We start from the raw sequence: 97,026 nt of genomic DNA, 5'->3' as shown, positions 1-97,026 counted from the left end.
CTCACAACACCGCGCCGGGAAGGCGAAATCGCACGCCACACAGGCGTCCCAAGCTTCGCCTAAGGGCGAAATAGTGCGCCCGCAGGGCTGCAACCACTCACAACACCGCGCCGGGAAGGCGAAATCGCACGCCACACAGGCGTCCCAAGCTCCGCTGGCGGGCGTAACCAAGCGCCCGAAGGGCAGCAAATATTCACAACACCATGCCGGGGAGGCGAAATCGCTCGCCGCGCAGGCACCCCAAAAAAGAGGCCAGCACTCACGCGCTGACCTCTTTCAATTGCAACGCACAGTGCGTTGGCAATGGCGATCCTTTTTAAGCCATGGGCTTGAGAGAATTGTTGTAAATGCGCGCCACGCGTTCCCGCGTGCCTTCCACAGGCGCAACGGAAATGAGCAGGCCCAGCGAAGGGGTCTGTTCCACCAGATCACAGAACTTGTCCACGTCAGCGGCGGTCACGCCGAGGTCTTCAAGCTTTTGCGGCACGCCCACACTGGCAAGCCACTGCTCTACAGCCTTGGCGGCCTGCGGAGCTTCTTCCGGCAGGCCCTTGAGGCCGGGGGCCAGGGGCGCAAGAATGTGCGCCAGCACATCGGGCCGCGCGGGGTAGCATTCCAGAATTACTGCGGGCAGCAGAACGGCAAGCCCAAGACCGTGCGACAGGTCGGGGCTGACGGCGCTCAGGGGGTGCTCAAGCGCATGCGTGAAGTGCAGCAGACCGTTATCAAAAGCCACGCCTGCCTGCATGGCGGCGTAGCACAGCTGATAGCGGGCCTTGAGGTCGCAGGGATCGGCAAGGGCGGCAGGCAGCCACTGGTGCACAAGCCGGATGGTCTCTGCCGCCAGCGAAATGGCAAAGGGGTTGGTGACAGTGGTGGTGGCGGCTTCCACCACATGATTGACGGCGTCAATGGACACATAACGCGTCTGGTCGGGTGAAAGCCCGGTCATGAGCGCGGGGTCGTCAATGGCAAAGCGGGGGTAGATGCAATCGTAAGCAATGGCGGGCTTGTAGTTCAGCTTGGTCACAGTTGCCACGGCAAAGCGATTGACTTCACTGCCGGTGCCGTGGGTGAGGTTGATGGCGATGATGGGCAGGGCCGCTTGCGGCGTAAAGCGGAAGCAGTACAGATCATCGCCAGTCTTGCCGGGGTTTGCCAGCAGGATGGCGGCGCTCTTGCCGCAGTCGATGGGGCTGCCGCCGCCTATGGCCAGCACTGCGCCCGCATTGACTGAACGGCCCAAGGCTGCGGCCTCGTCCACACTGTCGGTGGTGGGGTTGGGGGTGACGCGATTGTAGAGCGCCAACGTGACTCCGTGCTTTTGTGCTGCGGCTTCAACCTTGTCCCAAGCGCCCGTGATTTTGTATGAACGCCCACCGCAAACGCAGAGTATGGACGTGATGCCCTCGCTCTTAAGCTGGGCAAGGATATCGTCTATTTTATCAATGGCGCCAACGCCCAGATAGGTAGTTGTCTTAACGCGGATTTCCCGCACATTCTTGTAATCGGCAGCCTGATCCCACATATGATCCTCCAGTGTGCTATGGCACATATCCGCCGCGAGGGCGGGTTGATTGAAATTTTGTTATTTTTTTCACATGAAATGTTTATAAGAACTTTCGGGCAGATAGTAAAGCTCTTTGAGCGCACAAACATTTTTTTACGCAACATTGACACACGGGAGAAGCTGCGCGGCGGCATGCAGAACGGGCAATGCCAGCGCGCAGAACTTTGAGGGGAGGGTGCGTTCCGCTGTGTGCGGGAGCAATCATTATGGGGTATGCAGGCCGCGATGCTCCTACTGAGGCAAAAAAAGGAGGCCTCCTTGCGGGGGCCTCCTTCAGTAAATCAGGGAACCTGCTCGACAATGATTTTCTGAAAAATCCTTGTCGCAAAATGCGGGCAGACAGGCTTTTGCCCGCCATAAGCGAGCATTTCAGGTGTTAAATGTTCTAATGGCCGCGCAGCATCTTGACGGAGCAGAATTTGCCGCACATGGCGCAGACTTCTTCTGTCTTGTGGTCTTCGCGGCGTTTTTCGAGCATCTGCGGGTCAAGGGCGGCCTTGGACATGGCTTCCCAGTCCAGAGCCTTGCGGGCGGCGTTCATGGCAGCCTCGCGGGCAACTGCGGCGGGGCGGCCAAGGGCCACTTCGCCCACATGGGCGGCCACGCGCGAGGCCATGACGCCAGCGCGCACGTCCGCCTCGTCAGGCAGGGTAAGGTGTTCGGCCGGGGTGAGGTAGCACAGAAAGTCCACGCCAGCCTCAACGCCCATGGCGCCGCCGATGGCACCGGCAATGTGGTCATAGCCGGGGGCGCTGTCGCAGCACAGGGGGCCGAGCACGTACAGGGGGGCATTGTTGGTCAGGCGCTTGATGCCTTGAATCTGGGTGCGCACCTGATTGAGCGGCACGTGACCGGGGCCTTCGATCATGCACTGCACGCCGCGTTCAAGGGCGTATTTGGCAAGCTGGCCCAGGTTGATGACTTCTTCCCACTGGGCGGCATCGCCCGCGTCCACGCCCGCGCCGGGGCGCAGGCCGTCGCCCAGCGAAAGGGTGACATTGTAGGGGCGGCAGATGTCCAGCAGGCGGTCGTAGTATTCCAGCAGCGGATTTTCCCGGTTGTTTTCGAGCATCCAGCGGGCGAGCATGGAGCCGCCGCGCGAAACAATGCCCAGCACGCGGTTGTTTTTGACGGCCATTTCAGCGCCGCGTTTGGAAAGGCCGCAGTGCACGGTGATGAAGTCCACGCCCTGTTCAGCCTGCTTGGCGATTTCGGCAAACAGGGCATCGGGCTGCATGGTGGCGATATCCAGCTCCGCGTCCAGAATCTGCTGGCCCACGGCATAGAGCGGCACGGTGCCAAGCGGCAGGGGGCAGGCCTTGAGCATGCCGAGGCGCAGGGCGTCAAGGTCGCCCGCGATGGAAAGATCCATCACGGTGTCGGCTCCGGCATCAAGGGCGGCCTTGATTTTGCGTTCTTCCGTAGCAGGGCAGTTGCACAGGGGCGAAGTGCCGATGTTGGCGTTCACCTTGATGCGTGAGGGCTGGCCCACAAGAATGGGCTTGAGGTTGGGATGCGCGGGGTTGCCCAGCAGCACCATTGTGCCCGCCTCTATGGCTTCAACAATGGATTCGGGGGCGAGTTGTTCTTCCTCGGCCAGATTGGTGAGGTGTTTGTCCAGCAGGCCGCTCAGAGCGGAATTCTGCGAACGAAAAGATGCAGACATGGTTGTGCCTCGCGGGTTGCGACGCAGGGCGCAAAAAAAGCCACAAGCAGCGGAACAGCGTCGTGGCCGCGGCTTCCCTACGGCAGTGCGAACTGCGTCAGGTTCATAGGGTCTGGGTTTATCCCACTCTCAGCCGCCAAACCTTACGATCCGCGGCTCCCCTAGCACTGGTTACATGAATACTCCGTATGCCATCTGCTGTAAAGCCCGCCTTGCCATGCCTTGCATTTACCTGCCCCGGCTGGCATAGACGGGATATGGCAAGAAAACGTTTTTTGAGTCCCTTCACCTGGCCGGTGTTGTCATTCCTTGCGGTTATCATTGCGGGGTCAGTACTGCTCGGTCTGCCTGCAAGCTGGGCCAAGGGGCAGAGCATCAGCCCCATTAACGCCTGCTTTCTCGCAACCTCGGCTGTCTGCGTTACCGGTCTTTCGCCGCTGGACATAAGCGAGGTGCTCAGCCCTTTCGGCAAGGGGGTACTGTTGTGCCTCATCCAGACCGGCGGGCTGGGGGTCATGACCTACACAAGCATCATTTTTCTGCTGTGGCGCAATAACGTGCCCTTCAACAGCCGCGAGGCCGTAAGTCAGGCCTTGCTGTGGGGTGACTTCAGTCTTGCCGCCTTTTTGCGGCAGGTGCTTGGGCTGGTTTTTGGCATTGAGGCAGTGGCCGCATTCCTGCTCTGGCTGCACGACCCTGTATTTTTCTACCCGTTCAGCGCCGTGTTTCATGCTGTTTCAGCCTTCTGCAATGCAGGCTTTGCCCTGAGCACAACCAACCTGGCTCTCTTTCGCGATGACGTGGTCGTTAATGCCGTTATTGCGTCCAGTGTTGTTCTGGGGGGCATAGGCTTTGGCGTGCTGCGGGAATTTCTGGGCATCTGCACGGGGGGGCGCATGGGCGCGCCTGTGCGCCGCCTCAGCCGCTTCAGCCGTCTGGTGGTGAAAACAAGCCTTTCAATTATTGTTCTTGGCTGGGTGGTCATGTTCGCCATTGAGTTCTGGCGAGGGAGCGTGCCGAGAACAATGGATGGATGCGCCGATCTTGCCATCACCATGTTTTTTCATTCGGTGGTGGCGCGTACAGCAGGCTTCAGTTCCATTGACCTCGTCGTGCTGAGCGATGCCACCCTGCTGGTGTTGATAGCCCTGATGTTTATCGGCGGTGGCCCCGGTTCATGCGCTGGCGGCATCAAGGTTGTGACTTTTCGCGTGCTTGCGGGCTACATTGCCGCCCAGTTCCGGGGCGACAGCCAGATTGTGCTTGAAGGGCGCGGCGTGGCGGCTGAGAATGTCAGCCGGGCGCTGACCCTGTTTTTTGCCTATTCAATGCTTGTGGGGATTTCGGTCTTTCTGCTTGCCATCACGGAAGGTGAAGTTATTGCCGGAGCGGGCACTCAGGCCGCATCCTTTTTGCGCCTGCTGTTTGAAGAAGTTTCGGCACTTGGCACTGTAGGGCTTTCCGTAAATTTAACGCAGGATTTGAGTTCTGCGGGCAAGGGAATCATAATTTTCAGCATGTTTGCGGGCCGGGTGGGCATTTTGAGCCTGCTTATGGCGGTGCAGAGCCTGCGGTCAAAAAAGGCCTACAGCGTGGCAGAGGCCCAGCTTCCCATCGGGTAGGCGGGCCTGCCCGGTCGTGGCCTGACGGTCAGAGAGGTAATTATGGCGGAAAAAAAACTGGAAATCGGCGTTATCGGCCTTGGCAAATTTGGCCTGCGCATGGCCTCCACCCTGGTGTCGCTGGGGCATACAGTGCTTGGCATTGATATGTCCGAGGTCAGGGTGCAAAGGGCGGAAGAAGCGCTGGATACCGTATACAAGGCCGATGCCACCAATATTGCCGTACTGCGGTCGCTGCATGTGCAGGATCTGGACTGGGTGGTGATCAGCGTTGGGGAAAGCGTGGAACAGTCGTTGAGCATCACCCTCAACGTGCAGGAGCTGAACGGCCCCAAGATATGGGTAAAAGCTTCCAACGAAGAACACAAAAAAATTCTGCAACGCCTGCATGTTACCCGCGCAATGGTGCCGGAAACCGAGGCTGCCGTCATGGCGGCCCACCAGTTGACCCACCCCGGCATGCTCGACCTTATCCCCAAGTACGGCGGCATTGCCATTCAGGAACTGCGCGTGGAAGAGTGGGACGGGAAAACCCTCATTGAATTGAACCTGATACAGCAGTTCAATGTTATGGTCATGGGTATTCGCCCGGCGGGGAAAAATGCCTTTGTTTTTGTGCCGCCCGCCACAACAGTTCTGCACAAGGGAGACTCTCTTGTGGTGGCCGGAAAGGCAGATTCCATGCGCATGCTCAAACCCTGAGCCTGACCAGATGCCGAATAGAAACAAAAAAGGCCTTCCCATGAACCGGAGAAGGCCTTTTTTTACGCTATCCCTGACGGGCGGGGCGTGGTTTGCCCACATAGAAAATGAACGCGCCCAGCATGACAATGACAGCCCCGGACAGGGCGTTTTTTTCCGCGCCGGAAAAGGCGATGAGGCAGAACATGCAAGCGCCGAGCGATGCCGCAACCTTGAGCCATGCGGCCCGGTTGCGCAGACCATACCGCTTGAGCAGCGCCAGAGCAGAGTAGTAATAGGCCGGGAGCGTCAGCAGCACGGCCACGCTGGTAATGCTGTTGAACAGATCCTGCGTGTCCCCCGCGCGGCTGACAAGCATCATCAAAAGCAGCATGGCGCTCATCATGCAGGCTGAAAGAACCAGCCCTGCTACGGGCTGACCTTTGGCGTTTTTTCTGCCAAAGATGGGCGGCAGGGTTCCGTCCTGCGCGGCGCGGCAGCCAGCGTTGGAAACAAGCATTATCCATGAGCCCAGCGAGGCCAGGCAGGCAAAGGCGGTCACTGCCGAAACCATGTCCGGCACCAGATGGGCCAGGGGCAGCCCTGCGCAGATATGCCCCATTGCCAGCGAAAAGGGCGCGCCGGATTCCGCCATCTGCTTTGCGGGAAACATTCCCGATATGGCCGTGCAGGAAAGTATGTACACAAGCCCGGCCAGAGCCGTGCCGATGAGGGTGGAAAGCGGAATGTTGCGCTTGGGGTTGTCCACCACCGCTGTGTTCACCGAGGCGCTTTCAACCCCTATGAAGCTCCAGATGCAAAGCACAACGGCGCTCATGACGGAGCTGCCCGCAGGTTTGCCCCCGGCGAGCCAGTTGGCGGAAAACACCGCAGGATCAAAATACAGCCAGCCCACAGTGCCCGTAATGAATACGGGGATCAGCAGCAGGACGATCCCGATGGAAACAAGCCTGCCTATCCAGGCCGCGCCCAGAATGTTCACGCCTGTGAATATCCAGATGAGGGCCAGCGATGCGAAGCCTGCCCACAGGGGATGCTCCAGCGCGGGAAAGAATACCGAAAGATAGTCCACGCCGGTTATGGCTACGGCCAGATTGCCTATCCAGTTGGCGTGATAATAGAGCAGCCCCGTCTGATAGCCCAGCTCCGGCCCGATTTCGCTGGCATAGGCTATGGGGCCGCCCTCCTGTGGGTCTTCCATGCCCAGACGGGCAAACACATAGGCCAGGCCCATGGCTCCCAGAATGGCCACCAGCCAGCCAATGACCGATATGCTGCCGATGCCCGCAAGGTTTGCGGGCAAAAGAGCAATGCCAGACCCCATCATGTTGCCCGCCACCACAGTGATGCAGGCGAAAAGACCAAGTTTTTTAGTGCCCGGCGTGGTCATGGCTGCCGTCCTTTTGCTGCGGTTAAAAATTGCTCTCCGGCGCTCCGGGGCAGGAATCAGCGGACATGGCTACTTTTTTATGCACAATACGCTGAAGTATTTTTTGCCATCGCGTTCTATGCGTTCTACGCCGTGGATGTCGCTTTCATAACCGGGAAAGGCATTTTCAAAGTTTTGGCGCGCCTCAAGATAGGCAAATATGGGTTCCGCCGCCTCGTTCATCACCTCGCCGCCCATCATGACGGGAATGCCTGGCGGGTAGGGCACAATCATGACAGCAGGGACGCGCCCGCGCAGGTCGGCCAGTTCCACATATTCCACATTGTGGCGCACCACTTCATGGTAGGCCTCCGCAGGCCGCATGACCTGATCTGGTATGCCCTGAAAGGCTGCCTGCATCTTGTCCAGCAGCTTGTGCTCGCGGAAGTGCCGATGGATGGCGTTGCTGTGATCTCTGAGGCCAATACCTTTGTATGTTTCAGGAAAGGCGGCGTAGAGATCGGGCAGGGCCACGCTCAGCGGGGCATTGGCGTCATAGAGCTGCTTGAATTTGAGCAGGCCCGAGATGAGCGCCCCTTCCTTGGCCTTGGTGGTACCGATGGAGTTGAGCAGCAAAAAGGAATAATAGTCGGTTTTTTCGCACACCACGCGGTGCCGTATCAGGTAGTTGGTGACAATAGCAGCCGGAATGCCCGTATCCGCCATTGTGCCGTCTTCCGCAAGGCCGGGCGTGATGAAGGTCAGCTTGATGGGGTCAAGCATGACGTAATCCGGCTCAATATCGTCAAATCCGTGCCAGTTGTTGTCGCTGTTCAGCACCCAGGGAAGCTGGTTTTCTGCCAGATATTCGGCGGGCACTTCCAGAAAGTCATGCATACCCTTCTGATAAGGAACCCTTCTGGGCTGCCACATGCTGAAAAACCAGTCGCCCCTGGCGGTCATTTCCCGCTCCATGAGGGTGATCTTGCGGCGGATGCGAACGGCCTCGGCAATGGTGTCGCGCAGCAGCACCTCGCCGTCGTCGTCCATCATCTTGGTGGCCACATCGAGCGAGGCGATCATGTTGTATTGTGGCGATGTGGAGCCGTGCATCATGTAGGATTCGTTGAGTTCATCGCGGTTGATCCGCACATGCGTACCGTGCTTTACGTGCAGCATGGAGGCCTGCGAAAAGGCCGTGAGCAGCTTGTGGGTGGACTGCGAGCAGAAAATGGGCGGATGATCGGCCACATTGTCGGCATCCGTCATGCCATAGTGGTTCTCATACATGGGGCTGAAACGGGCGTATGCGTACCACGCCTCGTCAAAGTGCAGGTTGTCCACGCTCTTGCGGAGCTGCTTCTTGATGTTGGTCACATTGTAGCACAGCCCGTCATAGGTGGAGTTGGTGAGGGCGGACATCTTGACCCGGCAGCTTTTCAGCTCGTCAGGAATGAGCTTGTTGGCGGCGATTTTTTTATGGATGCTTTTTTCTGAAAATTCGGAAAGCCTGCACGGCCCGATGATGCCGCGCCGGTTGCGCCGTGGCGTCATATACACGGGGTATGCCTCGGTAATGACCATGGCATAGTTGAGCGATTTGTGACAGTTGCGGTCAACAAAGGCTATATCGTCACGCAGCACCTGGCTGCGCCAGATGATCTGGTTGACGTTGGAGGTGCCGTTGAGCACATAAAAAGTTATGTCCGCCCCAAAGACTCTGGCGGAATTTTCTTCCGCATCGCCAACAGGGCCGTTGTGGTCAAGCAGGGAGCCAAGCTCGGGAACGGAAATGGAAAGGTCGGCGCGGAAGACGTTTTCGCCAAAAAACTTGTGCATGGCCACTCCTGCGGGGCTTTTGAGAAAGCCCTCGCCGCCCATGTGACCGGGCGTGTGCCATGCGTATTTGTATTCATTGGCGTAGCGGGCCATGCCGCCGAAAAAGGCCGGATACACCGTTTGCAGGTAATCGCTGACCAGCACTTCGATGCGTCCGGCCAGAAAATCCACGGTATCTGTTATCTTCCAGATGCAGTCGTCCACCTTGGAAAGAACATCCGTGGGCAGATTCTCCAGCTCGGAATGATCAGTGAGCAGCACAACCGGGATGGTTTTGTTGCGCAGGCGGATGTTCTCAAGCAACTCCGCTGCCGTTGCCTGCTCTCCGGGGTCTTCGCACTGTATGTCCCAGTCTATGATAACAGTTCCAAGGTCTGCGCGGGATGCAAAAATATTTATAGCGTCTTCATATCGCAGGGATATGAGAACAGAGCATCCCTTGTTTTCCACAAGCTGCTTTTTCAGGTCGCGCAGTCTGCAACCTTCATCTGTTGCCGCGTCAAATTCACCAGAAACAATCAGTACAGGCCATTCATGCTTGTCTATGGGCATTGGCGCGCTCCTTACCATTACAGCGGCAAGTAGAGGGTGTGCGCAGCAGGGGATGCCTGCGCATGATGACGGTGTGTTGTGCAGACTGAATGCCTATCTGTCTGTTTGTCTTTTATCGCTCAAAGTATAAACTTTGTCCATTTCTGTCTGGCTAAGGTTCAATAAAAATTATGCATTTTCCGTGAGGGCTTATGCAATATATTGAAGCGTCATTGCGGAATACTCTGGATATTTTTTAATATAACCCGCCATCGCGCGCGGGTTTGCACCTGTAGCGCATTTATGGAGCATCTTGGTAGTTGGTGTACGGCGTGGTTCATGTTGTCAACCGTATGCAGGATTGCGCATGTTTGCGCGCGGAGCGAGGGCGAGGCTTGGGGGAAATCAGCGGCTGGGGGAGGCGTCCTCGCCAGGCAGCGCCCACCATGGCAAGCTCCGCCACGCGGCGTTGAGCGCCTTTTCACGCGCGGGCCATTGGGGCGAAAAGCGGGCTAGCTCCTCCCTGTAGGCCGGGGAATGATCCATATGACGCAAGTGGCACAACTCATGCCAGCACAAGTGCTCCAGCAGCGGGGCTGGCAGAAGCAGGGCGCGCCAGTTGAGGCTGATGCGTCCCTCCGGATGTGCAGGGACGAGGGCTGAGCCGCTTTGGGCAAAGGATGGGGCCGCGTCATATGCGGCGGGCAGGGGCGGGGTGGAAAAAAAGTTGCGGATGCGCGTGGTGAGCTGTTCCAGCGATCTGGGGCGACCAAAAGCCCCTTGCGGCAGCTTTGACCGTTGCGCTACGGGCTGAGGGGGGCGGCCCCGGCGCAGGCGGGAGCAACTGCCCCAGCGTCCGCTCTGGTCCCGCACGCTGACACCCGCAAGGGCAAAGCCTTCCGTTGTCGCAAGCTGCTCCAGATACGGCGGCAGCAGGCGTGCTGCTTTTTTGCGGCACCACTGGCGCAAGGCCTGCGCGCATAAAGAGATGTCATCCACGGCGCCATACAGGCGCACCTGATCCGAACTTTCCACCAGCAGCAAACGCCGTGCACCGTTGGCAACCTGTACCGTGGCAGTTTTGCCGGTTTGCGCCGTGGCGGCTTTGCGCCCTGCTGCCATATCGCCACCGGGTACAACGGCAAAAAATTCACCTGTGAGCGGCAGGGTGATGCTGGGCGGCAACTGGGGGGCGGGCACCCTGCGCAGCAGGGTTGTGCGGGCGCGCTCCAGCCAGGGCAAAAAGAGCGGCAGGCTTGATTGGAGTTGTGCTGGTCCCATGGTCAGCGGGATAGTCAGCACAAGGCCGCCCCGAGGCGTGAGCGACAGCTTTGCCCTGCGCGAACGGGTTGAAAGGCGCACTGCCGCCGTCAGGCGCGTGCCATCGGCCAGGGTAAATTCTACCGTGGCGGGCAGGTCGTGAAGGGGGGCGGCAGGGACTTTGCGGGCAGGCATGCAGCAAAGCTGCCATAGGCGGCCAAGGCTGTAAAGACTGCCTGCGGCATGGTTGTTGCTGTACTACCTGCGGAAAGGTGCATCCGGCAGATTTTGCCGGGTGCAAACCCGTTGGGCAGCCGCACCCAGGGTTTCTGTGGGGGAGCCACTATTAAAAATGATGCGGCATTTCGCAGCTAAGATTACTGCGGGGGGCGTCATATGAGTGCAACAGGGATTGGCAATCTGTTGGGTTCCAGCAACGCTGAGGCGGTTTACAAGGTTGGTCTGGGGTCGAATACCATCCGTACGCGCAGCGATTCGTCCGATTCAGGCGACACCGTTGATATATCTGATGAAGCCAAGAAGCTTTTTTCTGAAAAGATCCACATGTACGACAAAGGCTCGTCAACGGCTGCAACATCGCAATCTGCGGAAGACAAGGGCGATACTTCTGCCGAAACTGCCGATGGTGAAACCGGCAAAGCTGGTGGCGGTGGTTCGACCAAGGCCGGGGGCGCTGGCGGTGGCGGTAGCGACAGTTCTTCCGATCCTACCGAGAAGATCAAGAAGCAGATTGAGGCCCTGAAGAGCCAGCTTTCCAGCCTGGCCAGCCACGCTGGCAGCGGCAGCAGCGCGGCGGTGGAAAGCAAAATCCAGTCGCTCGAGTCGCAGATTGCGGCTCTCGAAGCACAGCTTGCCGAAGCGGAGTCTACTTCTGCTTGACATAGGAATGATTCCTGATTAGAGTGGTTCAACAAGAGGGGCGCTATTGACCATGCTCTTCTTTGCCGTTGCGCCAATAGGCGCGCAGCCACCAATCATTCCAAGGAGAAGACGCTATGAAATCGCTGAAAGGCAGCCAGACGGAAAAAAATATTCTTACAGCCTTTGCTGGTGAATCTCAGGCGCGTAACCGCTATGACTACTTTGCCGGGCGGGCCAAGAATGACGGTTTTGTGCTGGTGCAGGAAATTTTTGTAGAAACTGCCTTGCAGGAAAAAGAACACGCCAAGCGCCTGTTCAAGTTCCTTGAAGGTGGAGATGTGGAAATCACGGCGGCGTATCCTGCCGGGGTCATCGCTGACAGCGAGGCCAACCTTATCGCAGCCGCCAGTGGCGAAAACCACGAGCACACCGTCATGTATCCTGAATTTGCGGCTACGGCTGACAAAGAAGGTTTTTCTGAGGTTGCTGCCGTCATGCGCCAGATCGCCGTTGCCGAGGCCTACCATGAAAAGCGTTTTCTTACGCTTGCCAAGGATATCAAGGAAGGGCGCATGTTCATGCGCACCAAGCCTACGGTATGGCGTTGCCTGAACTGCGGCTGTCTTGTGGAGGGTGACCACGCTCCCGAGATGTGCCCCGCGTGTGCGCATCCCAAGGCCTACTTTGCAGAGCTTAACTACACGTTCTAGGCGGCATCGGCTCCGGGATTTTTTGTCTTGCCCGTTTTCACACCGAGGCTGACAGCACGCGATGTGTGCCAAAGGCACTCGCCGGACGAGATGATGTTTTTCACGTAACCACCTTGAATTATTGTCTACAGGTATCAGTCGAGCTGCGTCGACCACAAGCGCCAAATCTTTTGGGTCTGGCGCTTTTTTTTTTTTGCGAAGCGGCATGCGTCTGACGCAGAGCCGTCACCGTTGAGGGGCAGCATGCTGATGCGTGCCTTGTTGGATTTGAAAAGTAATCAACTATTTATTATGCAAAGTTTTTGCGTGTAAATATAGTTCGGGCAGTTGTCTTTTGCTGTTTCCCGCCATTTGAAAGGTATCTAAATATCTTGCAGGACTGGGGCTAAGTGGTTACAGCTAGTAAAAGGCATGTCGTTATATGGGTGGGGAAGGGACTCTGCCATCTATGTAATGTGGTCCATACTGGTCGATATGCCCACAAGCGGGAGAATGCGGACGGTGCATTTTTCAAGCTGAGGAGTCAACCGTGAAACAGATTATCTGGGGAGCCCTTTTTTCCCTGCTTTTGGCAACGGCGGCCACAGCGGCTGAAACCGGTTATCCCCCACCCCCGCCAGCGGGAAAGCCGCTTTCGGTCGAGGATTCCATCTATGGAGTGCTGCGTAATCACCATAATCTGCGGGGCATGATCGAAAACCGTGAGGTGCTGGATCATGAAGTAAGGCGCGCTCAGGCTGGCTTTGGCCCCCGCGTTGACGTTACAGGGCAGGCTGGCGGCAGCGTCTTGAGCGATTCGAGCACCCGCAGCCAGAACCTTGATTCGCAGATGTGGGGCAAGGTGGGCTACAGCGCTCAGCTTGTGCAACCCATATGGGATGGTTTTGCCACCCGTTCGCGCGTCCGTACTGCCAAATCCACTCTCGAATCCCAAAAGTACCGTGTATTCGATACGGCGACATCGCTTTCTCTTGATGCGATTATCGCCCATATTGATTTGCTGCGCCGCAGAAAAATCTACGAACTTTCCGAAGAAAACGTGGCCCACCACAAGTCTCTTGTGGGGCAGGCCCAGGATCGCGCCAGCCTTGGCGCGGACACTGCCGCAGACGTAACCCAGGCGCAGTCGCGCTTGCAGCGGGCGCTTTCAAGCCTTTCTGAAGCCAAGGCATCCCTGCTTGTGGCCGAGGAAACCTATACCCGGCTTACCGGCTTGCCAGCGGCCAGCCGCTTGCAGACCGTGACCATGCCGCCCCAGCTTTACACCGCATCGCAGGCTGTTCTGGAAAAGGCCAAAAAAAGCAATCCCAAACTCGCTGCCTATTTGCAGGATATCCGTGCTTCGCGGGCCGAGCGCGAATTGGCGGATTCGGCCTTTTCTCCCGCGCTCAATCTTGAAGCTGGCCCCAACTATACCAACCTTGGCGGCACAAGTGATCGCTGGGTGTACAGTTTTGACGTCATGGGCGTAGTGCGCTGGAATATCTTCAACAGCGGGGCAGACGTGGCTGAACGCCGCGCCGCCTCAGCCCGCATGCGCCAGTCGCGCCAGGTGATGTACAATTTTATTGATGATCTCAAGCTGGATGTGGACAGCACCTGGGTCAACTATCTTGCTGCCCAGGAACAGTACAACCACTATTCCAAGGCCATAGAATACAACAGGTACACGCGCACCGCCTATATCGAACAGTTCCAGATTGGCAAGCGCAGTATTCTGGATGTGCTGGATACAGAAAGTGAGCTGTACAACTCTGCAACCCAGGCAGAAACCGCACGGGGCAATATTCTTGTGGGCGCGTACAGGCTTTCGGCGCTCACTGGCAATATGCTGCCAGAAATGTCCATCAATACCGGCCCGCTTGGGCAGAGCGCACCCAAGGAACCGGAAGATCCCCGCGAGGAGTTCGCTCCTGGCTGGTTCAACTGATAATCCATTCCGCATGCCCCGGTTAAGCCGGGGCATGCGGCGCTTATGTAAAGGGCGCAAATCCTTCTTTACCAGGCCGGGATCCTTGGCTGGCCCATGCGGCGCGCCTTGTGCCTCTGGTCTGTAAAGTGAACTCCCTCGGGGTAGGGGCTTTGCCGCTCTGCGTGATGATAACGAAATGATGATGCCGATTTATCCCCATCGGCATCAATGGAATATGCATGGATACAATTTCTACGGATTCAGAAGAAAAGGCACAGCTCACATCACCTGAACAGAAATCCGGCGGCAGGCGGGCTCCGCAAAAGCCAGCAGAGGCGGCACCGGAGCAAGCCTCCAGCCTTGCAGGACACAACTCAACCGAGGTTCCGCGCACAGCGCCGACCATGGGACCGTTGCGGCCTTCAGACGTGGACTTTATGCCCGGCTTGTTGCGCAGCCTTTCGGTCTTGATGCGCCTGCGCGGGCGGGTAGTGTCGCCGCATGTGCTCATGGCCGGGCTTTCGGGCAGCAAGGTAACGCCTCAGGCCTGCCTGCGGGCGGCCCGCAAGGCGGGCCTGGCCGGGCGTATCGCTTATCGCCCTGATATCGCAGATATTCCAGGCCTTGTGCTGCCGTGCATTCTGTTGCTCTCCCACGACCGTTCGTGCGTGCTCACCGCCCTTGACGGCGACATGGCCGAGGTGATTTTTCCGGAAACCAGCGAAAGCACGCAGTTGGTGCCAGTAGAGGCATTGACGGACGAATACTCCGGCTATGCGCTCTTTGCCGCAGTGGAGGCAGCGCCGGATGACCGTTCCGAACACCTCAGCATTGCCCGCGGCAAGCGCTGGTTCTGGGATGTGCTGCGGTACTATGCGCCCATCTACAGGCACGTGGCCCTGGCCAGCGTGGTCATAAACCTCATTGCAGTGGGCAGCCCGCTGTTTGTCATGAATGTCTATGACCGCGTGGTTCCCAACAATGCCATTGAAACATTGTGGGTTCTTGCCAGCGGCATCTGCATTATCTACATGTTCAATTTTCTGCTTTCGGCCCTGCGCACGCATTTTGTGGATGTGGCTGGCCGCAATGCGGATATCGTTCTTTCCAGTTCGCTGGTGGAGAAGGTGCTTTCCATGCGGCTGGATGCCAAGCCCGAATCCACCGGGGCGCTGGTGAACAACCTGCGCGAGTTTGAGCAGTTGCGCGAATTTTTTAGTTCCTCAAGTCTGCTTGCCTGCATCGACCTGCCTTTTCTGGTTATTTTTCTGCTGCTTACGGCCTTCATTGGCGGCCCTATGGTGCTGCTGTCCATTGGGGCAATGCCCATCATGATCGGCATTGGCCTGCTGCTTCAGCACCGTTCGCGCATGAGCGCCGAGGCCAGCTACAAGCAGAACATGCAAAAAAATGCTCTGCTGGTGGAAATTGTGGGCGGGCTGGAAACTCTCAAGTCCTGCATGGCTGAAAGCCGCATGCAGAAGCTGTGGGAATCTGTGGTAGGCCTTTCGGCCCGCTCCAACAGTGAATCCCGCAAGTATAACAACCTCGCTGTCACATCTTCCATGCTCATTACCCAGCTTGTTACTGTGGCCATGGTGGTGTGGGGCGTGTACCGCATATCTGATGGCCTCATGACCATGGGCGCGCTTATCGGCTGCAATATCCTGGTGGGGCGCACCATGGCCCCGCTGCTCCAGATGGCCTCGCTGCTCACCCGTTTGCAAAATTCGCATGTGGCCCTCAAGGCGCTGGACATGCTGATGATGCTGCCTTCTGAAAATCAGACGGAAAAAACCTGCATGGATTTTGGCATGTTGCGGCCTTCGTTCGCTCTTGAAGGTGTTTCTTTTGCCTATCCCCGGCAGGAACGCCTGGCTCTGGAGCATGTTTCACTGCGCATCGAGCCGGGAGAACGCGTGGGCATTATCGGACCCATGGGATCGGGCAAAAGCACGCTGTCAAAGCTCCTCATCGGCCTTTACCAGCCCAAGGAAGGGGCGGTGAAGTTCGGCGACGTGGACATCAGGCAGATTCCCAGCATGGAACTGCGTGGCCGCGTGGGCGTGCTGCCGCAGGATGTGGTGCTGTTTTACGGCAGCATTCGCGACAACATCGCCCTGGGGGATCCCACCATCAACGATCACCTCATTCTGCGCGCTGCCTCCCTGGCTGGCGTCACAGACTTTTTGCGCAACAATCCCGCTGGGTTTGCCGCGCAGGTGGGCGAGCAGGGCAAGGCGCTTTCTGGCGGGCAGCGTCAGGCGGTGCCCCTTGCGCGCGCTTTGGTGCGCGACCCTGAGGTGCTCATTCTGGACGAGCCCACCAGCAATATGGACACGGATTCAGAAATGCTGCTGCAAAAAAGGCTGCAATCGGTCATTGGCGGGCGCACCCTTGTGCTTGTGACCCACCGGCTCTCCATGCTGCGCATAGTGGATCGGCTCATTGTTATGGAAGGCGGACAGATCAAGCTGGACGGCCCCCGCGATGCTGTATTGCAGAGCCTGCGCGACCGTTCGAAAAAGAACGTGACCAATGTGCAACAGACTGCCCCGCAGGAAAAATCTGCGAACGCCTTTGCCCATGCCGCCAACGCCTGAAAAATTCGGCTTTGCTGAAGACCTTGGCTTTTTGTTTTGAAATGACCGCCCAGCGGTTTTTGGAGAAGGGCGCATGCAGTTGCCACAGAAGACTATGGATATGACCGGGGCTGAAAGTCAGCCAGAACATAAAGCAGGGGCGCAATGCGGCACGTCAAAGCCCGATGTGCTCCTGCCTCCTGGCATGGAGCCTTCGGTCTTTCCGCAGCCGGGCGGCATGCCGGGCATGCCCTTTGGCTCGCATTTTTCACGGCCCAATATTGACGCGCCCCTGCCATCAATGCCCGGCAGCGATAACATGCTGGAACCTGCCGCTGATTTTGGCGCGGCCGCGCCGCTCGGGTCAGGCCCGGATGCGGGCGCTGGCCGATTGCCTGATCTGGATGCGCTGATGGCAGATCTGGGCCAGAATGCCGGAGACATGCAGCCCATGGGGCTGGATGCTGCCGCTGCCAAAAAGAAAGAACCGGGCAATCTTGAGCTTTTTTTGCGTCAGTTGCTGCGGGGCGGGGAGCACGAACAGCGCCCGGATAAAAGCCTGAAGCAGTCGTTGCATGAAACTGTAGACAGAATTTTGGGCAAGGGCGGTCAGCAGGGAGCTGGCGGCATGGCGAACGCTCTGCAGCAAGGCACTCCCGGTCTGTTCGCAGCCATGGACGCGCCCCTGCGCGGCCTGACGCCCGATGATATCCTTTTTGCCAACGAAGTGGACGCCGCCCTCGCCCGGCGGCCCAAGTTCGGCGTGCGCGCGCTGTCCATCAGCGTGGCAGCGTTTTTTCTATGTCTGATCATCTGGGCGGCTGTTGCCAGCGTGGATGAAGTGACCCATGCGGAAGGTTCGGTTGTTGGTTCGCAACGCACCCAGACCATCCAGAACCTTGAGGGCGGTATTCTGCGTGCAGTGCTTGTGCACGAAGGGCAGATTGTGGACAAAGGGGCGGTGCTGGCGCAACTGGACAATGAGATGGCCGAAAGCGCCTACCGCGACGCCGTAAACAAGGCCATGGAAAACAGCCTCGCCATCATCCGCCTTGAAGCCGAGATCAAGGGCGACAAGCCTGTTTTTCCAGAAAATTTTGACATGTGGGCAGAAAAAGTCATTGGCCGCAGGGTTGAGGCCGGCATGCTGGGGCGCATTCACCAGATCATTCAGGATCAGGAAAATGCCTGGCACAGCCGCCGTGAACAGCTCAACGCGGAAATTGATGTTCTACAGTCCCAATATGTGCAGCGCCTGCATGATGTGGAAGAACTGACTGCCCGCAAGGTGCAGCTCGACCGCAGCCTCGAGCTTTCTATCGAGCAAAAGAATACGGCCTACGCCCTTGTGCAGCGCAACAACTTTTCCAAGCTGGAATATCTCGGCATGCAGCAAAAGGTTGTGGAATTGCAGGGCCAGATAGATTCCCTTGCCGCCACAATCCCCAAGGCCAAGGCCGCGGCGGACGAATCCAAGCAGCGCATAGCATCCCGCAGGGCCGAGCAGATTGCAGCGGTTACTGACGAGATCAACAAGCGCAGGCAGGAACTCAATTCACTGCGCGAAAATCTTTCGGCAGGGCGCGACCGCGTAACCCGCACGGAACTGCGCGCGCCTGTGCGCAGCACGGTCAAGCAGATATACATTTCCACCGTGGGCGGCGTGGTCAAACCCGGCGAACCCATCATGGACCTTGTGCCGCTTGACGACACACTGGTCGTGGAAGCCAAGGTCAAACCGCAGGATGTGGCCTTTCTGCGCCCGGGACAGAATGTCATGGTCAAGGTTTCAGCCTATGATTTCTCCATTTACGGCGGGATTGAAGGCAAGCTTGAATCCATCAGCGCCGATACCATTGAAGACAAAAGGGGCGAGCACTTTTATCTTGTAAAGATCCGCACCCAGAAAAACGCCATTGTCTACCATAACGAATCTCTGCCCATTATGCCGGGCATGGTGGTGACGGCAGACATTATGATCGGCAAGAAAACCGTGCTGGATTATCTGCTCAAGCCCATTCTCAAGGCCAAGCAGAATGCCCTGCGCGAGCGGTAGAACGAAAATGCGGGCAGACTGGCTTTAGCCTGCGCAAGCCAGCATTTTCAGTGTTCAATGATTCAGAAATCGGCGCGGTCTGGGGCAAGCCGTTCGGGCATGTACCCTCTGGGTTATTATACTGGTTTATCGAGACGCGCAGCCCGATGAAGGAAAATATATGGCACCCCAAGAACTGACTCTCCCAGGCGTAGCCCAGCGCAACCGCAAGGCGGCGTTGACCATGTCGGCACTATTTGTGCTGGTGCTCTGCCTGATTTTTATTTTTGCACGTTGGTATCTGCATGATTCGCGCGCTCAGCTGCTGCGTGAAATGGGGCAGGACATGAACTCCCAGGCCTCGGGCAAGGTGGCCCTGCTCACCGTGTGGTCTGGCACCCTTGCCGGTCAGGTAAATATTTTTGTCGCGCAGGATATGCTGCGGCTGTTTGCCGCAGAGGTTGCCAGCGCGGGCGTGCCCGCCACGGATATGCTGCAGATGGCCCGGCAAAGCCAGAATGGGGCCGAAGCGGATACGGAGCCCCCGGCAGACACTGCCAGCAACAGCGAGCCACTGAAAAAAATTGCCCCGCGCCTTCCGTTGATGGTCGACTATCTCAGCGACTTCATGGAGAAAAACAGCTTCAGCGGCGCGAGCCTGGTTAACACAGACATGCAGATGTACCTCGCCCCGGAAGGAGTGCAGCCGCCCGATGAGGAGCAGAAGCCCTATTTGCAGCAGGCGCTGAACAGCAAACAGCCTGTTCTCATGCCTGTGCGGCGTGAAAACGGCAGGCTTGTCATGGATATGGCCTTTCCCATTTTTGCGCCTTTGTATGTGGATTCAACCGGCGACCGGGTGGTTTCCCTGTTGCTGGCCACCTACAGCGTCTTGCCTGTAACCGCTGCGGCAACGGGCGAAGCGGGCAATGGCAGCCAGTACAATACCTTTATTCTTCAGTCCTTTGGTGAAAAGCTGCAACGCATTGCGCCTACCGAAGTGTCGGGCGTATCAGATTTGCCCGGCTGGTCGCTGCATGATGAAAAACTGCCGCTCGGCACACGTATTGATCCCGGCCTGCCGGAAGGCGAGCGCGAGATATACGGGCTTGCCCTGCCCGTGCCCAACCTGCCCTGGCTTGTGGAGCAGACCTTGCCCATGAGCCGCATTGATGAAAAATTTGCCGGCATACGGCAGAATGTAGTTGTGGCTTCGCTGATCATGGCGGCGCTGGCTGGCGGCCTGCTGGCCGCACTGTGGTGGAGCCTTGTGAGCCGTAACGAGCGCGCCGTGGCGGAGCAGATGCACAAGCTCTATCTGGTGGTCAACCAGCAAAAGCAGATCATGGACGGCGTAAATTCCGCCCTGTCGGCAGGCATAGTGCTCAACGACCTGAACGGCGTCATCCATTACGCCAACCAGAGCTTTGCCCGTTTGTGCGGCAGGGAAAAAGCCACGGAGCTGCGCGGGCTGAAATATTCCGAGCTGGATATGGAGCTTGCGCGCAGCCTTGTAACCCACACGCTGGCCGTGCACAGGGCGGGCGAACCCTTCAGCTTTGCCGAAGCCCTGCTGGTGGATGGCAAGCTGCGCTATTATCTTACCTCCTGCACTCCGTTTCGCGATGAAAACGGGCGGCTCTCGGGCATGGTCTCCGTGTACAGCGACATGACGGATATAGCTGTGGCGCAGCAGCGTTCTCAGCAAATGGTCGCCCAGACCGTCAACGCTTTCGTCAAGGCCATTGAAGCCGTGGATACCTATCTGCGCGGGCAGTCGGCCTTTACGGCGCAACTGGCGGTTTCTCTGGCCTGCGGGCTTGGCCGCAACGATGCGGAAACCCTTGCCACCCTGCGCACGGCAGCCAACCTCTCGCATGTGGGCATGATCCAGCTTCCCAAGGATCTGCTCACCAAGACAGGCGCGCTCTCGGCGCAGGAACGGGCTTTGCTGCAACAGCATGTGGAATTTGCCCGCGAGGCCCTGGCAGACATAGACTTTGGCCTGCCGGTGCTGGAGGCCATCACCCAGATGTACGAGCGCCTGGATGGCAGCGGCTATCCCCTGGCCCTGAATGATGGGGCCATCTGTCTGAACGCCCGTATTCTGGCGGTTGCCAATACCTTCTGCGCGCTTATGCGGCCACGCTCCTACCGTGAGGCGCACAGTACGGAAGATGCACTGAATATCCTGTCCGAAACTCCGCCCAAGTATGACGCCACCGTTGTTGGCTCTTTGCGGGCTTTTCTGGAAACAGAGCAGGGTATGGTTTTTCTGGAGCATTTGCTTGGCGATCCGCAGCCAAACAGCGCCTAATAGGTACAGGGGTTAACAATGCGCATTCTTTTTCTGAATTCTGTTTTTCCTGGTCGCTTTCGTTCTCTTGCCCAGGCCTTTGGCGCATCCCAGAACAATACCGTGCTGTTTCTTGCAGAAACCGGGCAAAAACTTGCCATTCCCGGTGTGCGGCGGCTGCGTTTGGCGCCGCCTGCGCCCTATGAAAGCGATGACCCGGCAGAAAAGGAAATCGTAACGCGTCTGCGGCGTGGCGCACGGGCGGGCAATGCCCTGCTGTCGCTGCGGAGAAACGGTTTTATCCCAGACATTGTCTGCGCTGCGGCAAGCATGGGCGGCAGTTTTTACGTGCGCGACATCTTCCCCAAAGCTTTTTATGTGGCTCAGGGCGACTGGTTTTACAACAACGGCGAGAGCCATTGCTTTTTTACGCGTGGCAACCCTCGCCCCCCGGCGGATTTTGCCCCCCTGCGGGTTTGCAATCTGTGGGAATACAACGCGCTGGGCGAATGCCAGCTTGGCGTTACCTCCTCCCTCTGGCAACGCGCCCAGTACCCCCCCGCGCTGCAACGCGACATAAAGGTTGTGCCCAGCGGCATCAACACGCGCTTTTTTATGCCCGGCGAGGAAAAAAAGGATGGCGATGCCACCGGCGATGGCGTTGCTGATTCCTGGGGATGCGCAAGCAATGAGCTGGTGACCTTTTGCGGCCCCATGCACGACCCCGCGCGCGGCTTTGACCAGTTCCGCAAGTGCCTGCCGCGTCTGCTTGAATTGCGCCCAAACTGTTTGGTGGTGCTGGCCTGGCTTGATATTGCCCAGACCGGACGCAAGCCGGGCAACGGCGCAGATACGCCATCCGAATGCTCCGAGACTGGCAAGGCCATGCGCCGCGCGGTGGATATTCTGGGCATTGACCAGAGCTTCCGGGCGCGTGTGCACCTGCTTGGCGCGCGTTCGCTCAAAGAATACCGGGCCATGTTGCAACATTCCACCGCGCATGTGTATCTGGCGGCGCCGCATGTGTTTTCCACCGGTTTGCTTGAGGCCATGGCCTGCGGCTCACTGGTCGTGGCGTCAGACACGCCGCCCGTGCGCGAAGTGGTGCAGGACGGCGTAAACGGCTTTTTGTGCGACTTCTGGGATCATGAAAACATGGCGCAAAAACTGGCCGATGTGCTGGCGCGGGCTTCGCAACTGGGGCATGTGCGGCGTAATGCGCGGCAGACGGTGCTGCGCTCGTATGATGCGGATGTGCAGACGCGCAGATTCATGGATCTGATCAGCGCAAGCATGAAGGACAGGGCAGAAGGCTGACATCAGGTTTTTTAGCATCAGGCCCTGACATCAGGCCAGTCTGGGCGGCCTTGCTGCACCGGGCGGTATGATGCGCGGTGACCCAATAGTCCGGCTTACAGGCCCTGCATGGCGAGCCTTGCTTCAAATTCGTGCGAAGGCTCTGGTTTGGCGTAAAAAAATCCCTGCGCCGTGTAGCAGCCCAGCTTCATGATGATGGCAGACTGTTCTGCTGTTTCCACACCTTCGCTGATGACATTCATGCCAAGATCAGAAGCCAGGCGAATGATATTGCCAAGCACTATCTGCGCCCGTTGCCCCGGCAGGTCGCGCTGGATGAAGCTGCGATCGATCTTGAGGCAGTCCGCGTCAAGCATCTGTACAATGCCCAGGGACGAATAGCCTGCGCCAAAATCGTCAATGGCCGTTTTAAAGCCCATTTCCTTCAGTTGAACGATCTGTAGCCAGACAGCTTCAGGGTTGTTCATGATGGCGCTTTCGGTGATCTCCACTTCCAGCAGGTGGCGCGGCACGGAATAGCGGTCGGCAATATCCGCAAGCCGCTGGGTAAAGTGGGGACGGTCAAAATGCAGCCGTGAAAAATTGCAGGAAACCGAATGCAGCGGAAGGTTGCGCGTCTTCCAGCTACGCAGGTTGCGGCAGACCTGCTCAAATACAAAAAAATCAATGGACGTCACAAGGCCGTTGCGCTCAAACATGGGGATAAAACTGCCCGGCAGCAGCATTCCCCGTGAGGGATGATTCCACCGCACCAGCGCCTCGCTGCCGGTAATGGCTCCTGTGCGCATGTCCACCTTTGCCTGATACCACACCTGCATTTCACCGTTGGTCAGGGCGTCTTCCAGCTTGCCGTTCAGTTCATGGCTCAGCAAAGCTTCCTGCCGCATATGTTCGTTGTAGAGCACCATGGGCATGCCAGACGAACGTTTGGCTTCCAGCCGCGCATAGTTGGCCAGATCCAGCATAAGCTGCACGTCCCTTTCCTGCTCCCTGGGTACGCGGTAGGCTCCGTAGACGGTGCGCACTGTGTAGGGCAGCGCCTGACTACGCCGCCACTCGTCCAGCTCCCTGTCCATTTCGCGGACCCTGCCCGAAAGCTGCTCCCATGTATCGAATCTCAAGAGCAGAACAAAGAGATCAGAGGATATTCTGGCGCAGCACTCTTCTGGCAGGATGTTACGCTGCAAAACCGCCGCATAGGCCTGTAACAGCCTGTCGCCCATTCCAAATCCGAACTGGTCGTTGATTGTCTTGAACTGGCAGATATCACCGGAAAGCAGCATGTAGTCAGAGGTGACCTGGGTGGTTATGAGGCTGTCGCACAGCACCTTGAATTTTTCCATGTTGGGCAGGCCAGTCAGTTCATCCTTGTTCATCTGGGCTTCCATGCGGCAGATGCGGCTGCACTTGCAGCCCAGGCAGTAGAACAGAAAGATGATGACGCCCAGGAAAAAGGCAATGAGGCCGCCAATGACCTGAAAGGGACGCTTCTGAATTGAACAGTTTATGCTCCGATCAATGCGGGCTGCAAAGGAGTGCTCTTCTTCCGGCGGGTACACCGGCAAGCCTGCCTGGTCGTTGAATGGAGAGGTCGGTACGGCGGCGGAGGACTCGTCCTGCGCGGTTGTGGAATCTACGGCTGCCTGCGCTGGCGTCAGGTTCGCAAAAAGGCAGCAGAGCAGGAGCATCAGCATGGAAAGGCGGAGGCGAAGTGTCTTCATGTGACGGTGTCCTCGGTCTTCCTGGCGTGGGTGCTGCCAATGGTTGCGAGTGTCCCCATATAAGGCGGTTTGGCTGCGGCCGCGAGCGTGCCGGAGTCACGGACGGCCTTTGCATCCTGCGCCAAAGGGAGATGATGCATTCAATATAGGGTGCTGCTCGCGAAAAAGTCAAACACTTCCCCGGAGTACGGAATCATCACCGAAACAAGGCCTGTCGCTTTGGGGTGACGGAGGACGCGGTACGCGTTTTGCCCCCCCCGGCTGTCAACCTGAACGCAATCAGGGCACAGGCTTGGGCCGGGGGGGCAGGGACGTTAAAGTATACTACAGGCAGGCGGCAACTGCCGCCACAAGGCGGTCAATGGGTTCTTCGCGCGCGCCTTCGCCCATGACGCCAACGCGCAGCACCTTGCCAGCCAGGGCGCCAAGGCCGCCAGCCACTTCAATTTTGTGATCCTTGCGCAGGCTGGCGCGCAGGGCATTGGCGTCAACGCCTTCGGGCGGCACAAACAGGTTGACCTGGGGCGCGGCCCCTTCGGTCACATAGGGCTTGAAGCCAAGCTTGCCCATACCCTGCTTGAGCCTTTCGTGCATGGCCTGATGCCGCGCAAACGAGGTCTCAAGGCCTTCGGCCAGCAGATTGTCCAGAGCCTGATGCAAGCCATAGTACATGTTGATGGGGGCCGTATGGTGATAGGTACGGGGTGTGCCTTCCCAGTATTTGCGGATAAGCGGCACATCCAGATACCAGTTGGGTATCTTGGTCTTGCGGCGCGCCATGGCCTCCATGGCTGCCTCGGAAAACGAGGCGGGCGCCAGACCGGGAGGGGTGGAAAGGCATTTTTGCGAACCGCTGTAAAAAGCGTCGATGCCCCATTCGTCCACGCGCACATCCACGCCGCCCAGGCCAGCCACGCTGTCCACCAGAAAGAGCGTGTCGCTGTTTTTGACCAGCGCGCCGAGTTCAGCCACAGGATTATTCACGCCGGTGGATGTTTCCGCATGCACCACGGCAAGAATCTTGTAATTTTTCTGCGCCAGCTGCTTTTTTACCGCATCCACAGAAATTGGCGCCCCCCATGGGCATTCCACTGTGTCTACCAGCGCGCCAAGGCGCGAGGCCACTTCAACCATGCGCGAGCAGAACAGGCCGTTGTTGACAATAAGCACGTTGTCGCCGTGTTCCACCAGATTGACAAAGCAGGCTTCCATACCTGCGGAGCCTGTGCCTGAAATGGGAAACGTCACGGCATTGCGCGTTTTGCACACAGCGCGAAGCTGCTCTTGCAGGGCATCCATAACCTTGATGCAGTCAGGGTCAAGGTGCCCGAGAGTGGGCAGGCTCATGGCCTCAAGCACGTTGGCCGCAACCGGGCTGGGGCCGGGGGCCATCAGAAGCACATGGTCCAGTGTTCCGAAAACCGTGGTCATGACAATCTCCTGGTTTATGTGGGGGCCTGCGCTCGCAGGCCCATGCCGGGCGCTTGCTGCGACGGCGGATAGAGAACGCTACCACGCATGGAAATGTTTCGGAACCGTCTTGCGGGGGGCGTGCCCGGCATTGTGGAACGGCGTACTTTTTTGGGTGAACAGCTCGACTATCAGGTGCGTGTGGGTGAGCAGAGCGTGCGGGTGCAGAAGGGGAGGTACGCCCGAGGCCCGCAGGAAGGCGAAACCTGCCACCTGCACTTTTTAAAACCCCTGTGGTTCCCCGTGGATGCTGCCAGCTAGAAGCGTGGTTCACCAGAAGGCCTGATCTGATTGCACAGTTTGCGGCCATGCGCTTTTTTGGAGATTGCGCATGGCCGTTTTGCATCTTTGCAATAACCCTTGCCGGGAGCGGCCATGATTTGCCTTTGCAGCGGCAGAGGGGGGTGAAAAAAATTTTAACCGACACCCCTCAGACAGATTGTAAGCCAGCAGCGCGGAAATTTGGATGTGTTCCGCAAAAAAATGACACTGTGACAGGTATGTGTCAGAAATTTTTTTTATATCTAGAGTTTATTTAACCTGCTTAAATATAGATATATATGCAATTTTGAGCCAAAGTTGCTCTTTTTTGGTAAAAATTTTTGCACGATAGGGCTTGCAAAGTGTTTAGGCCTTCCATATATTCACACCGAAGCGGGAAACCGCTCCATAGGCGTTTGTATGAAACCATAGTCCCAAGCGGGGCAAAAGAAAGGAAGGATAACCATGAAAAAGATCGCTACTCTTCTGTTGGCGGCCGGCCTTGTGTTCGGCGTTGCCACGGGCGCCAGCGCCATCGACTTCAAGGCCAAGGGCCAGTGGATCATGAGCTTCGACTACGGCCAGAACGGCGGTTTCACCGGCGGTAACGGCAAGACGGGCTTCAACGGTGCCTCCAAACAGTACAAGAACGAAGACGAATTTGAAGCTCGTCAGCGCGTTCGTCTGCAGTTGGACGCCGTGGCTTCTGAAGCCCTGTCCGGCACCGTGTTCTTTGAAATCGGCGACCAGACCTGGGGCCGTTCCGACCAGGGCAGTTCCCTTGGCGCTGACGGCAACAACGTTGTCGAAGTGAAGAACGCCTACATCGACTGGATGGTCCCCCAGACCGACCTGAAGTTCCGCATGGGCATTCAGGGCATGGCTCTGCCCAGCTTCACCACCGGCAGCAACGTCTTCAACGACGACGTGGCCGGCATCACCGCCTCCTACCAGTTCAACGAAACCGTTGGCGTGACCGCCCTGTGGGCCCGTCCTTACAACGACAACTACACCAACAGCTTTGACCACAGCAGCAACCGCAACAACTACATGGACAACATGGACGTGTTTGCCCTGCTGGTGCCCATGACCTTTGACGGCGTGAAAGTGACCCCCTGGGCCATGTACAGCGCCATCGGTCCCAACACCTTCCGCAAAGAAGGCTACAACAACTACTTCGGCAACTCCATTCCCACCAGCGGCAAGTACCCTGTTGCTGGCATGATGCCCGTGGGCGGCGCCCTGCATAAGGACGGCACCACCAGCACCAAGGCCATGGGCAGCTACGGCAACGCCGTGTGGGCTGGCCTGACCGGCGAAGTGACCGCGTTTGATCCCTTCCGCATCGCGTGGGATTTCAACTACGGTTCCGTTTCTTATGATGACAGCCGCGCCAACCGCGCTGGCTGGCTGGGTTCTTTGCTGTTCGAATACAAGCTTGACTGGGCCATCCCCGGCTTGTACGGCTGGTACGCTTCCGGCGACGACGGCAACCCGGCCAACGGTTCCGAGCGCATGCCTTCCATCAGCGTGAACAACAACAACAACGGCTTCTCTGACTTCGCCTTCAACGGCGGACCCATGATCGCCCGCGAAGCCATCCTTGGCTACGACATGTCCGGCACCTGGGGTATCGGCGCCCGCTTGAAGGATATGAGCTTCATCGAAAACCTGAAGCACACCTTCCGTTTGAACCTCATCGGCGGCACCAACAGCACCACCATGACCCGTTACCTTACCGGTCACAACAGTGCTTACAGCAAGATCACCAACCAGGGTCCCAACGCCCAGGCCGCTGGCATGAACCCCTTGTACATGACCACCAACGACACCGCGTTGGAATTCGGTCTGACCAACGATTACAAGATGTATGACAACTTCACCGTGTCCCTTGACGCGGCCTACATCGCCACCTGGCTTGACCAGTCCAAGGGCGTGTGGGGCACCAGCAAGATGAACGGCCGTAGCGACCAGGAACGTGATCCCTGGAACGTGAACGTCCGTTTCGTGTACTCCTTCTAAGAGTACCTAGCCTTACGATTAAAAGGGGAACCTTCGGGTTCCCCTTTTTTGTTGCCCTGCATCCAGCCTGTTTCTACAAGCCCTTAGTGTTAGCCATGAGGGCTGCCGTGCCGTTGCCTGTTTCATCCTTGCTCCTCATCTCGCGGTGTCCCCAAAGTGTATTGATGCGCTCTCCTGTTTCTCGGTATTGCATTCTATTGATTCTGGATGCTTGCAACTTGAGGGTTGATACAGTTCGGGAATCGGGTAGTGGTGCGTAGTATGAAACGTCAGTGGCCCCGCAATTCCCTACGACGTTTTTCTATTTTTTGTACACGAGCGTCATATGCATTAACTTGGGACATCCAGGTTGCCTGTCATCAGGCTGTGCCTTCCCCGGTTGGTGCATTTGCTGCGGCACGATTAATAGCTACGCATATGGCCCAGTCGTATAAATGCCAAAAGGCGGCGCACCCATTACAGGTGCGCCGCCTTTTGTATGCAGGGAGCGGCAGGGCAATCTGCCGCCCCTTTGAACCGGGGATTAACCGAAGAAAGCCTTAAGGTCGTCCTGCGGAGTGCTGATACCGCCGATGCCGAACTGCTCCACCAGCACCTTGGCCACGTTGGGCGAAAGGAAAGCAGGCAGCGTGGGTCCAAGGTGGATGTTCTTCACGCCAAGGGCGAGCAGGGCCAGCAGTACGATAACAGCCTTCTGTTCGTACCAGGCAATGTTGTACACGATGGGCAGGTCGTTGATGTCGGCGAGGCCAAACACTTCCTTGAGCTTCAGAGCCACAACGGCCAGGGAGTAGGAGTCGTTGCACTGACCGGCGTCCAGCACGCGGGGGATACCGCCGATATCGCCGAGGTCAAGCTTGTTGTAGCGGTATTTGGCGCAACCGGCGGTGAGGATAACGGTATCCTTGGGCAGGCCTTCTGCAAACTCGGTGTAGTAGGAGCGGCCCTTTGCGCGGCCATCGCAACCAGCCATGACCACAAACTTTTTGATGGCGCCAGACTTCACAGCGTCAACAACCTTGTCGGCCAGGGCCAGCACCTGATTGTGCGCAAAGCCGCCCACAATCTCGCCGGTCTCAATTTCCGTGGGGGCCGGGCAGGTCTTGGCGTGAGCGATAATGGCCGAAAAGTCCTTGTGTTCGCCGATTTCGCCGGGGATGTGCTTGCAGCCGGGGAAGCCCACAACGCCTGTGGTGTACACGCGGTCTTTATAGCTGTCCTTGGGCGGCACAAGGCAGTTGGTGGTCAGCAGGATGGGGCCGTTGAAGGTGTCAAATTCTTCCTTCTGCTTCCACCACGCGTTGCCGTAGTTGCCCTTGAAGTGGCTGAACTTCTTGAAAGCGGGGTAGTAGTGGGCGGGCAGCATTTCGGAGTGGGTGTACACGTCCACGCCCGTACCTTCGGTCTGCTCGAGCAACATCTGCAGGTCGCGCAGATCGTGGCCGGAAATCAGGATGCCGGGGTTGGTGCCCACGCCAATGTTGACCTTGGTGATCTCGGGATTGCCGTAGGTACCGGTGTTGGCGGCATCCAGCAGAGCCATAACGCTTACGCCCTTGTTGCCGGTTTCAAGGGTCAGGGCCACGAGATCGGCCACGGAAAGGCTGTCGTCCAAGGTCTTGGCCAGAGCTTCCTGCAGGAAGTTGTCCACGGCGGGATCATGCTTGCCCAGCACATCGGCATGCTTGGCATAGGCGGCCATGCCCTTGAGGCCAAAGGTCACGAGCCAGCGCAGGGAACGAACATCGTCGTCGCTTGTGGCAAGAACGCCCACAGTAGCAGCCTTGGCGAGCATGGCGGCTTTGTCGTCCGCTTCCCACAGGGCAGCGTCGGCCAGCCCGTCGCGCGAGCCAAGCTCGGCCATCAGGGCTTTCTTGGCGGCACAGGTCTTGCGCACGCGCTCGGCGATCATGTCATCGTCAAAGTTGGCATTGGTGATGGTGCAAAAAAGGTTGCCCACGACCATGCGGTCGATTTCGTGGTTCACGGTCTTGCCCAGGGCGCGCACTTTGGTGGCGACCTGCGCAAGGCCCTTGGTCACATATACCAGCACGTCCTGAAGGGCTGCTGTTTCGGGCTTTTTGCCGCACACGCCGATCTGGGTGCAGCCTTTGTTGCCCACGGTTTCCTGGCACTGATAGCAGAACATGGCGTTACTCATGGGGTGTCTCCTGATACTCCGCAAAGCGGAGGCTGGGGGGTGATCCGCCTACGCGGGGGTCTTGGGGGAAGGAAAAACGACGGTAAGCAGCATCTTGAAGCGTTCTTGCGCGCGTACAGAGTGCGGCTGGCCGGCGGGCATGATAATCACTTCACCCGCCTGCACGGTATGTGACTGGCCGCTGATGGTTACCTGCGCCGAGCCTTCAAGCACGAGAACCATGGCATCGCCCGTGGAGGTGTGGGCGCTGATTTCTTCGTTGGCGTCAAAGGCAAACAGGGTGATGCCCACAGAGGCGTTTTGGATAAGGGTCTTGCTGGCGATCTGGCCAGGCTGGCACTCGACCTGCGCGGCCAGGGGCAGCGCTGCGGCGAATTCAAGGTTCTTGAGAATGTGGTCCATGAGGCCCTCCTTGTGTTGACGATTCCGTTCTATCAAGGCTGGGACAATGGTTCTGTAACAAATGTTACGGATGCTCAAGAAAATGAAAATATTTTGGGCGCGGGAGAAAAAAGGAGGCGATGTGCAATAACCTGAAATTACTTATAAAAAGAATATATTTCAATCAGGCCGGGAAATATTCGCACAAAAAATTCAGTGAGGCTATGTCAGGTACGCGAATGCTTCTACCCTCCATTTGCAGAAGGCCTTCGTCGCGCATGGCGGCGAGTTCGCGTGAAAGTGAGGGGCGGGTTACTCCCAGGAAATCAGCCATCTGTTCACGGTTCATTGCCAGTGAAACCATGCCGTCAGGGCGGCGGTGCTCCAGCAGCAGGGCTGCAAGTTTGCGCCGCAAGCTGCCGCAAGACAGCAGTGAAATGCGGCGTGTGAGAAAAAAAGCCTTGTGCGCAAAAATACCGAGCATGTTGCGGATCATGCGTGAATGGACGGAGCAGGCTTTTTCGCAGGTGGCGTAGAAAAACCGGGCGGGTATGCCCAGTATGCGCACAGGCGTTTCCGCCAGGACGCTGCAACCATAGCTCGGGCGGCCCAAAAAAACATGCACCTCGCCAAACAGGTCGCCGGGGGCGTCAACGCGCGCCATGACGGCGCGTCTGCCTTCGGTTGATTCACGGCACACGTTCACCGCACCTTCCAGCAGCACATACAGCCTTTCCGGCGGGTCAGATTCTGCAAAAATCAGCGCGCCCTTGCCGTGCTGCTCTTCAAATGCGCCGCTGCATGCAAGGCACATACGCGCCTCCTGTCCGGTCATTCCAGAAAACAGGGGGGATGCTTCCAGGGCGCGTTCCATGTATTCCTCTTGTAGATTTTGCATTCCTTGCAAAACCATACCCCAAATTCCGTTTGTGATGCAACCGCACGTTTGCAGCGTGTGCGCATGAAATAAAAAAGGGGGCAAAAGCCCCCCTTTCTGCAGAATTGCGTAAAGCTTACAACGACGGCATGCCCAGCAGCAACCGGGCGGAAACAACCACCTGCATGATGACCTGGGTGATGTCCTTGACTGCCTGCATGTTTTTGGATTCCACCTTGGGCAGTACCATTACCTGATCGCCGGGCAGGATGTCATCGCCGTTCTGCGACACCGAGCCGTTCTGGTGCAGCACCAGAACCTTGTCGTGGTCTGCGCGGTTGGTGTAACCGCCAGCACCCTTGATGTAGTCGTCCACATCCTTCTTTTTGCCCCACAGCATGGCCTGCGGCATCATGACCTCGCCGCTTACCAGCACCACGTCGCTCTTGGGCGGGATCACAATGATATCGCCGTCTTCCAGTGAGAGGTCGGCCTTGTCAGGCCCGCCGTCAAGCACAACCACGCCTTCCGGTTCCACGCTCTTGGCCCGCTCCACAAATTTGGAGACCATCTCCGCCTCCTTGGCGCGGATGGCTGCTTCATCCGCGCTGGCGGAGGAAGCCGTGAGGGCTGTTTCCTCCAGTCTGCGCAGGGAATCTGCAATGGCCTTTTTTTGCCGGGCGGCAACGCTCTTGCGTTTGATGTACATGGCCTGGAGGTTGGCGCGGCCAGGTTCAACGGCAATAAAGTTCTTCACTTCCTGCAAGCGGGCCCCGCGCCGCACGGGAAAGCGGGAAGCTCCGCGCACTGCGCCCTGTACCTCGACCATCATGGTATTGCCGGGCGCATCAGCAATAAACTGCACCTGATCGCCGTCTTCAAGCATCAGGTTGCGCAGTTCCTTGAGCGGCAGATAGGTGCTGTAAGGCGCGCCGTTGCGGGTGCCGGAAAGGGCGATGTGCGAGGCGCTGTTCTGCGGTTCGGCCAGTTCAATCAGGGCCGTGCCTGTGGACTTGCCCTTGGGGAACTCAAATTTGGCGGAGGTGCGCACCGCGCCGATGGCCGTAATGGTGGGGCCTTTGTCGCCCACCACAAGCGTGTCGCCTTCCTGTACGCGCACGGCAGGCAACACGCCCTTGCGGGCAAAGGGGTAGAGGTCAAGGCTGGCAACGGCCTTGCCGTCACGCATCAGGCGGATGTCACGATAACTGCCGCGCATGGGGTCAAGGCCTCCGGCCTTGTCCAGAAAGCTCAGCAACGGGTCGCCGGGGGTGCCGGTGTAACGTCCAGGCCTGGCAACGCCGCCTGTGACAAAAACGGCCACAGGCCGGGCATCAAGAGGCGCAGCGTAAATCTGCGCATCGGCATGGCCGTTGGCGGCAAGTTTGCTGCGCAAGGCTTCGGCCAGCTTGTCGTAACCAAGGCCAGCCACGGGTATGGCCCCCACCTCCGGTACGTCCAGATGCCCGTCAGCAGCCACAGTCAGGGTGCTGTCCACCTTGAGGTCGCCGCCCCACAGGCGCAGCACCACCCGGTCGCCCGGCGCGATGATGGAGGCATCCTTGGCGTCCTTTGCGGCATCCTTGCTCTGCGAAAAATTGCCCTGAAACAGGTTGGCAGCGTAAGGCTGGGGTGCATTTTCGGCCTTGACCGCGCTGGACAGGGCGAAAAAGATCAGCAGAAAAGTGAAAATAGTTCTGTGCGACATGGCAGTGTTGATGCAATGGATTCGGGCTTGCATGGCCCCCAGAGGTGGTTCCGCAAACAGGCTGTTGGCCCTAGGGTTCCGTAGTCAATATCCTCATAACGCCTTGTATCTCCAGTGTCTGAAGGCGCTGAGACATGCTCAGGGCGTGTCGGTTCAACAGGGCTGCGAGGCTGCAACTGCAACAAGGAAAGCGCACGGGCGTGGTATTCGCCGTGCGCTTTCATAAATAATCACATTTGCCCGGTTTAGCCAGAGGCAATGCACCCTTGATCGTTTTTTGCCAAGGGCCTGCTGGCAATAAGCCGGAGTCTCAGCCTCGCTACTGCGAAAGACCCTGTCCCCACACTCGCGGGGCCATGGTCCAACGGCCTTTGTCATCCTTACAGATGACAATAACTTCCGCTTCACGCTGGCCTGAAAGCACGGTGCCGCGTTTGCAGTCTTCGCCCTTGGCCGAGGTGAAAAGCTCGTCCAGGCTCACGCGCACCCCCTTGCCAAAATCAGGGTCGTCAACAGTAGCGGTTTCTCCCACTGCGGAGACGATCATGAAGCCAGTGACAGGGCCGGGGGGCGTTTCCGGCTGGGCCGGGGACCCGCCGAAGCCGCACCCGCCGAGCAGCAGAGCCGTAAGAACCGCCAGACCGGAAAGGCCCAGTCGGCCTTTGCCGGGCAGAGTCATCGGCCAATGAGCTGAACGCGTTTGCATGGCATTTCCTTTTAATGGCTGCCGTATTCTGGGCAAATACAGCGGCTTTTTTCCTTCCCTCTCGCAAAGAAACGCGCGGCTGTCAATGCCGCATGAATTTGAGACCTTGGCCCGGTATTTGTCATGGGGACAATAGTCACGCTTTTTGCGAAAAAGAGGAATTTATCTGTTGATACCATTGAAAGCCAGATGGTTAGCAAAAGCACAATTAATAAATAACGAATTTTATTTTGCAATTTGTTGTAAGGGTGGTATTTTATGCACAATCTAGAAGTCAGCTTCGGGAGAGGTCATGTCCAAACTGGCAATGAAAACCATCCATGTGCATGACGCCGTGGGCAGTGTTTTGTGTCACGACATCACCAGGATTATTCCTGGTGAAAGCAAAGGGCCTGTTTTTCGTAAAGGCCATGTTGTGCGGGAAGAAGACGTTGAGGTGCTGCTGCAGGTTGGCAAAGAGCATCTTTATGTTTTTGAATCCCTGCCCGGCATGGTTCACGAAAATGATGCCGCCGCTCGTGTTATTTCTGCCGTTTCCGGCGGCAACCTGACATGCACGGAACCCAAGGAAGGGCGTATCGACCTCAAGGCCGCCTGTGACGGGCTGCTGCGGGTGGATGTGCCAGTTCTCAACCGCATAAACAGCCTTGGCGAAATTTCTGTCGCAACCATCCACACCATGCAGCACGTAACCAAGGGGCGCTCGGTAGCGGGAGCCCGCGTGGTGCCGTTGATGATTGAGGATGAAAAATTGCGGCAGCTTGAATCGTTCGTCGATGGGCCGGTCGTTGAAGTTCTGCCTTTGCGCCGCGCCAGGGTTGGCGTGGTCACAACAGGCAGCGAAGTTTTTTACGGGCGCATCCAGGATGCCTTTGGCCCTGTGCTGCGCAAAAAGTTCGTCGCTCTGGGCAGCACGGTGGTGGGGCAGACCCTTACCAGTGACGAAGTGCCCATGACTGCCGGAGCGATCAGGGATTTTCTCGAACAAGGTGCTGATTTTATTGTGGTAACTGGCGGAATGTCTGTTGACCCTGACGACCGCACGCCAACCGCCATCCGCACTTCCGGAGCGGAGGTGGTCAGCTATGGCGCGCCGGTGTATCCGGGCGCCATGTTCCTTCTGGCCTATGCCCAGGGGGCGGCAGGCCGGGTGCCCGTGTTGGGGCTGCCCGGATGCGTCATGTACCACAAGGCCAGCATTTTTGATCTCGTTGTGCCGCGCCTGCTGGCCGGCATTGAGGTAACGGCTGCCGATGTGGCGGCATTGGGGCACGGGGGCTTTTGCTCCCAGTGTGAAGAATGCCGCTATCCGGTCTGTCCGTTCGGGAAATAGGAGGCGGGAAGTTTGACCCCGGGCGCGGATTCACCGCGCAGGCATATACCTTTGTTCATCATTAAAAGGAGTCGCGCATGGAAACAAAAACCCTTGTGATTAACGGCATTCCCCGGCGCTTGCTGGCTAACCCCGACGATATGCTTGTGGACGTGCTGCGCGATCAGTTGCAGCTCACCAGTGTCAAAGTTGGTTGCGGCAAGGGTCAGTGCGGTGCCTGTTCGGTGATCCTTGACGGCAAAGTGGTACGCGCCTGCGTGGTAAAAATGAGCCGCGTGGCGGAAAACGCCGCCGTGACGACGCTTGAAGGCGTGGGTACCCCCGACCATCTGCACCCGTTGCAACATTCATGGATTTACCACGGCGCGGCCCAGTGCGGTTTCTGCACCCCTGGCTTCATCGTTTCGGCCAAGGCCCTGCTTGATTCCAATCCTAATCCCAGCCGTGAAGACGTGCGCGACTGGTTCCAGAAAAATCACAACGTCTGCCGCTGTACGGGCTACAAGCCCCTGGTGGACGCTGTCATGGACGCAGCCGCCCTTATGCGCGGCGATAAAACGCTGGACGACGTTACCTTCAAGATGCCTGCCGATGGCCGCATCTGGGGTTCCACCATGCCCCGTCCTTCTGCCGTCGCCAAGGTGACGGGCACCGCCGAATTCGGCGCGGACGCAGCGCACCGCCTGCCCGCCAACACTCTGCACCTCGCCATTGCCCAGGCCAAGGTATCCCATGCCAACATCAAGGGCATAGACACCTCTGAAGCCGAAAAAATGCCCGGCGTGTACAAGGTGCTGACCCACAAGGATGTGAAGGGCAGGAACCGCATCACCGGCCTGATCACCTTCCCCACCAATAAGGGCGATGGCTGGGAACGGCCCATCCTTAACGATACCAAAATCTTCCAGTACGGCGATGCGCTGGCCATTGTCTGCGCTGACTCCGAATGCAACGCCCGCGCTGCGGCTGAAAAGGTCAAGTTTGACCTTGAGCTGCTGCCCGAATACATGAGCGCCCCCGAGGCCATGGCCCCGGACGCCATCGAAATCCACCCCGGCACCCCCAACATCTACTACGACCAGCTTGAGGAAAAAGGCGCGGATACCGCTCCCTTCTTCAACGATCCGGCAAACGTCATCGCGGAAGGCGATTACTACACCCAGCGCCAGCCCCACCTGCCCATCGAACCCGACGTGGGCTACGGCTATGTGAACGACAAGGGCCAGGTGGTCATCCACTCCAAGTCCGTTGCCATTCATCTGCACGCGCTGATGATCGCCCCCGGCCTCGGCCTGGAATTCCCGAAGGATCTCGTACTGGTGCAGAACACCACCGGCGGCACCTTTGGCTACAAGTTCAGCCCCACCATGGAAGCCCTTGTGGGCGTGGCCGTTATGGCTACCGGCCGTCCCTGCCACCTGCGTTACAACTACGAACAGCAGCAGAACTACACCGGCAAGCGTTCGCCCTTCTGGACGACCGTGCGTTTTGCCGCCAACAAGCAGGGCAAGATTCTTGCCATGGAAACGGACTGGAGCGTTGACCACGGCCCCTACTCCGAATTCGGCGATCTGCTCACCCTGCGCGGCGCGCAGTATATCGGCGCTGGTTACGGCATCGCCAACATTCGCGGCAAGGGCCGCACCGTTGCCACCAACCACTGCTGGGGTGCGGCTTTCCGCGGCTACGGCGCGCCGGAAACCGAATTCCCCTCCGAAGTGCTCATGGACGAACTGGCTGAAAAGCTGGGCATGGATCCCTTCGACATCCGCGAGCTGAACTGCTACCGCGAAGGCGATACCAACCCCTCCGGTCAGGTGCCTGAAGTCATGAGCCTGCCCGAAATGTTCCAGAAAATGCGCCCCTACTACGAAGAAGCCAAAAAGACCGTTAAGGCCAAGTCCACCGCCGAAGTCAAACGCGGCGTGGGTATTGCCCTTGGCGTGTATGGCGCGGGCCTTGACGGGCCGGACACCTCCGAAGCCTGGGCCGAACTGAACCCCGACGGCAGCGTAACCGTGGGCAACTCGTGGGAAGACCACGGCCAGGGCGCTGATTCCGGCACCCTGGGCACCGCCCATGAAGCCTTGCGCCCCCTGAACATCAAGCCCGAAAATATCCATCTGGTCATGAACGATACCAGCAAGACCCCCAATTCCGGCCCTGCTGGCGGTTCGCGTTCTCAGGTGGTCACGGGCAACGCCACCCGCGTGGCCTGCGAAATGCTTATTGAAGGCATGCGCAAGCCCAGCGGCGGCTTCTTTACCTATGACGAAATGAAGGCCGAAGGCCGCCCCGTGCACTATGACGGCAAGTGGTCTGCTCCGGCCAAGGACTGCGACGGCAAGGGCCAGGGTGAACCCTTTGCCTGTTACATGTACGGTCTGTTCCTTGCCGAAGTGGCCGTTGAGGTCGCCACCGGCAAGACCACAGTTGAAAAGCTTGTGTGCGTGGCCGACATCGGCACCCTGTGCAACAAGCTGGTGGTTGACGGTCAGATCTACGGCGGCTTGGCGCAGGGCGTTGGCCTTGCCCTGACCGAAGACTACGAAGACCTGAAGAAGCACAGCACCCTTGCTGGCGCGGGCGTGCCCACCATCAAGATGATTCCTGACGACATGGAAATCGTCTATGTGCAGACCCCCCGCAAGGCTGGCCCCTTTGGCGCTTCCGGCGTGGGCGAAATGCCCCTTACCGCGCCGCACCCTGCCATCATCAACGCCATCTACAATGCTTGCGGCGCGCGTGTGCGCCACTTGCCCGCCCGCCCCGAAAAGGTGTTGGCGGCCATGCCCAAGTAGCGTAAGATTGCGGTAACCATCTGGAGACACTGGGGAGAATCCTGATTGAAAAGGGGTTCTCCCCATATCCCAGCCCCATGTTTATTTGTTTGGTTTACCGCACGCCAGGCCATGAGCGCCGCTACGGTGTGCAATGTTTTTGCAGCGGGGCTTTCGGGGGTATCTCTGAAAGCCCTGTTTGTATTTTCGGCGGCAATCCGCGCCGCCCGCCCCTTGCCGCAGCGCCAGTCTGCACCAAGCCAGCGAGAGCAATCGCCATGATGGATCAACAACGTCTGCACGAAATAGAGTCGCACTGCACACAGGAAAGTCCGCCCCGTTGCCGGGTGGCCTGTCCTTTTGATCTGGATGTGCGCGCCTTCATGGCCCGCATAGCTGAAGGCAAGCAGGGCGAGGCCCGCAAGGTGCTTGAGCGGCACTTGCCCCTGCCCGGCATTATTGCCCGCATTTGCGATCACCCCTGTGAAAACGCCTGTCTGCGGCAGGATCTGGGCGGCAGCCTCGCCATGCATGGGCTTGAACTCTCGTGCATGCTTGCTGTGGGCGCGCAGAGCCGTATGTTGCCTTTGCCTCCCAAAAAATTCCGCATGGCCGTCATGGGGGCCGGGCTTGCCGGGCTCACGGCCGCCTGGGATCTGTCGCGCAAGGCCTATCCCGTTACTGTCTTTCACTCGGGCGCGGCGGGCGAATTTTTGCTCAAAGCGCATCCCGCACTGGCGGCAGACAATGAGGCGGGCATTGCCAAGGATTTTCTGGCGGAAGACATGGAAGCCCTTGGCCGCCAGAAGGTCAGTTTTACCCAGGCGACGCTTGATGCCGCGCTGCTGGAAAAGATGGCTGCGGAGTATGACGCCGTGCTGGTGGACGCCGATGCCGTGCAGCAGCATGCACCCGGCATTGCCCCGGACGAAGCCCAGGTGGATGCGGAAACCCTGCTCTGGCGCGGCAATATCTGCTGCGCTGGCTGGCGCAGCAGCACCCCCACAGGCCACACGTTTGCCTCACCTTCGCGTCAGGCGGGGCAGGGGCGGCATGCGGCGCAGACAATGGAGCGCGTGACCAGCGGCGTTTCCCTCACAGCCGCGCGTGACAAATCTCAGGGGCCGCTGCACACCGATGTGACAGGTATAGCGCCCGTGCCGCGTGTGGAACCAGCCTCGCAGGCTGCTTGCGGCGAGCCGCTCTATTCTGCGGAGGAATCCGCGCGCGAGGCGGAGCGCTGCCTGCAATGCCAGTGTATGATCTGCGTGCGCGAATGCGTGTACTTGCAGAAATACAAGGGCTATCCGCGCCTCTACGCGCGTCAGGTCAATAACAACGCGTCCATCGTCAAGGGCCTGCACACGGCAAATGCCCTCATCAACGGCTGCGCCCTGTGCGGCCAGTGCGAGGAACTGTGCCCGGAGAATTTTTCCATGGCCGAGCTGTGCCTTTCCGCACGGGAAGACATGGTGGAACGCGGTTTTATGCCGCCCACGGCCCACGAGTTTGCGCTTGAGGATATGGAAAGCGCCTCAGGGCCGGAATGCGCCCTTGTGCTGCCGCCCTTGTCGCCAGCCGCAGAATCCCAGGGCGCTGACGCGAGTCAGGCGGTGGGCGAGCAGTGGCTGTTTTTTCCCGGTTGCCAGCTGGCTGCGGCGCGCGTGGAACAAACGGCGGCGCTTTATGATCTGCTGCGCGAAAAATTTGGCAACGGCCTGAAATCCGGCGTGGGCATCATGCTTTCCTGCTGCGGCATCCCTGCGCGTTGGGCCGGAAGAACCACCCTGTTCAAGGAGCATACGGACAAACTGCGCAAGGCCTGGGAGGGACTGGGCAAACCGCGCATCATGGCGGCCTGTTCTTCCTGCATTACGGCCTTGCACGAGGCCCTGCCGGAAGCGCAGACTGTTTCCGTGTGGGAGGTGCTGGACAGCTTGCCGTTTGAGGCTCCCACTGCTGGTAATTCCCTGCCCTCGGTTTTTTCCATTCAGGATCCCTGTACCGCCCGGCATGATGCGTCATGGCTTGCCGCAGTGCGCAGTCTGGCGGGCAAATGCGGGGCAAAAATTGAAGAACCGCGCCTTTCCGGCGCTTCCACCGCCTGTTGCGGTTACGGCGGCCTTGTGTGGTGCGCCCAGCCGGAAACCGCCCGAGCCATGAGCGATCACCGGGCCGCCCAGCTTGAGCACCCCGGCCTTGCCTCGTGCATCATGTGCCGTGACCGCATGGCGGCCAGCGGCAAGGAGTGCTGGCATCTGCTTGATCTGCTGCTGCCAGCGTCAGGCAAGGCGCAGTCCGGCGCGGCTCAAGGGCCGGGCCTTTCGGCGCGCCGCGCCAACAGGGCTGCCTTGCGCCGCAAACTGCTGGAAAAATATGGCAGCGCCGCCGGGCAACAGGCCCTGCTTGCAGACACGCCCGAGCAGGCCGGAAAGGGCAGGGTGCTGGTGGCGGCGGATGTGCTGGCCCGGCTGGAAGAGCGGCATATTCTGCTTTCAGACGTGGAAGGGGCCGTTGTGGGGGCCGAGGCCAGTGGGCACTGGTTCGAGAATCTGGATGACGGGCATCGTCTTGGCTCGTGGCGGCCCAGAAAGGTGACTTTCTGGGTGGAATACGAAGCGCAGGGCGAGGTCTTTGTCCTGCACGATGCGTGGTGCCACCGGATGGTGGTGCCGGGTTCCGGCGGTCAGGAAGCTGCGGATGTCATCAACAGCCACCAGTGCTGCACCGATGGGCAGCGCCCCAACATGTTGGGTGCGCAAAATGGCGGGCAGAGAGGTGAACAGTCATGAGCATGGGGCCAAACTACGGGCCGGACGGCGGCCAGTGGGTGTGCGGGCGTTGCCGCGTTGCCCTTGAGCAGGTGAAGGTTCCTGTTTTTTATCTCAACAGCGCCTTTGACGTGTTTTTGCCGCGCTGCCCCAAGTGCGGGCTGACGCAGGTGCCCAAATCTCTGGCCGAAGGCAAGATGCTTGAAGTGGAAGCTCTGCTGGAAGATAAATGAACGCACTGTGGGAAAGGCCGGACTTTCGCCGCGCAGCTGGTGACGCATGGCGTCCCGGTGGCGTGGAACTGACGCGTCGAGCGCTTGCGTGGTGCGCTTCTGCGGGCCTGCTTGCGCCGGGCGGGCTGGTTCTTGACCTTGGCAGCGGGGCAGGGGCGACATTGCGCCTGCTCTCGCAGATGGGCTATCGCGCCGTGGGGCTGGACAAACACGCTGAGGCCGGACTTCCTGTGGATGCAGCCCCTTCTGCTGACGTCCGCATTGTGCGGGCCGATCTTGAGCGCCCGCCGCTGGCCGCAGACTCCTGCGACTGCATAGTGTGCGAGTGTGTTCTTTCCCTGCTGCACAATCCTCTTGCGACCTTGCGCGCCGCCTGTCGCGCCCTGCGCCCCGGCGGTCTGCTGGTGACCAGCGACCTCATGCTGCGGCCAGGGTATGAACGCCCCGTCAGCACCGGCTGCTCTGGTGCAGGCTCTTCCCGCTCCAGTTGTTCCTGTTCCGGTCACGCAAGCGCAGTACAATCGAACTCGTCCCAATCTATCCCGCCGACAACAGCGACAGCTGAGCCACTCCCGGAAAAATACGCCGCACCGGGTTCATCATGCCTTGCGGGTGCGCGGCCTGAATCTGCGTGGCGCGGGCTTGTGGAAGCGGCTGGCTTGCACCTGCTGCATTTTGAGGACAACAGCCGCGCTCTGGTGGAACTGGCCGCCCGCATGATCTGGTACAGCGACGACGCAACCCGGCCCTCGGCGAATAGCAGCAGCCATGGCTGCGCATGCGGGGGCGCTGGCCCAGGAAAAGCTTGGCGCGCCTATGGATACGGCCTTTGGATTGCCCGAAAGGAGACCCCATGAATCCCATGATGATGGAATTATTGCCCTTGGTGCATCAGGGCTATTGTTGCAGCCAGTTGCTGCTCCTGCTCATGTTGCAGGCTCAGGACAGGCAGAACCCCGGCGTTGTGCGCGCCGCACAGGGGCTGTGTCACGGCATCGGTCAATCGGACGGCCCTTGCGGCCTTTTGACGGGAGGGGCCTGTGCCCTGGCTCTGGTCGCGGGTAAGGGGGCGGAAGATGAAATCCCGCATCCCATGCTCACCCCCCTGCTCAATGATTACGCCACGTGGTTTTATGACCGCACGGAAGCTTACGGCGGCCAGCGCTGCGGGCAGATTGCGGCTGGGCTTGGCGCGACTTCCGGCGCTGCGGGCGAGCAGCCAAACCCTGTGGCCTGCGGCGACTTGCTGGCGGAATGCTGGGGAAAAATCATGGAACTGGTTCAGAGTTACGAACTGGATCTGACGGAAAAAGCATGACCCTGCGCCGCACCCAGAGCCTCTGCCCCGTGTGCCTGCGCCGGGTAGAGGCCACCTATGAACGCTCGGCCAAGGATGCACTCACTGTCGTACTGCGCAAAACCTGCCCGGATCATGGCACGTTCAGCGTCCCCGTATGGCAGGAAGCCAAGCCCGGTGCAGTGGCCACGCCAGCCTTTGCCGCATGGTCACGGCCCAAAAGCCCTTCCTACCCGGCCAATCCGCACACGCCAATCCGCGATGGCTGCCCCTTTGACTGCGGCCTTTGTCCTGCCCACGCCCAGCATACCTGCACCGGTCTGTTTGAAGTGACCATGCGGTGCGACATGGCCTGCCCCGTGTGCTATGCCTCTGCTGGTTCTATGTCGAATCAAAATTCCGGAGAGGCGGGAGACGTGCCGCTGAGCGTGATTGCCGCGCAGATGGATACCCTTAAGGGAGCGTCCGGCCCCTGCAATGTGCAGATCTCCGGCGGAGAGCCGACCATGCGCCATGACCTGCCGCAGATCATCACGCTTGCGCGGCAACGTGGCTTTGGGCTGGTGCAGATCAATACCAACGGTCTGCGTTTGTCGCGCGAGCAGGGCTATGCCCGCGCACTGCGCGAGGCCGGGCTTGATTCCATCTACCTGCAATGGGACGGCGTGCGCGAAAGCAGCTTTACAAGCCTGAGGGGCAGGGAATGCCTTGATTTCAAGCGCCGCGCCGTGCGCAACTGTGCAGAGGCCGGGCTTGGCGTAGTGTTGGTGGCGACCCTTGTGCGCGGCGTCAACGATGGCGAACTGGGCGATCTGCTGCGCATGGCGTTGGAGCTTGGCCCAGCGGTGCGGGGGCTGCACATGCAGCCAGCCGCTTTTTTTGGGCGCTACCCCTGGCGGCTGGAGGAAGCCCCGCGCCTGACCCTGCCCGAAGTCATGGCAGCACTGGCCCAGCAGGCACCGGAAATGGTCAGCCCCAGTCACCTGCATCCGCCGGGATGCGAAAACGAGCTGTGTTCCTTCAGCGCAGTGTATCGCCGGGTGCAGAAAAACGGCGCACCTTCGCTGGAATGGCTTGCCGATGCGGGGCAGTCGTGTTGCTCGCCAGCACCGAAGGCCGCTGGCGCGGAAGTGCCTCCGCCCGCTGAGGACGGGGCGCGCAAGGCCAAGCAGTTTGTGGCCCTGCACTGGAAAGGGGGCAACAGTGGCGGGGAATCTGCCTGTAGCTGCGGGGGCGCATCTGGCTTTGACTCTGGCAGCGCAGGCAGCAAGGCCAGTGCGGACGGCTTTAGCCGATTTCTGGCTCAGGCCGGGGCAGAGCAGCGTTTCACGCTTTCGGCCATGGCCTTTCAGGATGCCCTGAGCCTTGACCTTGACCGTGTACGCGGCTGCTGCATCCATGTGGTGCGGCCTGACGGGCGCATGATTCCGTTCTGCCTGCACAATCTCACTGCCAGCGACGGCACGCGCCTGTACGGTGACGCATAGTGGCAGACGCAGCAACTCTACCTTCCATAACAGGTTTCGGCTCCTGCCCGCTGGATCTCTGGCTGGCCCGTCAGTGCGGGGCGCGCAGTTCCGGGGAGCTGCCCGGCAGGCTGGCGATTGCGCAAACGGCCCTGCTGCGCAGCACCTTGCGGCAGGCTGTGCGCGGGGCATTTTACGCCGCCCGTTTGCGGGAGTGCAAGCTGGATATAACCAGTGTGGGCGATCTGGAACGCCTGCCCTTCACCACTGCGGAAGACCTGCGCAACTGGGGGGATTTTTTGTGCGTTTCGCAGGGGGATGTGCAGCGTATGGTCACGCTGCACACGTCAGGCACCACGGGGCAACCCAAACGGCTTGCCTTTACTGATGCGGACCTGGCCCGCACGCGCGATTTTTTTGCGGTGGGTATGAGCCAGCTTGTGGGCGCGGGGCAGCGGCTGGCAGTGCTGTTGCCCGGTGCGGAGCGGCCTGACGGCGTGGCCGACCTGCTGCGACAGGCCTTGGGCGCAGCGGGTGTGGATGTGCTGGCTCCACCGCCGGAAGTCCACGCGACCCCATCGCCAGATGCTGACCCTTGCGCGGAGCCGGGCAAAGCTCTTGCCCAATGGCTGGAGCAGGCAAAGCCACATTGCCTTGTGGCCGCGCCCGCGCAACTCGCCCTTTTGCTGAAGCACTTTCCCCACCGGGGGCCGCAGGGGCTTGCGGGCATACTCACCAGCGCTGAGCCTCTGGATGATGCGCTTGGTCTGGCCTTGCGCCGGGCGTGGCAATGCGAGATTCTGGATCATTACGGCCTTACCGAAACCGCCTACGGCTGCGCGGTGGAATGCCCCGCCCACCAGGGCTTTCATGTGCGGGAACTGGACGTTCTGATAGAAATAGTAGATATTTCAGGGCGTAAAATATTGGCCCCAGGCGAGGAGGGCGAGGTTGTCATTACCACGCTCCAACGGCATGCAATGCCTTTGGTGCGATATCGAACCGGTGATGTGGCCTGTCTGCTGCCAGCCCCTTGCGCCTGCGGTAGCCCTTTGCGCAGGCTTGGCCCTGTGCGTGGCCGCATTGAACGCAAAAGCGGGCAGCCGCCGCGCATCGTGCGCCCCGCCAAGGGGCGGGGTGTTTAACGCTTGATGGCATGCCCCAGCGATGGGGCTATTGTATCGGCCCAATATTATTGATTGTTCCCAGCGCAGTAACGCGAAGAAGAAAGCACATGAAACCAGCCGTTCTGATTCTTGCCGCAGGCATGGCCTCGCGCATGGGCGCAGCCAAGGCCCTGCTTTCCCTGCCCTCGCTGCCCGAAGGCGGGCGCTGCTCCGCCCTGAGGGGACTGGTCAGTCTGTACCGTTCCCTTGGTGTGGAAGATGTGGTGATCGTCAGCGGGTTCCACGCCGAAGTCGTGGAAGCAGAGGCTCTGGCGCTGGGGCTAAGTGCGGTGCGGAATCCCGACCCGCAACGGGGCATGTTTTCATCTGTGCAGGCGGGCGTGGAGGCCCTGGTGAAGGGCGGTTTTGAAGGGCAGTTTCTTGTGCAGCCTGTGGATGTGCCGCTGGTGCGGCCCCTGACCATCCGCGCTTTGCTCGACGCCGCCGGGCAGGAAGAGGCTGACCATGCGGCAGCTCTGGCCGTGAGCGGCAAGGCCGCGCCTACGTCGGTGCTTGTGCCGACATTTGACGGACAGGAGGGGCATCCCCCCTTGATTTCCATGGCTTTGGCCCAGCATATTCTGACGCATCAAGGGCAAAACGGGCTGCGCGGGGCGCTGGAAGGCGCGCCTTTGCGGCATGTGCCTGTGGCTGATGCCCTGATTCTGGAAGATATGGACACTCCCGATGACTATGCGCGCCTGCGCGTGCTGGCCCGCGAGCGGCATACCCTCTCGCCAGTGGAGGCCGAATGCCTGCTGCGCATATGCAATGTGCCGGAAAAAGGCTTGCGTCACGCGCGGGCTGTGGGGGCCGTGGCCTGCTGTCTGGCTGAGGCTCTGGCCCATGCGCGCGAGGCCGCAGGCTATGATGCCGGGGTGGATCCCCGCCTGGCGCTTGCTGGCGGGCTGCTGCACGATATCTGCAAAGGCCAGCCCAGACATGAGGCGGCGGCAGGGGAATTTTTACGGCGGCTGGAACTGCCGGAGATGGCGCGTCTGGTGCAGGATCACCGCGATCTGTCCTTGCCGGAGGACGAGCCTGTCACTGAGCGAGAGCTGGTCTATCTGGCGGACAAGTATTGTTATGGCGGCAACTTTGTGCCCGTGCAGCGGCGCTTTGGCCTCAAACTGGAGGCTTACGCCCAGGATGCCCCGGCCTGCGAGGCCATCCAGGGGAGGCTTGGTCGCGTCAAGGCGCTGGAAGAGCGCATTGCCCGCGAAATAGGCAAAGAACCCGCCCTGGTGGCGGAACGCGCCCTTGTGCGTAATTGCAATGCTGCGCGCGGCAATGTTGCCCGGCGTGAGGTTGCATGAGCGGCATCTGGCTGGTGCGGCACGGCATGTTGCCGCCCAATCCGGAGCGGCGCATGGTCGGCGCACGGGATATTCCCTTAAGTTCTGCGGGCCGGGAGCAGATACGCCTCTTGGCGCGGCAGTTCATGCCAGCGGTGCAGGGCGCGCTTGGCGCGGTCATCTGCTCGGATCTTGACCGCTGCCGTGAGACCGCCGCCATCCTGATGGAGGCATTGCCGCAGGGGCGGCCCCCCCTGCATGTGGAACCCGGTCTGCGCGAGATTAACCTTGGCCTCTGGCAGGGCATGACCAAGGCGGAAATCGAGCGCGCGTGGCCCGGTGCGTATGCCGCTCGCGGGCAGGATATGGCACACTTTTGCCCCCCGCATGGCGAAAGCTTTATGCAGGCCCAGCGCCGCGCCCTGGCGGCCGTGGCGCGCTGGCGCAGTTTTTACCCAGGTGCAACCCTGCTCATGGTTTCGCATGCGGGTATTCTGGGCAGCCTGCTGGCCCACTACCTTGCCCTGCCGCTCAGGGATGTGCTGCGCATTCCCCAATACTACGGGTGCCGCGCCTTTGTGCCGGAATGGTAGCCTGCTAGCCGCAACCAGTACGCGCTGGCAGCACTCCCCCTTGCCTCAGATCCAGGCCGTGGGATTGTACACTCGGATGTGCAGCTTGATGTAACGGTCTGTGAGTACCTCTGCGGGCAGATTCAGAGCGATATGCTCCTGTTCGTGCTGGCTGAATTTTGCCAGCCAGTCCGCTGCTTCGCGTCCCAGTTCCGCCATGCGCGCCAGCGGCGTAAAGAGCGACGCCGGGCAAATCTGATAAAGGTACATCTCCCCCGCGTTCAGCACAAAAGGAAAAAGCCCGCAGGCCACAGGCCGTTCTGGCCGGGGCAGACGGCAACCCTGATTTGTGCACGAGCGGCAACCCCGCCCGTCCATAAAGGCCGTATCCCTGTTGAGCAGATAAAAGTCGTTGGCAAGACCGGGGCGCAACTGCTCGGGCAGCAGGCCCATGGGAAAAAGCTCGTTGGAATCCTGCGGGCCGCAGCAATAGCGGCAATCGCGGCAATAACCGTTTTGCAGCCAGCCTTCACGCCAGTTGACGGCGCGGCGGCGGGGAAAGACCTTCTGCCAGTGCGACAGGTAGTCCCAAAAACCTTTGCTCATACGTTCTCCTGAAAGCAGCTATCCGGCCCTAAATCAGCTTGTGTGCAGCAGCACCATGCCGCAGACAAGCAGGGCAATGCCTGCAAATGCGCTGGGGTCGAGCTTTTGGCGCAGCAACACCCATCCGCCCACGGATGTGCCAAGCACGCCAAAACCGCCCCACATGGCGTAAGCCACGGCCAAATCCATATGATGAACTGCCAGTGAAAGGCAATAGAAAGCCAGCCCCACCAGCGCAAGGGCCAGCAGGCCCACGGCGCGGCGGCGGAAGCTGTCGGAGCGCACAAGCAGCATATTGGCGGTCACGTCCAGCGCGGCGGCCAGCAAAACCAGCGGCAGGGCGGCGTTCTGGAACAGGCTTGAAATATCCATCATCTGTTCCCTCCTGCGGCAAGGCCGTTATTCAGGGTGGGCGCTTCTGCGCGCTGCTTGCGGGCTTCAGCCTTGTTGCTGGCCGTGGGGGAGTCCTCGCGGCTGGGCTTGGGTGCCCCGTGCCCGGTTCCATAATTGACCAGCAAAGCACCAGACAGCACGCAGGCCAGCCCCAGCGCGCGGCGCAAGGTCAGGGCTTCGTTCAGAAAAAGTACGCTGCCAAGGGTGATGCAGGTCAGGCCCAGCCCCTCCCAGAAGGCAAAGGTCACGCCAACGGGAATGCCCGTAACAGCCTTGGACAAAAAAAAGTAGGACATGGCGATGGCCAGCCACATGACAACCAGCCCCAAAACCTGTGCGTGGGGAAAAGCCCAGCCCTGCGCCAGCTTCATGACAAGTGTTCCGCCCACCTCCAGAAATACGGAGGCAACAAGGCAGCACCAATGATACGGTTTTGATCTAAGCATAAAAATCTCTCGCGGAAAATAGAAAGGCAATCCTTCAGCATTGAAGGACAACAATGGCTATGACCAGAGGAAATAGCGAGAGATGCTAGAGCAGGGAACGCCAGTAGCGTTCTTCAGGAAAGCCTGAAACGCATGGGCGTAAAAGAGGCATAAAAGCAGAGTTGAAGCATAACATGGATAGATCATAAGGCCGTGAAATGGGGGAGTCAAGGTTGCAGTATGCGCTGACTATTTCTGCCGCTGATGAATGCAGCTTTGTTTAGACAGGCTCATGATTGCACATTGCAGGCGTAAGCAATCGAAAGTTCATCATAAAAAAGGCGGGCCATCCGGCCCGCCTTGAATCTGCAATTATATGCCGCTTATTGGGCGGCGATCCAGGCGTTGGCTTCCTCAAGGTTGAGGGTGCCCTCGTACAGCGCCCTGCCGCTCACAGCTCCCGCAAGGCTGGTAGTGAGGGTGAGGGGGTAGAGCTTCTGCACATCTGCCAGCGTCGCCACGCCGCCCGCCGCAATGACAGGCACCGTGGAAAGGCGCGAAAGATGCTCCAGAGCAGCTACGTTAACGCCGCACTGCATGCCGTCGCGCTCGATATCCGTATAGATGATGAATGCCGCGCCATCGGCCAGCAGGCGGGGCAGAACCCCGTCAACGGTCAGGCCAGTGTCGGCAACCCATCCACGTGTCTTGAGTTTGCCGCCATCCGCATCCAGCGAAACGCCAATGCGGCCAGGGAAGGCACGGCACATTTCGGCAAAAAGCTCGGGCTGTTCCAGAGCCAGGGTGCCAATAATCAGGCGTGAAACGCCCGCATCAAAATAGGCCTGGGCTGTTGCCATGTCGCGGATACCGCCGCCAAGCTGCACGGGAATGGACAGCTCGGTGCAGATGCGGCGCACGATCTCGCGGCTTTTGGCCGCGCCGTCAAAGGCTCCGTCCAGATCAACCACGTGCAGCCATTGAGCGCCTCGCGCTTCCCAGGCTTTGGCGGCGTCTGTGGGGTCTTCGGCAAAGACGGTGCTTTCATGGGCGCGGCCCTGCTTGAGGCGCACGGCCTTGCCGTCCTGAATGTCCACGGCGGGAAATAGAATCATAAACCCATATCCTTTACTGCTTTGCGCATGCCGTCTTCGGTCAGTTCTTCAGCCGTGACCCACTGGCCGCGCCGCTTGAAGAACGTACCTACGTTCATCAGGTTGTCCACAAGGCCTTCCTGCTTTTCTTCAAAGACGGAGCGCGACATGATGGAGCCGTTGGCAACGTTGATGAGGAAAAATTCCACGCGCACATGGGCGGGTTCGGTAACACCGGCAGTGGAGCCCTGGCGTTCGTGCCAGTCAAGAATCTGCGGCACCAGCAGCAGTTGCGCGCCCTGCTTCTTGCCATAGGCAATCCAGAGCGGCAGCGCCTGGGGCTGCTCGGAACTGTGGAAGCGCGTAAGATCCCTGGGCAGATCAATGGTGTCAATATACTTGAACTGACGTTTGGAATCGGTGGTAAGCACATTGCGGAACCGACGGTCAAGCGAGGGCAGCTGTTCATCGGCAATGCGGCCCTGATTATCAGGGATACGCCCGGTAATAAGCTGGCTTGCGTTGATCGGCTGGGTAAAGGGCGCAACCGATATGACATACGAAGGCGAAATAACGCGGGGAACGTCCGCCGTGCTTGTGGGACGGCGGCTGCAGGCGCAGGCGATCAGCATGAGGCAAAGCGCGGGCAGCAACAGCATACGAAGTCGGGATTGCATCAATCAAGACCTCCCTTTGTGCTTCTGATGGTTGTGCCGTTTCGGCGCACTGCCTGGGCCAGGGCAAGCCCCAGCCCTTTGGCCGCCGATTCCAGCAGATGATGGCCGTTCTGGCCATAGCGGAACTCCACATGCAGATTGCAGCGCGCACTGCTTGCAAATGCCTTGTAAAATTCCCGCCAGAGGTCTTTTTCTTCCCCCGCCAGAACCGGGGGCAGCAACTCTCCGCCGCGCCACTCAAGCCAGGGGCGGCCCGAAAGATCAACAGTGGCTTCTGCCAGGGCTTCGTCCATGGGAACGCGCCCATAGCCTACGCGGGCAATGCCAGCCCTGTCTCCGAGGGCTTCAAGCAGCGCCTTGCCGAGCAGCAGCCCCACGTCTTCTGTGGTGTGGTGGGCGTCCACTTCCATGTCGCCCTCGCACACCAGCCGCAGATCCATACCAGCCCAAAAAGCTGTCAGCGTCAACATATGGTCGAGCAGGCCAAAACCTGTTTTCACGTCCGTAATGCCCTGACCGTCAATGTTCAGTTCAAGCCGGATGTCGGTTTCGGCGCTTTTGCGCTCTTGCGTGGAGGTTCTGGGGGCGATGTCGCTCATGGCTTCTCCGAGGTATTTTCATCCTTGTCCGGTTTTGTCCCGGCATCGGGGGTTTCGCCGTCTTCGCCTTCGGGCTTTTCGTCTGACTCGTCTTCTTCCTTCGCGGGCTTTTTGCCAAAACCAGCCGCCACAAAGATGCTCACTTCATAAAGAACAAGCATGGGCGCGGCCATGAGCAACTGCGAAACCACATCGGGCGGTGAAAGAATTGCCGCCACGATGAAAATGGCCAGAATGGCATAACGCCGCACGCGGCGCATGAGTTCTGCCGTGATAATGCCCATGCGCGCCAGAAAGAAGGCAAACAGCGGCATTTCAAACACAAGGCCAAAGGCAAGAATAAGCTTGAGCACAAAGCTCAGATAATCGCTGATCTTGGGCATAGCCACGATGGTGTCGGTGGCGTAGCTCATGAAGAAGGCAAATGCGTTGGGAAAAACCACAAAGTAGCAGAAGGCGCCGCCGCTGATAAAGAAGAAGGCCGACATCACGGCAACAGGTATGATGCTCCGTTTTTCTTCTTCATACAGACCGGGGGCGATGAAGGCCCATACCTGATAAAAAATTGCAGGGCTGCTCACAAACACGCCAGCCACAAAGGCAATGTGCATGCGGGTGAAAAAGCCTTCGGGCAGGGTGGTGTAGATGGCGTGCGAGCCGTCAGGCAGGACGCTCAGCAGAGGCGCCACAAGTGCGTCAAAAATGGGATCAACCACGGCCCAGCAGGCTATAAAGCCCACCATGACGGCGAGGCAGCAGCGCACAAGGCGACCGCGCAGCTCCGAGAGGTGATCCATGAGGCCCATGGGTCTGTCGTCAGCTTCTTCCTCCACCTCGTCTTCCGGCGTGGCAGGAGGCGTGCTTTCGCTCTGGATGGGCAGGTTCTCAGGCTCTGCCGCAGGGCTTTGCACTGTGCCCACTGGCGGAACCGGGGGCAGAGGAGGCTGCCCGTCAGCCTGTGTTTCCGGCGTGGCTTCTGGTGCAGTTTCGGGTGCTGACGCGGCAGACGCTTCTGCCGCTTCTGCAGGCGTATCCGCAGGGGCCGCCCCCTGAAGGGACGGCTCCGCTGCGGTTTCATTTGTCTTGTTGAGGTCGGAATGTTCCCCTGCGGTCTCAGGGGCAGACGGGGATGCGGCCACCTCGGGGCTCAAGGGTTTATCCGCACTCATGCTTTGCCGCCATTGTCAGGGGTGGCAACGGCCTGAGGCGCGCCCGTGGAAGCGGATGCCAGCTTGGCTTCCGCGGCTTCTGCCTCGGCCTTTGTTTTGGCAAGGGCTTCAGCCAGCGGGCTGCCAGCAGGCGGAGCAACAGGGGCTGCCCCTTCGGCGGACGCTGCCGTGCCCGCGACAGGCTGGGCTTCGGCCTTGGCCTCTGCGGCGTGGGCTGCTTCGACAACCGGAGCTTCGGCAACCGGCGCGTCAACAACAGGAGCGTCCGCAACCGTGGGCTTTGGGGCCTCGGGCTGAGCCGCTTCGTTCGTTGCCGTGGCTGTGTTCTGCCCCGCATCGGCGGCAGGCCGGGTAGCAGTGGCGTCAATAACCGCCTCTGAGGCCGGAATATTGTCAGCCTGAGCCGTTGTAGTTGCGGCAGGCTGGCCCTCGGTTGCCGCTGCGGCAGCGGCGGCCATTTCGGCGGCGCGGGCTTCCTTGGCGGCGGCGGCAGCTTCTTTCGCCGCTCTGGCGGCTTCCTGCTTGCGCTTGCGTTGTTCCTCTTCCTCGGCCTCAGCATTCAGCGTGCGCTGAAAGTCTGTGGATACGCGGCGGAACTCGCCCATGGCCTTGCCCAGCGTGCGCGACACGTTGGCAAGGCTTTTGGGGCCAAGTACAATGAGGGCCACCACAAGGATGACCAGAAGTTCAGTGCTTCCTATCCCGAACATGCTGCCCCCTTATTCCCACTCAATTGTGCTCGGCGGCTTGGAAGAAACGTCGTATACCACGCGGTTGACGCCCTTGACCTCGTTGATGATGCGGCTCGACATGCGCTCGATCAGTTCCGCAGGCAGGCGCGCCCAGTCAGCGGTCATGGCGTCCACGCTGTCGACTACGCGCAGGGCGATAACATGCTCGTAGGTGCGGCCATCGCCCATGACGCCAACGGTCTTGAGCGGCAGCAACACGGCAAAGCCCTGCCACACCTTGCGGTACCAGCCGGATTCGCGCAGTTCCTGCTGCACGATTTTGTCGGCCAGGCGCAAAATCTGGAGGCGTTCTTCGGTGATTTCGCCAAGTACGCGGATGGCGAGGCCGGGGCCGGGGAAGGGATGCCGCCACACGATGGAGTCGGGCATGCCAAGCTCTGCGGCGACCTTGCGCACTTCGTCCTTGAAGAGTTCGCGCAGGGGCTCGATGAGCTTGAGCTTCATGGTGTCGGGCAGGCCGCCCACGTTGTGGTGGCTCTTGATGACGGCGCTGGGACCCTTGTGCGAGATGGATTCGATTACGTCAGGGTACAGGGTGCCCTGCGCCAAAAAGTCCACCTGCGGCAGCTTTTTGGCTTCTTCGTCGAAAATTTCAATGAAGGTGTGGCCGATGATCTTGCGCTTCTTTTCGGGGTCATCCACGCCCGCAAGTTTGGAAAGAAAACGTTCCTGCGCCTGCACAAAGTCGAGGTTGAGGTCAAAGTGTTCGCGCAGGTAGCTGACTACTTCGTCGCCTTCGCCAAGGCGCAGCAGGCCGTTATCCACAAAGATGCAGTGCAGACGCTTGCCGATGGCCTTGTTGAGCAGCACGGCCACCACGGTAGAATCAATGCCGCCGGAAAGGGCGCATACCACGTGGCGGTCGCCCACCTGTTCGGCCATTTCGGCAACCACGCGCTCCACAAACGAAGACATGGTCCAGTCGGGCTTGATGCCCGCAACCTTGAACAGGAAGTTGCGCAGCATGCGCTCGCCGTCCACACTGTGGTGCACTTCGGGGTGGAACTGCACGGCGTAGATTTTGCGGGCTTCGTCAGCCATAGCGGCCACATCCAGAGTCGGCGTGCGGCCCGTCACGGTAAAGCCTGGCGGCGGCGCAAGTACCTTGTCGCCGTGGCTCATCCACACGCGACTGGTGGATTCAATGCCTTCCCACAGGGCGCAGGGCGCGGTGAGGGTAAGGTCGGAGGGGCCGTATTCGCGCGTGAGCGACTGGGCAAGCTGGCCGCCAAGATTCCGGGCCAGCAGCTGCATGCCGTAGCATATGCCGAGCACCGGCACGCCAAGCTCAAGAAAACCGGGGTCAAGAACCGGAGCATCGGCTTCGCCCACGCTGGCCGGGCCACCGGAAAGGATGACGGCGGAAGGCTTCATTGCCGCCACCTGGGCAGCGGTGGTGATGCAGGAATGTATTTCGGAGTAAACCCCGGCTTCGCGCACGCGGCGCGCGATGAGCTGGGTAACCTGTGAGCCGTAGTCAATAATTATGACTTTGCTGGGCATATGTGTCCTCGCCTGGTGCTGGCCGTGGCCTGTTGCTGTGCGCCGCTACTGCGCGCCCGGTTGATCTTGCTCCTGATCGTTCGCCTGATCTTTTTCTGATCTTTTGCCCGATGGTCGTGATGCCGGGGCCTGTGGGCTATCTACGGCTTTGGGAGCCGCTGCTATTTCCGCTTGTGTTGCCGCGGGATTTTTGTTCTCCGCCAAACAAGACGCGCCTGCTTTTTCGGCTAGTGCTTTAGCGGCACGTTGCCGGAAAAGCAGGCGAAATCTCATGCCGCCGGAGGGCAAAAGACCGCTGGCAGCGGTATTGCCTAGTTCTCGATGCGGTAGTTCGGCGCTTCCTTCGTGATAACAACATCGTGGACATGGCTTTCGCGCAGGCCCGCAGGTGAAATTTCACAGAAGGTGGTGTTTTCAAAAAGGTTGTTCAGGTTGTGCGCGCCCACATAGCCCATGCCGGAGCGCAGGCCGCCCATGAGCTGGTACACGGCTTCCATGACCGGGCCGCGATAAGGCACGCGGCCAACAATGCCTTCAGGCACGAGCTTCTTGCTCTTTTCCTGGAAGTAGCGGTCAGAGCTGCCATCCTTCATGGCGTCAATGGAACCCATGCCGCGATAAATTTTGTAGGTACGGCCCTGATACAGAATGGTTTCGCCGGGGCTTTCCTCGGTGCCGGCAAAGAGGGAGCCGATCATCACCGAGTGCGCGCCAACCACAAGGGCCTTGACGATATCGCCGGAGAACTTGATGCCGCCGTCGGCAATGCAGCAGCGGTCCATCTCGCGCGCGGCGCGGCTGCCGTCCATAATGGCGGTAACCTGCGGCACGCCCACGCCAGCCACAATGCGGGTGGTGCAGATGGAGCCGGGTCCGATGCCGATTTTGACGGAATCAGCGCCTGCCTCAAGAATGGCCTTGGCGCCTTCGTAAGTGGCAACGTTGCCTGCCACGAGCTGGCAGTTGGGGAACGCGCCCTTGACCATGCGGATGGCGTTGAGCACGTTGACCGAATGCCCGTGGGCAGAATCGAGCACCAGCACGTCCGCGCCAGCCTCGATCAACTGCTCGGAACGTGATTCGCAGTCGCGCCCGATGCCGATGGCGGCACCCACGCGCAGGCGACCGTTGGAGTCTTTGCAGGCGTTGGGGTACTTCTGGACTTTGTCGATGTCCTTCATGGTGATGAGGCCGCGCAAGAGGCCTTCCTCATCTACCACCAGGAGCTTTTCGATGCGGTGTTCGTGCAGGTGACGCTTGGATTCTTCAAGCGAGGTGCCCATGGGCACCGTCACGAGGTTGGTGCTGGTCATCACTTCAGAAACGCGCACTGCCGCGCCGTCCTGCACAAAGCGCACGTCGCGGTTGGTAAGAATGCCTACCAGGCGGCCATCCTCAACCACGGGCAAGCCCGACACGCGGAAGTCGGACATGAGGTCCAGGGCTTCCTGCACGGTGTTGTTGGGCGAAATGGTCACAGGGTCAAGGATCATGCCGCTTTCGCTCTTCTTGACCTTTTCCACCTCAAGACGCTGCCGCGCAACAGGCATGTTCTTATGGATGATGCCGATGCCGCCCATGCGGGCCATGGAAATGGCCATAGCCGCTTCAGTCACGGTGTCCATGGCGGCGGAGAGCAGGGGGATGCGCAGGGGAATTTCGGGGGTGAGCCAGGTGGAGATGTCAACGGCGTCGGGGGTGATGTCCGAAAAGCCGGGGACTAGCAAAATGTCGTCGAAGGTCAGCGCCTTACCGCGATTGGTGAACATGACGTCCTCGTAATTGGCTGTGATAATTATGCAAATTATAATCCAAAAGACTATCCCCTTGTGCCCCATATGTCAATGATGGCAGCGCTCGCCAGCCCTTGTGTTTCAAGGGGCAGCGGGTACGCGGGATATTCCTGCCGGTGGCGGTTTCAGCGCTAAAGCATGAAGGCGTGCTTTACGTCCGGGCGGTGCTTGTGCTGGCTGTGCAAAGCCGACTTGGCGGGGCGCGTCAGCAGGCAATCGTGTGTGCGCCGCTGGGTGAAGGTAAAGTCAGCGCGACCAGAAATCAGAGGCATGTAAGGGCGGTACTGCGCCCTTGGCTACTGGTTTTTGTGTCAATCCGCTTGGGTATGCCGCAGTATACCACAGTGTGGCGCGGCTGGTAGCATTGAATTGCGGCAGGGCGTGGCGCTCTGCTGTAGTTCAATGGGGTGCTGGCGGCGTACAGCTTTTAGCGAAAATTTGCAAGAGGCCCGCCGTGTGTTGTATGGTGCGGCTCAGCAGGCGGCCCTCTGAAAAGCCGGGCTTCGCGCGGGCATTCTGCGCCTAAGGCTTGACGTGGTGCATCAAACAGCCTATGAATCAGCACTTCGACCAATGCGCGGCTGCACTGTGTGAACAGCGGCTGGCGCAGGGCGGGCGCGAGAGCGCCGATTTTTTCGCCGCGAGGCTGCGGCGCAATGGGGACTTCATGTTCGAGAGCCTTTCCGACAGACTTTCAGGCGTATTCCGCACATTCAGCGGGCGCGGGCAGCTTACCGAAGAAAATGTGCAGGCTGGCCTGCGCGAGGTGCGCCTTGCCCTGCTTGAGGCGGACGTCAACTTCAAGGTCGTTAAAGACTTTGTGGAAAGCGTGCGCGAAAAGTGCCTGGGGCAAGAGGTGCTCAAGGGCGTGAGCCCTGCCCAGCAAGTCATCAAGATTGTTAACGATGAACTTGTGCAGCTGCTTGGCGGCGAAACCGCCGGGCTGAATCTGCAAGGGCGCGAACCTGCGGTCATCATGCTTGTGGGCTTGCAGGGCTCTGGTAAAACGACCTCTGCGGGCAAGATCGCCAATATTCTGCGCAAGCAGAAGCTGCGCCCCTATCTTGTGCCTGCCGACGTGTATCGCCCTGCGGCTATTGACCAGCTGACCGTGCTGGCCAAGCAGCTCGACATGCCTTGCTTCCCCTCCACGGTGGACATGAATCCCGTGGACATTGCCAAGGCCGCGCTTGAAAAAGCCCGCGAAGAGCAGGCCACCGTGCTGCTGATCGACACTGCGGGCCGCCTGCATGTGGACGAGCCGCTCATGCAGGAGCTGGCCGCCATCAAGCAGGCCGTGCAGCCGCAGGAAATTCTGTTTGTTGCAGACGCCATGACCGGTCAGGACGCCGTGACCGTGGCCGAAAGCTTTAACGAGCGCCTCGGCATCACCGGCGTTGTGCTCACCAAGATGGACGGCGATGCGCGCGGCGGCGCTGCTCTCTCCATCCGCTCGGTTACGGGCGCGCCTGTCAAGTTTGTGGGCATGGGCGAAAAACTGTCGGAGATGGAAGTCTTCCACCCCGACCGTATCGCTGGCCGCATCCTTGGCATGGGCGATGTGCTCACCCTGGTTGAAAAGGCGCAGAGCGCCATCAACGCAGAAGAAGCCGAAGAACTGGCCCTCAAGATGAAGAAGGCCAGCTTTGATCTTGAAGATTTTCGCACTCAGATGCGCCGTATAAAAAAACTCGGCTCGCTCGACAGCATCCTTAAAATGATCCCCGGCATGGGCGGCCTGCGCGACAAGCTGGCCGAGGCCAGCGGGGCCATGCCTGAAAAGGAAATGGCGCGCACTGAGGCTATCATCAGTTCCATGACCATGGCTGAACGCCGCAATCCCGACATCCTCAACGGCAGCCGCAGGGCGCGCATAGCAAAGGGCGCAGGCGTAACTGTCGCCCAGGTCAACCAGCTTGTGCGCCAGTTTGAGCAGATGCGCCAGATGATGAAGGGCATGATGGGCGGCAAGGGCGCCAAAATGCCCGCCATGCCGCGCATGCGCGGCATGCCCCCAGGCATGAACCTGCCCAAGGGGCTTGGCGGTATGCCTAATCTTGGCGGCATGGGCGGAATGCCCGGCATGCCGGGAATGGGTGGAATGCCTGGAATGCCCGGCATGGAAGGTATGCCCGGCGCTCGCGCTGGCGCAACCAAGGCTGCGCCCAAAAAGCGCAAGAAAAAAGAGCGCCCCAAGCGCAAGAAAAAGTAACAATATTTACGGGGCAAGGAGCGCCGCCACGCGCGGCGATGAATCTCTTTGCGCCAGGGCTTCCCGCCCTTGCCCTTTCCCGGGCGCAACGCTAACATAACATCAATCAAAGGGAGTTGGACTCATGGCAGTAAAGTTGAAATTGACCCGCCTCGGCAGCAAGAAGCACCCCTTCTACCGTGTGGTGGCCGCAAATGACGAAACCCGTCGTGATGGCCGTCCGCTGGAATTCCTGGGCTACTACAATCCCATGGTCAATCCGGCTGAAGTGAAGCTTGATGCCGCCAAGATCAAGGAATGGCTGGGTCGCGGCGCTGAGCCCACCAACACCGTGCGCGCTCTTATCAAAGAGCACCTGGGCTAGTTTATTGGGCTTATCTTTGCGGCAGCGCAGAGCCTACGGCAAATCTCTTTCAGGCATGCCCTGAAGGAGAACTTTGCTGCTGGCTGTTTTTTGGGAAAGCTCGGGCAATATCTGTCCCGGTTCATCAGAACCGGCGGTGGTCTGCAAGCAGGCCCCGTTTGAGCCGGGGGCGCGCTTGGCGCGCCCGAGGCCCACGGGCTGACCCCCACTGGAGGTACACATGAAGGCCCTGATAGAATACATTGCCAAATCCCTGGTGGATAATCCCGAAGAAGTGCAAGTCAGCGAAGTAGAAGGCGAGCAGACGACGGTTCTTGAGCTCAAGGTCGCCAAAGAGGACCTGGGCAAGGTTATCGGCAAGCAGGGGCGCACGGCCAGGGCCATGCGCACCATTCTGAGCGCCGCTTCCATCAAGTGTAAAAAACGCACAGTGCTGGAAATTCTGGAGTAGCGCCGCGTTCTTTCCAGGCCTTTGTTTCCTGACGGAAACGGGGAATGGGAAAAACCCGGTTCCGCCTGCTGCAATGCCTGGCATTGCAGTTACGCCTCAGCCCGCCGGAAACCCGGCAGAACTGGAAGTATGACGGAAACCTGGATTCATATGGGTACGCTGGCGCGGCCCCACGGCATCAAAGGGGAGATCTGCATCGACTGGCATGCGGACTCCCCCTTGCTTTTGGATACCCCCCTCTGGCTGCAGAAGGGCAAGGACGCGCCGCGCCGTGTCAAGATTGCGGCTGTGCGCAGCCACAAGGAGCGGCCCCTGCTCCTGCTTGAAGGCGTGGCCGACCGCACAGCGGCAGAAGCCCTGCGCGGCTGCAAGCTGTTTGTGCGGCGCGAAGATCTGCCGGAGCCAGATGACGACGAGGTCTATCTGGAAGATCTGCTCGACTGCGACGTGGTGCTGCCGGATGGTGCCCGCATCGGCAGGCTCGACCATTTTGAGTACCCCGCGGGCCTTGAAATGTGGGTCATCATGACCGATGACGACAAGGAAGTGCTCTTCCCCGCGCGGCCTGAATTTATTGCGGGTTTTGATCTGGAAATTCCCGCTGTGGTCATTGACCCGCCTGAAGGCCTGCTGGATATTTATCTTGCCGAAAGCAAGGCCGAAAGCAAGCCAGAGGACAATACAGAAAACAGTTAAGGCACGGCGCAGGCTGTGCGCCGCAAGGTTTTCTGCTGCTCTGGCGGGCAAGATTTGATTGCGCGGCATGAGCCGCACAGGAACGGGGGAGGAACTTTCGGCGGAAGGTTCTTCCCCTGTAGTCGTTTACGCACCGCCAGCCGCACACAGGAATGATCATGCCGGAATTGCCAGAAGTCGAAACTGTGGCGCGCACCTTGCGCCCCCATGTGGAAGGCTGCGCCATCACGGGCGCAACCCTGCTGCGTGATTCAAGCCTGCACCCCCTGAGCCTGCGGCCCGAGGATTTGCGGGGCTGCGTCATCACTGGCGTGAGCAGGCGCGGCAAACTGCTGCTGCTTGAACTGGACGCCGCCAAGGCTGCCAGGGCAGACCTGCGCGGCGCAACCGGTCTGCGCCTTGCCCTGCACCTGCGCATGACGGGCCGCCTCATGACCTATGCAGCCCACACCGCGCCTGGCCCGCATACGCGCTGCGTGTTTGACCTGACGGACGCGCAGGGGCAGGAACGCCGTCTTTTTTTTGATGATGTGCGGGCCTTTGGCCTGCTGCTGGCAGGAACCCCGCAAACAATGCAGCAGTGGAGCTTCTGGCGGGAGCTTGGCCCCGAGCCGCTGGAACTGACGGACGCCGCCTTTTCCGCCCGGCTTGACAGCAAAAATTCGGCCATCAAGGCCGTGTTGCTGGATCAGAAGGTCATAGCGGGCGTGGGCAATATCTATGCGGACGAAAGCCTGTTTGCCGCAGGCATCGACCCGCGCCGCAAGGCCGCCTCGCTCTCCGCAGCCCAGCGTAGCCGCTTGCTGCGCTGCCTCAAGGATGTGCTGGAGCTTTCCATATCGCAGTGCGGCAGCTCCATACGCGATTACCGCGATGCCAACGGTAATGTGGGCGCTTTTCAGAACAGCTTTGCCGTCTATGGCCGCAACGGGCAGGCCTGCAAGGCCTGTGGCCGCGCTCTTGAGAAAATCAAGGTGGCGGGCCGCGCCACCGTGTACTGCCCCCACTGCCAGAAGTAGCGGTTTGCGAGCAGTTGCTTTTTTCCCCCGCAACACTGCCGACCGTCAGACTACCCGCCCCTAGGGAGCAGGTCTCACGCGAATATTGCGCCGTGCAGCCCGGCCCGCATCGTCCACCACCCTCACGCTCACATCGCCTGTAGTGGCCTGCCAGAGCAGCGGTTCGCCCGGTGCGGTGCTGCCCACATAGCTATCGTTGGCAAACCAGAACAGTTCGTTCACGCCTGCCTCGGCATGGGCCATAAAAACCATGCTGCCATTTTGCGCGTCCGCTGTGCGGCGGTAAACAAGTCCGCTCTTGGGCTGAATGATGGTGGGCGGCTGACCGGATATTTTCTGCTCGCGGCGACACTGCTCTTCAAATGGCGGTGGCGGCGGTTTGGGCATGCCCGCGCGGGCAAACATGCGGGCCAGATCGCTGGGCCAGAACTCCCATACGCGCTGCTCCGTGCGGCCATCCTGCGGGGCGCATGCCCGCAGACCGCTGGCCTTGTCTATCAGGATGGTGCGGAACACGCCCGACGGCGCTACCGGCGACACTCCGGGGATGAACCATGTGAGGGTGGTTTCCGGGCAGAGGGACGTATCAAGGTCGCCCGTTGCCACGCAGACGCGCAGTTTTTCCACATTGAGGCTGGGGGCCGGATCGCGGAAAGGGTCTGTCATGGGTTCCGCCGCCGCCAGCTCGCGGGCCATATCCATAAACAGCGGCGCTGCCACCATGCCGCCCACCAGCAGTGGATTGGCGGTATTGTTGAAATTGCCCACCCACACGGCCAGCACGTAGGGGCCGAACTGCCCCACGGCCCAGGCATCCCGAAAGCCGTTGGACGTGCCGGTTTTAAGCCGCACGGGCAGCACTGCGCCGCCCTGCGAGCGGGCCATCTTGTCCGGGTCTGGCGCTTCAAGCATGGTCAGGGTCACAAAAGCCGCCTCCGGCGTCAGCAGGGGCAGGGCGGGCGCTGACGGCGCTTCGTCCGATAGAAAACGCAGGGGCCGCCATACGCCCTTGTTGGCAAGCATGGCATACAGCCCCGCCAGTTCACGCATGCTCACTTCCGCCCCGCCAAGCACCAGCGACAGACCGTAGTGGTCTGCGCCATCGGCAAACTCCACTCCGGCGCGGCGCAAAAATTCGTACAGGCTCGGGCGGGTCAGTTTGGCTGCGAGGGTTATGGCGGGAACGTTGCGGCTGGCACGCAGGGCTTCTGCTGCAGAAAGGGGGCCACGGAATGCGCCGTCATAATTTTCCGGATCATAGCCTGCAAAGCTGTGCGGCGTGTCTGCCAGCAGACTTTGCGGATGGACGAGGCCCTGCTCCAGAGCAAGGGCGTAGATCATGGGCTTGAGGGTGGAACCGGGCGACCGCCGCGCGCGAGTGCCGTCCACTTGCCCTTCGATGGATTTGTTGAAAAAATCGGCGGATCCTGCCAGGGCACGCACTTCCATACTGGGCCAGTGCAGCAGCAGGGCCGCGCAGTTGGTGAGGCCGTATGCACTGTGCCGCGCTGCAAAACGGGCAAGCTGGCGCTCTATGCGGCGTTGGGCCGTGGTATCCAGCGTTGTGCGCAGTATGTCTGCGCCGGGGCGTTGCAGCAGCTCGGTGCTGAGATGAGGCGCGATGAAGGGCATGTCCTGCGGGCTGTAGACGCGCAGAGGAGCGGATTCCTTTTTGCCGAACCACGTTTCGTTGAGCCTGCGCACGGCCTGGCTGAAGGCCTTGTTGTCGCGGGCCGGTCTGCGGCGGGAGGGGTTTTGCGGCACCAGCATAAGGGCGGCGCTTTCCGCAGGGGCAAGCTGGGCGGCTGTTTTGTGAAAATAGCACACCGCCGCCGCTCCCAGACCCTCCACATTGCCGCCATAGGGTGCAAGATTGAAGTAGGCCTCGAGGATTTCTTCCTTGCTATAGTGCCATTCCAGTTGCAGAGCCAGCAGCATCTGCCGCAGTTTTGCCCCCATTTTCCCGGTTTCCAGCCCGTATGCCAGCCGGGCCACCTGCATGGTGATGGTGGAGCCGCCCATGCGGCGGCCACCCATCACGATGCCTGCGGCAGCACGGAAGAGCGAAAGGGGATTGATGCCGGGGTGGTGCCAGAAGAATCTGTCTTCGTAGCGCAAAACGGTGTCCACGGCAGCAGGGGGGATGTCCGCCAGCCGTGTGCGGATGCGGTATTTCTGATCGGCGGAAAGGCTGACCCGCATGATGCCGCCGCGTTTGTCCAGCACCATGCGCGAGAACTCCACCCCCACCAGCGGGTGAGGGCAGGGAGCAAAGGCCAGCCAGAGCAAAAGAGCCGCTAGCGGCAGAGCCAGCACGCCTGCGGCAAGCGCCAGACGCCTTCTGCGCCGCAACAGGGCGCAGAAGGCGTCTGGCATATGGGCAGCCCGGTTCCGCACAAGCGGCAAAGCCATACGGAACCGGGCCAGAAGCTTATTCGACAGTGACATTACCGCCGCCCGTGCGGGCGTTTACAGCCGGGTTGTACATGGCTTCCGCAGTGGCTGCGGGCAGCACAAAGCGCCCTCTGGAGGCCGCCCGCACCTTGTAGGTAAAGGTCTGGCGGTCGCCGTTCAGATCCACAAAGAAGATGCCTCTGTCTTCGCGGCGTTCGTAGCGCACCAGCCCGTCCTGCGGCTGATTTTGCCCGTTCTTTTCCAGCACGGGTTCAAAGCCGCCGGGCAGCAGATCCAGCAACACAACGTTGTTGATTTCTCCGCTGGCCTGAATCGCCAGCTCAACAGTGATGACATCACCAAGTCTGGCCGTGGTAATGGCCTCGCCTTTGGAATCAAGGTAGCGCCTTTGCAGGCTGATGCCATTGGAAGCATCGCTCATGACCGCGCGGTCAAAACCTTCTGTAGTTACCAGCAGGCTGAGCAATGGCTCGCCCTGCGGCATTTCGACGTGGTAGCGGGTGCAGCCCGGCGCATCAAGAACAAGCGCTCCGCCAAGGGGCGACGCCTTGCCCTCTGCCGGGGTAAAGCCCTGCGCGTACTGCTGGCAGGTCAGGCTGAGGCTGTCCGCCTTAAGGGCTGTTGCTTCACCCATGGCCAGCAGGGTTCTGGCCCCAAGGCCCATATCCACAGTGGTGGCGTTGGTGCTGAAGGCGCTGTCCAGCAGGCCGGCCATGCGCAGTTGTTTTTTCTTTTCCGGGAAGTGACGCACCACCATAAGGGCATGCAGCGCCTGGACTGCGCCATTGCTCATGAATTCGTCATCGCAGCGGGTGAGTGCCGCAGGCATGCGCTGTTCGGCCCTGCGCCGCAGGCGCAGCATATCGTAGCTGTCCGCCAGAAAGGCGGCGGCTATGTCGTTTTCCCATCCCTTGAAGTTGTCCTTGAGCCACTGCTCGATGCGCTCCAGATCCTGAGTCATGATGCGGCCATCACGTTGCAGAATCCAGGCCCCGTAGAGCTTGACGCGGGCATCGGCCATGTCTGTGGGCGAGCGGCCCACAATGGATTCAAGGGTATCGAGCAGGTTGTGCGAAAGCCCCTCGGGCGTGACGGTTCCGCTGTCCCGCAGGGTCAGCAGAAAGTCCGCCGCGTAGGCGGTGACAAAGTCGTTGGCCGTGCCGCCGGGCCACAGGCTTACCCCTTCATACTGGGTAAAGTTGCCCATGATGGCGCTCAATGCGGCGCTGATGACCTTGTTGCCGCGCTTGAGCATGGCTTCGGGGCTGAGGTTGGGATTGCGCAAGACCTCGTGCCGTGCCTCGGGCGAACCCAGCAGGGCGGCGTAGGGCATGGCTCGGCTGATGAGCTGCTCCGTGCAGCCGTATGGGTAGGTGTTCAACCTTGCAAGCAGGGAACGCAGGGCAAGCACGGGCATAGCGCCCACGCTGGCCTGCCCCTGAGCTTCAAAAGGATACAGGTTGCGCTGCACGTCAACGCTTGTGGGGCCGCGCAGCGGGGTAACGCTCTCCGTGCGCAGACGCGGCATGGGCGGGCGTATGGATACCGTCTGCGTGCGAATGATGGGCTTGTCTGCCCCGATGTTGTCTGGCCCGGCTTTGTCTGCCTTGGAGTTTTCAAGGCTCGCGGTAAAGCGCACGGCGGCTTCGCCAAGGATATCCTGCGCCCGCATGCGGAAGTTGATGGTTGCCTCGCCGTTTTCATCCACGGTCACGGTTTGGGGTGCGGGTTCCTGAGCAAAGGCCAGCCCGCCGGAGGCGCTTTCCATCTTCACGCGCACCCGCGCGCCGGGGCCGCTGCCTTCAATGGTGTTGGCCACAACCAGCGCGCCGTCAAACTCGTCGCCGGGGGCGGCTGCCAGCGGCAGCAAGGGCTTGAGAATAAGCGTGCCGCGCACTTCCATGGAAGCCTCTGTTCTGCCCGCCAGGGCAATGCCCTGCCTGGGCGCGGCGCTGCCCACGGCCATGATGCGGATTTTGCCGCTGGCATACTGCGGCACGGTAAAGCGCACCTCAGTACCCTTGGCGTCCACGGACACAATTTCCTGCCACAGGGCAAAGGGCGGCTCTCCCCTGCGTTTGAAAGGATTGAGGAAGCGCCCGCCGGGGCCGGACATGTCGCCGCCGAAACCGGGAATGCGCCCGCGCAGGCGCGCATGGTCGGGCATGAGCAGGTCAAATATCTGGGCGGTGCTCACATCCAGCGCCCGGTCGCCCAAAAGATCGCGCAACGGGTCTGGCGTGGTAAAGCCAGTGAGTTGCAGCACGCCTTCATCCACGGCAAAGATCAGTGCGCGGCCCGGCACCCGTGAGGTAAGCCGCACGGTGACGGTATCGCCCGGCAAGGCGCGCGCCGGGGCGGTGAGGGCAAGGCCCAGATCGCGCTGGTCAATGCCCGCCATAAAGGGAGCCACGGCGACCACATGCGGTTTCATGTAGACCACGTCCGAATCCAGCGAACGGGCGTAGGAAACGTTCACGTAGCCCCGACCCTGAAAATCGGCGGGAATGCGGATTTCCTGCACGCTTTCACCAGCCTGCGCCGTGAACCATGCCTGAGCCAGCACGTTTTCGCGTTCAATGGTGATGAGGCCTGCGCCCGCATAGGGCGTGGAAATGCGCATCTTGATGGTGTCGCCGGGGGCGTACTGCTGCTTGTCGAGCTTGAGGCGCAGATCGCCCTTGGCAAGGGATTCGGTGGAAAGTGCCGAAGGCTGGGCAAGCCTGTCGCCAGCCACCGTGTAGGGAATGACCGCCAGCACGGCCCCGTCCGGCTGCCGCACGGTGAGCAGAAAATCGCCCGCATCCGTGGTGGGCAAGGGCAGGGAGAGGCCCTGCGCGCCGAGATCAAGGGTTTTGCGCGTCAGTTCCGTATCAACGGGCGTGGCATCGTAGCGGTATTCGCCTCTGGAATCCGTCACCAGGCTGTTGACGTAGCGCCGGGCGGAAAAGACTGCTTCGGCCTTGGCAAGCGTGACAGGCGCAAGGTCGTTGTTCAGCACCAGCAGGCGCAGGGAGGCCTTGGCGTTTTGCGGGATATAGTCAAGGTTGTTGACCTCGCCTTCGGGCTTGTAGCCAAGTGCCACCGCCAGAGGCGAGAACAGCGCATCAAGCTGGCGGGTAACAGCCCTGCCGCCCGCAGGCTCAAAGCCTTCTATCTGCACGGCCCCGCGCAGGGTACCGGCCTGCAACCTGCCCAGAGGCAGGGCAAAGGCGGCTATGCCCTTGCTGTCGGTAAAGGCCGCAGGCAGTTCCAGAGACTGGCCTTCGCCTTCAAAGCCCGCAGGCTCATAGAATGTATAGTCTTCGTAGCCTGCAAAGTGCAGGCGGCTTTTTTCCGTGCGCAGGGTCGCTTGAACGCGGTGATTGGCCGCAGGTTCGCCATACAGATTATCCAGCCGCGCCTGCGCTTCCACGGCCGGAGCGTCCTGCCCGGTGCGTATCCAGCCCTTGGGCGCTGCGGGCGTAAACGAGGCCGCAAGGGCCAGAGTGTCGGGCTGGAATTCTTCAACGCGTACACGGGTGCTGCCCAGCACGGGCGAAGCGCCGGATCGGGTAGTGTCCCCCGGCAGGCGCACATCCAGCTGGTATGAGCCAACGGCTGCATCTTCGGGGCAGGCCCAGTCAAAAGAATTTAGACCGTCTTCGCCCACGGTAAAGGCGCGGCGCATGACCTCCGCCCCGGTGGGGCTGACCAGCACTGCCTCCAGCGGCAGCCCGGCGGGCATGGGTTGCCAGTCAAACCGCCGCACAATGCAGCCAAAATGCAGGGTCTCGCCCGGCAGGTAGATGCCGCGCTGGCTGAAAACCGAGGCGCTGAGGCCATCCGCCGAGGTGTGGCGGCCAGAAATGGCAAAGTTGCTGTAATCCACCATGCGGGTGGCATCGTCCAGCGAGAGCCACGCCAGATCCTGCGGGCCAGCGTCTTTGGCCGCATCGGCGGTTTTCCCGGCTGCGGGGGCCAGAGCCACCACGGCCACGGGGCGTTTTTCGCGTTCAAGGCCATTGGCGGGCGGCAGGTCGGCGCGGCCCTGCGCGTTGGTGACGGCGCTTTGCAGGGGCAAACCGTTAAGGCCCAGCAGACGCACTTCCGCGCCCTGCACGGGCTGACCAGTGCCCAGATGTTGCACAAAGACCGTGCGCGCTCCGTCTCCCGCCATTTTAACCGTCAGGCCCATATCTGTAACCAGCAGCAGGCGAGCAGCATAGGCAATGGATTTATCGCCGTTGTATCCGGTCAGCTCTATGCGCATGAGCCCGTGCACCGGCTCCTTGCCGCCTCGCAGCAGCGGGGCCAGATCAAGCACGGGAAAGGAAGAAGCGCCTGCCTGTTCCTTGCGTACTTCAATGCGGCCTTCCACCACATCGCTCATGACGTCCATGTCTGCCGTGGGATACTCAAACCCCGATTCTTTTGCGGCAAGGGCCAGAAATGGATCGCGGACGCGCTCGGCGCGCCAGGCCACGGAGGTAAGACCCGTGGCGTAAATATCCAGCTTTTTCTGCCCGCTCAGGGTCAGCACGTTGCCGGGCTGCAAAAAGCCCACTTCGGTGCCGAGGGAGGGGACTGTCATGATAAAGCGGCGAACCTGGGCTGTTTCCGGCCCTGCGGTGGAGGGCAGGCCCTTGTCCACGGCAGCCAGCAGCCCGCGCCCGGCCTCTGCGGGAATGCGCAGCAAAATACGGTCTGCCGGTTCATCGGCGGCCTGCATCAGCTCCGGCTTGAGGCGCGTGCCGTTTTTAACGTCATCAGGGCTGATGGCGGGCATTTTTGTCCAGTCAGCGTCTTTCCCGGCTTCGGCGGTGAGCTTGCGGGGCAACTGGATAAGCTCAAGCTTGCGCAGCAGTTCTGTAGGCAGGACGCGCAGGGTGGTTTTAACCTCGAGCTGGAATTTTTTGTCCAGCTTGTCGTCATAGACGGGATTAATGGTAATTTTAGCCACATCCATCAGGCGGGCGCGCCCGGTGATGGAGAAGAGGGCCTCCACGCTCGGCGGAGCCTTGGCGTCCTTCTTGGGCGCGACAACCACGCACTTGCCCGAGCCTTCGGCAAAGGCGGGCAAACCCTTGATGCTGATGCGGGCGGCGGCGTTGTTTTCCGGCAGGGCGGTTACGGGCGCGGTGACGACCACCTCGTCGCGGCGTTCGTTCCACACAAGGCGGGGCGCGCCAAGGGCAAGGCCGCTTTTTGCATCGCTGGGAGCGATAGTGATGCGGCCATCCATATCCTGCGTGCCCACGGGCCAGATGAAGCGCAAGGGGACGGAAACCGCATGCGCCCCCTTGGGGGAGGGATCAATCCAGAAGGTTTCCTTGCCAACGCGCACGGCCTGGGGCTGGGTGGCATACACGGCCTGTCGCTTGAGAGAGAATCGCCCCGGCAAGGCCATTTTTTCCAGCGAAATGGTGTAGCGGGTGTCGGGCGACAAGTGCTCCTTGGGGGTGAATTCCATGGTGGAGTCGTCAACCCAGCGCCACACGCCAGCCACGGGTGGGGTCATGCGCACGCCATCCACAACGCGGCCTTCCTCCCCAGCGGGGGAAGAGGCGCATTGGCGCGACCAGTCCGCGCCGTATTCTTTTTTGCAGCGGGCTTCATCCACCTGAAAAGTTATGGAAAACCCTTCGCGGCGCAGCCAGTTGTCCTCCTGCGGATTGCTGGGCGCGGCCACCCGGTAGGCAGGCCCGGCCAGAGCAGGAGCGGCTTGCAGAAAAACGGCCAGAATTATGAGCAGGAAACGCAGTGGCGTTGTCGGCATGATTCCTCCGCAGTGCGGTAAAGGGCAGGAGCGAAAATCCGGTGCCCGCATGGCCCGGAGCGCTGCAAAACAGGTGGAATTATGAAGGAAGCGCCCGCTAACGCTACGCGTTAACAGGTGCTATGCTATGAATGCCGGATTCGGCACTATTTGTCTACGGCGGTCATGAAACAGGGGCGGGGGCTGCCAGATCGCGCCGGGGGGAGGCCGTAACTGATGAAGAAGTATGCAGGGTAGCAGGGCAAAATTGGAATAAATGGTATCTCCTGAAACCAATATGTAACTTATAATTAATAGATTGTGATATGTATTGTACATATTTGCTATGATCTGTAATAAAGGTTGTAATGATTGGTTAAAATTATTTTCGATGGTAATTGACAATGAACGTAGCCAGAAGATTTAATGCGTACTTGCGGAAATTTGTTGTAATTATTGAATGTATATTGTCTATTTTTTTAATCTCTAGTGTAAATTTGCTTTGAAAACAGCAAATGAAATTTTGTGGAACTTAGTTTGATATTTGACTATGTCCAAAGTAAACACTAGTGACAAGACGTTTAAATTCGCTTATTTAATTTTCGTTTGAGTTAATATTTTGCTAATCTCATCCACTATGGCAACGTTTACTTCGAAAAAATGCATATGATTTTCTCTTTTAAGGTGCGTTATTACAGATCCGGAGAAAACAATGAGTAGTCTCATCAAACCTCAGGTGTATCGCCCTGATATTGATGGCCTGCGCGCTTTTGCTGTGGTATCTGTGGTGGTGTTTCATGCATTCCCGGATATGCTTAAAGGCGGATTTATCGGTGTGGATGTGTTCTTTGTTATATCCGGGTACCTCATCGGTGGTATTATTCTGCGTGATCTGCGCGATGGTCGGTTTAGCTTCTGGGATTTTTACGCCCGTCGTATCCTGCGCATTTTCCCCGCTTTGATTGTCGTATTGACGGCAGTATTAATATTCGGATGGTTCGCGCTATGGCCGAATGAATATTCTTCTTTGGGAAAACATGCAGTTAGCGGCACACTGTTTATTTCAAACTTGTTGTCTTGGATGGAATCAAGTTATTTCGATACATCTGTTCGTTATACTCCACTTTTGCATCTTTGGAGTTTAGGTATAGAGGAACAGTTTTATATTTTTTTCCCTTTTTTGATTTGGCTTTCCTTCAAAAATAGGATCCTACCAAGTTTTGTAATTATATTTTTGGGGCTATTATCATTTTTAGATAATCTCTATCTGTTCCGTATTGATGCTCGGGCTGACTTCTACTCCCCTTTTGCACGCCTTTGGGAACTCTTGGCTGGCGCAGGGCTTGCATCCTTATCGCAGATGCACTCAGACATGACTGTACGCCACGAATGGAACACGTGCTGGTTTCGTTTTCTCCGCAAGAGTTCTCCAACTAGTGACGGTCGTGGTTTAGATTTGCCTCTGGCTTTGGTGGGCAGTTGTTTCCTTTGTGCTGGGCTGTTGCTTGCACGAAGTGATAAGCCTTGGCCGGGTTGGGGGGGAGTAATGCCTGTGGTTGGCACCTTGGCGTTAATTGCCGCTGGCCCTGCCAATCCTATCAACCGGCTTGTGCTCTCTAACCCCGTGGCTGTGTTCGTTGGTAAAATTTCCTATCCGCTATATCTATGGCACTGGCCATTGCTGTCTTTCTTTTTCATAATTGGGGGAACTGTTAACGCTTCTACACTGACTCTGCGGACGGGTCTTATTTTTCTTTCTTTTTTCCTTGCCACATTAACCTATGTCATGGTGGAGCGCCCGTTGCGCTTTGGCCTGGGAGCGCGCTCCGCAAAAGTAGCTGCACTCATTTTTGTTATGATGATTGTGGGTGTGGCCGGGCTTAGCATTTATTACAGCGAGGGATTGCCAAACCGTAAGGCGATCAATCTTAGCATGCAACAATTTGAAGCCTTGAAGTATCCACCTGGCGTGGATAATGAAGGGTTGCAGTATGCTGATATCCAGGCTGGCGATCTGACGTATTGTCGATATATGCATACAGGCGCAACAGAAACAATTGCCGTTGTTGGGGACAGCCATGCCATGGTCGCCTTTCCTTCAATAGCTGCTCTTGGAGAAGAGTTGGGATATAATACACTACTGTTGGGCTGGCTCGTGCCTGGTGGAACGGAACATCTAAGGGGAGCCCCCGACTGGGTCTGGCGTAAGGATCGTCCGAAGGAAATTGAAAAGGTGCTGCGCATTGTTGCTGAGAAGCAGGACATTAGAAAAGTTTTTATTATATCTGTTGGAATGCGGGTCATTAAGGGGGGCAAAAAGACTGATCGCTGGACTGCACGTGCGGCTGGCGTGTCCACCTACAAGCAAGATTTGCAGGTATACGTTGATTATTTAAATGATCATGGTAAACTTGTGTATATTGTTTCCGAAAATCCTGAGTATCCTGATGACACGAAACTTTATATAATGAGGCCTTTCAGGTCGCATCGTTCCTTTAAAACTGCCAAAGTTCTTTCTCACGGAGCGGTCCGTGAGTTTCAGGCACCTTACCTTGCACTCCTTCAGGAAATACGCGGAGCCACCATTATTGACACTATAAATGTGTTTTGCGCTTCTGGACATTGTGCAGGGTTTACAGCCTCCGGCATGCCCTTATATCATGATGATAATCATCTGACAGAGGTGGGGAATCTGTTACTGCGAGATCAGGCGCTCCGACCGTACTTGGCAGGCTCGGGGAAATAATGCGGCACCTTTTTGCAGGCCAGCTGGGCGGAGAATATTGGCAAGGTAGCACCAGGATAATTTCTTCTGAGCTTAGCTGCAAATATTGTCTCTACGGGACATTAAAGAATATAGGAGACGGCGATTATATTTTTTGCTCGGAGAAGTAGTCGCCGTTGAAGTAGCTATCTGTCATTTTCAAGAATATTATATGTCATTGTAGAGTTTACTAGTTTTTTATGAATTCACTTTTGCGCAATTAGCAAAATTTCAAGATGATACAGGCTGGTATTGATGCTGCGAAGCGAAAAATTTCGCGGCCCACTGGAATTGATTGCTCACGACAACCATTATAGAAATATGAAACTACTTTGGTTTAATTAAAAATAGTATATTTATTAACATGTTAAATGATTTTAGCCCCATTGGGTATTGTAGTGTAGGGCGAGGTAGACGACCAGAATGGGAATGTGCATTGTTGTGCAGATTATACTTCCAAAAGCGAGTGCGCACACAGGGGGAATATCTCGTTCAGGGAAGGGCCTCTCTCTGCTGATACGAATGCATCACTATAAATCCGTGAGACCTCACTTCACATTTGGCAGAGAATCCTCAGCTTCATGACTAACAGGAAAAAACAACGTTGAGATATTGCGGCTAAATCGCTCCGGGGCAGGCCCGGTCTTCAAGGCTGTCCGCATTGAGCCACATATGGCGGATGATGCCGTCCACAAGGCCTATCTTGGGTATGACAAGCTGCTTTGCGCCCGACATGTCGACTACGCCGAGGAATATATCCAGTGCCGGAACAATAACGTCCGCGCGGTAGGCGTTGAGTCCGTATTTTTCCATGCGGCCTTCCAGCGGCAGGGCCAGCAGATCCTTGTACAGGGCGCGCAGTTCCGGCGCGCCAACGGGCTTGCCGTCCCGCTTTTCGAGCAGTTTTGAAACCTTGTTGATGTTGCCGCCAGAGGCAATGACGCATTCCGGCGCATAGGTTTCGCCCAGTCTGCGCATTTCTGTGGCAAAGCGTTCTCGTTCCGCCGGGTTCACCGCATTGGCGAGAATGCGCACCGTGCCGAGCTGAAAGGAAAAAGCCTCTTGCAGCTTGCCATCGCGCAGGGCGACCACCTCTGTGCTGCCGCCGCCCACATCCACATACAGAGCGCTGTCCACATCGGTATATCTGGTGAGGGCGTTGGCGTTAAAGAGAATCTGCGCTTCTTCCAGCCCGCTGATGATATCAATGCGCAGGCCTGTTTTTTCGCGTACCAGATTCATGATGTCCTGACCGTTGGCGGCATCGCGCATGGCGCTGGTGGCGCAGATGCGGTAGTGGTCAACCCCGTAGGCCCGCATGATATGGGCAACGCCGATCATGGCGTCCACAAAGGCGGCCTGCTTTTGTTCAGAGATGGCCCCGTAAAGGAAAACATCCGTCCCAAGGCGAATGGGAATGCGAAGGTAGGCATTTTTTTTGACTGGCTTGTCGGGGCTCAGCTCTTCAACATTGCTGATGAGAAAGCGTATGGCATTGGAGCCCACGTCAATGGCGGCAAGCATGCTGGGTTTCACTCGGTCTCCTCTAGAGCATTTAACACTTGAAATACTCGCTTACGGCAGGCAAAACCTGCCTGCGCGTATTTCGCGGCAAGAATTTTTAGAAAAATCCTTGCAGAGCAGTTAACTCACTTCATTCGTAAACTGCTCTTGCGGCAGGGTGTGGAATGCCTTGTGGTGGTTACCGCACGCCCTGAGGCACGGTTCGGCAAGACTACACCAAAACCGCAGGAATATACACTGGTTTTTGGGGGCAGAGCGTGCGGAAAAGCCTGCGTCTCCAGAGCATCATTATGCCGAATCTGCCTGTCCGCAAGGCGGTATCGCCGTGCAACCGTCCAGAGTGCGGATTGTTTTCATAATCCGCGTACGGCAGTAAATCCATTGAAGGATAATCCACTCTAGGTTTCGGTCAGTGCGTCAGCCATATCACCCTGCACTGCGGAGGGGGGCTTGCGCGCGGGCCTTCGGCTTTTGGCAGCGGGCGTCCGCTCCTTCTTGCCTCGGCTGGTTGGGGGCTGGGCAGCAGGCGCATCTGCCGCAGGGCGGGCGGCCATGCGGCTGTAATATTCGTGCAGCACCGTTTGCGAGCGGCAGGGGGCCACGGATTCGCCCTTGCTGTATTTGTTGACCCCGGTGCCGTCAAGAATGCGGGCCTTGACGTTGTCCGCCCACTGGATGTCAAAAATATCCCGCAGATTCTGGCGCAGGGCCGGGCAGTGGACAGGTGCCGCCACCTCCAGCCTGCGGTCAAGATTGCGGGGCATCCAGTCGGCGCTTGAAATGTAGGCCAGTTCACTGCCGTTGTTGCAAAAGAGCGCAATGCGCGCATGCTCGAGAAATTTGTCCACAATGCTGATGGCCCGGATATTTTCGCTCAGATCCTGAACCTGCGGCTTGAGGCAGCAGGCGCTGCGCACAATAAGGCGTATTTCCACCCCGGCCTTGCTGGCGCGGTAAAGCAGCCGGATCATGGATTCATCGGTAAGACTGTTGAGTTTTACGTGGATGTACGCCTTTTTTCCGGCTTTGGCATTGCGTATTTCGCGTTCGATGGCGTTGGTGAAAAAGGCGCGCATGCACTGGGGGGCCGCCACCAGCTCCCGGCACGAAACCGGCTTGTGCGAGGCATTGAGAAAATTGAAGATGGTGCGGGCGTCTTCCGCAAATCCGGGATTGGCTGTCAGCAGCCCCATGTCGCTGTACAGCCGCGCCGTATCTTCGTTGAAGTTGCCGGTGCCGATGTAGACATAGCCTGTTTTTTTGCTGCCCTCGACGCGCTCAACAAGAATGACCTTGCTGTGCACCTTGAGGTCCTTGAGGCCGTGGATAACGCGCACTCCGCCCTGATGCAGCATGTCGATGCTTTTGACATTGCGCTCTTCATCAAAGCGGGCCATGAGCTCTACGCAGGCCGTAACCCTTTTGCCGTTCTGCGCCGCATTTATAAGGGCATTGATGATACGCGAATGGTCTGCCGTGCGGTACAGGGTGATGGAAATATCTGTCACCTTGGGGTCAATGGCCGCCTCGCACAGAAATTCCACCACATGATTGAATGTGTGGTAGGGAAAGTGCAGCAGAATATCCTTGTTGCGCACCACCTTGAGAATGCTGGAAAATGGTTTGATATCCGGATGGGTGAGGGCGGGCATGACGGCGTTTTCCAGATCGGGCCGCACGCGCGGAAAGTTCATGAGGCTGCGCATCATATGGTAGCGCGCGCCAGGGTCAAGCTCGCTCTTTTTGAGGTTGAGCTTTGAGGCCAGCAGAAAGAGCAGGTCTTCGGGCATGGCGCTGTCGTAGATAAGGCGCACGGGGCGGCCCCGCAGGCGGTGCTCCAGCCCTTCTTCCATTTTTTCAATGAGGCTTTTGGACACGTCGTCGTCAAGGCTCAGCTCCGCATCGCGCATTACCTTGAAGGTGTATGCGGAAATGCGGTCGTAGTTGAACATGAAGAAAATATTGTTCAGGCACAGCCTGATGATGTCGTCCACAAAGATGATGTCGTGGCAGCCGGGTGACGAGGGCATTTCCACAAAGCGCGGGCAGGCCGCGTTGACGGGGATGCGCAGCACCGCATAGCGGCATTTGCCGGGGGCCGCGTCTGATTCCATCTTGACAGCATGGTATATCTGGCTGTCTTGCAGAAAGGGCAGCCGGGCGGATTTGTTCAGAATAAGCGGCACCAGCTGTGGATAGACCACATTGCCGAAATATCCCCGGCAAAAGGCATCCTGGCCTTCGCTGAGTTCGGTTTCGTCTCGCACGCGTATGCCCTCGTGCTCCATTGCGTCCAGCACTTCCTCGTAGGTTTCGCGAAAGGCCGTTTGCGCGGTGGCGGCCTTGTCGTTAACGCGCTGCAAGGCTTCATCCGGGGTCAAGCCGCCCATGAGCAGCGGCTTTATTTTGCTTTTGGAGCGGGTAAGTCGCACAAGGGAAGCCACGCGAACCTTGATGAATTCGTCCTGATTGCTGGAAAAAATACCCAGAAAGCGCAGCCGCTGCATAAGCGGCGTGGAGTGGTCGCGGGCTTCCTGCAATATTCGTTCGTTAAAGCTGAGCCAGCTCAGTTCCCTGTTGTTCATAACAGCCGAAGGCTTCATCGTGTACTCCCGTGGCATTGGCGTAACCATCAGGGCAATAACTACCCGCGCTTACGACTGTTATGTATGATGGATTTGTTACAATTGCGTGGCGCAATCCCATATTTGCCGATGCGCCGGACAAGGCTCTGCAGCTTTTGCCACGCGTCAATAAAAAGGGCGTCCACCTTTGCATGGCGGACGCCCCGATGGGTGTTGCAAGGTATGTGTCGCGTTAGCCGCGCTTCATGTCGGCCACCAGCTGACTCAGCGTGTTGGCCTGGGTTGCCAGATCCGCCACAGAGCCGGAAGCGGCGTTCATGGCGTGGGCCGTCTGCTCGGAGCGTTCATTGACCTCAAGAATGGACTTGTTGATCTCGTCGCTGCTTGCGGACTGTTCCTCGCTGGCAGTTGCGATGGCGCGCACCTGATCGGCAGTGGAAAGCGCGTTGTTGACGATTTCGCGCAGGGCTTCACCCGACTTGTTGGCAAACGTTGTGGCGGTTTGCACCTGCTCAAGGGCGTTGTCCATGCTTTGCACGCTCTTGGATGTGCTTTGCTGGATGGCCGCAATGGCGTTGCCCACATCGTTGGTGGAAGCCATGGTCTTTTCCGCCAGTTTGCGCACCTCATCGGCCACCACGGCAAAGCCGCGTCCGGCCTCGCCAGCGCGGGCCGCTTCAATGGCGGCGTTGAGGGCCAGCAGGTTGGTCTGGTCGGCTATGTCTGAAATAACGTTCATGATGCGGCTGATGGCCTGGGCATGCTCGTTGAGCGTACCCATGTCATCCTTGAGCGCCATGGAAACCGAGTGTACGCGGTCAATGCTTTGCAGGGCCTGCTGCACGATTTTTTCGCCGTTTTCGGCATTGGCTCTGGTCTGGTCAGACATGTCGGAAGCGGACGAGGCATTGCTCGCCACCTCGCGCACCGTGGCGTTCATCTGGTTCATGGCTGTGGCAGCATCGCCGAGGCGCAGTGCAGACTCGCTCGAAAGGTGGTTGGCCTGGCCTATGTGGGCTTCAAGCTCGTTGGACGCGGAGGATATGACCTTCACCACTTCTTCCAGTTGCATGGCGGCAGAGAGCATGCCCTCGCGGCGGGCGTTTTCCGCCTCTTTGCGCGCGGCCTCTGCCTGCTCTGTGGCGGCTTTTGCCAGGGCTGTCTGCTGCTCGGCCTCCTCGCTCTTCTGGCGGGAAGTGGTGATCATTTCCTGCAGGTTGCCAACCATGTTCAGCAGGGCAGCGTGCAGCTCGGCCAGCTCGCCGTAGAACTGCCGGGCGTCAAGATTCACGTTGAGATCGCCGGTGGCGACCTTGTCGGCCTCTTTAACAATAAGGCTCAAGGGCCGATTGATGGAGCGCGCTATGGCCCAGGCGATCAGCAGCATGATCAGGGCAACGCTGAGGGTAATGATTACGCTGGCACGCACGGCGGTGTTGGTGGACGCAAGAATTTCTTCTTCAGACTGGAGCATGAGGATCTTCCAGCCATGCGGCGTGGTGAGCACATTGGCGCGTACTTCATGTCCGTTCACAACGGTTTGCAGCATGCCGTCCTTGGTGCCAAACAGCTTTACAAGGCCGGGATCCTGTATGTCCTTGCCAATGATCTTGCCCGTCAGATCCTTGTTGCGCGGGTCGCAGAGGATGCGCCCCGTGTTTTCGAGCAGCATGAAGTAGCCGGTCTTGCCGAAATTGAGTTCGGCAAAGCGCTGCGACAGGCCGTTGAGCGAAACGTCGATGCCCAGAACGCCCGTAAAGTCGCCCCGCCGCGAAAACATTTTGTGCGTGATGGCCACCACCAGCTCACCAGTGATGGAAAGGTAGCTGTCGGCCAGGCCGACCTTTTGCGACGAAGCCGCGCGCTGCGTGTACCAGGGCCGCTTGCTGGTATTGTAACCAGCAGGTACCTTGGTATTGTCGGCAGAGGTCGCGTAGCTGCCGTCAGTGTAGCCTGCGTAGGCTTCCACGTAATCTTCGGAGCCTTCGTCAAGCCGCACCAGCGGCTGAACGGTTTTGAAGGCATCTACCGAAAGATCGGCCCGAAGAAAAACGTCCGCTTCTTTATTGTTGGAGAAGTTGGGGAAAAGACCCACAGCTTCAGCAATGTAAGGTTCCTGCGCCAGAAGGGCGACATCGCGTTCCGCCCCGCTGATGAATGTTTCCACATAGTTGTTCATGAGGCGCAACTGGGTTGAGGAATTGGAAGTATAGCTTTCCTCGGCATTGTTGCGCATGGTCATGATCATAAAGGGCAGGGTGCCTGCTGCCATCACAATAATTGTAAAAAGGAATCCAAGAATAACGCGCAGTCTGATAGTCATAGCAAGGCTCCTGCTCAATCTGAAGTGGACATGCGTCCAGCCTGGCGGATCTGACGCTAACAAGATTATCGGTTTGTTTTTCAGAATCTTAATATCTGAAATACAAATGTAACATGAAAAAAAACGATGGGGGCAGGTGACACATACGTACTACTCCCCGTGCGCGCAAGAGGGGCAGACCGCACTTGCCTGCTGCCCATGAGTGCGTATACCGTCAGGTTGCAATACGGCAGCATCCGGTGTTGCTGCGCGGTCAGGCTGCGCACCGCCGGTTATTCAAAATTAAAGATCGGGAAGGTTTGCATGAGTGCAACAAGCTTTTGGAGCAAGTGCAATGTGTCGGGCATTACCCATAAGGGCGAAGAATTCCTCAAATTTGTGGGGCCTGGCCTGCTGGTGACAGTGGGTTTTATCGACCCCGGCAACTGGGCCGCCAATCTGGCCGCCGGGGCGGAGTACGGTTATTCCCTGCTGTGGATGGTGAGCCTTTCCACCTTTATGCTCATTGTATTGCAGCACAATGCGGCGCATCTGGGTATTGTGACGGGCAAGTGCATGGCCGAGGCCATAACGGAGTATTTTCCCTGCACCATTGGCCGACTCGTGCTGTTTAGCGCCTTTGGCGCTTCGGTCATGACCAGCATGGCTGAAATCCTCGGCGGGGCCATTGCCCTGCGCATGCTCTTTTCCATTCCCCTGCCCATTGGCGCAACCCTTACGGCCCTTCTGGCTGGCGGGCTTTTGCTGCTCAATACGTATAACAAGGTTGAAAAGTGGATCATCGGCTTTGTGTCGCTGATCGGCATCGCCTTTTTGTACGAACTGTGGCTGGTGCCTTCCGGGTGGGTTCCCAAGGCTGCGGTGGGCTGGGTGATGCCAGCCTTTCCCGAAGGTTCCATGCTGGTGATCATGAGCGTACTTGGCGCGGTGGTCATGCCGCACAATCTTTTTTTGCATTCCGAAATTATTCAGAGCCGTCAGTGGAATCTTGAGGGTGATGCCTTTATCAAAAAAAGGCTCGACTATGAATTTTTTGACACGCTCTTTGCCATGCTGGTGGGTTGGGCCATCAATAGCGCCATGATTATTCTGGCTGCTGCGGTGTTCTGGACAGCGGGGGAGCATGTGACGGAGCTTGAACAGGCCCGCGACCTGCTCAAACCCCTACTGGGCGACAGCGCCTCCGTGATTTTTGCCGTGGCCCTGCTGTTTGCCGGGGTGGCCTCGTCCGTCACATCGGGCATGGCGGGCGGCATCATGACATCTGGCATGGCGGGCGAACCCTACAATACCAAGGACAAGCACAGCGTCATGGGCATTGTTGGCTCGCTGGGCTGCGGCCTTGTGCTCATCTGGCTGACCAGCGACCCCTTCAAGGGCTTGCTGCTCTCGCAGATGGCTCTTTCGGTACAGTTGCCCATCACCATGATTTCGCTGGTGGCGCTGACATCGTCCCCCAAGGTCATGGGCAAATACGCCAACGGCAAGGGCACAAAGCTGCTGCTCTACACGCTCACAGGCATCGTGACAGCGCTGAACATCATGCTGCTCTTCAGCGCGCTGGATTAGCGGTACTTCACAGACTGCCCCAGCATATACCGTACTGCGCGCCAATATTGTATCGAACTGCGGCTGCGGTACAATATTGTTTGGACTCCGGCTGAAGGTGAAAGATAAATTAACTTACATATCGGTATGTTGAGCTGAGCCTTGCATCGGCATGTTCCTTGCTCTACCCAGAGCGGTTCCCAAACTTTTTGCGGAAAGAGGCACCATGAAAAGGCTTGAACATCTCATGCAGTCATTGCAGCAGCAGGAGGACATCCCCATTATGGGCAAAACCGACCTGCTGCTCTATGCCCCCTGCCCGGTAAAGCTTGTGGTCAAGGAGCGAATCGAGGCCATTGCCGCAGCGGCAACCCCGCCCCTGACGGCGCATATCCCCATGGGCTGCACCTCGGTTGATCCTTACGACCCGCTGTATATGGAATCTGACGCAAACAAGCTGCCCGCCGTTATAGCGTCCATTGGCTATGGCGACTTCTGGCGCGGCGAATTTGTGCGGCGTTTCGTCAACACGGGCATTTTTGAAAGCGTGCAGCCCCGCGTGCTGAACCCTCTGTACGCTGATGCCGGACTGATTGACCCCGCCGGGGCCTATACCATCTACGGCGTGACCCCGTACATTTTTCTGGTAGACTACAAAAAGCTGGACGGCCTGCCCGCGCCGAAAAACTGGGCAGACCTCATGAATCCCCGTTATCGCGGGCAGATTGTCATGTGTGGCGATGGCGACGACATGGCTGATGCCGTGCTCCTCAACCAGTACAAGGATTTTGGCGAACCGGGCGTTACCGGTCTTGCCGCCAACATCAAAAGTTTCATGCACTCCTCGCGCATGGCAAAGGTCTGCGGCACCGCCGCGTCCGATGCCGGGGGCATCTTTATCATCCCCCTGTTTTTTGCCGAGAGCACCAAGCTTCCGGAACACGTGGAAATTGTCTGGCCTGAGGACGGCGCAGCCGCAAGCCCCCTCTACCTGCTGGCAAAAAAATCGGAAAAGGCGCGTCTGGCCCCGGTGCTGGACTTCTTTGCCAATGGCTTTGGCGGCATAGACAGCGCCGCATGGTTCATCCCTGTGGACGGTTCGCGCCCCTCGCAGTTGCCCGCAGGGGCAAAACTCAAATGGGTGGGCTGGGATTTTGTGGAAAGCAACGACGTGAACAGCCTGCGCGATATTCTGGCCTTGAAGTTCCGGCGGTTGCAGGCGGGCACGGCATGCGTCTCATAACCGTGGCGGGGCCGCCCGCGTGCGGCAAGACCTCGCTTGTGGTCAGGGCTGGCGCGGCCCTGAAGGCGCGGGGCGCAACCTGCGCCGTCATCAAGTTTGACTGCCTGCAAACCCGCGACGACGAACTCTACGCGGCGGCGGATATTCCCGTTTCCGTCGCGCTTTCCGGCGGGCTCTGCCCCGATCACTTTTTTGCCACCAATCTGGAAGAAGCCTTTGCCTGGGCCGCAGAAACCGGGGCCGACATCTGCATTATCGAAACAGCAGGCCTGTGCAACCGTTGCTCGCCGCATCTGCGCGGGGCTTTGGCCCTGTGCGTCATCGACAACCTCATGGGCATCGACGCGCCGGAAAAAATCGGCCCCATGCTGCGGCTGGCCGATGTGGTGGCCGTGACCAAGGGCGATCTTGTTTCGCAGGCAGAGCGCGAGGTTTACCGCTACCGCATCCGGCAGATGAACCAGCGGGCCGTTATCCGTCACGTGAACGGCCTGACAGGTCAGGGCTGCGCGGAGCTTGCCGCCATCATGGCCATTGCGCCGGACATCGCCTCCGTAACCGACATGCGGCTGCGCTTCGCCATGCCCGCAGCCATCTGCTCCTATTGCCTGAGCGAAATGCGCATCGGCGCGCGTTACCAGAAGGGCAACGTCAAAAAGGCGGAATTTGGAGAAGGCCATGGAGCGTGAAAATATGGAGCTGGCCCTGCGCAGCCTGAGCCTGACCCCTGGGCGCGACAAGGCAGGCCAGCCGGAAAAAACGCAGATTCACTTCCGCCCCGGTGAAATCACGGCCCTGTTGGGGCCAACGGGCGCTGGCAAGAGCCGCTTTTTGAGCGATATTGAGTCGCTGGCCGCAGGCGATACCCCAACTGGCCGCACCGTGCTGCTCAACGGCGCAGAACCCGATGAAGACACGCGCTTTGATCTGCAGGGGCGGCTGGTGGCCCAGCTGACCCAGAACATGAATTTTGTGCTGGATATGGGCGTACTGGATTTTTTGCGCACCCACGCCCTGAGCCGCGAGGTGCCAGACCCCGAAACCGCTGCGGCCAGGGTTTTTGCCGCCGCCAACGAACTGGCTGGCGAATCCTTTGACGGGTGTACGCAGTTGACCCAGCTTTCCGGCGGGCAGTCGCGAGCCCTGATGATTGCGGATACAGCCCTGCTCAGTTGGTCGCCCGTGCTGCTCATTGACGAAATTGAAAACGCCGGAGTGGACAAGCGCAAGGCCCTTGATCTGCTGCTGGCATCGGACAAGATTATTGTCATGGCAACGCACGATCCCGTGCTGGCTTTGGCGGCAGACAGGCGGCTGGTGTTTGAACAGGGGGCCGTGGCCGCTGTGCTGGCGCGCACCCCGGCGGAAGACGCCCTGCTGGCCCGACTGGAAGATATGGAAAGGCACTGGTCTGACGTGCGCGAGGCCCTGCGCAAAGGGGCGGACATGTCGCCCTGGATTATTTAGCGGGCATTCTTTGCGGGGGAAACGCCCCACACTAATAATCATCTGTTTTGCTTGCAGTTTTGGCAGGCTCCGTCTGAAGCAGGGGCAAAGAGCAGAATGTGCAATGTGTAAAAGGCAGAGGCCGTCCCTTGGGACGGCCTCTGCCTTTGCATATCTTGTGCAGCGAACGTTATTTCTTTTCAAACATCTCGATCTGGGCAACCACCATGCGGCTGAACACGGCGGCAATGCTCTCTGCATCCACAGTGGCGGAGCCGGAACCGGCAAAGGCTTCGGCCACCTTTTGCGCATTGCTCACCATGGTGGAAAAAATCTGCGGGGTCACGTTGGCGTTCATGGCGCGCTGATAGGTGGAATCCATATTTTTTCCTTTCAGGCGGGGGGCTCCCGCATTCGGTTGAAACAAAGACAACAGTTTCAGGGGGCAAAAGAACCGTAGTGGCATGCCCTAACAGATGCGGGGCAACTGCGCGCCCTCCAGCATACCCAGCAGGCGGCGGCCCCCTATGAGGGTTTGCAGCGCCACCTGCGCCTTGCCTTCCGTTACCGTGCCGATGCGGGCGGCTTCCTTGCCGTAGGGCGAGCGGCGCATGGCCTCAAGGGCTGCTTCCGCGCTGCTTTCGGGCACAATGCAGATGCATTTGCCTTCGTTGGCAAGGTACAGCGGATCCATGCCGAGGAAGGAACAGCCGTTGCGCACGGCTTCGTGAACGGGAACGCTGGCCTCGTCAAGCAGGATGGACACCTGCGACTGCTCGGCGATTTCGTTGAGCGTGGTGGCAAGCCCGCCGCGAGTGGGGTCGCGCAGCACATGCACCTCGCCCACAGTGTTGATGATGTCTTCAATCATGTGGTTCAGCGGGGCGGAGTCTGAGGCCACGTCCGTAAGGAAGGACAGGCCTTCGCGGCTGCCCATGACCGTAAGGCCGTGGTCGCCCATGGCTCCGCTGACCAGCACCACATCGCCGGGCCGGGCATTATGGCCCGAGGGCGAGGGCGAGGCAAACACCTGCCCGATGCCTGTGGTATTGATGAAAATTTTGTCGCAAGCACCGCGCGGCACAACCTTGGTGTCGCCCGTCACAATGCTCACGCCCGCCTCGCGAGCTGCCGAGCCCATGTCGGCCACGACGCGCTCAAGGGTTTCGAGGGGCAGGCCTTCTTCAAGAATGAAACCGCAGCTCAGGTAGCGGGGCCGTGCCCCCAGCATGGCGACATCGTTGACGGTGCCATGCACAGCCAGACTGCCGATGCTGCCGCCTGCGAAAAACAGGGGCGTCACCGTGTAGGAATCGGTGCTCATGGCCAACGGGCCGGAGATATCGGTCAAAAGCGCTGCATCGTCCATGCGTTCCAGCAGGGGATTGGCAAAATGGCGCATGAAACACTGTGCAATAAGGCGCTGCGAGGCTCTGCCGCCGCTGCCAGCATCAAGAAGAAGGCAATCGTCCATTATCGCTCCGAATATTTAAAGTAGGCCGCGCAACTGCCCTCGGTAGAAACCATACATGGGCCAACGGGATTGGCGGGGGTGCAGCGCTTGCCGAAAAGCGGACAGTCCGGCGGGGTGATGCGCCCCTTGAGCACATCGCCGCAGCGACAGCCGGGCAGGGGGGGGACATCCGGCAAGGTGAGGTCAAGGCGCTTCATGGCGTCCATACTCTCATATTCCGGGCGCAGGGCCAGGCCGCTCTGGGGTATGCGGCCTATGCCGCGCCACAGGGCGTCCGCCGGTTGGAAAAACTGTTCCAGCAGGGCGCGGGCGCGGGGGTTGCCCGTGTCGTCCACGGCGCGGGGGTAGGCATTGACCACATCGGGCTTGCCGTCGCGCATCTGCTCGGCCATGAGGCAGAGGGCCAGCAGAATGTCGGCGGGCTGGAAGCCGCCCACAATGCCGGGAACATGAAAATCGCGCGCCAGAAAGGCGTAGGGCTCCAGCCCAAGAATGGTGGAAACGTGCCCCGGCAGCAAAAAGGCTTCTACGCCGCACTGGCTGTCTTCAAGCAGAATGCGCAGGGCGGGGGGCACAAGCTTGTGCAGGGAGAGCACGCAGAAGTTGTTCAGCCCGCGCTGCTGGGCGGTGAGCAGGGTGGCGGCCACGGTGGGGGCGGTGGTTTCAAAACCAATGCCCAGAAAAACCACTGTATCGCCGGGGTTGGCCGCCGCAAGGGTCAGGGCGTCCAGAGGCGAATAGACAATCTCAACCCGCGCGCCCTGGGCCTGAGCGTGTTTGAGGCTGAGGCCGCCGGGGCCGGGCACGCGCAAAAGGTCCCCAAAGGTGGCTATGATGACGCGGTCACGGCCCGCAAGCTCAAGAAAGGCGGCAACTTCCGCATCATGCGTGACGCATACGGGGCAGCCGGGGCCGGAAAGGTGCGTTACCGATTTGGGCAGGAGCGAGCGCAGGCCGCTCTGGAAGATGGCAACTGTATGGGTGCCGCACACTTCCATGAAGCGCATTGTGCGACCATCAAGGGCGCGGTTAAGGCGATCAAGAAGGCTGTGGCACAGTTGCGGATTCTGAAAGGCGGTTTCCAGTTGCATGGGCATTCCTTTTTTGCGGCCCGCAGGGGATCGGCGGGCAAAACTCTGGCGGCATTCTCCGGGGCAAAGGCTCGGCCATTACTGGCAGTTCCGGCAAGGAGAAAGGCTTTTTACCTGCAACGCATGTGCTGCATCCAGCAGGAATAAAAAGCCTTTCTGCCGAGCCTTGAATGTAAAATGGTTGTGTGTATCAGGTCCATGATATGTTAACAATATGAGAAATTTTGTTCCCTGCCAAGGAAGTAAGCCTTTTTATGGAGAGAGTGTACTGCTTCGGTACTCGACCGGAATAAAAAGGCTTACTGACGCAGGCAGGGGGCAACAGGGCCATATTGTTAATATATCATTAGGCCAGCGGGGCCAAAGTATTGAGGCCCGTTTCTACCGGCAGCCCGCACATGAGGTTTGCGTTGGCCATGGCCTGACCGGATGCGCCCCTGCACAGATTGTCGATGGCGGAAACGATGATGAGCCGCCCTGTACGGGGGTCTACCACAAGACCAAGGTCGCAGAACATGCTGCCGCGCACAAAACGGGTTTCCGGCAGCGCCCCCTTGGGCAGGATGCGAATCCACGGGCTGTGTTCCCACGTGCGGGTAAAGGCCTCGCGCACTTCGTCCAGACTGGTGGCGGGGTTTTTGAGCTTGGTGTAGATGGTGGACAAAATGCCCCTGTTGGTGGGCAAGATGTGCGTGTTGAACGAAACCCGCATGTCGTGGCCCGCCAGCAGGCTGAGTTCCTGCTCGATTTCCGGCGTATGGCGGTGCGTGGGCAGGCCGTAGGCGCGGAAATTGTCGGAAATTTCGCAGAACAGCGTAGGCACGGCCGCCTTGCGGCCAGCGCCCGTGGCTCCGGATTTGGCGTCCACCACGATGTCGTCTGTATGCACGAGATCGTTCTTGATGGCGGCGTACAGGCCCAGAATCACCGAGGTGGGGTAACAGCCGGGGTTGGCGATAAGCTTGGCCCCCGCGATTTCAGCGGCGTACAGTTCGGGCAGGCCGTACACGGCCTTGTGCAGCAGATCAGTGCACACATGCTCGCGTTTGTACCATGTAGCATAGGTTTCTGGATCGCGCAGACGAAAATCCGCCGAGAGGTCAACAACCTTCACTCCGGCGCGCAACAGCATTTCAGCCATATCCATGGCTGTGCCTGCGGGCACGGCAAGAAAGACCACATCGCACTGGCGGGCGGCTTCCTGCGGGTCAAATACGCTGATGACCACATCCGCGCCGGGCATGTGGTTCAGAAAAGGATAGAAATCCCCCAGCCGTTTGCCGGATTCTGCCCGCGAACAGGCCATGGCAAGCCGCATGGAAGGATGGCTCACGAGAAGCCGCGTCAGCTCCATGCCCGCGTAGCCGGTAATGCCCACCAGACCCACATTGATTGTCTTCATGCCGCCGATCCTTTGGAAACTATGGTCAATGGTAGTGACGGGGCCGCGCCGCGCAGACGGCAGATTGCCGCTGTTTGCGCCGCACCGCAGTGCCTCAAGCTTTTTTTGACTGACAGGCGCAGTCCGGGCCGCACTTGATCACGAACTTCATGCGCAGTTCGTAGAGGATGCTTTCCAGCAGCTTTTGCTCCTGTTCTTCCAGCCCGTTTTCGGTCTTGGCGCGCAGCATTTCCAGCACGTCAATGCTGTGCTTTGCCAGCGGCAGGTTTGTTTCCGTGCCGCCGGTTTCGGGATTGGGCACTTCGCCCAGATGCACCAGAGCCGATGACGCCAGCGAAATGATAAAGGTCGAAAACGTCACTTCCGGCATGGGGCCATCGGCCTTACAGCCGCAGTTATTGTCACTCATGGCGACCTCGTGGCACGTAAACGGTTACGGTAACAGCAGTTTGCGCCAAATGCCTGCGCCCAGCATACAAGCTTTTACCACCAGCGCAAGGGCTTGCGGCCTAGCTGTGGATCAGCGGCAGCGGCTCGCCGGGTTTGCCCGCCAGGGCCATGCGGTAGGCGGCCAGCGCTTCTTCAAGATAGTCACGTGAGCCGCAGTGTCCACCCGCTTCAATGATGCCCCGGTTGAGGGCATGCAGCCCGGCCACCAGATCGGCCCAGTCCACCCAGCCCATATGGCCTATGCGCACCATCCGGCCCTTCATGTGATCCTGCCCGCCAGCCATGCACACGCCGTAGTTGTCCATGGCGATGCGCAGCACTTCGGTGCCGTCAACGCCCGCAGGCAGCATGACGCTGGTGATGCCCCAGGCAAAGTGGGTTTTGGCGTAAAGCTCAAGGCCCATGGCGGCAACGCCCGCGCGTGCCAGCATGGTCAGCGCCCACTGCTTGGCGTAAATGGCTTCAAGCCCGTTTTCCAGCAGCATTTCAAGGCTTTCGTCCAGGCCGACCACAAGGTTCACCGCAGAGGTGAACAGGGTCTGCCCCTGAGCGATTTTGGCCCTTTCCTTGGGCAGGTTGAAATAGAAGCAGCCGGGCGTGACGCTTTCGGCCCTTTTCCATGCGCGGGGCGAGAGCGCCAGCAGCGCAAGGCCGGGGGGCAGCATGAGGCCTTTTTGCGAGCCGGTGACAAGACAGTCGATACCCCACTGGTCCATGGGGCAGGGCGCGAGGCTCACGGCAGAGATGCCGTCCACCAGCAGCAGGGTGTCGGTATCGCGGGTGATGCGGGCCACTTCTTCCACAGGATGCAGGACGCCGGTGGAGGTTTCGGAGTGCTGGATGAGCACCGCCGCGATGCCCGGGTCGGCCTTGAGGGCCGCCGCTACCGCCTGCGGGTCAACGGCTTCGCCCCACGGCACTTCAATGGTGGTGACTTCAAGCCCGCGCGAAACAGCGATCTCGCGCCAGCGCTGACCAAACTTGCCGCCCTCAACCACCAGCACGCGCTGACCGGGGGTAAACAGACTGTACACCGCCGCCGTCATGGCGCCCGTGCCGGAACAGGATAGGGGCAGAACCACATCGTCCGTGCCGAACAGCACGCGCAGGCGCTCCTGAACCCGGCCCATCACGGCCTTGAATTCGCTTTTGCGGTGGTGGATCATGTCTTTGGCAAGCACAAGACGCACGCGCTCCGGCAGAGGCGTGGGGCCAGGGGTGAGCAGGCGGACTTTGTTCAGCATGTCAAATCCTTCTAGTTAAGCGCCCACTTGGGCGATAAAGCACTTCAGATAGGCCGTTTCGGGCATGGCGGCGTGGATGGGATGATCCGGCCCCTGGCCTCCGGCAAAAAGAATACGGGCATGCAGTTTGCGCTTGGCGGCGGCCTGCGTCAAGCAAGCGCGCAAAGACTGCGTTTCAAGATGGTGTGAACAGGAGGAGGTGGCAAGTATGCCCCCCGGCGTCAGCAGTTGCACCGCCAGATCATTGGCCTGTTTATAGGCCGCAAGCCCGAGGGCAGCGTCCTTGCGGCGCTTGATGAAGGCCGGTGGATCAAGGCTGATGGCCTGAAAACGGCGGCCCTCGTCGCGCATCTGGCGCAGCAGGTCAAAGGCGTCGCCGCACAGGGTGTGGGCTTCGCAGCCGGGGGCGTTGGCCCTGGCGTTTTCTTCCGCAAAGGCGAGCGCCTGGGCCGAGGCGTCCACAAAGGTGACGGAGCGCGCGCCCGCAGCCGCTGCGGTAACGCCGAACCCGCCAACATAGCTGAAAATATCCAGCACATCGGCATCCTTGGCATAGCGTGCCAGTTCCGCCCTGTTGGGGCGCTGGTCGTAAAACCAGCCCGTTTTCTGGCCTGTGGCGCAGGGTGCGAAAAAGCGGCAGCCGTTTTCCGGCACTTCCAGCCTTTCAGGCAACTGGCCTTCGCTCTGCTGCTCGCGGGAGAGGTTCTCAAGCCCGCGCGCGGCTAGGTCGTTGGCCCAGAGAATGGATGTGTGATGCAGCAGCGTGTGCAGGGCGGCTGTGAGCGCTTCGCGCCTTTGCTCCATGCCCGCAGTGGTAACCTGCACGGTCAGGTGGTCGCCGTAGCGGTCAATGACCAGACCGGGCAAAAAATCGCCCTCGCCGTGGCAAAGTCTGTACCAGGGGCCGGGGTAGAGGCGCTGGCGCAGGGCCAGTGCCGATTCCAGCCTTTGGGCCAGCAGGGCCTCGTCCAGCTCCACATCGGGCTTGCGGCTGTGCAGGCGGGCGCAGATAAGCGAAGCAGGATTGACGCACACGCTGCCAAGGGGCGCGCCGCGCCAGTCGCAGAGGGTTGCGGACTCACCGGGGGCAAAGTCGGTGAGCGGGCTTTGTTTTACGTCCACCTCATTGGCGAATACCCAGAGGTGCCCGGCGCGCAGACGCCGATCTTCATTTTTTTTGAGACAGAGTTTGCGCATATGCTACTTTCCCGCTGCTTCGGCGGGGGCGGATGTTTTGGCGGTTTGCGCCGCAAGGGCGTTGATCTGTTCTTCCAGCGTCTTCTGACCGGCAACGGCGGAGCAGGTAAACAGCGCGCCGGGGTCGTTCAGTGCGGCCAGTATTTGCAGAATGCCTATGCGCTGGCCTTTGGCGCTGGCGGCTTCAAGCTGCCCCGGGCGCTGCACAAAGGTCAGCAGGGCCTGACGGATGGCGTTGTTCTGCGGGGTGGGGGCGAGATCCAGCCCCTTGTCCAGGGTCTGGTGCAGGGCCGTGGCTGCTGCACGTCCGTCGTGGGAAAGATTGAGGCCAACCCAGGCCAGCACTCCGTGATCCTTCACAGCGAGGTGCAGATCGCTGAAGCTTTGCATCAGCAGGGCTTGCTCGCTGGTACTGATGATTCCGGCATCGTACAGGGTGAATGAGCAGTTCACGTCCGCGAGGCCTTCGGCCTTGATGGACATTGTTTTTTTGTGCGAGGCCGTGCTCAGGCCAAGGCTTTCAAAGGTCATGTTGGCCTTGAGCGCGGGCATGGCAAGGCCGGACGCATCCTCAAGCAGGCTTTTGGAGGCCGCAAGGTCGCGGATAAAGCTGGTTGTGTGGCGCGGCGAGTTGGAAAGCCAGTCAAAACCCACGCTGCCAACAGTCACGCTGCCGTTTTCCACGGCAAAGGTCATGCCCGAGGCGCGCACCTGCCGCACAAGGGGCGGGTCGGCAGCCAGAATTTCTTCCACAATCGGGCCAAGGGCCTTAACGGCTGCGTCCATGTCGTTTTCACTCATGGCGGCTGCGTCCATAAGGCGGTGCAGCAGGCCCAGCTCCGGCAGGGTGAGGCCGTTGGCTTCAAAGCTCGCCATGCGCATGCTCTCGTGTCCATCGAGGCGGCTCTGCATGTCTTCAATGCGCATATGCTCAACGGAAGCGCCGTCCCATCCCTTGATCAGCGATTCCTTAATGGTCAGTTGGGCCAGACCTTCCTTGCCGGGAATGCTGACGCTCAGAAAAAAGCTGTGCGCCTTGTCTGCGCTCATGAGATACGTGGCGGCCAGCGCGTCGATGGGGGCACCGTCAAGAAAACGGGCCACCAGCTCGCTCTGACTGCGCAGTTCGTCAATTTCTTCGCGCTGCACCGAGCCGCGGGCCTCGGGCGTACGCAGGGCCAGGTTGCGCACCACGATGTTTTCGGCCACGGGCATCATGCCCACATCCTTCAGCACCATGGACCGCAAGGGTGTGTAGGCCAGCAGCATGCGCAGGGGAATGCGGAGGGAAACCTCCGCTACTTCATACGCAAGGGGCCCCTGAGGCGTTTCACCGCGCAGGCGCAGGCCGTACAGGGTCAGGGTGCGCGACAGGGGAGAAAATTCCACCCTGTCCACCGCGGCCTGCGTGGATATGCCGTCGCCGGAGATGCCGATGTTCTGGATGCCCCTCTGTACCTGTCCCTCCACCAGAGGGCTCAGGCCGAAAAACAGACCCAGAAAACCCGCCGCGATCAGAATCACCACGGCGGCAGGCAAATATGCTTTTTTCATTCAGGTTTCTCCAGCTTCAAAACTTCAGTGGCCAAATCGCAGTTGCGGGCATGCGCCGCGCAACGCAGACATTCAGCCGATTTTGCTAAAATGTGTTCAGGCAAGGGCCGTGGCCGACATGCACTTTAATCCACCCGATGGTGGCAGCCAATACTTACCTTGTTGCGCAACGCGGCCTGCGTGATGATGTACGAGGTCTGCGAGCCGTGGAAAAGATCCACCAGCCGCCGCGATATGCGTGTGCGCTTGTAAAAGTCGTGGATATGCCGCACAAGGTCGCGCATATCTTCAAAGGCGCGGCGCAGGCGCGCCTCTGTGCGGGCAATGCCCACATAGTTCCACATGGTATTGCGGATGTTTGTCCAGTCCTGGGCCACAAGGGCCGGGTCGTCCCTGCGTTCGTCGCCTTCGTGCCGCCAGTCGGGGATGGCTGCGGCCAGAGCCTTGGGCAGGCCGCTTTCGGCCACCACTCGGTGGGCCAGATCCTTGCCGCTGCTTACGCCCCATACCAATGCCTCAAGCAGGGAGGTGCTGGCAAGACGGTTGGCCCCGTGCAGGCCGGTGCAGGCGCATTCGCCGATGGCGTAGAGTCCGTGCAGCGAGGTGCGGCCATGCACGTCGGTGAGCACGCCGCCGCAGAAGTAGTGGGCCGCGGGCACCACGGGAATGGGTTCCTTGAGGATGTCGATGCCGGCCTCGCGGCACTTTTCGTATACGGTAGGAAAGCGCGTGGGCACGTCCTGCTCCACGCCGCTCACGTCCAGATAGAGGCAGGGCGCGCCGGTGTGCAGCATCTCGTCCATCATGGCCTGGGCCACCACGTCACGCGGGGCCAGATCGCCCCTGGGGTCGTGGTCAAGCATGAAGGCGCGGCCCTTGCTGTCAAGCAGGCGCGCGCCCTCGCCGCGCATGGCCTCGGTAATGAGCGAGCGGCGGTTGCTGCGTTCTTCGTACAGCGCGGTTGGGTGGAACTGCATGAACTCGAGGTTGGCAAGGTCAACACCAGCGCGAAAGGCCATGGACATACCCGTGCCCACGCAGCCGGGCGAGTTGGTGGAGTGCAGAAAGACCTGCCCCACGCCGCCGGTGGCAAGCACTGTCCAGTCCGCGAGGATGGTTTCCGTCTCGCCGGTTTCTTCATTGAGCACGTACGCGCCAAGGCAGCGGTTGCGCACCTCGTAGCGGTACTGCGAGGCCTTGGCGTGGTGGTGGCTGGTCAGAAGGTCGATGGCGGCGCGGCGGTGCAGCCGCGTGATGCGCGGATGCGCCAACACCTGGGCGGTGAGGCCCTCCATGATGGCCCGGCCCGAAAAGTCGGCGCAGTGCAGAATACGCTGGGTGGAATGCCCACCCTCGCGCGTGAGGTTGAACGTGCCGTCCTCGTTGCGGTCAAAGGGCACCTGGGCGCGCTTGATGAGCACCTCGTCCACGCACTGCGGGCCTTGCGCGCACAGAAAACTGACGGCCTTGTTGTAATTATAATTGTGCCCTGCAACCAGAATGTCCTTTTCCAGCGCTGGTGCGTCCGAGGGATGTTCTGGCGTGGGATTTGCCTGATAGATGATGCCGCCCTGGGCAAGCTCGGAGTTGCCGTCAGCCAGCCTGTCTCCGGCGTTGAGCAGGAGAACGTCGCAGCCGGAGTCGGCAAGGGTAAGTGCAGCGGTGCATCCGGCAACGCCCGAGCCGATGATCAGCACGGGCACATGGCGGCGAATAGAGTTCACGGCGCAAACCTCAGTTACCGCAGGCTTCAAGCATGCGGGTTAGGGAGAGACGGGCGGGGGGGCAGAGGTTCTCCTCAATGTGCAGAGGCGAGGCTGCTCCGGCGGCTACGCTTTGCAGCGTGGCCAGAAGCTTCTTTTCCGTAACCTTGGCCATGTTGCCGCAAATGGCATGCCCCAGCGGCAGGATGCGGCACTGGCCCGCATGGCGTTCGGCCAGGCGGTAGACAAGGTTGTTTTCCGTGCCGACAATCAGGGTCGTGCCCGGTTCTTCGGCGGCTACGCGGGCCGCCTCCTTGATAAGATATGACGTGGAACCAGCGCCGTCGCAGGCTTCGATGACTTCCTGCCTGCATTCGGGGTGGGCGATGACGCGGCAGCCGGGGTATTCGGCGCGGATGGCCTCCACATCATCGGGTTCAAAACGCGCGTGGATGGCGCAACAGCCTGGCCAGAGCAACAGCTTGCGGTCAAGGGGCTGGGTTTCTGGCTGTACCAGCCCCGCAGCGCCCACGCGCAGCACATGGCGCTCATCCTGGCTGATGCCCAAGGTTTCGGCGGTATTGTTGCCCAGATGTCTGTCGGGCAGAAAGAGCACGCCGTCGCCCTGATCCAGCGCCCAACGCAGCATGATCCTGGCATTGGCCGATGTGCAGACCGCGCCGCCAAATTCGCCCACCACGGCCTTGAGGGCCAGATCGGTGTTGACGTAAGCCAGCGGAATGATCTTGCGGCCTGTGGCTGCGAGCTGCTCCAGCACCTTGCGGGCCAGGGGGGCCGGGGTCATGCGCGACATGAGGCAGTCTGCGTCCAGGCTGGGCAGATGCACGCTCTGGCCGGGTTTTGCCAGCAGGGCGGCGGATTCCCCCATAAAATAGACGCCGCAAAAAACAATGTGGGCCGCGTCAATGCCGGGAACGCGGCGGGCAAGCTCCAGCGAATCTCCGGTGATGTCGCAGTGGCGCACCACGTTATCATTCTGGTAGTGGTGCCCCATTATACACAGATTCGCGCCAAGCTGTTTTTTCAGGGATGCGATTGCAGCGCTTGTGTCTTGCATTTCAGGTTCCTCAGCAGACAGTATGAAAAAAGAAGTGGCAAATGCGGAAATTTGTTCCGGTGATGTCACTGTGTTGTCGCAATGTCGCCGTATGGTTGCCGCCGTGGGTCAGCGTGTTGTTTCCACGGCTGGCGGTTTGCGGTGTGCGGAAGTATGGCAGCAGAACGCGGGCATGGCTGTTGCTGCAGCTACACTGCCAGCAGGGTCATGCTGAAATCTGCCGACACTGCGGAATGGGTCAGACGCCCCACAGAAATAAAATCGGGCCTGCGCGGCTCGGTGAGCGCAAGGGCGCGGATGGTATCCAGCCGCACGCCGCCGCTCACTTCCGTTTCGATGGAGCGCGGCACAAGGGCGAGAGCCTCGGAAAGGCGCTGGCCGTCCATGTTGTCCATCATGATGCGGTCAGCCTTGGCGGCGACGGCTTCACGCACATGGTCAAGGGTGCGGCACTCCACCTCGATGGGCGGGCAGGGCGCGTAATGCGCGCGCAACCTGGCAACCGCCGCCGTGATGGAGCCCGCGGCGTCGATGTGGTTGTCTTTGAGCATGAGCATTTCGGTCAGGTTTTTGCGGTGGTTGTGCCCACCGCCAGCCTGAACCGCGTATTTCTCGACCCAGCGCAGACCGGGAGTGGTTTTGCGGGTATCGAGCAGCCGCACTCCTGTGCCTTCCAGTTCTCGCACATAGCGGGCGGTGAGGTTGGCAATGCCCGAAAGATGGGTGATGAAGTTCAGAATGACGCGTTCGGCCTTGAGCATGGCCGTGGCAGGGGCCGTGATGTGCGCAACCTCTGTCATGGAGGGCACGGAGGTGGCTTCCCTGACCAGCGCGCGCCACGTAAAAGGCGCGCCGAGGCTTTTGAAAACAGCGCCAATAACAGGCAGGCCCACAACCAGGGTATCTTCCTTGGCGCGGATGACAGCGTTCATGGAGGATTCTGGGGCAAAAAGCCCCAGAGCGGTCATTTCAGGGCCGTCTTCCTCAAGAGCGAGATCGATGGATTTTTGGAGTAGCCGCTGACCTTCGGGAGAGAAAAATGCGGCCCAGGGCGTGAACATTGCGCTTGTCCCCATTTCTTGCACGTGCTAAGTGGAAACTCGCCCGTCAGGGCGCGCGTTGCACACGCTGCAAGACTGTAAATATGGCCCGATTGCGGCGGTTGCCCAATACGGGTGTGCTGTAATAGATAGAATGCCCCGTGTTTCGCGTCAAGCTGCCGGGACTTCATGAGTTTTTTCACAAGCATGACGTGCTGGTGACAATCACGCGTTTTTTGCTTAACAGTCGGCAGTGTTTTGCGGCTGGCTGCCGGGGATGGCAAAAATTTGCCCCGGATTACCGTGCCGCCACTGTGTGCGGGTTTTGGGGCTGCCACTGGCTGTTGGCCGTGGCGGGGCTTTGCCGCTCCTTGTTGCAGGGTTGCGCCTTGGGCGCGACCATTCCACTTTGGCTACAGACTGGATTAAAGGCGCGCCATGGCAGATCAGCACAACGACAAATTCCGTACCGATCCTGCGGAACAGCCCGGCAGCGCGCAGCCCACTGTAGTACCTCCCCACCCTTCGTCTGAACAAGACGCCCTGCGCCCGGACGCGGCCTCTCTGCTGACTGCGGAGCGGCCAGACGTCCATGATGAAGATTTTGCCGCAGAATACGCCGATGCCGAGTTCGTGCATCCGGCTGACATGGCCGATCATCTTGAGAATCTGAGTCTCGAAAAGCAGGTCAGCACCCTGAGCCGCATGTCCAAGGAAGACGCCGCCGAGGCGTTGGCCGAACTGGACGAGAACATGGCCGTGGACGTGCTGGAAAATCTGGACGATGACGTAGCCGCCCAGATTATCGCCGAGATGTCGCCCGACGACGCCGCCGACGTGCTGGACGAACTGGACGAGGATCACCGCGACGCCCTGCTGGAAAAGCTCGACCGCGAAGATTCGGAAGAATTGCGCAACCTGCTCAATTTTGATCCGGATTCTGCGGGCGGTGTCATGAACACCGAGCTTATTCTGCTGGAAAAGAATTTCACGGCAGACGAAGCTATCGCCCATATCCGCAGTGAAATGGAAGACAAGGAAAGCCCCTACTACGCCTATGTGGTGGACGAACATCAGGTGCTTGTGGGCGTGCTTTCTTTGCGCGACCTCATGCTGGCGCGGCCCGGCACCATCGTGGGCGACGCGGTTTCGGGCCAGAGCGTTGTCAGCGTCACCTACGATACGGACGAGCGCGAAGTGGCAAGCCTGCTTTCGCACTACAATTTTATGGCCATGCCCGTTGTGGACAACGAGGGGCATATCCTCGGCGTAGTTACCTATGACGACATCATGGACATCATGCACGAAGAAGCCAGCGCCGACATGCTGGGCATGGTGGGCGCCGACCCGGAAGAAAGCGTGGATACCCCCTGGCTTGAGAGTGTGCGCAAGCGCCTGCCCTGGCTGTTTGTGAACATGATAAATTCCGCCCTGTCGGCCTCCGTGGTCTACATGTTTGAGGGTTCCATCGCCCAGATGGCCGTGCTGGCCGTGCTCATGCCCATGGTGGCCAATCAGGCGGGCAATACGGGGCAGCAGGCTCTGGCGGTGATGATCCGCCAGTTGGCCACAGACCGTTTTGACCAGAAAAAAGCCTGGATGGCCGTGGTGCGCGAGGGCAAGATCGGCATTGTCACCGGAATGGCTATGGCTGTGGTGGCTTTTTTCGCGGCATGGTGGTTCACAGGCCTGCCCATGGTGGGCGGCGTCATGGGCGGAGCGCTCATGTGCGACATGCTTTTGGGCGCTGTGGCTGGCGGCTCCATTCCGCTTATTTTTCGGGCGCTGGGGCGCGACCCCGCGCAGGCTTCAAGTATTTTTCTCACCACCATCACCGATGGCGCAGGCTTTTTTATCTTTTTGGGCCTGGCCTCTCTGTTCATTTTATAAAAAATTTGTCACCCTTGGTCTGTTTGAGGGATCATGCCCCTGCAACGGCGCGGCTGGTGCCGGGCAACCTTGCGTTGTCCCATGTGCCGCATCATGACTGCTGCGGCTGACAAGCCGCGCGCTCTGGGCATGGAGGACTTTCGGCTTTGCCCCCATTGCCGGAATCAACGCCAACAGCCGCCACAGGGGAAGCGGGCCGAAACATCAGCTGCGAGAGCCGCAAAGCCGTGCCAATGGGTGATATTCCGGGCGAGGTCTGCCGTATTTTGCTGGTGGACGATCACAAGCTGCTTATGGAGGGCGTGCGCAGTCTGCTCGCGCCTTACGGGCATCTGCGCGTTGTGGGCATGGCCCAGAACGGGGGCGAAGCTGTGGCGTTGGCGGCATCCTTGCAACCGCACTTGCTGGTGCTTGACCTTGGCATGCCCGGCATGAACGGTCTTGAAACAGGGCGCGCCGTGCTTGAGGTGCGGCCCCAGACGCGTATTTTGGTCTATACCGGGCATGAAGATCAGCGCTGGCTGCCGGAGTTGATTGATCTGGGCATCATGGGGCATGTGCGCAAGTCTGAATCGCCTGGTGTGCTGCTGCGCGCCATTGAAAGTGTGCGTGCGGGCGAGATTTATCTGAGTTTTCCCGATCCGGGCGGGCGTGTGGCGGCCATGCTGCGTCAGCGGCGCGAGGCTGCCGATACGGCGAATGCCGATGCAGGGGCTGATCTGGGGGCGCTTTCGCCCCGCGAGAAAGAGATTTTTCGTTTGCTGGCTGACGGCATGAGCGTCAAGAGCATCGCTGCAGAACTGTATATCAGCCCCAAGACTGTGGAAACCCACAAGTACAATCTGCTTACCAAGTTGCAGGCCGGGTCTGTGGGGGATCTGGTGAAGATTGCCATCCGGCACGGTCTTGTGAAGGTGTAGGAAAAGGCAAAAGCAGGGGGAGAGTTTTTGCGGGATGGGTGAGCCTGTCAGGCTGATTTACGCAAACCCGTCTTTTCCGCCCTGAATGCGTCAGCGCCGGGATTTTGATGCTCACGTACTTGAGTACGCTGC

General features: G+C 59.3%; 72 protein-coding genes and 1 riboswitch. Of the genes, 33 read left to right on the top strand and 39 right to left on the bottom strand.

Going from position 1 to position 97,026, the window contains the following annotated elements; all coding sequences use genetic code 11:
- Positions 1-316: 316 nt before the first annotated feature.
- Together NE637_RS11970 and thiC are read right to left on the bottom strand one after the other, a co-directional pair.
- The gene (locus NE637_RS11970; protein WP_227118839.1) at positions 317-1,528 is read right to left on the bottom strand and encodes an iron-containing alcohol dehydrogenase; all 1,212 of its coding nucleotides are present in this window, start codon (positions 1,526-1,528) and stop codon (positions 317-319) included.
- Between the two features lie 427 nt (positions 1,529-1,955).
- Positions 1,956-3,236 carry a phosphomethylpyrimidine synthase ThiC gene (gene thiC, locus NE637_RS11965; RefSeq protein WP_192113305.1) on the bottom strand — a complete coding sequence of 427 codons (1,281 nt, stop codon included), beginning with the start codon at positions 3,234-3,236 and terminating at the stop codon, positions 1,956-1,958.
- A gap of 57 nt (positions 3,237-3,293) precedes the next feature.
- Positions 3,294-3,409, bottom strand: a riboswitch (TPP riboswitch).
- A gap of 84 nt (positions 3,410-3,493) precedes the next feature.
- Between thiC and NE637_RS11960 the strand changes: the two genes are divergently transcribed.
- Positions 3,494-4,858, top strand: a complete 1,365-nt coding sequence (locus tag NE637_RS11960; protein ID WP_227118838.1) for a TrkH family potassium uptake protein — start codon at positions 3,494-3,496, stop codon at positions 4,856-4,858.
- A 42-nt stretch (positions 4,859-4,900) separates the two neighbouring features.
- The gene (locus NE637_RS11955) at positions 4,901-5,560 is read left to right on the top strand and encodes a potassium channel family protein (RefSeq protein WP_192113307.1); all 660 of its coding nucleotides are present in this window, start codon (positions 4,901-4,903) and stop codon (positions 5,558-5,560) included.
- A gap of 67 nt (positions 5,561-5,627) precedes the next feature.
- Here NE637_RS11955 and NE637_RS11950 read toward each other — a convergent pair whose 3' ends face one another.
- From NE637_RS11950 to NE637_RS11940, 3 genes are all read right to left on the bottom strand, one after another.
- Positions 5,628-6,950, bottom strand: a complete 1,323-nt coding sequence (locus NE637_RS11950) for an amino acid permease (RefSeq protein ID WP_227118837.1) — start codon at positions 6,948-6,950, stop codon at positions 5,628-5,630.
- Between the two features lie 69 nt (positions 6,951-7,019).
- A complete protein-coding gene (locus NE637_RS11945) occupies positions 7,020-9,320 on the bottom strand; it encodes an Orn/Lys/Arg family decarboxylase (RefSeq protein ID WP_192113309.1) in 2,301 nt (766 codons plus the stop codon).
- Positions 9,321-9,704: 384 nt separating this feature from the next.
- A complete protein-coding gene (locus NE637_RS11940) occupies positions 9,705-10,754 on the bottom strand; it encodes a M48 family metallopeptidase (protein ID WP_227118836.1) in 1,050 nt (349 codons plus the stop codon).
- A 201-nt stretch (positions 10,755-10,955) separates the two neighbouring features.
- Here NE637_RS11940 and NE637_RS11935 point away from each other — a divergent pair, with 201 nt between their 5' ends.
- The 7 genes from NE637_RS11935 to NE637_RS11905 all read left to right on the top strand — a co-directional run bounded on the left by NE637_RS11935 (position 10,956) and on the right by NE637_RS11905 (position 22,293).
- On the top strand, positions 10,956-11,459 hold the full coding sequence (locus tag NE637_RS11935; protein WP_227118835.1) for a FlxA-like family protein: 504 nt from the start codon (positions 10,956-10,958) through the stop codon (positions 11,457-11,459).
- A gap of 116 nt (positions 11,460-11,575) precedes the next feature.
- The gene (gene rbr, locus NE637_RS11930) at positions 11,576-12,151 is read left to right on the top strand and encodes a rubrerythrin (protein WP_192113312.1); all 576 of its coding nucleotides are present in this window, start codon (positions 11,576-11,578) and stop codon (positions 12,149-12,151) included.
- 529 nt (positions 12,152-12,680) lie between these two features.
- Positions 12,681-14,081 (top strand): TolC family protein, encoded by a 1,401-nt coding sequence (locus NE637_RS11925; protein WP_227118834.1) that lies wholly within the window; start codon positions 12,681-12,683, stop codon positions 14,079-14,081.
- A gap of 221 nt (positions 14,082-14,302) precedes the next feature.
- Complete coding sequence (locus NE637_RS11920) at positions 14,303-16,666, top strand: type I secretion system permease/ATPase (protein WP_256267744.1); 2,364 nt, start codon at positions 14,303-14,305, stop codon at positions 16,664-16,666.
- A 73-nt stretch (positions 16,667-16,739) separates the two neighbouring features.
- The gene (locus NE637_RS11915) at positions 16,740-18,701 is read left to right on the top strand and encodes an HlyD family type I secretion periplasmic adaptor subunit (protein ID WP_227118832.1); all 1,962 of its coding nucleotides are present in this window, start codon (positions 16,740-16,742) and stop codon (positions 18,699-18,701) included.
- A 160-nt stretch (positions 18,702-18,861) separates the two neighbouring features.
- The gene (locus NE637_RS11910; RefSeq protein WP_215648083.1) at positions 18,862-20,997 is read left to right on the top strand and encodes an HD domain-containing phosphohydrolase; all 2,136 of its coding nucleotides are present in this window, start codon (positions 18,862-18,864) and stop codon (positions 20,995-20,997) included.
- 18 nt (positions 20,998-21,015) lie between these two features.
- Positions 21,016-22,293: a glycosyltransferase gene (locus NE637_RS11905; protein WP_227118831.1), complete on the top strand. Its 1,278-nt coding sequence runs from the start codon at positions 21,016-21,018 to the stop codon at positions 22,291-22,293.
- Between the two features lie 95 nt (positions 22,294-22,388).
- Here NE637_RS11905 and NE637_RS11900 read toward each other — a convergent pair whose 3' ends face one another.
- Complete coding sequence (locus tag NE637_RS11900) at positions 22,389-24,014, bottom strand: putative bifunctional diguanylate cyclase/phosphodiesterase (RefSeq protein WP_192113317.1); 1,626 nt, start codon at positions 24,012-24,014, stop codon at positions 22,389-22,391.
- A 324-nt stretch (positions 24,015-24,338) separates the two neighbouring features.
- A complete protein-coding gene (locus NE637_RS11895) occupies positions 24,339-25,445 on the bottom strand; it encodes a pyridoxal-phosphate-dependent aminotransferase family protein (protein WP_192113318.1) in 1,107 nt (368 codons plus the stop codon).
- Positions 25,446-25,532: 87 nt separating this feature from the next.
- Between NE637_RS11895 and NE637_RS11890 the strand changes: the two genes are divergently transcribed.
- Both NE637_RS11890 and NE637_RS11885 read left to right on the top strand, forming a co-directional pair.
- A complete protein-coding gene (locus NE637_RS11890) occupies positions 25,533-25,745 on the top strand; it encodes a TOBE domain-containing protein (RefSeq protein ID WP_192113319.1) in 213 nt (70 codons plus the stop codon).
- Positions 25,746-26,210: 465 nt separating this feature from the next.
- Positions 26,211-27,767, top strand: a complete 1,557-nt coding sequence (locus NE637_RS11885; RefSeq protein ID WP_227118830.1) for an outer membrane homotrimeric porin — start codon at positions 26,211-26,213, stop codon at positions 27,765-27,767.
- 523 nt (positions 27,768-28,290) lie between these two features.
- Here the strand turns inward: NE637_RS11885 and hcp are convergent.
- From hcp to NE637_RS11860, 5 genes are all read right to left on the bottom strand, one after another.
- On the bottom strand, positions 28,291-29,916 hold the full coding sequence (hcp, locus tag NE637_RS11880) for a hydroxylamine reductase (RefSeq protein WP_215648117.1): 1,626 nt from the start codon (positions 29,914-29,916) through the stop codon (positions 28,291-28,293).
- A gap of 60 nt (positions 29,917-29,976) precedes the next feature.
- Positions 29,977-30,330: a cupin domain-containing protein gene (locus NE637_RS11875; RefSeq protein ID WP_215648079.1), complete on the bottom strand. Its 354-nt coding sequence runs from the start codon at positions 30,328-30,330 to the stop codon at positions 29,977-29,979.
- Positions 30,331-30,493: 163 nt separating this feature from the next.
- A complete protein-coding gene (locus tag NE637_RS11870; protein ID WP_192113323.1) occupies positions 30,494-31,183 on the bottom strand; it encodes a Crp/Fnr family transcriptional regulator in 690 nt (229 codons plus the stop codon).
- 139 nt (positions 31,184-31,322) lie between these two features.
- Positions 31,323-32,927: a polysaccharide biosynthesis/export family protein gene (locus tag NE637_RS11865; RefSeq protein ID WP_225530037.1), complete on the bottom strand. Its 1,605-nt coding sequence runs from the start codon at positions 32,925-32,927 to the stop codon at positions 31,323-31,325.
- A 286-nt stretch (positions 32,928-33,213) separates the two neighbouring features.
- Positions 33,214-33,600, bottom strand: a complete 387-nt coding sequence (locus NE637_RS11860; RefSeq protein ID WP_227118829.1) for an RT0821/Lpp0805 family surface protein — start codon at positions 33,598-33,600, stop codon at positions 33,214-33,216.
- Between the two features lie 307 nt (positions 33,601-33,907).
- Between NE637_RS11860 and NE637_RS11855 the strand changes: the two genes are divergently transcribed.
- From NE637_RS11855 to NE637_RS11810, 10 genes are all read left to right on the top strand, one after another.
- Positions 33,908-34,933: a molybdopterin-binding protein gene (locus NE637_RS11855; RefSeq protein WP_342803940.1), complete on the top strand. Its 1,026-nt coding sequence runs from the start codon at positions 33,908-33,910 to the stop codon at positions 34,931-34,933.
- 77 nt (positions 34,934-35,010) lie between these two features.
- Complete coding sequence (locus tag NE637_RS11850; protein WP_227118827.1) at positions 35,011-37,734, top strand: molybdopterin-dependent aldehyde oxidoreductase; 2,724 nt, start codon at positions 35,011-35,013, stop codon at positions 37,732-37,734.
- 257 nt (positions 37,735-37,991) lie between these two features.
- Positions 37,992-40,505 carry a pyridine nucleotide-disulfide oxidoreductase/dicluster-binding protein gene (locus NE637_RS11845; RefSeq protein ID WP_227118826.1) on the top strand — a complete coding sequence of 838 codons (2,514 nt, stop codon included), beginning with the start codon at positions 37,992-37,994 and terminating at the stop codon, positions 40,503-40,505.
- On the top strand, positions 40,502-40,717 hold the full coding sequence (locus tag NE637_RS11840) for a DVU_1557 family redox protein (protein WP_192113326.1): 216 nt from the start codon (positions 40,502-40,504) through the stop codon (positions 40,715-40,717). Before NE637_RS11845 ends, NE637_RS11840 begins: the two co-directional genes overlap by 4 nt.
- Positions 40,714-41,574, top strand: coding sequence for a DVU_1556 family methyltransferase (gene trsM, locus NE637_RS11835; protein WP_227118825.1), 861 nt, complete (start codon positions 40,714-40,716; stop codon positions 41,572-41,574). The genes NE637_RS11840 and trsM overlap by 4 nt, the downstream gene beginning before the upstream one ends.
- Complete coding sequence (locus NE637_RS11830; RefSeq protein WP_022659532.1) at positions 41,571-42,035, top strand: DVU_1555 family C-GCAxxG-C-C protein; 465 nt, start codon at positions 41,571-41,573, stop codon at positions 42,033-42,035. Before trsM ends, NE637_RS11830 begins: the two co-directional genes overlap by 4 nt.
- Positions 42,032-43,501 carry a radical SAM (seleno)protein TrsS gene (gene trsS, locus NE637_RS11825; RefSeq protein WP_227118824.1) on the top strand — a complete coding sequence of 490 codons (1,470 nt, stop codon included), beginning with the start codon at positions 42,032-42,034 and terminating at the stop codon, positions 43,499-43,501. The genes NE637_RS11830 and trsS overlap by 4 nt, the downstream gene beginning before the upstream one ends.
- Positions 43,501-44,625, top strand: a complete 1,125-nt coding sequence (locus NE637_RS11820) for a DVU_1553 family AMP-dependent CoA ligase (RefSeq protein ID WP_256267743.1) — start codon at positions 43,501-43,503, stop codon at positions 44,623-44,625. Before trsS ends, NE637_RS11820 begins: the two co-directional genes overlap by 1 nt.
- 89 nt (positions 44,626-44,714) lie before the next feature.
- Positions 44,715-45,962 (top strand): DVU_1551 family NTP transferase, encoded by a 1,248-nt coding sequence (locus tag NE637_RS11815; protein WP_227118822.1) that lies wholly within the window; start codon positions 44,715-44,717, stop codon positions 45,960-45,962.
- Positions 45,959-46,534 carry a histidine phosphatase family protein gene (locus tag NE637_RS11810; RefSeq protein WP_227118821.1) on the top strand — a complete coding sequence of 192 codons (576 nt, stop codon included), beginning with the start codon at positions 45,959-45,961 and terminating at the stop codon, positions 46,532-46,534. Before NE637_RS11815 ends, NE637_RS11810 begins: the two co-directional genes overlap by 4 nt.
- Before the next feature lie 45 nt (positions 46,535-46,579).
- Here NE637_RS11810 and NE637_RS11805 read toward each other — a convergent pair whose 3' ends face one another.
- The 11 genes from NE637_RS11805 to NE637_RS11755 all read right to left on the bottom strand — a co-directional run bounded on the left by NE637_RS11805 (position 46,580) and on the right by NE637_RS11755 (position 55,796).
- Positions 46,580-47,119 carry a hypothetical protein gene (locus NE637_RS11805; RefSeq protein WP_225530040.1) on the bottom strand — a complete coding sequence of 180 codons (540 nt, stop codon included), beginning with the start codon at positions 47,117-47,119 and terminating at the stop codon, positions 46,580-46,582.
- Positions 47,120-47,152: 33 nt separating this feature from the next.
- Positions 47,153-47,491, bottom strand: a complete 339-nt coding sequence (locus NE637_RS11800) for an SMR family transporter (RefSeq protein ID WP_227118841.1) — start codon at positions 47,489-47,491, stop codon at positions 47,153-47,155.
- The gene (locus NE637_RS11795) at positions 47,491-47,958 is read right to left on the bottom strand and encodes a DMT family transporter (protein ID WP_192113332.1); all 468 of its coding nucleotides are present in this window, start codon (positions 47,956-47,958) and stop codon (positions 47,491-47,493) included. The genes NE637_RS11800 and NE637_RS11795 overlap by 1 nt, the downstream gene beginning before the upstream one ends.
- A gap of 362 nt (positions 47,959-48,320) precedes the next feature.
- A complete protein-coding gene (gene hisA, locus NE637_RS11790) occupies positions 48,321-49,052 on the bottom strand; it encodes a 1-(5-phosphoribosyl)-5-[(5-phosphoribosylamino)methylideneamino]imidazole-4-carboxamide isomerase (RefSeq protein ID WP_215648073.1) in 732 nt (243 codons plus the stop codon).
- Positions 49,049-49,708: a hypothetical protein gene (locus NE637_RS11785; protein ID WP_192113334.1), complete on the bottom strand. Its 660-nt coding sequence runs from the start codon at positions 49,706-49,708 to the stop codon at positions 49,049-49,051. Before NE637_RS11785 ends, hisA begins: the two co-directional genes overlap by 4 nt.
- Entirely contained in the window at positions 49,708-50,307 is a 600-nt protein-coding gene (locus NE637_RS11780) for an imidazoleglycerol-phosphate dehydratase (RefSeq protein WP_225530041.1), read from the bottom strand. The genes NE637_RS11785 and NE637_RS11780 overlap by 1 nt, the downstream gene beginning before the upstream one ends.
- The gene (gene tatC, locus NE637_RS11775) at positions 50,304-51,113 is read right to left on the bottom strand and encodes a twin-arginine translocase subunit TatC (RefSeq protein ID WP_192113406.1); all 810 of its coding nucleotides are present in this window, start codon (positions 51,111-51,113) and stop codon (positions 50,304-50,306) included. Before tatC ends, NE637_RS11780 begins: the two co-directional genes overlap by 4 nt.
- Before the next feature lie 359 nt (positions 51,114-51,472).
- Positions 51,473-52,186 (bottom strand): Sec-independent protein translocase protein TatB, encoded by a 714-nt coding sequence (tatB, locus tag NE637_RS11770; RefSeq protein ID WP_192113335.1) that lies wholly within the window; start codon positions 52,184-52,186, stop codon positions 51,473-51,475.
- A gap of 9 nt (positions 52,187-52,195) precedes the next feature.
- Complete coding sequence (gene guaA / locus NE637_RS11765; RefSeq protein ID WP_227118819.1) at positions 52,196-53,731, bottom strand: glutamine-hydrolyzing GMP synthase; 1,536 nt, start codon at positions 53,729-53,731, stop codon at positions 52,196-52,198.
- Positions 53,732-54,042: 311 nt separating this feature from the next.
- Positions 54,043-55,500 carry an IMP dehydrogenase gene (guaB, locus tag NE637_RS11760; protein WP_227118818.1) on the bottom strand — a complete coding sequence of 486 codons (1,458 nt, stop codon included), beginning with the start codon at positions 55,498-55,500 and terminating at the stop codon, positions 54,043-54,045.
- Between the two features lie 155 nt (positions 55,501-55,655).
- Positions 55,656-55,796: a hypothetical protein gene (locus NE637_RS11755; protein WP_227118817.1), complete on the bottom strand. Its 141-nt coding sequence runs from the start codon at positions 55,794-55,796 to the stop codon at positions 55,656-55,658.
- A gap of 395 nt (positions 55,797-56,191) precedes the next feature.
- On the opposite strand from NE637_RS11755, the gene ffh reads away from it, so the two are divergent.
- From ffh to mutM, 5 genes are all read left to right on the top strand, one after another.
- Positions 56,192-57,736, top strand: coding sequence for a signal recognition particle protein (gene ffh, locus NE637_RS11750; RefSeq protein WP_227118840.1), 1,545 nt, complete (start codon positions 56,192-56,194; stop codon positions 57,734-57,736).
- Positions 57,737-57,860: 124 nt separating this feature from the next.
- Positions 57,861-58,100, top strand: coding sequence for a 30S ribosomal protein S16 (rpsP, locus tag NE637_RS11745; RefSeq protein WP_192113338.1), 240 nt, complete (start codon positions 57,861-57,863; stop codon positions 58,098-58,100).
- Positions 58,101-58,320: 220 nt separating this feature from the next.
- Positions 58,321-58,551: a KH domain-containing protein gene (locus NE637_RS11740; RefSeq protein ID WP_192113339.1), complete on the top strand. Its 231-nt coding sequence runs from the start codon at positions 58,321-58,323 to the stop codon at positions 58,549-58,551.
- 129 nt (positions 58,552-58,680) lie between these two features.
- On the top strand, positions 58,681-59,247 hold the full coding sequence (gene rimM, locus NE637_RS11735) for a ribosome maturation factor RimM (protein WP_227118816.1): 567 nt from the start codon (positions 58,681-58,683) through the stop codon (positions 59,245-59,247).
- A 158-nt stretch (positions 59,248-59,405) separates the two neighbouring features.
- Positions 59,406-60,266, top strand: a complete 861-nt coding sequence (gene mutM, locus NE637_RS11730; RefSeq protein WP_227118815.1) for a bifunctional DNA-formamidopyrimidine glycosylase/DNA-(apurinic or apyrimidinic site) lyase — start codon at positions 59,406-59,408, stop codon at positions 60,264-60,266.
- 60 nt (positions 60,267-60,326) lie between these two features.
- Here mutM and pbpC read toward each other — a convergent pair whose 3' ends face one another.
- Both pbpC and NE637_RS11720 read right to left on the bottom strand, forming a co-directional pair.
- Positions 60,327-62,714 carry a penicillin-binding protein 1C gene (pbpC, locus tag NE637_RS11725; RefSeq protein ID WP_227118814.1) on the bottom strand — a complete coding sequence of 796 codons (2,388 nt, stop codon included), beginning with the start codon at positions 62,712-62,714 and terminating at the stop codon, positions 60,327-60,329.
- A complete protein-coding gene (locus NE637_RS11720) occupies positions 62,698-68,439 on the bottom strand; it encodes an alpha-2-macroglobulin (protein ID WP_227118813.1) in 5,742 nt (1,913 codons plus the stop codon). The genes pbpC and NE637_RS11720 overlap by 17 nt, the downstream gene beginning before the upstream one ends.
- 691 nt (positions 68,440-69,130) lie before the next feature.
- On the opposite strand from NE637_RS11720, the gene NE637_RS11715 reads away from it, so the two are divergent.
- On the top strand, positions 69,131-71,164 hold the full coding sequence (locus tag NE637_RS11715) for an acyltransferase family protein (RefSeq protein ID WP_227118812.1): 2,034 nt from the start codon (positions 69,131-69,133) through the stop codon (positions 71,162-71,164).
- 636 nt (positions 71,165-71,800) lie between these two features.
- On the opposite strand, the gene NE637_RS11710 is transcribed toward NE637_RS11715, so the two are convergent.
- From NE637_RS11710 to NE637_RS11700, 3 genes are all read right to left on the bottom strand, one after another.
- On the bottom strand, positions 71,801-72,718 hold the full coding sequence (locus NE637_RS11710; protein WP_192113343.1) for a Ppx/GppA phosphatase family protein: 918 nt from the start codon (positions 72,716-72,718) through the stop codon (positions 71,801-71,803).
- A 386-nt stretch (positions 72,719-73,104) separates the two neighbouring features.
- Positions 73,105-75,309: a polyphosphate kinase 1 gene (ppk1, locus tag NE637_RS11705; RefSeq protein ID WP_227118811.1), complete on the bottom strand. Its 2,205-nt coding sequence runs from the start codon at positions 75,307-75,309 to the stop codon at positions 73,105-73,107.
- 214 nt (positions 75,310-75,523) lie between these two features.
- Positions 75,524-77,614, bottom strand: a complete 2,091-nt coding sequence (locus NE637_RS11700; RefSeq protein ID WP_227118810.1) for a methyl-accepting chemotaxis protein — start codon at positions 77,612-77,614, stop codon at positions 75,524-75,526.
- Between the two features lie 303 nt (positions 77,615-77,917).
- On the opposite strand from NE637_RS11700, the gene NE637_RS11695 reads away from it, so the two are divergent.
- From NE637_RS11695 to NE637_RS11680, 4 genes are all read left to right on the top strand, one after another.
- On the top strand, positions 77,918-79,183 hold the full coding sequence (locus tag NE637_RS11695; protein ID WP_192113346.1) for an Nramp family divalent metal transporter: 1,266 nt from the start codon (positions 77,918-77,920) through the stop codon (positions 79,181-79,183).
- Positions 79,184-79,388: 205 nt separating this feature from the next.
- Entirely contained in the window at positions 79,389-80,405 is a 1,017-nt protein-coding gene (locus NE637_RS11690; RefSeq protein WP_227118809.1) for an ABC transporter substrate-binding protein, read from the top strand.
- Positions 80,393-81,094 carry a GTP-binding protein gene (locus NE637_RS11685; RefSeq protein ID WP_022659565.1) on the top strand — a complete coding sequence of 234 codons (702 nt, stop codon included), beginning with the start codon at positions 80,393-80,395 and terminating at the stop codon, positions 81,092-81,094. Before NE637_RS11690 ends, NE637_RS11685 begins: the two co-directional genes overlap by 13 nt.
- Complete coding sequence (locus tag NE637_RS11680; protein WP_192113349.1) at positions 81,084-81,872, top strand: ATP-binding cassette domain-containing protein; 789 nt, start codon at positions 81,084-81,086, stop codon at positions 81,870-81,872. Before NE637_RS11685 ends, NE637_RS11680 begins: the two co-directional genes overlap by 11 nt.
- A 169-nt stretch (positions 81,873-82,041) precedes the next feature.
- Here NE637_RS11680 and NE637_RS11675 read toward each other — a convergent pair whose 3' ends face one another.
- From NE637_RS11675 to nadC, 11 genes are all read right to left on the bottom strand, one after another.
- Positions 82,042-82,233: a hypothetical protein gene (locus NE637_RS11675; RefSeq protein WP_192113350.1), complete on the bottom strand. Its 192-nt coding sequence runs from the start codon at positions 82,231-82,233 to the stop codon at positions 82,042-82,044.
- A gap of 87 nt (positions 82,234-82,320) precedes the next feature.
- Positions 82,321-83,325 carry a hydrogenase expression/formation protein HypE gene (gene hypE / locus NE637_RS11670; protein WP_227118808.1) on the bottom strand — a complete coding sequence of 335 codons (1,005 nt, stop codon included), beginning with the start codon at positions 83,323-83,325 and terminating at the stop codon, positions 82,321-82,323.
- Positions 83,325-84,416, bottom strand: coding sequence for a hydrogenase formation protein HypD (hypD, locus tag NE637_RS11665; RefSeq protein WP_192113352.1), 1,092 nt, complete (start codon positions 84,414-84,416; stop codon positions 83,325-83,327). The genes hypE and hypD overlap by 1 nt, the downstream gene beginning before the upstream one ends.
- Before the next feature lie 346 nt (positions 84,417-84,762).
- The gene (gene argC / locus NE637_RS11660; protein ID WP_192113353.1) at positions 84,763-85,818 is read right to left on the bottom strand and encodes an N-acetyl-gamma-glutamyl-phosphate reductase; all 1,056 of its coding nucleotides are present in this window, start codon (positions 85,816-85,818) and stop codon (positions 84,763-84,765) included.
- A gap of 94 nt (positions 85,819-85,912) precedes the next feature.
- Complete coding sequence (locus NE637_RS11655) at positions 85,913-86,227, bottom strand: DUF1844 domain-containing protein (RefSeq protein ID WP_192113354.1); 315 nt, start codon at positions 86,225-86,227, stop codon at positions 85,913-85,915.
- Positions 86,228-86,327: 100 nt separating this feature from the next.
- Entirely contained in the window at positions 86,328-87,512 is a 1,185-nt protein-coding gene (locus tag NE637_RS11650; RefSeq protein ID WP_215648062.1) for a pyridoxal-phosphate-dependent aminotransferase family protein, read from the bottom strand.
- 15 nt (positions 87,513-87,527) lie between these two features.
- The gene (locus NE637_RS11645) at positions 87,528-88,709 is read right to left on the bottom strand and encodes a class I SAM-dependent rRNA methyltransferase (RefSeq protein WP_227118807.1); all 1,182 of its coding nucleotides are present in this window, start codon (positions 88,707-88,709) and stop codon (positions 87,528-87,530) included.
- Between the two features lie 3 nt (positions 88,710-88,712).
- Positions 88,713-90,263: a hypothetical protein gene (locus NE637_RS11640; protein WP_227118806.1), complete on the bottom strand. Its 1,551-nt coding sequence runs from the start codon at positions 90,261-90,263 to the stop codon at positions 88,713-88,715.
- A 125-nt stretch (positions 90,264-90,388) separates the two neighbouring features.
- Entirely contained in the window at positions 90,389-91,987 is a 1,599-nt protein-coding gene (nadB, locus tag NE637_RS11635) for an L-aspartate oxidase (protein WP_192113358.1), read from the bottom strand.
- Between the two features lie 10 nt (positions 91,988-91,997).
- Complete coding sequence (locus NE637_RS11630) at positions 91,998-93,044, bottom strand: quinolinate synthase (protein ID WP_227118804.1); 1,047 nt, start codon at positions 93,042-93,044, stop codon at positions 91,998-92,000.
- 188 nt (positions 93,045-93,232) lie between these two features.
- Positions 93,233-94,105: a carboxylating nicotinate-nucleotide diphosphorylase gene (gene nadC / locus NE637_RS11625; protein ID WP_227118803.1), complete on the bottom strand. Its 873-nt coding sequence runs from the start codon at positions 94,103-94,105 to the stop codon at positions 93,233-93,235.
- A 417-nt stretch (positions 94,106-94,522) separates the two neighbouring features.
- On the opposite strand from nadC, the gene mgtE reads away from it, so the two are divergent.
- Together mgtE and NE637_RS11615 are read left to right on the top strand one after the other, a co-directional pair.
- Complete coding sequence (gene mgtE, locus NE637_RS11620) at positions 94,523-95,974, top strand: magnesium transporter (protein ID WP_227118802.1); 1,452 nt, start codon at positions 94,523-94,525, stop codon at positions 95,972-95,974.
- Between the two features lie 233 nt (positions 95,975-96,207).
- Positions 96,208-96,894 carry a response regulator gene (locus NE637_RS11615; RefSeq protein ID WP_192113361.1) on the top strand — a complete coding sequence of 229 codons (687 nt, stop codon included), beginning with the start codon at positions 96,208-96,210 and terminating at the stop codon, positions 96,892-96,894.
- Positions 96,895-97,026 lie beyond the last annotated feature (132 nt).

The organism is Desulfovibrio desulfuricans (assembly GCF_024460775.1).
Taxonomy (GTDB): Bacteria; Desulfobacterota; Desulfovibrionia; order Desulfovibrionales; family Desulfovibrionaceae; genus Desulfovibrio; species Desulfovibrio desulfuricans_E.
This window is presented reverse-complemented; position numbering and strand designations above follow the sequence as displayed.

What these genes read in the sequence shown, in the direction of transcription:
- NE637_RS11970 (WP_227118839.1), bottom strand. Translation starts at nt 1,528, where the DNA reads ATGTGGGATCAGGCTGCCGATTACAAGAATGTGCGGGAAATCCGCGTT.
- thiC (WP_192113305.1), bottom strand. Translation starts at nt 3,236, where the DNA reads ATGTCTGCATCTTTTCGTTCGCAGAATTCCGCTCTGAGCGGCCTGCTG.
- NE637_RS11960 (WP_227118838.1), top strand. Translation starts at nt 3,494, where the DNA reads ATGGCAAGAAAACGTTTTTTGAGTCCCTTCACCTGGCCGGTGTTGTCA.
- NE637_RS11955 (WP_192113307.1), top strand. Translation starts at nt 4,901, where the DNA reads ATGGCGGAAAAAAAACTGGAAATCGGCGTTATCGGCCTTGGCAAATTT.
- NE637_RS11950 (WP_227118837.1), bottom strand. Translation starts at nt 6,950, where the DNA reads ATGACCACGCCGGGCACTAAAAAACTTGGTCTTTTCGCCTGCATCACT.
- NE637_RS11945 (WP_192113309.1), bottom strand. Translation starts at nt 9,320, where the DNA reads ATGCCCATAGACAAGCATGAATGGCCTGTACTGATTGTTTCTGGTGAA.
- NE637_RS11940 (WP_227118836.1), bottom strand. Translation starts at nt 10,754, where the DNA reads ATGCCTGCCCGCAAAGTCCCTGCCGCCCCCCTTCACGACCTGCCCGCC.
- NE637_RS11935 (WP_227118835.1), top strand. Translation starts at nt 10,956, where the DNA reads ATGAGTGCAACAGGGATTGGCAATCTGTTGGGTTCCAGCAACGCTGAG.
- rbr (WP_192113312.1), top strand. Translation starts at nt 11,576, where the DNA reads ATGAAATCGCTGAAAGGCAGCCAGACGGAAAAAAATATTCTTACAGCC.
- NE637_RS11920 (WP_256267744.1), top strand. Translation starts at nt 14,303, where the DNA reads ATGGATACAATTTCTACGGATTCAGAAGAAAAGGCACAGCTCACATCA.
- NE637_RS11915 (WP_227118832.1), top strand. Translation starts at nt 16,740, where the DNA reads ATGCAGTTGCCACAGAAGACTATGGATATGACCGGGGCTGAAAGTCAG.
- NE637_RS11910 (WP_215648083.1), top strand. Translation starts at nt 18,862, where the DNA reads ATGGCACCCCAAGAACTGACTCTCCCAGGCGTAGCCCAGCGCAACCGC.
- NE637_RS11905 (WP_227118831.1), top strand. Translation starts at nt 21,016, where the DNA reads ATGCGCATTCTTTTTCTGAATTCTGTTTTTCCTGGTCGCTTTCGTTCT.
- NE637_RS11900 (WP_192113317.1), bottom strand. Translation starts at nt 24,014, where the DNA reads ATGAAGACACTTCGCCTCCGCCTTTCCATGCTGATGCTCCTGCTCTGC.
- NE637_RS11895 (WP_192113318.1), bottom strand. Translation starts at nt 25,445, where the DNA reads ATGACCACGGTTTTCGGAACACTGGACCATGTGCTTCTGATGGCCCCC.
- NE637_RS11890 (WP_192113319.1), top strand. Translation starts at nt 25,533, where the DNA reads ATGGAAATGTTTCGGAACCGTCTTGCGGGGGGCGTGCCCGGCATTGTG.
- NE637_RS11885 (WP_227118830.1), top strand. Translation starts at nt 26,211, where the DNA reads ATGAAAAAGATCGCTACTCTTCTGTTGGCGGCCGGCCTTGTGTTCGGC.
- hcp (WP_215648117.1), bottom strand. Translation starts at nt 29,916, where the DNA reads ATGTTCTGCTATCAGTGCCAGGAAACCGTGGGCAACAAAGGCTGCACC.
- NE637_RS11875 (WP_215648079.1), bottom strand. Translation starts at nt 30,330, where the DNA reads ATGGACCACATTCTCAAGAACCTTGAATTCGCCGCAGCGCTGCCCCTG.
- NE637_RS11870 (WP_192113323.1), bottom strand. Translation starts at nt 31,183, where the DNA reads ATGGAACGCGCCCTGGAAGCATCCCCCCTGTTTTCTGGAATGACCGGA.
- NE637_RS11865 (WP_225530037.1), bottom strand. Translation starts at nt 32,927, where the DNA reads ATGCAAGCCCGAATCCATTGCATCAACACTGCCATGTCGCACAGAACT.
- NE637_RS11860 (WP_227118829.1), bottom strand. Translation starts at nt 33,600, where the DNA reads ATGCAAACGCGTTCAGCTCATTGGCCGATGACTCTGCCCGGCAAAGGC.
- NE637_RS11855 (WP_342803940.1), top strand. Translation starts at nt 33,908, where the DNA reads ATGAAAACCATCCATGTGCATGACGCCGTGGGCAGTGTTTTGTGTCAC.
- NE637_RS11850 (WP_227118827.1), top strand. Translation starts at nt 35,011, where the DNA reads ATGGAAACAAAAACCCTTGTGATTAACGGCATTCCCCGGCGCTTGCTG.
- NE637_RS11845 (WP_227118826.1), top strand. Translation starts at nt 37,992, where the DNA reads ATGATGGATCAACAACGTCTGCACGAAATAGAGTCGCACTGCACACAG.
- NE637_RS11840 (WP_192113326.1), top strand. Translation starts at nt 40,502, where the DNA reads ATGAGCATGGGGCCAAACTACGGGCCGGACGGCGGCCAGTGGGTGTGC.
- trsM (WP_227118825.1), top strand. Translation starts at nt 40,714, where the DNA reads ATGAACGCACTGTGGGAAAGGCCGGACTTTCGCCGCGCAGCTGGTGAC.
- NE637_RS11830 (WP_022659532.1), top strand. Translation starts at nt 41,571, where the DNA reads ATGAATCCCATGATGATGGAATTATTGCCCTTGGTGCATCAGGGCTAT.
- trsS (WP_227118824.1), top strand. Translation starts at nt 42,032, where the DNA reads ATGACCCTGCGCCGCACCCAGAGCCTCTGCCCCGTGTGCCTGCGCCGG.
- NE637_RS11815 (WP_227118822.1), top strand. Translation starts at nt 44,715, where the DNA reads ATGAAACCAGCCGTTCTGATTCTTGCCGCAGGCATGGCCTCGCGCATG.
- NE637_RS11810 (WP_227118821.1), top strand. Translation starts at nt 45,959, where the DNA reads ATGAGCGGCATCTGGCTGGTGCGGCACGGCATGTTGCCGCCCAATCCG.
- NE637_RS11805 (WP_225530040.1), bottom strand. Translation starts at nt 47,119, where the DNA reads ATGAGCAAAGGTTTTTGGGACTACCTGTCGCACTGGCAGAAGGTCTTT.
- NE637_RS11800 (WP_227118841.1), bottom strand. Translation starts at nt 47,491, where the DNA reads ATGGATATTTCAAGCCTGTTCCAGAACGCCGCCCTGCCGCTGGTTTTG.
- NE637_RS11795 (WP_192113332.1), bottom strand. Translation starts at nt 47,958, where the DNA reads ATGCTTAGATCAAAACCGTATCATTGGTGCTGCCTTGTTGCCTCCGTA.
- hisA (WP_215648073.1), bottom strand. Translation starts at nt 49,052, where the DNA reads ATGATTCTATTTCCCGCCGTGGACATTCAGGACGGCAAGGCCGTGCGC.
- NE637_RS11785 (WP_192113334.1), bottom strand. Translation starts at nt 49,708, where the DNA reads ATGCAATCCCGACTTCGTATGCTGTTGCTGCCCGCGCTTTGCCTCATG.
- NE637_RS11780 (WP_225530041.1), bottom strand. Translation starts at nt 50,307, where the DNA reads ATGAGCGACATCGCCCCCAGAACCTCCACGCAAGAGCGCAAAAGCGCC.
- tatC (WP_192113406.1), bottom strand. Translation starts at nt 51,113, where the DNA reads ATGGGCCTCATGGATCACCTCTCGGAGCTGCGCGGTCGCCTTGTGCGC.
- tatB (WP_192113335.1), bottom strand. Translation starts at nt 52,186, where the DNA reads ATGTTCGGGATAGGAAGCACTGAACTTCTGGTCATCCTTGTGGTGGCC.
- guaA (WP_227118819.1), bottom strand. Translation starts at nt 53,731, where the DNA reads ATGCCCAGCAAAGTCATAATTATTGACTACGGCTCACAGGTTACCCAG.
- guaB (WP_227118818.1), bottom strand. Translation starts at nt 55,500, where the DNA reads ATGTTCACCAATCGCGGTAAGGCGCTGACCTTCGACGACATTTTGCTA.
- NE637_RS11755 (WP_227118817.1), bottom strand. Translation starts at nt 55,796, where the DNA reads ATGCCTCTGATTTCTGGTCGCGCTGACTTTACCTTCACCCAGCGGCGC.
- ffh (WP_227118840.1), top strand. Translation starts at nt 56,192, where the DNA reads ATGTTCGAGAGCCTTTCCGACAGACTTTCAGGCGTATTCCGCACATTC.
- rpsP (WP_192113338.1), top strand. Translation starts at nt 57,861, where the DNA reads ATGGCAGTAAAGTTGAAATTGACCCGCCTCGGCAGCAAGAAGCACCCC.
- NE637_RS11740 (WP_192113339.1), top strand. Translation starts at nt 58,321, where the DNA reads ATGAAGGCCCTGATAGAATACATTGCCAAATCCCTGGTGGATAATCCC.
- rimM (WP_227118816.1), top strand. Translation starts at nt 58,681, where the DNA reads ATGACGGAAACCTGGATTCATATGGGTACGCTGGCGCGGCCCCACGGC.
- mutM (WP_227118815.1), top strand. Translation starts at nt 59,406, where the DNA reads ATGCCGGAATTGCCAGAAGTCGAAACTGTGGCGCGCACCTTGCGCCCC.
- pbpC (WP_227118814.1), bottom strand. Translation starts at nt 62,714, where the DNA reads ATGTCACTGTCGAATAAGCTTCTGGCCCGGTTCCGTATGGCTTTGCCG.
- NE637_RS11720 (WP_227118813.1), bottom strand. Translation starts at nt 68,439, where the DNA reads ATGCCGACAACGCCACTGCGTTTCCTGCTCATAATTCTGGCCGTTTTT.
- NE637_RS11715 (WP_227118812.1), top strand. Translation starts at nt 69,131, where the DNA reads ATGAGTAGTCTCATCAAACCTCAGGTGTATCGCCCTGATATTGATGGC.
- ppk1 (WP_227118811.1), bottom strand. Translation starts at nt 75,309, where the DNA reads ATGAAGCCTTCGGCTGTTATGAACAACAGGGAACTGAGCTGGCTCAGC.
- NE637_RS11700 (WP_227118810.1), bottom strand. Translation starts at nt 77,614, where the DNA reads ATGACTATCAGACTGCGCGTTATTCTTGGATTCCTTTTTACAATTATT.
- NE637_RS11695 (WP_192113346.1), top strand. Translation starts at nt 77,918, where the DNA reads ATGAGTGCAACAAGCTTTTGGAGCAAGTGCAATGTGTCGGGCATTACC.
- NE637_RS11690 (WP_227118809.1), top strand. Translation starts at nt 79,389, where the DNA reads ATGAAAAGGCTTGAACATCTCATGCAGTCATTGCAGCAGCAGGAGGAC.
- NE637_RS11685 (WP_022659565.1), top strand. Translation starts at nt 80,393, where the DNA reads ATGCGTCTCATAACCGTGGCGGGGCCGCCCGCGTGCGGCAAGACCTCG.
- NE637_RS11680 (WP_192113349.1), top strand. Translation starts at nt 81,084, where the DNA reads ATGGAGCGTGAAAATATGGAGCTGGCCCTGCGCAGCCTGAGCCTGACC.
- NE637_RS11675 (WP_192113350.1), bottom strand. Translation starts at nt 82,233, where the DNA reads ATGGATTCCACCTATCAGCGCGCCATGAACGCCAACGTGACCCCGCAG.
- hypE (WP_227118808.1), bottom strand. Translation starts at nt 83,325, where the DNA reads ATGGACGATTGCCTTCTTCTTGATGCTGGCAGCGGCGGCAGAGCCTCG.
- hypD (WP_192113352.1), bottom strand. Translation starts at nt 84,416, where the DNA reads ATGCAACTGGAAACCGCCTTTCAGAATCCGCAACTGTGCCACAGCCTT.
- argC (WP_192113353.1), bottom strand. Translation starts at nt 85,818, where the DNA reads ATGAAGACAATCAATGTGGGTCTGGTGGGCATTACCGGCTACGCGGGC.
- NE637_RS11655 (WP_192113354.1), bottom strand. Translation starts at nt 86,227, where the DNA reads ATGAGTGACAATAACTGCGGCTGTAAGGCCGATGGCCCCATGCCGGAA.
- NE637_RS11650 (WP_215648062.1), bottom strand. Translation starts at nt 87,512, where the DNA reads ATGCTGAACAAAGTCCGCCTGCTCACCCCTGGCCCCACGCCTCTGCCG.
- NE637_RS11645 (WP_227118807.1), bottom strand. Translation starts at nt 88,709, where the DNA reads ATGCGCAAACTCTGTCTCAAAAAAAATGAAGATCGGCGTCTGCGCGCC.
- NE637_RS11640 (WP_227118806.1), bottom strand. Translation starts at nt 90,263, where the DNA reads ATGAAAAAAGCATATTTGCCTGCCGCCGTGGTGATTCTGATCGCGGCG.
- NE637_RS11630 (WP_227118804.1), bottom strand. Translation starts at nt 93,044, where the DNA reads ATGCAAGACACAAGCGCTGCAATCGCATCCCTGAAAAAACAGCTTGGC.
- nadC (WP_227118803.1), bottom strand. Translation starts at nt 94,105, where the DNA reads ATGTTCACGCCCTGGGCCGCATTTTTCTCTCCCGAAGGTCAGCGGCTA.
- mgtE (WP_227118802.1), top strand. Translation starts at nt 94,523, where the DNA reads ATGGCAGATCAGCACAACGACAAATTCCGTACCGATCCTGCGGAACAG.
- NE637_RS11615 (WP_192113361.1), top strand. Translation starts at nt 96,208, where the DNA reads ATGGGTGATATTCCGGGCGAGGTCTGCCGTATTTTGCTGGTGGACGAT.